This is a genomic window from Roseateles sp. FW305-36, from assembly GCF_058787015.1.
This window is the reverse complement of sequence record NZ_JBYSZK010000009.1, coordinates 174,127-259,512: the sequence shown is the minus strand read 5'-3', so window position 1 is coordinate 259,512 and position 85,386 is coordinate 174,127. Positions and strand designations below refer to the sequence as shown.

83 protein-coding genes, 1 tRNA gene and 1 riboswitch are annotated in these 85,386 nt (G+C 69.7%); of the genes, 44 read left to right on the top strand and 40 right to left on the bottom strand.

The features are described 5' to 3' along the window. The first annotated feature begins 92 nt into the window (after positions 1-92). Entirely contained in the window at positions 93-566 is a 474-nt protein-coding gene (locus AC3WOE_RS18450) for a nuclear transport factor 2 family protein (protein ID WP_492692476.1), read from the top strand. A gap of 2 nt (positions 567-568) precedes the next feature. After that, positions 569-1,174, top strand: a complete 606-nt coding sequence (locus AC3WOE_RS18445) for a pyridoxamine 5'-phosphate oxidase family protein (RefSeq protein WP_492692475.1) — start codon at positions 569-571, stop codon at positions 1,172-1,174. Positions 1,175-1,182: 8 nt separating this feature from the next. Here the strand turns inward: AC3WOE_RS18445 and AC3WOE_RS18440 are convergent, their stop codons facing one another. From AC3WOE_RS18440 to AC3WOE_RS18410, 7 genes are all read right to left on the bottom strand, one after another. Beyond that, positions 1,183-2,463, bottom strand: coding sequence for a winged helix-turn-helix domain-containing protein (locus AC3WOE_RS18440; protein WP_492692473.1), 1,281 nt, complete (start codon positions 2,461-2,463; stop codon positions 1,183-1,185). Between the two features lie 100 nt (positions 2,464-2,563). Beyond that, the gene (locus AC3WOE_RS18435) at positions 2,564-3,073 is read right to left on the bottom strand and encodes a chemotaxis protein CheW (protein WP_492692472.1); all 510 of its coding nucleotides are present in this window, start codon (positions 3,071-3,073) and stop codon (positions 2,564-2,566) included. 7 nt (positions 3,074-3,080) lie between these two features. Next, complete coding sequence (locus AC3WOE_RS18430; protein ID WP_492692471.1) at positions 3,081-4,643, bottom strand: methyl-accepting chemotaxis protein; 1,563 nt, start codon at positions 4,641-4,643, stop codon at positions 3,081-3,083. 187 nt (positions 4,644-4,830) lie between these two features. Continuing rightward, positions 4,831-5,064 (bottom strand): DUF1653 domain-containing protein, encoded by a 234-nt coding sequence (locus AC3WOE_RS18425; protein WP_492692470.1) that lies wholly within the window; start codon positions 5,062-5,064, stop codon positions 4,831-4,833. Positions 5,065-5,079: 15 nt separating this feature from the next. After that, entirely contained in the window at positions 5,080-7,929 is a 2,850-nt protein-coding gene (locus AC3WOE_RS18420; protein WP_492692469.1) for a peroxidase family protein, read from the bottom strand. A 137-nt stretch (positions 7,930-8,066) separates the two neighbouring features. Further along, positions 8,067-10,235, bottom strand: coding sequence for a TonB-dependent receptor plug domain-containing protein (locus tag AC3WOE_RS18415; RefSeq protein WP_492692468.1), 2,169 nt, complete (start codon positions 10,233-10,235; stop codon positions 8,067-8,069). A gap of 136 nt (positions 10,236-10,371) precedes the next feature. Then, positions 10,372-11,220 carry a hypothetical protein gene (locus AC3WOE_RS18410; protein WP_492692466.1) on the bottom strand — a complete coding sequence of 283 codons (849 nt, stop codon included), beginning with the start codon at positions 11,218-11,220 and terminating at the stop codon, positions 10,372-10,374. Between the two features lie 49 nt (positions 11,221-11,269). Between AC3WOE_RS18410 and AC3WOE_RS18405 the strand changes: the two genes are divergently transcribed. Continuing rightward, positions 11,270-12,307, top strand: a complete 1,038-nt coding sequence (locus AC3WOE_RS18405; RefSeq protein ID WP_492692464.1) for a S66 peptidase family protein — start codon at positions 11,270-11,272, stop codon at positions 12,305-12,307. Here AC3WOE_RS18405 and AC3WOE_RS18400 read toward each other — a convergent pair. The 3 genes from AC3WOE_RS18400 to AC3WOE_RS18390 are packed head-to-tail and all read right to left on the bottom strand — an operon-like array spanning position 12,300 to position 15,440. Next, complete coding sequence (locus tag AC3WOE_RS18400) at positions 12,300-13,061, bottom strand: substrate-binding periplasmic protein (RefSeq protein WP_492692462.1); 762 nt, start codon at positions 13,059-13,061, stop codon at positions 12,300-12,302. The two genes, AC3WOE_RS18405 and AC3WOE_RS18400, sit on opposite strands and share 8 nt — an antisense overlap. A gap of 31 nt (positions 13,062-13,092) precedes the next feature. Continuing rightward, positions 13,093-14,511: a D-alanyl-D-alanine carboxypeptidase/D-alanyl-D-alanine endopeptidase gene (gene dacB / locus AC3WOE_RS18395; protein WP_492692461.1), complete on the bottom strand. Its 1,419-nt coding sequence runs from the start codon at positions 14,509-14,511 to the stop codon at positions 13,093-13,095. Then, positions 14,511-15,440 (bottom strand): NAD(P)-binding domain-containing protein, encoded by a 930-nt coding sequence (locus AC3WOE_RS18390; protein ID WP_492692459.1) that lies wholly within the window; start codon positions 15,438-15,440, stop codon positions 14,511-14,513. Before AC3WOE_RS18390 ends, dacB begins: the two co-directional genes overlap by 1 nt. 202 nt (positions 15,441-15,642) lie before the next feature. Here AC3WOE_RS18390 and AC3WOE_RS18385 point away from each other — a divergent pair, with 202 nt between their 5' ends. Further along, positions 15,643-18,507 (top strand): TonB-dependent receptor, encoded by a 2,865-nt coding sequence (locus AC3WOE_RS18385; protein WP_492692457.1) that lies wholly within the window; start codon positions 15,643-15,645, stop codon positions 18,505-18,507. Between the two features lie 76 nt (positions 18,508-18,583). Here the strand turns inward: AC3WOE_RS18385 and AC3WOE_RS18380 are convergent, their stop codons facing one another. The 8 genes from AC3WOE_RS18380 to AC3WOE_RS18345 form a co-directional block, all read right to left on the bottom strand. Further along, the gene (locus tag AC3WOE_RS18380; protein WP_492692456.1) at positions 18,584-19,486 is read right to left on the bottom strand and encodes a S66 peptidase family protein; all 903 of its coding nucleotides are present in this window, start codon (positions 19,484-19,486) and stop codon (positions 18,584-18,586) included. Beyond that, the gene (locus AC3WOE_RS18375; RefSeq protein WP_492692454.1) at positions 19,465-20,553 is read right to left on the bottom strand and encodes a serine hydrolase; all 1,089 of its coding nucleotides are present in this window, start codon (positions 20,551-20,553) and stop codon (positions 19,465-19,467) included. Before AC3WOE_RS18375 ends, AC3WOE_RS18380 begins: the two co-directional genes overlap by 22 nt. Beyond that, positions 20,550-21,794 (bottom strand): D-amino acid dehydrogenase, encoded by a 1,245-nt coding sequence (locus tag AC3WOE_RS18370; protein ID WP_492692452.1) that lies wholly within the window; start codon positions 21,792-21,794, stop codon positions 20,550-20,552. Before AC3WOE_RS18370 ends, AC3WOE_RS18375 begins: the two co-directional genes overlap by 4 nt. Before the next feature lie 96 nt (positions 21,795-21,890). Further along, on the bottom strand, positions 21,891-22,754 hold the full coding sequence (locus AC3WOE_RS18365) for a hypothetical protein (RefSeq protein WP_492692451.1): 864 nt from the start codon (positions 22,752-22,754) through the stop codon (positions 21,891-21,893). 8 nt (positions 22,755-22,762) lie between these two features. Further along, positions 22,763-23,959 (bottom strand): amino acid aminotransferase, encoded by a 1,197-nt coding sequence (locus AC3WOE_RS18360; RefSeq protein WP_492692450.1) that lies wholly within the window; start codon positions 23,957-23,959, stop codon positions 22,763-22,765. Between the two features lie 56 nt (positions 23,960-24,015). Further along, entirely contained in the window at positions 24,016-24,348 is a 333-nt protein-coding gene (locus tag AC3WOE_RS18355) for a hypothetical protein (RefSeq protein ID WP_492692449.1), read from the bottom strand. Between the two features lie 98 nt (positions 24,349-24,446). After that, positions 24,447-25,232 (bottom strand): VWA domain-containing protein, encoded by a 786-nt coding sequence (locus AC3WOE_RS18350; RefSeq protein ID WP_492692447.1) that lies wholly within the window; start codon positions 25,230-25,232, stop codon positions 24,447-24,449. Between the two features lie 212 nt (positions 25,233-25,444). Further along, positions 25,445-26,593, bottom strand: a complete 1,149-nt coding sequence (locus AC3WOE_RS18345; protein WP_492692446.1) for a DUF2332 domain-containing protein — start codon at positions 26,591-26,593, stop codon at positions 25,445-25,447. Positions 26,594-26,649: 56 nt separating this feature from the next. Between AC3WOE_RS18345 and AC3WOE_RS18340 the strand changes: the two genes are divergently transcribed. Then, on the top strand, positions 26,650-27,303 hold the full coding sequence (locus AC3WOE_RS18340) for a Crp/Fnr family transcriptional regulator (protein ID WP_492692444.1): 654 nt from the start codon (positions 26,650-26,652) through the stop codon (positions 27,301-27,303). Between the two features lie 5 nt (positions 27,304-27,308). On the opposite strand, the gene AC3WOE_RS18335 is transcribed toward AC3WOE_RS18340, so the two are convergent. Beyond that, the gene (locus tag AC3WOE_RS18335; protein ID WP_492692443.1) at positions 27,309-27,800 is read right to left on the bottom strand and encodes a glutathione peroxidase; all 492 of its coding nucleotides are present in this window, start codon (positions 27,798-27,800) and stop codon (positions 27,309-27,311) included. A gap of 158 nt (positions 27,801-27,958) precedes the next feature. On the opposite strand from AC3WOE_RS18335, the gene AC3WOE_RS18330 reads away from it, so the two are divergent. Continuing rightward, entirely contained in the window at positions 27,959-28,921 is a 963-nt protein-coding gene (locus AC3WOE_RS18330; protein WP_492692442.1) for a hypothetical protein, read from the top strand. Positions 28,922-28,938: 17 nt separating this feature from the next. Here the strand turns inward: AC3WOE_RS18330 and lplT are convergent, their stop codons facing one another. Beyond that, positions 28,939-30,228, bottom strand: coding sequence for a lysophospholipid transporter LplT (gene lplT, locus AC3WOE_RS18325; protein ID WP_492692441.1), 1,290 nt, complete (start codon positions 30,226-30,228; stop codon positions 28,939-28,941). 117 nt (positions 30,229-30,345) lie between these two features. Between lplT and alr the strand changes: the two genes are divergently transcribed. Further along, positions 30,346-31,446 carry an alanine racemase gene (alr, locus tag AC3WOE_RS18320; RefSeq protein WP_492692440.1) on the top strand — a complete coding sequence of 367 codons (1,101 nt, stop codon included), beginning with the start codon at positions 30,346-30,348 and terminating at the stop codon, positions 31,444-31,446. Continuing rightward, positions 31,439-31,846: an alternative ribosome rescue aminoacyl-tRNA hydrolase ArfB gene (gene arfB / locus AC3WOE_RS18315; protein ID WP_492692438.1), complete on the top strand. Its 408-nt coding sequence runs from the start codon at positions 31,439-31,441 to the stop codon at positions 31,844-31,846. The genes alr and arfB overlap by 8 nt, the downstream gene beginning before the upstream one ends. Here arfB and AC3WOE_RS18310 read toward each other — a convergent pair. Together AC3WOE_RS18310 and tet are read right to left on the bottom strand one after the other, a co-directional pair. After that, positions 31,840-34,002: a prolyl oligopeptidase family serine peptidase gene (locus AC3WOE_RS18310; RefSeq protein WP_492692437.1), complete on the bottom strand. Its 2,163-nt coding sequence runs from the start codon at positions 34,000-34,002 to the stop codon at positions 31,840-31,842. The two genes, arfB and AC3WOE_RS18310, sit on opposite strands and share 7 nt — an antisense overlap. 64 nt (positions 34,003-34,066) lie before the next feature. After that, positions 34,067-35,242 carry a Tet(A)/Tet(B)/Tet(C) family tetracycline efflux MFS transporter gene (tet, locus tag AC3WOE_RS18305; RefSeq protein ID WP_492692436.1) on the bottom strand — a complete coding sequence of 392 codons (1,176 nt, stop codon included), beginning with the start codon at positions 35,240-35,242 and terminating at the stop codon, positions 34,067-34,069. Between the two features lie 60 nt (positions 35,243-35,302). Between tet and tetR the strand changes: the two genes are divergently transcribed. After that, positions 35,303-35,950, top strand: coding sequence for a tetracycline resistance transcriptional repressor TetR (tetR, locus tag AC3WOE_RS18300; RefSeq protein ID WP_492692435.1), 648 nt, complete (start codon positions 35,303-35,305; stop codon positions 35,948-35,950). Here tetR and AC3WOE_RS18295 read toward each other — a convergent pair. Both AC3WOE_RS18295 and AC3WOE_RS18290 read right to left on the bottom strand, forming a co-directional pair. Next, a complete protein-coding gene (locus AC3WOE_RS18295) occupies positions 35,916-36,818 on the bottom strand; it encodes a DMT family transporter (protein ID WP_492692433.1) in 903 nt (300 codons plus the stop codon). The two genes, tetR and AC3WOE_RS18295, sit on opposite strands and share 35 nt — an antisense overlap. Continuing rightward, the gene (locus AC3WOE_RS18290) at positions 36,818-37,447 is read right to left on the bottom strand and encodes a LysE family transporter (protein WP_492692432.1); all 630 of its coding nucleotides are present in this window, start codon (positions 37,445-37,447) and stop codon (positions 36,818-36,820) included. The genes AC3WOE_RS18295 and AC3WOE_RS18290 overlap by 1 nt, the downstream gene beginning before the upstream one ends. 59 nt (positions 37,448-37,506) lie before the next feature. Here AC3WOE_RS18290 and AC3WOE_RS18285 point away from each other — a divergent pair, with 59 nt between their 5' ends. The 11 genes from AC3WOE_RS18285 (at position 37,507) to AC3WOE_RS18235 (ending at position 45,771) form a co-directional block, all read left to right on the top strand. Next, positions 37,507-38,682 carry an MFS transporter gene (locus AC3WOE_RS18285; protein WP_492692430.1) on the top strand — a complete coding sequence of 392 codons (1,176 nt, stop codon included), beginning with the start codon at positions 37,507-37,509 and terminating at the stop codon, positions 38,680-38,682. Further along, positions 38,682-40,046: a DNA repair protein RadA gene (radA, locus tag AC3WOE_RS18280; RefSeq protein WP_492692429.1), complete on the top strand. Its 1,365-nt coding sequence runs from the start codon at positions 38,682-38,684 to the stop codon at positions 40,044-40,046. Before AC3WOE_RS18285 ends, radA begins: the two co-directional genes overlap by 1 nt. A gap of 74 nt (positions 40,047-40,120) precedes the next feature. After that, positions 40,121-40,687 carry an outer membrane beta-barrel protein gene (locus AC3WOE_RS18275; RefSeq protein WP_492692428.1) on the top strand — a complete coding sequence of 189 codons (567 nt, stop codon included), beginning with the start codon at positions 40,121-40,123 and terminating at the stop codon, positions 40,685-40,687. Next, positions 40,687-41,343, top strand: a complete 657-nt coding sequence (locus AC3WOE_RS18270; protein ID WP_492692427.1) for a response regulator transcription factor — start codon at positions 40,687-40,689, stop codon at positions 41,341-41,343. Before AC3WOE_RS18275 ends, AC3WOE_RS18270 begins: the two co-directional genes overlap by 1 nt. Beyond that, complete coding sequence (locus tag AC3WOE_RS18265) at positions 41,340-42,716, top strand: sensor histidine kinase (protein ID WP_492692426.1); 1,377 nt, start codon at positions 41,340-41,342, stop codon at positions 42,714-42,716. The genes AC3WOE_RS18270 and AC3WOE_RS18265 overlap by 4 nt, the downstream gene beginning before the upstream one ends. A gap of 28 nt (positions 42,717-42,744) precedes the next feature. Continuing rightward, complete coding sequence (locus tag AC3WOE_RS18260) at positions 42,745-43,176, top strand: hypothetical protein (protein ID WP_492692424.1); 432 nt, start codon at positions 42,745-42,747, stop codon at positions 43,174-43,176. 7 nt (positions 43,177-43,183) lie between these two features. Further along, positions 43,184-43,588 carry a VOC family protein gene (locus AC3WOE_RS18255; RefSeq protein WP_492692422.1) on the top strand — a complete coding sequence of 135 codons (405 nt, stop codon included), beginning with the start codon at positions 43,184-43,186 and terminating at the stop codon, positions 43,586-43,588. Positions 43,589-43,598: 10 nt separating this feature from the next. Further along, positions 43,599-43,946: an antibiotic biosynthesis monooxygenase family protein gene (locus AC3WOE_RS18250; RefSeq protein ID WP_492692421.1), complete on the top strand. Its 348-nt coding sequence runs from the start codon at positions 43,599-43,601 to the stop codon at positions 43,944-43,946. Between the two features lie 82 nt (positions 43,947-44,028). Beyond that, positions 44,029-44,406 (top strand): hypothetical protein, encoded by a 378-nt coding sequence (locus tag AC3WOE_RS18245; RefSeq protein WP_492692419.1) that lies wholly within the window; start codon positions 44,029-44,031, stop codon positions 44,404-44,406. A 35-nt stretch (positions 44,407-44,441) separates the two neighbouring features. Continuing rightward, positions 44,442-45,374: a branched-chain amino acid transaminase gene (locus AC3WOE_RS18240; protein ID WP_492692418.1), complete on the top strand. Its 933-nt coding sequence runs from the start codon at positions 44,442-44,444 to the stop codon at positions 45,372-45,374. A 178-nt stretch (positions 45,375-45,552) separates the two neighbouring features. Beyond that, on the top strand, positions 45,553-45,771 hold the full coding sequence (locus AC3WOE_RS18235) for a zinc-finger domain-containing protein (protein WP_492692417.1): 219 nt from the start codon (positions 45,553-45,555) through the stop codon (positions 45,769-45,771). Here the strand turns inward: AC3WOE_RS18235 and AC3WOE_RS18230 are convergent. Then, positions 45,768-47,723: a hypothetical protein gene (locus AC3WOE_RS18230; RefSeq protein ID WP_492692415.1), complete on the bottom strand. Its 1,956-nt coding sequence runs from the start codon at positions 47,721-47,723 to the stop codon at positions 45,768-45,770. The two genes, AC3WOE_RS18235 and AC3WOE_RS18230, sit on opposite strands and share 4 nt — an antisense overlap. A 67-nt stretch (positions 47,724-47,790) precedes the next feature. Here AC3WOE_RS18230 and AC3WOE_RS18225 point away from each other — a divergent pair, with 67 nt between their 5' ends. Genes AC3WOE_RS18225 through AC3WOE_RS18215 form a run of 3 tightly spaced genes read left to right on the top strand, consistent with a single transcriptional unit; the run spans position 47,791 to position 49,802 of the window. Beyond that, positions 47,791-48,234 (top strand): YybH family protein, encoded by a 444-nt coding sequence (locus AC3WOE_RS18225; RefSeq protein ID WP_492692414.1) that lies wholly within the window; start codon positions 47,791-47,793, stop codon positions 48,232-48,234. Positions 48,235-48,247: 13 nt separating this feature from the next. Next, a complete protein-coding gene (locus AC3WOE_RS18220) occupies positions 48,248-49,282 on the top strand; it encodes a YheT family hydrolase (RefSeq protein ID WP_492692412.1) in 1,035 nt (344 codons plus the stop codon). Positions 49,283-49,286: 4 nt separating this feature from the next. Further along, the gene (locus tag AC3WOE_RS18215; protein WP_492692410.1) at positions 49,287-49,802 is read left to right on the top strand and encodes a DUF2946 family protein; all 516 of its coding nucleotides are present in this window, start codon (positions 49,287-49,289) and stop codon (positions 49,800-49,802) included. Between the two features lie 53 nt (positions 49,803-49,855). Here the strand turns inward: AC3WOE_RS18215 and AC3WOE_RS18210 are convergent, their stop codons facing one another. Then, a complete protein-coding gene (locus AC3WOE_RS18210; RefSeq protein ID WP_492692409.1) occupies positions 49,856-50,395 on the bottom strand; it encodes a c-type cytochrome in 540 nt (179 codons plus the stop codon). Positions 50,396-50,537: 142 nt separating this feature from the next. On the opposite strand from AC3WOE_RS18210, the gene AC3WOE_RS18205 reads away from it, so the two are divergent. Further along, positions 50,538-50,613: transfer RNA gene (locus AC3WOE_RS18205), tRNA-Arg, on the top strand. Between the two features lie 157 nt (positions 50,614-50,770). Next, a riboswitch (yybP-ykoY riboswitch) is annotated at positions 50,771-50,946 on the top strand. A 2-nt stretch (positions 50,947-50,948) separates the two neighbouring features. Continuing rightward, positions 50,949-51,527: a TMEM165/GDT1 family protein gene (locus AC3WOE_RS18200; protein ID WP_492692408.1), complete on the top strand. Its 579-nt coding sequence runs from the start codon at positions 50,949-50,951 to the stop codon at positions 51,525-51,527. A gap of 60 nt (positions 51,528-51,587) precedes the next feature. Here AC3WOE_RS18200 and AC3WOE_RS18195 read toward each other — a convergent pair whose 3' ends face one another. The 4 genes from AC3WOE_RS18195 to AC3WOE_RS18180 all read right to left on the bottom strand — a co-directional run bounded on the left by AC3WOE_RS18195 (position 51,588) and on the right by AC3WOE_RS18180 (position 54,853). Then, positions 51,588-53,885, bottom strand: a complete 2,298-nt coding sequence (locus AC3WOE_RS18195; protein ID WP_492692406.1) for a copper-transporting P-type ATPase — start codon at positions 53,883-53,885, stop codon at positions 51,588-51,590. A 40-nt stretch (positions 53,886-53,925) separates the two neighbouring features. Then, positions 53,926-54,165, bottom strand: a complete 240-nt coding sequence (locus AC3WOE_RS18190; protein ID WP_492692405.1) for a DUF2933 domain-containing protein — start codon at positions 54,163-54,165, stop codon at positions 53,926-53,928. A 9-nt stretch (positions 54,166-54,174) separates the two neighbouring features. After that, positions 54,175-54,495, bottom strand: coding sequence for a hypothetical protein (locus AC3WOE_RS18185; protein ID WP_492692404.1), 321 nt, complete (start codon positions 54,493-54,495; stop codon positions 54,175-54,177). Positions 54,496-54,589: 94 nt separating this feature from the next. Next, complete coding sequence (locus AC3WOE_RS18180; protein ID WP_492692402.1) at positions 54,590-54,853, bottom strand: heavy-metal-associated domain-containing protein; 264 nt, start codon at positions 54,851-54,853, stop codon at positions 54,590-54,592. A 158-nt stretch (positions 54,854-55,011) separates the two neighbouring features. Here AC3WOE_RS18180 and AC3WOE_RS18175 point away from each other — a divergent pair, with 158 nt between their 5' ends. From AC3WOE_RS18175 to AC3WOE_RS18155, 5 genes are all read left to right on the top strand, one after another. After that, complete coding sequence (locus AC3WOE_RS18175; RefSeq protein ID WP_492692400.1) at positions 55,012-55,395, top strand: hypothetical protein; 384 nt, start codon at positions 55,012-55,014, stop codon at positions 55,393-55,395. 77 nt (positions 55,396-55,472) lie between these two features. Next, on the top strand, positions 55,473-56,705 hold the full coding sequence (locus AC3WOE_RS18170) for a TolC family protein (RefSeq protein ID WP_492692399.1): 1,233 nt from the start codon (positions 55,473-55,475) through the stop codon (positions 56,703-56,705). Next, positions 56,702-57,958 (top strand): efflux RND transporter periplasmic adaptor subunit, encoded by a 1,257-nt coding sequence (locus AC3WOE_RS18165; protein WP_492692397.1) that lies wholly within the window; start codon positions 56,702-56,704, stop codon positions 57,956-57,958. The genes AC3WOE_RS18170 and AC3WOE_RS18165 overlap by 4 nt, the downstream gene beginning before the upstream one ends. After that, positions 57,955-61,086, top strand: a complete 3,132-nt coding sequence (locus tag AC3WOE_RS18160) for an efflux RND transporter permease subunit (protein ID WP_492692395.1) — start codon at positions 57,955-57,957, stop codon at positions 61,084-61,086. The genes AC3WOE_RS18165 and AC3WOE_RS18160 overlap by 4 nt, the downstream gene beginning before the upstream one ends. After that, positions 61,049-61,249, top strand: coding sequence for a DUF4142 domain-containing protein (locus AC3WOE_RS18155; protein WP_492692521.1), 201 nt, complete (start codon positions 61,049-61,051; stop codon positions 61,247-61,249). Before AC3WOE_RS18160 ends, AC3WOE_RS18155 begins: the two co-directional genes overlap by 38 nt. On the opposite strand, the gene AC3WOE_RS18150 is transcribed toward AC3WOE_RS18155, so the two are convergent. Continuing rightward, positions 61,227-62,120 carry a LysR family transcriptional regulator gene (locus AC3WOE_RS18150; protein ID WP_492692393.1) on the bottom strand — a complete coding sequence of 298 codons (894 nt, stop codon included), beginning with the start codon at positions 62,118-62,120 and terminating at the stop codon, positions 61,227-61,229. The genes AC3WOE_RS18155 and AC3WOE_RS18150 overlap by 23 nt on opposite strands. A 92-nt stretch (positions 62,121-62,212) precedes the next feature. Here AC3WOE_RS18150 and AC3WOE_RS18145 point away from each other — a divergent pair, with 92 nt between their 5' ends. The 3 genes from AC3WOE_RS18145 (at position 62,213) to AC3WOE_RS18135 (ending at position 65,264) form a co-directional block, all read left to right on the top strand. Next, positions 62,213-63,238, top strand: a complete 1,026-nt coding sequence (locus AC3WOE_RS18145) for an NAD(P)H-binding protein (RefSeq protein ID WP_492692392.1) — start codon at positions 62,213-62,215, stop codon at positions 63,236-63,238. After that, complete coding sequence (locus AC3WOE_RS18140) at positions 63,235-63,978, top strand: proteasome-type protease (RefSeq protein WP_492692391.1); 744 nt, start codon at positions 63,235-63,237, stop codon at positions 63,976-63,978. The genes AC3WOE_RS18145 and AC3WOE_RS18140 overlap by 4 nt, the downstream gene beginning before the upstream one ends. Before the next feature lie 185 nt (positions 63,979-64,163). After that, positions 64,164-65,264: a PEP-CTERM sorting domain-containing protein gene (locus AC3WOE_RS18135; protein ID WP_492692390.1), complete on the top strand. Its 1,101-nt coding sequence runs from the start codon at positions 64,164-64,166 to the stop codon at positions 65,262-65,264. A gap of 3 nt (positions 65,265-65,267) precedes the next feature. On the opposite strand, the gene nadC is transcribed toward AC3WOE_RS18135, so the two are convergent. Together nadC and AC3WOE_RS18125 are read right to left on the bottom strand one after the other, a co-directional pair. Continuing rightward, on the bottom strand, positions 65,268-66,146 hold the full coding sequence (gene nadC, locus AC3WOE_RS18130) for a carboxylating nicotinate-nucleotide diphosphorylase (RefSeq protein WP_492692389.1): 879 nt from the start codon (positions 66,144-66,146) through the stop codon (positions 65,268-65,270). Between the two features lie 5 nt (positions 66,147-66,151). After that, entirely contained in the window at positions 66,152-66,850 is a 699-nt protein-coding gene (locus AC3WOE_RS18125) for a fumarylacetoacetate hydrolase family protein (RefSeq protein WP_492692387.1), read from the bottom strand. Here AC3WOE_RS18125 and AC3WOE_RS18120 point away from each other — a divergent pair. Both AC3WOE_RS18120 and AC3WOE_RS18115 read left to right on the top strand, forming a co-directional pair. Next, positions 66,849-67,760, top strand: a complete 912-nt coding sequence (locus tag AC3WOE_RS18120; RefSeq protein ID WP_492692386.1) for a septal ring lytic transglycosylase RlpA family protein — start codon at positions 66,849-66,851, stop codon at positions 67,758-67,760. The genes AC3WOE_RS18125 and AC3WOE_RS18120 overlap by 2 nt on opposite strands. A gap of 32 nt (positions 67,761-67,792) precedes the next feature. Then, positions 67,793-68,998: a S41 family peptidase gene (locus AC3WOE_RS18115; RefSeq protein WP_492692385.1), complete on the top strand. Its 1,206-nt coding sequence runs from the start codon at positions 67,793-67,795 to the stop codon at positions 68,996-68,998. A gap of 3 nt (positions 68,999-69,001) precedes the next feature. On the opposite strand, the gene AC3WOE_RS18110 is transcribed toward AC3WOE_RS18115, so the two are convergent. Beyond that, the gene (locus tag AC3WOE_RS18110; protein ID WP_492692384.1) at positions 69,002-69,742 is read right to left on the bottom strand and encodes an SDR family oxidoreductase; all 741 of its coding nucleotides are present in this window, start codon (positions 69,740-69,742) and stop codon (positions 69,002-69,004) included. A 51-nt stretch (positions 69,743-69,793) separates the two neighbouring features. Between AC3WOE_RS18110 and AC3WOE_RS18105 the strand changes: the two genes are divergently transcribed. From AC3WOE_RS18105 to AC3WOE_RS18095, 3 genes are all read left to right on the top strand, one after another. Beyond that, positions 69,794-70,987: a GGDEF domain-containing protein gene (locus AC3WOE_RS18105; RefSeq protein WP_492692383.1), complete on the top strand. Its 1,194-nt coding sequence runs from the start codon at positions 69,794-69,796 to the stop codon at positions 70,985-70,987. Beyond that, the gene (locus AC3WOE_RS18100) at positions 70,984-72,144 is read left to right on the top strand and encodes a GGDEF domain-containing protein (protein WP_492692381.1); all 1,161 of its coding nucleotides are present in this window, start codon (positions 70,984-70,986) and stop codon (positions 72,142-72,144) included. The genes AC3WOE_RS18105 and AC3WOE_RS18100 overlap by 4 nt, the downstream gene beginning before the upstream one ends. 170 nt (positions 72,145-72,314) lie before the next feature. After that, positions 72,315-72,797, top strand: a complete 483-nt coding sequence (locus AC3WOE_RS18095; protein ID WP_492692380.1) for a hypothetical protein — start codon at positions 72,315-72,317, stop codon at positions 72,795-72,797. Here the strand turns inward: AC3WOE_RS18095 and AC3WOE_RS18090 are convergent. Beyond that, entirely contained in the window at positions 72,794-73,813 is a 1,020-nt protein-coding gene (locus tag AC3WOE_RS18090) for an alpha/beta hydrolase (RefSeq protein WP_492692378.1), read from the bottom strand. The genes AC3WOE_RS18095 and AC3WOE_RS18090 overlap by 4 nt on opposite strands. A gap of 94 nt (positions 73,814-73,907) precedes the next feature. Between AC3WOE_RS18090 and AC3WOE_RS18085 the strand changes: the two genes are divergently transcribed. Further along, positions 73,908-74,507, top strand: a complete 600-nt coding sequence (locus AC3WOE_RS18085) for a DUF4337 domain-containing protein (RefSeq protein WP_492692376.1) — start codon at positions 73,908-73,910, stop codon at positions 74,505-74,507. A gap of 38 nt (positions 74,508-74,545) precedes the next feature. Here the strand turns inward: AC3WOE_RS18085 and AC3WOE_RS18080 are convergent, their stop codons facing one another. Further along, positions 74,546-75,433 (bottom strand): LysR family transcriptional regulator, encoded by an 888-nt coding sequence (locus tag AC3WOE_RS18080; RefSeq protein WP_492692374.1) that lies wholly within the window; start codon positions 75,431-75,433, stop codon positions 74,546-74,548. A gap of 122 nt (positions 75,434-75,555) precedes the next feature. Here AC3WOE_RS18080 and AC3WOE_RS18075 point away from each other — a divergent pair, with 122 nt between their 5' ends. Both AC3WOE_RS18075 and AC3WOE_RS18070 read left to right on the top strand, forming a co-directional pair. Further along, complete coding sequence (locus tag AC3WOE_RS18075; RefSeq protein WP_492692373.1) at positions 75,556-76,023, top strand: SgcJ/EcaC family oxidoreductase; 468 nt, start codon at positions 75,556-75,558, stop codon at positions 76,021-76,023. Beyond that, a complete protein-coding gene (locus tag AC3WOE_RS18070) occupies positions 76,020-76,994 on the top strand; it encodes a Bug family tripartite tricarboxylate transporter substrate binding protein (protein ID WP_492692371.1) in 975 nt (324 codons plus the stop codon). Before AC3WOE_RS18075 ends, AC3WOE_RS18070 begins: the two co-directional genes overlap by 4 nt. A 45-nt stretch (positions 76,995-77,039) precedes the next feature. On the opposite strand, the gene AC3WOE_RS18065 is transcribed toward AC3WOE_RS18070, so the two are convergent. Further along, positions 77,040-79,088, bottom strand: coding sequence for a M13 family metallopeptidase (locus tag AC3WOE_RS18065; protein ID WP_492692369.1), 2,049 nt, complete (start codon positions 79,086-79,088; stop codon positions 77,040-77,042). 89 nt (positions 79,089-79,177) lie between these two features. Then, on the bottom strand, positions 79,178-79,741 hold the full coding sequence (locus tag AC3WOE_RS18060) for a YdeI/OmpD-associated family protein (RefSeq protein ID WP_492692367.1): 564 nt from the start codon (positions 79,739-79,741) through the stop codon (positions 79,178-79,180). A 31-nt stretch (positions 79,742-79,772) separates the two neighbouring features. Here AC3WOE_RS18060 and AC3WOE_RS18055 point away from each other — a divergent pair, with 31 nt between their 5' ends. Continuing rightward, on the top strand, positions 79,773-80,705 hold the full coding sequence (locus AC3WOE_RS18055) for an NAD(P)-dependent oxidoreductase (RefSeq protein WP_492692365.1): 933 nt from the start codon (positions 79,773-79,775) through the stop codon (positions 80,703-80,705). Here the strand turns inward: AC3WOE_RS18055 and AC3WOE_RS18050 are convergent. Next, the gene (locus tag AC3WOE_RS18050) at positions 80,702-80,956 is read right to left on the bottom strand and encodes a hypothetical protein (RefSeq protein ID WP_492692363.1); all 255 of its coding nucleotides are present in this window, start codon (positions 80,954-80,956) and stop codon (positions 80,702-80,704) included. The genes AC3WOE_RS18055 and AC3WOE_RS18050 overlap by 4 nt on opposite strands. Before the next feature lie 195 nt (positions 80,957-81,151). Here AC3WOE_RS18050 and AC3WOE_RS18045 point away from each other — a divergent pair, with 195 nt between their 5' ends. Beyond that, positions 81,152-82,642 (top strand): TonB family protein, encoded by a 1,491-nt coding sequence (locus AC3WOE_RS18045; RefSeq protein ID WP_492692362.1) that lies wholly within the window; start codon positions 81,152-81,154, stop codon positions 82,640-82,642. Here AC3WOE_RS18045 and AC3WOE_RS18040 read toward each other — a convergent pair. Beyond that, the gene (locus AC3WOE_RS18040; RefSeq protein WP_492692361.1) at positions 82,590-83,843 is read right to left on the bottom strand and encodes a hypothetical protein; all 1,254 of its coding nucleotides are present in this window, start codon (positions 83,841-83,843) and stop codon (positions 82,590-82,592) included. The genes AC3WOE_RS18045 and AC3WOE_RS18040 overlap by 53 nt on opposite strands. A gap of 250 nt (positions 83,844-84,093) precedes the next feature. Here AC3WOE_RS18040 and AC3WOE_RS18035 point away from each other — a divergent pair, with 250 nt between their 5' ends. Further along, on the top strand, positions 84,094-85,194 hold the full coding sequence (locus AC3WOE_RS18035) for an SGNH/GDSL hydrolase family protein (RefSeq protein ID WP_492692360.1): 1,101 nt from the start codon (positions 84,094-84,096) through the stop codon (positions 85,192-85,194). Positions 85,195-85,386 lie beyond the last annotated feature (192 nt).

Sequence of the window (85,386 nt, the reverse complement as noted above, 5' to 3'; positions counted from 1 at the left end):
TTCCTTCCTTTGGTCGGCAGGGTCGGGTGGGGAGAAGAGACAGCCGCGGCCCTGCCCGCGGCCCGCGCCCTTGTGCATCTCCTGGAGCCGCCATGTCCCGCCCACCCTTCCCCCCGTTCTCGCTGACCACCGCCGTGCAGAAGGTGCGCATGGCCGAAGACGCCTGGAACAGCCGCGACCCGGCTCGCGTCGCCCTGGCCTACACGCCGGACAGCCGCTGGCGCAACCGCTCGCAGTTCGTCAACGGCCGGGCACAGATCGAGGCCTTCCTGACCGCCAAGTGGGCCCGCGAGCTGGACTACCGTCTCATCAAGGAGATCTGGGCCCATGGCGAAGACCGTATCGCGGTGCGCTTCGTCTACGAGTGGCACGATGCCGACGGCCAGTGGTGGCGCAGCCACGGCAACGAGAACTGGGCCTTCGATGACCAGGGCCTGATGCACACGCGGCACGCCAGCATCAACGACGTGGCCATCACGGCGCAGCAGCGGCTGTTCCACTGGTCCCGCGACGACTTGGGCCGCCGCCCGGACGACCACCCCTCCCTGACCGCGTTGGGGCTCTAGCCATGCGCCCGGCCAGCGACATCGCCTTCACACCAAGCGTCAAGGCCTTGCAGACCCGCAAGGGCTCGCGCCACGCCTACGCCCGCATGGAACAGGGCGGTGGCTGGGAGAGCCGCATCACGCCGGACCTCAAGGCCGAGATCGAGGCGCAGATCAGCGTCATGCTGGCCACGGCCAATGCCGAGGGCCAGCCCTATGTGCAGCACCGCGGCGGCCCGCCGGGATTTCTTCGCGTGCTGGACGAGCACACCCTGGCCTTCGCCGACTTCGCCGGCAACCGCCAGTACATCACCCAGGGCAACCTGGCCGAGAACCCGCGCGCCTTCCTCTTCCTGATGGACTACGCCGAGCGCCGACGCATCAAGATCTGGGGCCGCGCCCGCGTCGTCGAGGGCGATGCCGCGCTGATGGCGCGGCTGATGCCGGCCGGCTACCCGGCTCGACCCGAGCAGGTGGTGCTGTTCGACGTGCAGGCCTGGGACGTGAACTGCCCCAAGCACATCCCGCAGCGCTTCGAAGCGGCGGATGTGCTGGCGGCAATCAAGGAGAGGGACGAGCGCATTGCGGCGCTGGAGCGGCGTGTGGCGGCGCTGACGGCGGCCGGCTGATCTGCGGGTCAGCCGGGCACCGGCTCCGCCACCTTGCGCCACTTGAAATGACTCTGCAGCTGCTGAACGGCCGGGTTGGCGGCGAGCAGCTTCAGTGGCGCATTGAGCACCAGTGGCAGCAGTCCACAGCGCGCGCTGAAGGCGGCGTCGATGAGGCGCGCGGCGCGCTCCACATGGCCCAGCACGGCCAGCGCGGGCGCGAACATCACGTTGCTGGCCGCGTTGCACTGCGCGCCGGCCAGCGCCGCGTCGATGAGCGCCAGCGCCTTGGCCGTCTCGCCGCAGCGCGCCAGCACATAGGGTTGCGTGGCGCGCACGTAGGACGGCGCGTCGACGCGCGCCAGCAACTGCAGCGCCGGCGCGATCAGCTCGGGGCCGGGGTGAAGGCTGGCACGCCAAAGCAGGTGCTGGCTGATGGCGATGGCGCTGTCGGGGTGGTCCAGCTCGGCGCGCTCGGCCTCGCGCAGCGCGGCATCGGCCTGGCCGTCGTAGCCCAGCGCGCGCGCCAGCATCACGCGCGGATAGACGGCGAACGGCCGCTGCGCCACGGCGCGCCTGAGCACCTCCACGGCCTCGCCGCTGCGGCCGGTGGCCAGCAGGTGCCAGCCGAACAGCGGCAGCAGCTCGGCATCGTCGGGCTGCTCGCGGTAGGCGGCGCGGAACAGCGCCTCGGCGTCATCGAAGCGCCAGTCCATGTCGGCCAGCCAGGCACGGGCGACGCGCACGCCGGCGGCGCGGGGGTCGTGCAGTTCGGCAGCGTCCAGCTCGGCCTGGCCATCGGCCACGGTTACGCCCAACTCGGCGGCCATGCCCCAGCCCGCCGCCGCACCGATGGTGACGGCCAGCGACACGCGAGCGGGCGCGTAGTCGGGGTATTCGGCGACGATGGCGCGCAGCACGGTCAGCGCCCGGCCCATCGCGCGCGGCGTGCCCTGCTGGGCCAGCTCCCAGGCGTGCAGGTAGGCCTCGACGACGTCGGGCGGCGCCTTCACGACAGCCAGCATGCGGTTGTGAACGGCCGGCTCGGGCTGCACCAGCCGGTAGCCGAAGCCGTAGACGGCCTCGATCTTCACATCGGGCAGTGCGCGGCGCAGCTGGCTGATGCAGCGCGTGAGGCTGTCGTCGGACACCGCCGACCCGCCCCAGGCGTGTTCGACGATATCGGCCTTGCTGACGGCCTGCGGCTGCGCGCGGATCATCAGCGCCAGCACGGCGCTTTCCTTGGGCGGCAGGAACAGCAGCGAGTCCTGCCAGGTGGGCAGGCCGTCCGAAGTCAGGTCCAGGGCCATGCGCGTCTACTTCCAGAGTCTCGGTGACCCCTCAACGGCGGGGGCCTGCCCCGACTCTAGTGACCCACCCGAGCGACGCGCGGCAGGACTTTCCCGGCCGTCAAACCCCGGGAGACGGCGCGCCCGCCAGCCCGAGTGCCGGGTTGTCGAGCAGGCGTGCGATGTCCATCAGGATCAGCATGCGCTGCTGCACCGTCGCGATGCCGCTCACGAAACTGGTGTCGAAGCCCGGCGCGTGCAGCTGCGGCGCGGGGCGGACGTGTTCGGGGCCCAGCTCCAGCACGTCGGAGACGGAGTCCACGACGACGCCCACCACGCGTCGCCCCAGGTTCAGCACGATGACGCCGGTCTGCGTCGTGCAGGGCGCCGCCTGGCCGAACGCGAGCCGCAGGTCCACGATGGGCGTGATGACGCCGCGCAGGTCGATGACGCCGCGCAGCGCGGCCGGCGCGTTGGCGATGGCCGTCGGCGGCTCGTAGGAGCGGATCTCCTGCACCTGCAGGATGCTGATGCCGTACTCCTCGTCGCCGAGGCGGAAGCTCAGGTATTCGGCCGGCTCGGCCATGGCAGAAGCCGGTGCGGGCGCGAGCGCCAGAGTCAGTTCATCCATGGCAACCTCAGGTGGCGAGGGCGTGGTCGATGCGGAACACCGACACCGCTTCGGTCAGCAGCTGCGCCTGCTGGTTCAGGCTTTCGGCCGCAGCGGCGCTTTCCTCGACGAGGGCGGCGTTCTGCTGCGTGACCTGGTCCAGCTGCTGGACGGCGTCGCCGACCTGGCCGATGCCCTGCGACTGTTCGTGGCTGGCCGCGCCGATCTCGCCCATCAGGTCGGAGACGCGACGCACCTGCGCCTGGATCTCGGCCATCGTGCGGCCGGCGCTGTCGACGAGGCTGCTGCCCTGCTCGACGGTCTCGACGCTCTGGCTGATCAGCACCTTGATCTCCTTGGCCGCGTCGGCCGAGCGGCTGGCCAGCGCACGCACCTCGGAGGCGACGACCGCGAAGCCGCGGCCCTGCTCGCCGGCGCGCGCCGCTTCCACCGCGGCGTTCAGCGCCAGGATGTTGGTCTGGAAGGCGATGCCGTCGATGGTGCCGATGATGTCGGCGATCTTCTTCGAGCTGGCCGAAATTCGGCCCATCATCTCGACGACCTGGCCCACCACCTCCCCGCCTCGCGACGCGACGGCCGACGCGGTGACCGACAGCTGCGTGGCCTGGCGGGCCGTGTCGGCGTTCTGCTGCACGGTGACGGTCAGCTGCTCCATCGACGCGGCCGTCTGCTGCAGGTTGGATGCCTGCTCCTCGGTGCGCTGCGACAGGTCGGCGTTGCCGGTGGAGATCTGCGACGAGCCGGTGGCGATGGAGTCGGAACTGTTGCGCACACGGTCGATGAGGCGGGTCAGGCTGCCGTTCATGTCCTGCAGCGCCTGCATGAGCTGGCCGGTCTCGTCGCTGCTGCGCACGGTGATGCGATGCGTCAGGTCGCCGGCGGCGACGCTGCGCGCCACGGCCACGGCGGCTCGCAGCGAACCCGAGATCAGGCGGGCCACGCCCAGGGCCAGGGCCAGGCCCAACGCCACGCAGGCCACGATGACGCCGATCACCCAGCTGCGCGCATTGGCATACAGCGTGTCGCCCAGGCGGTTGGCCTCGTCGGCGCCAGTCTCGTTGACCTGGATGATCTCGTTGATGCGAGCCTCCATCGCCCGGAAGCTGTCCTTTCCGGTGCTACGCATCAACGCCATGGCTTCGTCGTTCTTGTGCTCGCGGGACAGGGCCACGATCTGCTGGTGCACGTCCAGGTAGGTGGCGAGCAGCGCGGAGAACTCGGCATACGCCTTTTTCTCCTCGGCCTCGGACAGCACCGCCTCGTAGGCCTTGCGATCCTTGTCCAGCCTGGTGATCAGGCCGGCCATCGTGTCTTCGTAGCCCTTCTTGAGTTCGGCCGTATCGGCCAATACATGCTGCTGCGAGAAGGAGCGCAGGCGGGCCAGCCCATAGCGGATGTCGCCGGCCGACTTGATGGCCGGCATCCAGTTCGTCGCCAGGTCGGTGGCGGTCTGATTCACGCGCGCCAGCTCCACGATGGCGAACACGCCGAGGCCGGCGGTCAGCAGCAGCACGGCAATGAACGACACCACGAGCTTGGTGGCGATCTTCAGGTCATAGAACCATTTCATGAATCAGGTCTCCGATGTTGGTCTGGCCTCCCGCCCAACCCCGCATTCAGGGGGGTGGAAGCAACGCCAGCATCGTAGAAACCCTGATGCCTCGGAATCCTGATGAAAAGCCGATGAACTTCGATGTCAATGCAGCGGCTCGTGACTTTGTGCCGGCGAGCCCGCCGAAGTCCCTGTCGCGTCGGCGTCAGGCGACGCGCTCGAAGCGCGGCCTCAAGGCGCCGTCCACTTCCAGCGCACCGGTGAACATGTCGAAGGGCCGCACCCACCAGCCGCTGTCGTTGTAGAGCGGCCGGTAGACCACGACGATCTCCAGCGTCTCGCTGTGGCGGGCGACGGCGAGGACTTCGTACTCGCCGCCCTTGTAGTGGCGGTAGCGGCCGGGGGCCAGATGGGGGAGCGGAGGCAGGTCTGGACTCATGCCCCCGATTTCACCTCAGGGCTGCTTGAACGCGGGATCGGCTTCGGCGCCCTGCCTCGGCTGCCAGCCCAGGCCGTAGTACTCGCCGCGGTCACGCGCCCAGGGGTCGAAGGCGTTGACGACATGGCTGAGCTCGGGCGCCAGTTCCGGCACCGTGCGCAGCAGCACGCGCTTGAAGGGCGAGACCTCGACGCGATGGCCGTTGCTTTCTTTCGCCTCGAACTGCTTGCCGGTGGGGCCGTTGTTCATCAGCCACTCGATGCCCAGCTGGCCGTAGAACTCGGGGCGGAAGCTGCTGGTGAAGAAGCGGTCGCTGAAGAGGCGGCGCGAGGCGTTCAGGATGAAGACCTGGAACTGCGTCTCCGAGATCGCATAGCCATGCGGCCGCGTGAACTCGGACAGCCAGCCCACCACGGTGTCCACGTCCTCGATGTTGTCCACGACGCTGCCGTCGGGCTTGCCCAGGCAGTCGTTGATGGGGCTGCCATCGGGGTTCTTCTGGGCGGCCGTGATGACCTTGCCGGCATCGCATTTGTGCTGGCCGTAGACGCTGCGCAGGTCGGCAATGACCTGCTGCTGACGGGCGCGCTCGGGGGAGTTGGCCGGCAGGCGGGCATCGATGAAGTCGTCATAGCTGGTCAGCTGGCGCAGGCCGTACTGGCGGCGGAACTCGTTGAAGCGCGGCACGCCGTGCTCGCGGTCGCGGATGATGTCCAGGGCCGCGACGTCGATCTTGCCGGTGCTGGACTGCAGCCGCGGGATGGCCAGGTTCTGCAGGAAGGCCGGCGTGTTGCCCAGGGTCAGCAGGCCCAGGCGCTGGCGGCCCATGGACAGGGCCCAGTCGGCCGCGCCTTCGTTGTTCAGGGCTGGCGTGGCCTTGGCGCGGAAGGTCTCGATGACGGGCACCTTGGCGGCGATCCGATTCGGATCGTTGTCCCAGTGGCGCAGCTCGATGAGATCGGGCACCAGGGCGTGCAGGCGGTAGACGCTGACGAACTCCTCCGGGAAGTTGAAGGGCGAGCCGAAGTGGTTGACGCCACCGTTCACATGGTCGGGATTGGCGAGGTTCCAGACGTCGTCCTTCTTGGCGTCGTGGCGGGCGAAGAAGCTGTCGTCCTTGTAGACCCGCGCACCCAGGCCGAAGATGCCCGGGCCTGAGGCCAGGGCCGAGTACCACTGGCCGGCCTTCTTGGCATCGGTGCTCTTGCCGTAGTTCTGCACGACGATGGCCTCGAGGGCGTTCTCGACGAGGGGATGGCCTTCGAACAGCCCGCCCCAGTTGGCGTTCATGCCGAGGTAGAGGGGCTCGTCGTAGAGCAGCTGCGTCGTCCACTCGATGGTGTGGATCTTGGCGATCTCGGCGGCAACGACGAGGCGCCCCACCTCGAACAGCACGTCGGGCGTCACGTCGCGGTAGCGGATGACGGCGGTGGGCTTGGCCGGGTCGCGCAGGCCCGAATCGGCATCGGGCGTGGCCGCGGCACGGCGGCGGAACTCGGCGACGAAGGCGTTGTGCTCGCGCGAGAACACGGTCTGGTAGAAGCCGACGCCGATGCTCCAGTTGTCCGGGAAGGCCGCGGCGCCCTGGCCCGCCCATTGCGGCAGGATGGGATCGCCGGCCGCGAAGACGGGCAGCTGGCCCAGGGCCTCGCCGGCGCCGCCACGCGCGCCGGGCAGCATCAGCAGCCGGGCCGGGTCGGCCGGATCGCGCTTGACGCGCTGGCGCGAGACCTCGTTGTAGCCATAGATCTGCGAGGCGTCCCACCACGCGGTGTTGTTGTTGGCATGGGTGCGGAAGGCGCGCGCCAGCGGCTTCGTGCCGTCGGCGGCCGTGTAGCGCGGCGGCGCACCGGCTTCGGCCACGAAGGCGCGGTCGATGCGGTCGTCGGGCCGGCAGCCCAGCTTGGCGGCGTCACCGCTGCAACCGACGGCCATCCACTGCGGCTGGTTGCGCCCCTCCTCCATGTGGGAGAACCAGTCGTGCGTCATGAACTGGATCCAGAAGGCCGCCAGCACGTTGAAGAAGGGCGCCTTCTGGTAGTCGCAGTTGGCGTCCACCGAGTTGCCCGGCAGGCCCTGGCCGTCGCGACACTTGGACGGGTCGCTCTGGGCGCGGGTGAAGAGCTTGCGGCTGATCAGTTGCGGGTCGGGCTGCAGCAGGGTCAGTCGGTCGCCATGGCGGTTGCGGGCGAGCTGGTCGTCGCTGATGTCGGGATAGGTGGCCTCGAACTGCACATTGCGCGCGAACGGCGTGCCGGCCGAGCCCATCCTGGGGTTGCGGATATCGTTGCAGATGCCGCTGAGCTGGCGCCAGCGGATCAGCTCGCCCTGGCAGAGCTGGGCACCGTCGCCGCCCACCGCCGCGTAGAAAGGCGAATCCTTGCCCAGCCGCATCGAGGGCCAGGTCTTGATGGCGGCCCCCGCCACACCGTCGCGACCCAGCGCGTAGTCGGAGAAGCTGCCGGAGTTGTCGAACAGGTTGAACTTGATCAGCTCCATGCGCTGGTACTCGAGGTCCAGCAGGGCGCCGTCGACGCCACGGCCGTTGGCGCTGAAATGACTATCGACGCCGGTCGTGCCAGGCATCAGCGTGGACTTGTCGCCGGTGGCCCAGTAGTTGGACCAGTCGACATAAGGCGTGTTGCGGAACGCCGCGGCCTTGTCGCTGCCGCGGCAGCGGGCGACCTCTTCGCCGACCTTGCCGTTGAAGCGCTCGCCGCGCTCGTCGGCCACCTTGCGGAAGCCGCCTGCCAGCATGGCTGTGCAGTTCTTGGTGTCCTCCACGCTGGCCACGGGCGAGGTGCCGGCGCAGCCGGTCAGCAGGATCAAGGGGGCCAGCAGCAGGCCGATGAGGGAGTGCTTCATGAGGTGCTCCTCTGTTGTTCTTCGCGAGATCGCGCAACATAGCGAGGCCGCCGCTGCAGCGTCAATCCTGAGAAGAACGAAAAGATTCACCTTGAGGACGGTGCCGATGCTCCCGTACGACAGCCGCCCGATGGGGCTCAGAGCTTGAACTCGGCGTTGAGCTGGGCGCTCATCGCACTGCGCGTCTCGGCAGCGCGGGTGGTGAATCCGGCGCCCTGTTCAAACTCGTCGACGCGGGTTCGGTCACGAGGCATCAGGTTGCGAAGTGCCAGCCGCCACTTGAAGCGCGCGTTCGGGGTCCAGCTCGATTCGGCACTGAGGTCGTGGCGCCGACTCTCGAAGTAGCGCTGGTTCAATGCGCTGCGCACCCAACCGGCTGGTGAGGCGTTGGCGTTCAGGCTGCAATCCCAACTCGCCCCCGCGGGCACGTAATCCAGACCCAGCTTGGCGCTCCAGGGGTTTTGGCCCGCGAAGCGGTTGTCCGGGCCGGGCACTTCGGCCAGACGGGATCGCGCCCATTGCAGACCGGTGCGCAACTTGAATCTCGGCCAGCCGGGCTCCAACTCGTCCAGGCGCAGGCTGGACTCCAGCCCAAGCCCGCGCACCTCCGCCCTTCCGCGGTTTTCAGGGCGGCTCACATAGCGGGCGGTCGAAGCCCAGGGGACAGTTTGCAGCTGCGTCTCGGTCACGAAAACGTCCCGGATCGAACGGCTGAATGCTTCCACCCTGATGCGGCTGTCGCTGCCCCACTGCTGCTCAAGGGACAGGTTGAAGCCCAGGGAGCGCTCGGGACGGAGGTCCGGATTGCCGGTTGCATCGGCCCGTTCGGCGCTGTTGGGGCCGCAGAGCTGCGCCGGCGGGCAACTGGCCAGCGCGTTGACCTGGGAGGGGCGCTGTCGAAGCTGATCGTAGAAGGGTGCATTGAAGGTACGCGCAACGCTGGCAAGGACCTGACTCTTACCGGCCTCGTCGACTTTGTAGGTGGCATGCAGGGAGGGTGCGAACAGCGAGTAGCCGCCCCGTGACTGGATGAATCCATCGTTCACCCTGACCTTCTGGTGCTCGTGGCGAAGCCCGGCATTCATCGCGAACGCCTTGGAGATCTGGCCGTCGTATTCCACAAAGCCGCTGTAACGCCGGCTGTGTTCACCCTGTGTGGTGCCGAAGGCCAGCAGGCTCAGGTCGGGCAGGTCATTCACCTCGGCACGCAGTTCGCTCTGGCCGTCCCAGGAGCTGACTTCAGCTCCGGCCTTGAGGTCATGGCCGCGCCGGAGTTCGCCATCCGCGTGCAGCCTGAGGTGCTGCAGATGCGTGGTGCGCGCGTACCGTTCGGCGTAGCGGGACAGCATCGAGCCCGTCATCACATCCTGGGCGGCTTGCGCCTGCTCGTGCATGAGCGTGGGCGCCCAACGCAATTCAAGCTTCGGCCCCAGCTCGGTCTCATGCGCCCACAGCAGCTCGCCGGAATAGGAGCCCAGCAGACTGCGCCCGCCCTCCAGCAAAGCATCGACCGGCGGCGCTGCGCCGGCAGAGCCGGCGTAGTGCGTCGCCGCGGCACTGCTGTTGCGCAGCCAGAGGGCGGAGGGACTGACCTCGAGCCTGTTGCGTTCCGGCAGCACCCAGCGCAGCGTCGACGACGCATTGAGATGCTCTTTCACGGTATCGGAGGCGCCGCCTCCGCCCCAGAGAGGCCGCAGGCTCGCCGGATCCGCGCCGGCAGCGACGGTCTCCTGCTTGGTTTCGCGCTGTTGGCGTCGACTCGCCGACACCGTGGCCCGGTAGCCAAATCCATCCGCACCGGCAGGACGGTTCAGCGTCCAGGCGCCGCGCGCACTGGAATCCAGTGCTCCCCCACCCAGATTCAGCCGAAGCTGTTGCTCAGCGCGCGGGTCGATACGGCGGGACACGATATTGATCGTGCCGGCGATGCCGAAGGCCCCGGTTTCGGCCGTGGCGGACTTGATGATCTCGATGCGCTCCACCTGCGACAGATCCAGGTCGAGGACAGCTTTGCCATTGGGGGGTGGTGCACCATCCAGCAAGATCTGGGTGTAGCCCGGCAAGCCCATCAATCCGAGACGGCCATCGGCGGCAATGGTGATCGCCGGCTCGTTGCGAAGCATCTGCTCGACGGTGCTGCTGCCGCTGGCGTCGATGTCGCGCCGATCGATGACGATGCGCCCGGCACCCGAGGTTCGGCGCGCGGCGTTCTCGTTTCTCGCGCCTTCAACGGATACGCCGGGTAGCGTGTTCGGCGCCTGCTTCTCGGCGGGTCCATCGGGCGAGCAGGTCGATGTGGCAGCCATGACTGGCGCGTGGGCTGCCAGCACGTTGCAGCAAAGTACAAGGGTCCGACGGATTCCACAGGCGTGGCGCGCAGGTTTTGGCATCGGCCGCGATCTTAGGAATCACCCAAGCCTCCCGGCTTCGTGCCTATTCACACTAGCTCGGCGGCAAGCGACAGGCCCCGTCCGCCTTGGACGCCGCCGACTCCTTGCACAAGGCCCGCCAGAGCCGCATCGTGAAGTCCTTGCTGTTCTGCGCCAGCGCCGGCGCCACGCCCACGAAGAGGTGACGCCGCTCCACCGCGGGCGAGAGCCGCTCGATCTGTTGGGCCAGCTGCGGATCGCGGCGCAACCTGTCGTCGACGAAATAGCTGTGCATCAGCAGCACCGGCGTGCGGCCGGCCGCGATCTTGAGCAGGGCACTCTCATGACTGGGCGCCGGGTCGGCCAGCCAGCCGCGCTCCCGCGCCAGCATCTCGGTGCGCGTGCTGGCCGTGACGCCGACACGCGCATCCGCCGACAGGCCTGAGAGGGCCTGCCCATCCCAAGCGATGCCACTGCCGCGGCGCGCATACAGCACGTACTCGACCGCGCCCAGGCTGTAGTCGAACTCGCCGCGCCGCCCTTCGTGGGGCGGCAGGGCCAGCAGGGCCGCGATGGGTCCGCCCTCGCCCACGCCGGCCACGATGTCGATCTGGCTGGCTTCGATCATGGCGCGCAGGCGGCGCACCGGCAGGCGCAGCATCTCGGCCTTCTCCAGGCAGCCCTGCTCGCGCAGCGCGTTGCGCATCCAATCCACCAGCAGCCCGGGTGGCCGCAGGAAATCCTCGCCCTGGCCGCGCATGAAGGGCTCGGCCGGCCCTTCGGGGAAGGCAATACGCAAGCGCCCGGGACAGGGTTCCGCCAGCACCGCGCTGGTTATGAGGGCCGCAGCAATAGTCAGCACATGACGCCGCACGACCGTCGCGACGACGGACACAATGCCGCGCGAGGTCGACGAGTCCACGCAACCGAGTATGCGGTTGCCCCCTCATTTCTGACTGTTTGCAAACGATATGAACCCGTCACGCCGTCAACTACTGCACTTCAGCGCCGCCGCGGCCGGTTTGCTGGCCGCCGCCCGGCCCAGCCAGGCCGCCGATGGAGGGCTGCGGGCGCCGCGGCTGCGCCCGGGCGACACCCTCGGCCTCGTCAGCCCGGCCAATGCCACCTTCGAGCGCGAACCGCTGAAGATGGCTGTCGAGGTGGTCCAGGCCCTGGGCTTCAAGGTCAAGCTGGGCGAATTCGTCGCCGCGCGCCGCGGGCCCTTCGCGGGCAGCGACGCCCAGCGCGCCGCCGACATCAACGCGATGTTTGCCGAGGACTCGGTGGCCGGCATCCTGGCCGTGACCGGCGGCTCGGGCTGCAACCGCATCGTCGACAAGCTGGACTACGAGCTGATGCGCCGCAAACCGAAATTCTTCGGCGGCTTCAGCGACCTGACCTGCCTGGTCAATGCCATCCACCGCCAGACCGGCCTCGTCACCTTCCACAGCCCCGTGGCCGTGTCGGAGTGGAACGACTACTCGGTGCAGAGCTTCCGATCCGTCGTCATGAACGCCGACGCCGCCATGCTGCGCAACCCGGTGGTCAAGCCCGTGGACGACCTCATCGCCCGCGAGGAACGCATCACCACCTTGCGCGCCGGCAAGGCCCAGGGCCGGCTGGTGGGCGGCAACCTGACCGTTCTGGCCTCCATGGCCGGTTCGGCCTATTTCCCCGATTGCCGCGGCGCCCTGCTCTTCCTCGAAGACATCAACGAATACATCTACCGCATCGACCGCTGCCTGTCGACGCTGCGCCTGGCCGGCGCGCTGTCGTCGCTCAGCGGCGTCGTGCTCGGCCGCTTCACCAAGTGCGAGCCGGGCGAAGGCTATGGCAGCCTGACGCTGGACGAGGTCTTCGACGACTACCTGCTGCCGCTCAACATCCCCGTCTACCGCGGCGCGGCCATCGGCCACATCAAGCGCAAGCTGACGCTGCCGGTGGGCGCAATGGCGGAGATGGACGCAGAGGCAGGAACGATCCGGCTGCTGCAACCGGCCGTCATTTGACGCAGGCCGACGCGCTCAGGCCATAGGGCTTGAGCAACTCGGCCGTGCGCCCGCTGCGGCACAGCTCCAGCAGCGCCTTGGCGAAGACGGCCGCCGTCGCGGCATCGACGCGCTCCTTGTTCAGGCCGAAGGCATAGCCGAAGGTCTTGACCTGGCCCGCCGGTCGCAGGCCGCTCATGCCGTCCTCGCGCATCAACTGCTGGGCGACCGCCTCGTTGGCCAGGGCCAGGCCGTCCTCGCCATAGCGGCCGGCGGCGAGCTTGCGCAGCACCGCGCGGTTGTCGGTCTCGATCTCGGTCCGGGCGCCCGGCACCGCGTGGATGAGGGCGGTCGCCGCGTCCTGTGCGCCCGAGGGGCCGTAGACGCCGATCACGCGGCCGGCCAGGACACGGTTGTCGCCGTCAAAGTTCAAGGTGCTCGCGCTGCGTGCAAACAGCAGATAGCGCGCATCGATGACGGGCGGCGAGACATGGAACTTGGGGCGAGTCGTCGGCGGCGTGACGACGGCGAACACGCCCTCGACCTCGCCCGCCTGGCCCATGCGCAGGGCACGCCGCCAGGGCAGCACCTCGACGCTGCAGCGCCAGTCCAGCTTCGCGCAGACGGCCTGCATCACGTCGACCAGGGGCCCGGCTGGCCGGCCTTCGATCTCGTAGCTGTAGGGCGGCAAAGGCTCGGCGACGAAGCGCAACTCCGTCGCCGAGGCCAGCGTGGCCATGCCCGCCAGGACGGCCGCCACCCATCGCTTGCCCATGCTCACCCTCATGGGCGCCGAGGATAGGCGATCAACGCTGCGCCGCCACCCAGTTCACGAGGGCATCCAGCACCGGCCGGCCCTTGCGTGCGGCCTCGGGATGGTTGAGCAGGGCGACGAAGACCCAGGGCCTGCCGCCGGCATCCGGCACGAAGCCCGCCAGGCCGACAGCGTCGCGCAGGGTGCCGGTCTTGAGCCGCGCCTGGCCACTGGCCGGGCTGTCCTTGAGCCGCCGCGACAGCGTGCCGTCCAGGCCTGCGATGGGCAGCGTGCCGAGCAGCTCGGGCGCCTGGGCACCGCGCTGGCCCGCACGCAGCACGCCGGCCAGCAGGGCCGGGCTGACGCGCTCGCTGCGCGACAGGCCCGAGCCGTTGTCCAGCACCAGGGCCGCCGCATCGACCCCATGTTCCGCCAGCCAGCCGCGCACGACGCGCTCAGCCGCCACCAGCGTCGGCTCATCGCCCTTGGCCGCCTGGGCGCCCAACTGCAGATAGATGAGGCGGATCAATGCGTTATCGCTGCGCTTCATGACGCCGCGCAGCACCTCGGCCAGAGGCCGGCCGCGGTGGGTCGCCAGCACGACGGCGTCGGCCGGTGCGGCAGCCTCCACGTCGCCCGCGCCCAGGGTTCCGCCAAGCTCGGCCCAGAGCTGGCGCACGGCATGCGTGACCAGCCATTGCCGGTCGACGATCTGCAGCGGCGCGCGCTGGTGGCAGCCGGCCGGGAAGGCCCCTTGCAGCTTCAGCGCCCAGCCGTCCCCCGCGGGCTGCACGGCGGCGGGTTTCCAGTCCTCGTCCCAGTCCTTGCACAGGCGGTCGGACAGCGTCATGGCGCTGGCGTCCACGCTGAGCCCGGGCAGGGCCGGCAGCGCGCGCGCCGTGACGCCACCGGCCGTGGCCTGCAGCTCGAAGTCCAGCAGGCTGCCGTTCAGGTGCAGGGCGTCGGGAATGACGTTGTAGTCGAACTCGGGCGCGTCATCAAAGGGCGGCAGTCCGATGTCGAAGCGCGTCGGCTTGAACAGCGTGCGGTCGACAAGGAGGCCGCCGCGGATCTCGCGCACGCCACTCTCGCGCAGCTGGCGCAGCAGCCACCACAGGGCCGGCCAGTCGAGGTCGGGGTCGGCGCCGCCGCGCAGGATCAGTGGGCCCTCGATGACGCCGTCGACGGGTGCCGAAGCGGCCAGCAACTCGGTGCGGCCGCGCTGGTTGATGCCCAGCTTGTCCAGCGCCACGGTGGCCGTCACCAGCTTCATCGTCGAAGCCGGTGCCATCGCCGCATCGGCGCGCCGGCTCAGGGCCGGTCGCGAGCCGTCCAGGGGCTGCAGCACGAAGCCCAGGCTGTCGGCGGGCAGACCGGCCTTGTCGAGGGCGGCCTGCACGGGGTCGGGAACGGGGGTCGTCGCGCAGCCGCTGAGAAGCAGCGCCGCGGCCAGCAGCAAGCAAAGGCGCATCAACAGGCTCCGAGCCGATGCGCCACGAGGCGGGCCAGGGCCACGTCTTCCAGGCCGATGCCGACGCTCTTGTAGACGACGATGTCCTGGGCGCCGCGCGGCCGCGGGCTGACGATCAGCTCGCCGAGTTCGACGACGCGCTCGGTGACGACTCCGGGCCCGGCCTGGACGAGGTCGCCGGCTTCCTGCTGGGCAGCGGTGTGCCACTCCACGGCGATGAGGGCGGCGCGCGCCAGCAAGGCATCGTCCAGTTCGCGCGCCGAGGCCGTGCTGGAGCCCACCGCGGCCACGAAGGCCCCGGGCTTCACCAGCGCGCCGTCGAACAGCGGCGTGGCCGCGCGCGTGGCCGTCACGATGACGTCGGCCTCGCTGGCGGCGGTGGCCGCATCGACGGCCCGCACCGGCAGTCCCAGGGACGACTGCAGTTCGGCGGCGAAAGCCTCGGCGCCCGAGCGAGCGCAGACCAGCACACGCTCGAAGCGGCGCACGCGCGTCAACGCCTCGGCATGGGCCCGGCCCTGGATGCCGGCACCGAACACGGCCAGCGTCCTCGCACCGGGCAGCGCCAGCAGGTCGGCCGCGACGGCCGTGGCCGCCGCCGTGCGCAACCGCGTGAACTCGTTAGCCTCCAGCGTCGCGAGAGCCGCGCCGGTCCCGGCCGAGAACAGGCTGACGAGGAAGTTGTACTTCCCGTTGCGCGCCGAATAGACCTTGGTGCCGAGCACCGCGGGCAGTTCACCGTCGGCCCCGAGGATGGCGCCCATGGCGCTGATGGCCACGGCCGCACCTTCATGGCTGGCGGTGGCGCGATGCCGGGCCAGCACCTGGGCCTGACCGCGGCCATGCTGGGCAAAGGCCGCACGCAGGGCCGCAACGGCACTGTCGGGGTCGAGCACGGCCGCGACTTCGGCCTCGGTGATCAATCGCATCGAAAAAACCTCCACCGGCACTGTAGAGGGGCTGCCGCGCACCGCGGGCGTGCTTGTCGGCGTACACGCATTCCCGCAGGTTATGTGCGCCGCACAAGCATTCATTGAAAACCGCGCAACACCTGGGGTGCCGCCCCCTGGGCGGCCCCGCGCGCGACGGCGAACATAGTCCGCAATCGAATCACATTGAGGAGCCCTTGAGATGAAGTTGAATCGTCTGGTCGCCCAGCTTGCCGTCGTCGGCCTCGCCGTCCATACAGGCGCCGTGCTGGCGCAGAACGAAGGCGCCAAGCTCGAGCGCGTCGAGATCACGGGCTCCAGCATCAAGCGCCTGTCGGACGAAGGCGCCCTGCCGCTGGAAGTCATCAGCGCCGAGGAAGTCCGCCAGAAGGGCCTGACCAGCGCCGAGGACGTGTTGCGCTCGCTGTCCGTGAACGCCGCCAACGCGAACAATGCGGTGTCCAGCAACAGCGTCTTCGGCCAGGAAGGCGACCGCCTTGCCGGTGGCGGCGCCTACGCCAATCTGCGCGGCCTGGGACCCACCGGCACGCTGGTGCTGCTGAACGGCCGGCGCCTGTCCAACCAGGGCACCTCGGGCGGCTCGGTGGACCTGAACGCCATCCCGCTGGACATGATCGACCGCATCGAGGTGCTGAAGGACGGTGCCTCGGCCGTCTACGGTACCGACGCCATCGGCGGCGTCATCAACTTCATCCTCAAGCGCGACTTCCAGGGCGTGCGCGGCAGCGCCAGCTACAGCTCGCCCTTCGACGGCGCCGGTGGCCAGCAGCGCAAGCTCAACCTGACCGCGGGCTGGGGCAATCTGGCGACGCAGAACTTCAACATCGTCGGCAGCCTCACGCACGGCAGCAACCTCATCCTGCGCGGCGTGAGCCGTCCCTGGGCCCTGGGCTACCAGCCCGACCGCGGCCTGGCGCCCGACACCACGAGCTCGCCCTGGTTCGCCAACATCATCGGCCAGGCCAACAGCGCCCTGCCGACGGCCGGCACCACCGTCGGCGCCACCGACCCGACCAAGTACACCATCCTGAACGGCCTGGCCCTGACCAACCAGTGCTCGGCCGCGCCCTTCGGCGTCAGCCAGCTGGCCAACCCGACGGTGCTGTCGGGCCTGGGCTACACCAAGGCCAACAGCACGTTCCGCTGCGGCACCGACTACGGCCGCCAGTACATGCTGTCGGCGCCCAGCACGACGACCAGCGGCGTCGTGCGCGCCAACTTCAACGTCGGCAACGACGCGACGGCCTTCGTCGAGTTCGTCGGCTCGCGCTACTACTCCCTCGGCGAGTTCACGCCCTACCAGTTCAGCACGACTTCGCTGGGCCTGGGCGCCGTCGTCAACGGCGTGACCTATGCCAATGGCGCCGACTATCCGGTCAACGGCCCCTACTACGCCAACATGAAGGCGCTGTATGGCGCCAACCAGTTCGACCCCACCAAGCCCATCGCCTACCGGCTGCGCATGTGGGACTGGGGCTATCGCACCCTGGGCAACGAGTCGATCAACGACCGCCTGACCGTCGGCATCGAAGGCTCGCTGGGTCGCTACGACTACAAGATGTCGCTGGCCCGCGGCAAGGCCTCGGGCTACCAGGAGATGGTGGATGGCTATGCCGACACCAACAAGCTCGTCGCCCTGCTGACGAGCGGCATCTACAACCCCTTCCTGATGCCCGGCCAGACCCAGACCAAGGAGGCCATGGCCGCCGTCGAGGCCACCAAGGTCCACGACCGCCTGGCCGGCGGCCGCACCCAGGTCGACCAGTTCCTCGCCAGCATCACCGGCCCGCTGATGAAGCTGCCCGCCGGCGACCTGTCCTTCGCCGTCGGCACCGACCTGCGCCGCGAGTTCTACGGCTACACCGGCACGCAGAAATACAACTGCGTCTCGTCCTTCTCGCCGGCCAATATGCTGCTGGCCAACTCGGTGATGGGCTGCCCCGGCAACGCCACCGCGCCCGACATGAGTCGCAACGTCAGCGCGGTCTATGGCGAGCTGCTGATCCCGGCGCTGAAGAGCCTGGAGTTCAACCTCGCCCTGCGCCACGACCGCTACCAGCAGGTCGGCGGCACCACCAACCCCAAGATCGGTTTCAAGTTCACGCCGATGCCGGATCTGCTGATGCGCGGCTCCTACAACACAGGCTTCCGCGCGCCGACGCCGCAGCAGCTCAACCTGGGCACCGTGCAGCTGGCGACGACGGGCACCTTCCCCGACCCCGTGAAGTGCCCCAACCCGACGGGCAACAACGACCCGTCCTGCCAGCTCAACAGCATCGCCTACCTGTCCGGCGGCAACCCCAACCTCAAGCCCGAGAAGTCGCACCAGGGCTCGCTGGGCGTGGTGTTCTCGCCGGTCAAGGACATGACGGCCTCGGTGGACTACTGGCAGATCAAGATGATCGACCGCATCCACAACCTGACGCCGACGCAGGAGCTGCAGAACTACTCCATCTTCGCCAACAACTTCATCCGCGACGCCAGCGGCAACATCGTGCTGATCCAGGCCGGCTGGATCAACGCCGGCGGCAGCATGACCAAGGGCGTGGACTTCACCGGCAACTGGACGACGCCGCTGCTGGGCAACAAGCTGACGACGACGCTGTCGGCCACCAAGATGATCAGCGCCCGGGAGCAGCTCATCGAAGGCACGCCGATGATCCAGTACGTCGGCCAGTGGACCAACACCACCCTCTACCTGCCCTGGAAGGCCGCGCTGACGAGCAGCTACAAGACGCCGACGCTGACCACGACACTGTCGGCCAACTACTCGTCGGGCTACTGGGACGAAGACCACACGACAGCCTCGGCCACGCCCGAGTTCCAGCGCCGCAAGATCTCCAAATACGTGACCTTCAACCTGGTCGGCACCTACACACCGACCAAGGACCTGTCGCTCAGCGTCGGCGTGATCAACCTGTTCGACCGCGAGCCGCCCTTCACCTGGCACAACGTCGACAACGCGGTGGGCACGGGCTGGGACCCGCGCGTGGCCGACCCGCGCGGCCGCACGCTGACGATGTCGGCCAGCTACAAGTTCTTCTGATCTCTTTCCGAGACTCCCTGCCGGCTCCTGAAGCCGGCTTTGCAGCCCCGCTTCGGCGGGGCTTTTTTGTTGAACCTCAGGCTAGGGTCAGCGTGCAGGTCGTGACGTCCATCTCGGCCATCACGCCAAGCGGCAGCGGCCGGTTGGGCTGGCCGTGGCCCGAGGGCCAGCCGGCCAGCACCGGGCAGCGCAGGCGAGGCAGATGGTCGGCCAGCACGGCGTCGGGGCTCTCGGCACCGCTGAAGCTGCCCACCAGCAGACCGGCGATGCGATCCAGCACGCCGGAGAGGCGCAGCTGGCTCAACATGCGGTCGACGCGGTAGGGTTCCTCGCTGATGTCCTCGATGAAGAGCAGGGCACCGTCGACGTCGGGCAGATGGGGCGTGCCGAGCAGCGCACAGAACATGGCGAGATTGCCGCCGATGAGTCGGCCTCGTGCGCGGCCTCCATGGCTGAGCGGGTGCGGCGTGGCTTGGCCGACGAGATCACCTCGCTTCCAGCCGCCGGCCAGGCGCGCGAACAGCGCGTCGGTATCCGCCTCGGAACCCGGCAGCCCCCAGTCGCTGGCCGGCATGGGCGCATGCAGGGACGGGATGCCGGCCTGGGTGCGCAGCGCATGCAGCACGGTCAGGTCGCTGTAGCCGATCAGCAGCTTGCGCGTGTGCGCCAGCAGGCCGAGGTCGATGCCATCCATCAGCCGGATGCAGCCTGCCCCCCCGCGCAGCGCCAGCACGGCGTCGAAGCACGGATCGCCGAAGGCCGTGTGAACATCGGCCAGCCGCACCGCATCGGGCGCGGCGAGGAAGTCCAGCGGTGGCGACCCGAAGCAGCTCGGCAGCAGATGCGGCTCGTAGCCACGCTCGCCCAGCCAGCCTGCGACGGGATCGAGCCGCCCGGGCTTGGGCGGACCGGCCGGCGCGATGACGGCGATGCTCGCGCCCGCGCGCAGCGGCGGGATCAGGAATTCGCCTTCAGCCATGCGTGCACCGCCGCGCCCAGGGCCGGCACCTTCCAGGTCGTCGAGGCTTCGGGATGCGGCGCGTAGCGCATGCCGAGGCTGGTGGTCAGCGCGATCAGATAGTGCAGCTCACCGTCATGCACGATGCCGGCGTCGCTGGTGTAGTTCTGGGTATTGCCGGTCTTGTGGGCGAAGCGCGCGGGGATGCCTTGCACCCAGCCCGGCAGGGCGCGCAGCGACTCGCTGCTGAGGTTGTGATGCAGCTTCTGAGCGTCCAGCGCGCGGCGGATGACGTCGCGGCTGGCGGGGCTGACCAGTTGGGGCACGGCCGGCGCGTCGGCATCCAGGCGCCACATCAGCCGCAGCGCATCCCAGGCCGTCATCTGGATCTGGCCGACGCCCGAGCCGGCGCCGTTGCCCCAGCCGCCGTCGGCCTGGGTGTTGGCGATCATCAGCCCAGGCAGGCCCGCCGCCCTGAAGACGTCGTGGATCTCGTTGTGCACCTCGCGGCCTGATTCCCGACGAATGGCGCCGCGCTCGTGCAGGTGGGCGACCAGGGCCGAGGTCGCCTCGTTGCTGCTGACGGTGATCATGTCGAACAGCCAGTCGGCGGTGGGTCGGGTCTTGCCCGCGAAGCTCAATGGCAGAGCCCAGTCGCTGCGGCCGGCGTCGACGAGGCGGCCGATGCCGACGGCCACCATCATTTTCAGCAGCGAGGCCGGATAGGGCGCCACGAAACGCGGGCCGCTGCCGAACCAGGCGGGAAATTCGATGCGGCTCCAGTCCGCACCGGGCAGCCAGGCGTAGGAGTCGCCCGTGGCATCGCGCACGTCGGCCTTGAAGGCGATGTTGTTGACCGCACCGAAGTCGGCGTTGAATTGCGCCACCAGGCCTTGGCGGTGCTCACGCGAGAACAGCACATCGGCACAGACCGGCGCTCCACCACTTCGCTGGAAGACGACCACGGCGAGGTCGATGCTGGGGAATGCATCCACCGGCTCGCCGCCGCGCAGGCTGTCGGCCGTCTGCTCGAAATGCTGGGCGCGCACGGCCGCCAGCAGGGCCTGGGCGAGGTCGTCGTTGTTCACAGACTCAGGCCTTCCAGCGGCAGCGGACTGCCGCGACCCGAGACCAGCTCGGCCACGATATTGGCCGTCGCGAAGGAGAACGTAAAACCCAGGGCGCCATGGCCGACATTGAGCCACAGCCCGGGCACGCCGCTGGCGCCGAGGATGGGCGCGCCACTGGGCGTGGCCGGGCGCAGGCCGGCCCAGGGCGTGGCGCGGTCGTAGTCGGCGGCATGCGGGAAAGTGGCGCGCACCGAACGCTGCAGGGAAGCCAGGCGGCCGCCATCCAGGCTGAGGTCATCCCCGACGAGATCAACCATGGCCGCCACGCGCAGCTCCTGGCCGATGCGGGCGTAGAGGATCTTCTTCTCGAAGTCGGTCACGCTGACCTCGGGCGGGCGGTGACCGGGCTGGATGGGGGCGGTCAGGCTGTAGCCCTTGAGCGGGTAGATCGGCAGCTCGACGCCCACCGTGGCCGCCAGCGCCCGGCTGTGCAGGCCGGCCGCCAGCACGACGGCATCCGCGCCGATGCCGCCCATGCGGGTCTGCACGCCCAGCACGGCGCCCTGGGCGTCGCGCTGCAGGCCGTCGACGGGTGCACCGACGCGGCCGCGGAAGCGCTCGTGCTGGCCCAGCCTTTCGTACAAGGCCGCGCAGAAGGCGTGGCAGTCGGCCACCGCTTCGCCGGGCGTGAAGATGCCGCCGGCCAGCGTGGCTTCGGTGTCGGCGAGGGCCGGCTCCAGCGCCACGCAGTCGTCATGCGACAGGGCCTGCTCGGCGCCGCTGCCCTTCACGCGAGCCGCCACGCGGGCGAACTCCGCCGGCTTGCGGTAGACCACCAGCTTGCCCGGCGTGCGCAGCGCGATGTTGTCGCCGAGCTGCGCCTCGGCCTGCAGGCGGGCGAAGGAGGCCTGGCTGTAGGCACCCAGGGCCAGCAGCCTCTCGGTGGTGCGCCGATTCACCGGCCCGCGGCAGTTGCGCAGGAAGGCGATCAACCACGACCACTGCGCCCAGCTCGCCTCGGGCTTGAAGCGCAGCGGGCCGTCGGGGTCGAGCAACCAGCGCAGCGCCTTCAGCGGCACGCCGGCGTCGGCCAGCGGCGACACATAGCGATAGCTGAGCTGCCCGCCGTTGGCGCGGCTGGCGCCCTGGGCCACCTCGCCGTCGCGTTCGATCAGGGTCACGCCGTGCCCCCGTTCCAGCAGCGCCCAGGCGGTGGTCAGGCCCACCACGCCGCCGCCGATCACCACGCAATGCTTCATCCTGCCCTTGGAGCCTTGTCTTGGCCGGCAGCGTAAAGACGGCCGGCCTCAGGGACCAATGAAAGCGACGGCTGCGGCCATCACCGGGCGTTATGGTCAAAGCCCCGGCGTGGGCTTGGCGCGGCGCTGGAAATGCGCATCGAAGGCCTCGCGGTAGGCGCGCTGGGTGTCGGGCGGCAACGTCATCTGCAGGGTCTCGCGCAGCATGGCGGCACCGGCCGGCGTGCCCACGGTCCTGTCGATGAGGCGGATGGCGGCATGGCCCCAGGGCGTGCGCGGGCAAGCGACGCCGCTGGGCACGGGTTCGTTGAGGCCACGCAGCGGCAGCGCCACCAGAGGCAGCTCGGCACCGCGCTGGCTGCCCAGGGCGACAAGGACGTTGGGGTATTCGAAGGTGTAGTCGGCACGATCCTGCGCCAGCATGGGCAGCAGATTGCTGCCGAAGTCGGCGCCCATCACATGGTCCAGCAGCTTGCCGCTGGCGAGCTGGGCATCCAGGGCCGCGCCATAGCTGCGACCCTGAGCGACCACGCCGCGCAGCGATGCGTCGGCCAGCAGGGCCGGCAGGATGACGGCGCCCTGGGCGTCCAGCGGCAGCGCGTCGCGACGCTCGCGGCGCACGACGAGCTGGGGCGGCGGCATCAGCCACAGCGTGCTGAAGTAGGCCAGGCGCTCGCGCTCGGGCAGGCGCACCGCGCTGGCGATGCAGGCCTTCTCGCCCTGGCGGATCAGCGCCCAGCTGCGCTCGGCGTTGGCCGTGGCGCGCTTGAGCTCGACGCGGCCCAGATGGTCCTGCAGCCAGTTCGCGATCATGTCGGAGGGGCGCACGAGGTTGTCACCCTCGCGCTTCGCGAGGGTGTCGCTGTTCAGCCAGACGATGCTGTCCACGACCGGCTCGGCCGCGACGGCAGAACCGGCGATCAGCAGCAGGCCGCCCAGGGTGGCGGCGCTCCGACGCATGGCGCGACTCAGCCCGCCAGCACGGCGGCCATGGCTTGCGCCGTGGCCTCGACGTTGCGCGTGTTCAGGCCGGCCACGCACATGCGGCCGGAGCGCAGGATGTAGACGCCGAACTCGGTCTTGAGCCGTTCCGCCTGGTCGGCGGTCAGACCGGTATAGCTGAACATGCCGCGCTGGGTCAGGAAGTAGCTGAAGTCGCGACCCGGCAGCTTGGCAACGAGGACGTCGTGCAGCTGGCGGCGCATGGCCTGGATGCGCTCGCGCATCTCCTTGACCTCGGCCTCCCACATGGCGCGCAGCTTGGGATCGGTCAGCACCTTGGCGACGATCTGGCCGCCATGCATGGGCGGGTTGGAGTAGTTGCGGCGGATCATGAACTTCATCTGGCCGAGCACGCGCGCCGCCTGGTCGGCGTCGGGGCAGACCACGCTCAGCCCTCCGCAGCGCTCGCCGTACAGGCTCATGCTCTTGGAGAAGCTGTTGGCGATCAGGAAGGAGAGGCCCTCGTCGGCCAGCAGGCGCGGCGCGAAGGCGTCTTCACTGATGCCGTCGCCATAGCCCTGGTAGGCCAGGTCCAGGAAGGGCAGCAGCTGGCGCTCGCGGATGACGGGCACCAGGGCGCGCCACTGGTCCTGCGTCAGGTCGACGCCGGTGGGGTTGTGGCAGCAGGCGTGCATCAGCACGACGCTGCGGGTCGGCAGCTGCTTGAAGAACGCCAGCAGATCGTCGAAGCGCACGCCCCCGGTGGCGGGGTCGTAGTAGGGATAGGTCTCGCAGCTGTGGCCCGAGCCCTCGAAGACGGCGCGGTGGTTGTCCCAGGTCGGGTCGGACAGGTAGATCTTGCTGTCGGGGAAATAGCGCTTGAGCAGGTCGGCGCCGACCTTGAGGCCGCCGCTGGAACCCACGCCCTGGATGGTGGCGATGCGGCCGGCAGCGATGGCCGGATGCTCAGCGCCGAACAGCAGGGCCTGCACGGCGCTGCGGAAGTTGGCGGCGCCTTCCATGGGCAGATAGGGCCGGGCACCGGCAGCCTCGACGACGGCCAGCTCGGCGGCGCGCACCGACGGCAGCATGGGGATGCGGCCGTCGTTGTCGAAATAGATGCCGATGGACAGGTTGATCTTGCCGGCGCGGGGATCCTTCTGGAAAGCCTCGTTGAGGCTCAGGATGGGATCGCCGGCATAGGCGTCGACGTGCTCGAACATGGGGCTGGCTCCGTTGGGGAGCCGCGATTATCCAGGGCGGCGCCGACCGCCTCCCCTCAGCGCGCCTTGCGCAGCTCCATCAGATGCTGGGAGTCGTTGATCCAGACGGCGCGCGCGGCTCCGGTGGAGCTCTTGGGCAGGTCCTTGTCGGCGGCAGGCGCCCTGGACGGCAGCTTGGCGGCGTCCTCCCAGATCCAGGCATTGCAGACCTGCCTGTCCTTGCAGGCCGCCACGCCGGCGGCCTTCAGGCCGGCCTGGTCGGTATTGGCGCTGCACAGCACCAGGGCGACCTGCTCGCTGCGGTCCTTGGTGCTGCAGTCGGCATGGGCGCCGGCGCTGATCAGGCCCAGCAGGCCGACGGCCAGCGTGCGCGAGACGGTGATTGGCATGGGGAACTTTCGGGTGCGGGAAAGGCGCGAGGCGCCAACGAAAAAGACCGGCCAGCGGCCGGTCTCGATCATCCGTTCAAACGTCGGAAGCGACGCGCTCAGGCCTTGCGGCTGCGGCGGCTGGCGCCCACCAGGCCCAGGGCCACGACCACCAGGGCGATGGAAGCGGGTTCCGGCACGGTGTTCACGATGATGGCCTGCACCTTGGCGTTGATGGCGACGGGGAAGTCGCTGAAGGTGTTGACGCGCAGGATCCAGGGCGCGTTGGTCATCGGGTTGTTCGGGTTGGTCACCTCGACGCCGCAGCCGGCGCAGGGGCCGGTCACGGGCGAGAACACCAGGTTCTTCAGGAAGTTGATGTCCAGGCTGGCACCCAGGGCTTCGGCGGTCATGGCGTCGATGCCGGCGGCCTTCGAGGCTTGTGCGGAAGCCAGGGCGGCGGCTTGCGAATCAGGCAGGCCGTCGGTGGCGATGTTGATGATGGAGTTCAGGCCAGCGCTGTAGTTGGACGAACCGATCATGGCGCGGGTGATGGCGTCGATGCCGGCGGACGTGTTGGTGCTGCTGCCGGGATAGGCCATGCCGTTGACGGCCGCGACGATGCCGGCCAGGCTGCCGCCGGTGACGATCGTCGGGGCCACGACTTGCGTGGTGCCGGAGGAGAAGGTGTAGATGGTGACTTCGATGCTGCCGTCGGTGGGCAGGCCGGCCAGCGCGGCGGCATAGCCTTGGCGCATGATCTGGAAGTTGCTCGAACCGATGCTGCCGGAGGCGTCGATCAGGAAGCCGAGCTGGGTGGTCGGGGCCGCCGAGGCGGAGAAGGTGGCGGTGGCCAGGGCCAGGGACGCCAGGGCGCCACGCATGAAGCGGGAAATGAGGGACATAGGCTGCTCGTGAGAGAGTTGAAGAGAGTTTTGGCGTGTTGCCGGCTTTGCTGGGATCCCCCCTGACGTTCTTGGAGCCGCCCATGACGATTCCGCAAATCCGACCGTCCGCAAAAGCAGGCATCGTGCCAAGACAAAAAACTCATTCAGGTCAAAGACTTGCAGTCCATTCCCGATCGCGTCTTTACAAACTGCAAAATATCCCGACATCCCTAACTTGTTAGTCCACCGCAAGCCTGGGGCTGCAAATCGGCTTGCAGCCAGGCCACCCAGCGGCCATGGGGATGCGACCAACCCAGCACCCGCTCCGCGGGGGCGCCGCGTGAGGCCTGGCGCAGCGTCCACAGCGTGGCCGACGCCGCCACCTCGCCGGGCGGCAGGGCCGGCAGTGCCGGCACCGGACCGGCGCTCCGGCTCAGGGCGGGCAGCTCGCCGCAGATCCAGGCCAGCCCCCGGCTGAGCGCGAGGCGATCGACCGTCGCCCGCAGGCGGGCCAGATCGGCGTCCGACAGGTAGTACAGCACCCAGCTCGTCAGCAGCACCGGCTGCACGCCGGCGGGCAGGCCGGCCAGCCAGGGTTCGATGGCGGCGATGCAGTCGTCCGCCCGCTTCACGCTGACCGGCAAGGCCGCGATCTGGGCCGCGGCACGCGCCAGGCGCTCACGGCGTGCCGCGTCGTGGGGCCACAGGCAGGCCTGCAACCAGCGCAGGTGGGCGGGATCGCGCGGATCGACCGGCGCAGGGTCCAGCCCATGGCGCAGCGACAGCCGCCAGCCGGCTTGCTCCGGAGGCGGCGCGGCACCCAGCCAGCGCGACTCGATCTCGGCACGCCGGCCATCACGGGCCGGGCCGCGATCGTGCAGGCCGCCCCGGTCGTCGCGATAGCGCAGCGCGTACTGATCGACGCCGAGATTCAGGCCGGCGCTGCAGCCGAAGTCCAGCAGCGCCAGATGACGGGCCCCGGTCGCGCGGGCGACGTCGCCCAGGGCGGGCCAGATGGCGGCGCCGCGGGCGATCTCGTTGGTCTGCGTGGCGCCCTCGCGCAGATGACGCAGCAGCGTGGGCCACTCGCGCTCGAGACAGGCTGACAGTGCCGCAGCCAGGCCGGCATCCGGCTCGCGGCTGCCGCCGGCGCTGCGGTAATAGGCGGCCAGTTCCGGCGCGGCGCCGGCCAGCACCCGCTCGTGCAGGGCGGCGAGCAGCAGATTGACCTTGCGCTGCTCTGGCGGCGCCTGCGCCAGCAAGGCCAGCGCGCGTTCGTCGGCCGCGGCCACGTCGCACAAAGCCGCATAAAGGGGTTCCTGGCTGCTTTCTTCGCGGCCGAAGCGGCTCAGCAGGGTTGCAAGGGCTTGTCGGTCCATGCAGCCAGCATAGGCAGGGCCTGCGCCGGCTTGTGTCGGCCAGCCGACAATGTGGCATGCCCCACGACTCTGCGCTGCAACGCGTCTTCGAGGCCCATTTCCCGGGCGTCGACCTGCCCGCCGACATCGCCGCGTGCATCGCGCGCCGGCGGCTGGGCGACGGGCGCTGCCTGTTCGTGCAGGGCCAGAAGACGGCGGCCTTCTACGCGGTGGCGGCCGGCGAGATCGAGACCCGCTTCACGGCGGCCGACGGCAGGGTCTCCGTCATCGAGAACGTCGGCCCGCCACGCCTCTTTGGCCTGGCCGCCTTTGCCGCCGGCCAGCCGTCGGAGTACGAGGCCATCGCCCGCGGCGCCAGCGAGGTGCTGGTCTTCGGCCGCGAGAGCTACGCGCGGCTGATGGACGAGGTGCCCGGCTTCGCCCGTGCCCTGCTGGCCGAGTTCGCGCGCCGCTACGACGGCACGCTGCGCCTGCTGCAGGCGGCCCGCCACCAGGGCGCGGCCGAGCGCTTCGCCCAGGCCCTGGCCCAGATGGCGCGCGAACGCGGCCGGCCGGCGGGCGCGGGATGGACCGAAGTGACGGCGACGCAGGCCGAACTGGCACGCCTGGCCCATCTGTCGCGCCAGACGGCCAATGAATTGCTGGGTGCCGCCGAAGCGGCCGGGCAGGTCAGGCGCGGTCGCGGCTGCTGGTTGTGGCGGCCTCGCTGAGGCCGTCAGGAAGCGGCCAGCGCCGCCTCGATGTCGCCGCGCAGCTTTTCCGGCGGGTCATTGGGTGCAAAGCGCTTGATGACCTGGCCGTCGCGGCCGATCAGGAACTTGGTGAAGTTCCACTTGATGGCCTCGGTGCCCAGGAAGCCGGGCTTTTCGCTCTTCAGGAACTTCCACAGCGGATGGGCTTCGCTGCCGTTGACCCGGGTCTTGGCCATCATCGGGAAGCTGACGCCGTAGTTCAGCTCGCAAAAAGACGCGATCTGGTCGTTGCTGCCCGGGTCCTGGCCGCCGAATTCATTGCTCGGGAAGCCGATGATGACCAGACCCTTGGGACCGTAGTCCTCCCAGAGCTGTTCCAGGCCCTTGAATTGAGGCGTGAAGCCGCATTCGCTGGCGGTGTTGACGATGAGCAGCACCTTGCCGCGCTGCGAGGCCAGGTCGGCCGGCTCGCCGCGGATGGAAACGGCCTGGAAGTCGAACACGCTCTCGCTCATGGGCTTCCTCCCTAGAAAGGCCGCCCATGCTAACCCCGGGCTGGCCCGAGGGTTTGTAGCATGGCGCCGCCCGCGCGGCAGGCCTTCCAATCGCGCGAACTTCGAGGCCCTCCCTCAGGGACAGGCTCCGGTCAGCAACTACGGACACCCGCGCATTCATGGATCACCTGGCTTGCTTTACCCCGGCCGACCTGGTCGGCCGCACCCCGCCCGACCTCGGCAGCTTCCGCTGGAAGCTGCTGGCGCAAGGGGACTCGTGGTTCTCGAATGCGCGTGCCAAGCTCAACGCCCACGCCAATCTGCTGCAGGAACTGGTCTTCAAGGCCAATACGGTGGCCGTCAATTGCGCCGGCACGGGCAATGCGCTGTCGCATATGGTGGACCTCGAGTCCAGCCCGGAGTTCGTGCGCCTGCTCACGGGTGCAGACGCGCCGACCTGGGACGGCATCCTGCTGTCCGTCGGTGGCAACGACCTGATCGCCGCCGCCCGCACACCGGCCCAGAACTGGAACGGCGAACCCATCCCGCTGGACCTGCGCCTGCTGCGCCGCCAGACCGAATGGGGCCCACCGTCGGCCGGCGTCGCACGCTATTTCTCCGAGCCCGGCTGGGCGACCTACTCCGAATACCTGCGCGCCAACGTCAAGCACCTGCTGAGCCTGCGCGACCAGGGCCCCTCGACCGGCAAGCCCGTCTTCATGCACTGCTACGCGGTGCCCATGCCGCGCCCGGCCGGCGCCGAAGGGGGTGACGACCTGGGCGCCAGCGGCCCCTGGCTCTACCCGGCCCTGAAGGCCTACGGCGTGCCCGCCGCCGACTGGGCGGCCGTCAGCCGGCTGATGGTCTTCCATCTGGCCCAGCTGCTGAAAGGCATGGCCGCCGACAAGGAGGCCTTCCCCGGCCTCTTCATCTTCGACTCCACGGCCGTGCCGCTGGCCCTGGCCGCGCCCGGCTCGACCGGCATCAGCGGCGACTGGCACAACGAGATCCATCTCAACCACAGCGGCTGCTTCAAGATTGCCCGCGCCTGGAGCGAGGCCATCGAGATGGTGCTGGAAGGCAAGCACCTGATCCCCGCCCCCACCGGCCGCAAGGGCCGGGGCAGCAGCTCCAGCACCTGAAGCCGGGCAGGGCCGGGCTACCGGTCCTGCGGCAGGTGGTCGGTGCGCGCCAGGTCGAGCAGGTGCTCGACCTCTTCCTTGTAGTCCACGACGTTGCGCTGATGCCAGCGCCTGATCCACCACATCGTGCCCGCGACGGCCACGCCGAAGATGGTGATGGCACCGAAGGCCGACAGGCCGAAGCGTGTCATCGCCGTGTAGAAGGCGCCCAGGCCCAGGATGCAGGCCTGCTCGTTGAAGTTCTGCACCGCAATGCTGCGCCCGGCGCCCATCAGGTTGTGGCCGCGGTGCTGCAGCAGCGCATTCATCGGCACCACCATATAGCCGCCAATGCCACCCAGCAGGATCAGGAAGGGGGCGGCCACCCACACGTTGTGGATGAGGTTCATGAAGATGACCAGCAGGCCCATCGCGATGCCCAGCGGGATGACCGAGGTGGCACGGTCGAGTCGGCAGTAGGCCGAGGCGATGACGGCGCCCACGGCCGTGCCGATGGCAACGACCCCCACCAGCGAAGACGCCTGAGTCGTGCCATAGCCCAGGGCCGCGGCGGCCCAGGCCAGCACGATGTAGCGCAGATTGCCGCTGACGCCCCAGAACAGGGTCGTCGTCGCCAGCGAGATCTGGCCCAGCTTGTCCTGCCAGAGCTTGCTGTTGCAGGCGGAGAAATCACGCACCAGGCCCAGGAAGCTGTGCGCGAAGGGCTGCAGCGGCGCCGAGGTGCGCGGGATGCGCAGATTGAACAGCGCCGCCAGCACGTACAGGCCGACCAGGCTGGCAATCGCCGCCTCGGGCGCCGTGTCGATGCCCGTGTCGACCATGGGCATGTCGATCGTCAGCAGCAGGTGGGAGACACGGTCGCCGATCAGCTGGCCGCCGAGCAGCACGCCCAGGATGATGGACGTGATGGTCAGCCCCTCGATCCAGCCATTGGCCTTGACGAGCTGGGACGGCGGAAGCAGTTCGGTCAGGATGCCGTATTTGGCCGGCGAGTAGGCGGCAGCGCCCAGGCCGACGACGGCATAGGCCGCCAGCGGGTGGGTGCCGAACAGCATCATCAGGCAGCCCACCACCTTGATGCTGTTGGAGAAGAACATGACCTTGCCCTTGGGCACCGCGTCGGCGAAGGCGCCGACGAAGGGCGCGAGCACGACGTAGAAGAGGGCGAACATCGGCACCAGGGCGGCACGCTGCCACTCGGCGGCGCCGGAGGAACGCAGCAACTCGACGGCGGCGACGAACAGGGCGTTATCAGCCAGCGAGCTGAAGAACTGCGCCGACATGATGGTGTAGAAACCGCGTTTCATCGGGCGAGGCGCAATCCTGAACTGTCTCTGAGTGGTCTGCCGATCGGGTGCGGCGCGGGTTTATAGCACGCCCCTAGTTTGGCCCGACCGCCGCGCGGGCGCGCGCAAAATGCTTGCATGCCCCGTCCCATCGAAGCCCTGATCCATACCGAAGCGCTGGCCCACAACCTGGGCCGCGCCCGTGCGCAGGCCCCCAATGCCCGAGTCTGGGCCGTCGTCAAGGCCAATGCCTATGGTCATGGCATCGAGCGCGCCTTCGAGGGCCTGCGCGCCGCCGACGGCTTCGCGCTGCTGGACCTGGCCGAGGCCGAGCGCCTGCGCGCCCTGGACTGGCGCGGCCCCATCCTGCTGTTGGAAGGCGTGTTCGAGCCGCGCGACCTGGAGCTGTGCTCGCGCCTGAAGCTCTGGCATGCCGTGCATTGCGAGCAGCAGATCGACTGGTTGGCGATGCACAAGACGCATGAGCCGCACCGCGTCTTCCTGAAGTTGAACTCGGGCATGAACCGCCTCGGTTTCACGCCGGCCGCCTTCCGCGCCGCCTACGCCCGCCTGGAAGCCCTGCCCCAGGTCGACGAGATCGGGCTGATGACCCACTTCTCCGACGCCGACAGCTTGCGGCAAGGCATAGACGGCATCGCCCATCAGCTCACCGCCTTCGAGGCCGTCACCGAGGGCCTGGCCGGTGAACGCACGATCGCCAACAGCGCCGCCACGCTGCGCCACCCCGGTCGCACGGCCCAGGACTGGGTGCGCGCCGGCATCATGAGCTACGGCGGCGTGCCCGACTTCCCCGAGCATGACGCCGCCTACTGGGACCTGAAGCCGGCCATGACGCTGCGCTCCAGGATCATCGGCGTGCAGCAGATGCAGCCCGGCGACACCATCGGCTATGGCAGCGCCTTCACGGCCGAGCGGCTCACCCGCGCCGGCATCGTCGCCTGCGGCTATGCCGATGGCTACCCGCGCCATGCGCCGACGGGCACACCCGTCCTGGTCGACGGCAAGCGCACGCGCACGCTGGGCCGGGTGTCGATGGACATGCTGGCCGTCGACCTCAGCGATCTGCCGGCCAGCGGCTTTGGCAGCGAAGTGACGCTGTGGGGCGAAGGCCCGCACGGATCGCGCCTGCCCATCGACGAGGTGGCCCAGGCGGCCGGCACCATAGGCTATGAGCTGATGTGCGCCATCACGCCCCGGGTCCCCATCCGCAATGCCTGACCTGAACTGGACGCCGCGCCCGGATGAGCTCGTCTTCGACGCCATCCGCGCCAGCGGCCCCGGCGGCCAGAACGTCAACAAGGTCTCCAACGCCGTCCACCTGCGCTTCGACATCCGCGCCTCCAGCCTGCCCGACGCCGTGAAGGCGCGGCTGCTGAACTGGGCCGACCAGCGCATCACGTCGGAGGGCGTTGTCGTCATCAAGGCCCAGGATTCGCGCAGCCTGGAGCGCAACCGCGCCGACGCCGTCGCCCGCCTCATCGAGCTGGTGCAGGCCGCTGCCCACGTGCCCAAGGCGCGGCGGGCGACCAAGCCAACCTATGGCTCGCAGCAGCGCCGGCTGGAGGGCAAGTCCAAGCGCAGCGACGTCAAGGCCGGGCGGCGCAGCAAAGACTACTGACTGGCGTACTTCATACCCAGCTGATCGAACAGAAAGCTGTAGATATCCGCCATCTGATTCATGCTGATGGACAGCGAGCTGCCGATGCCATGGCCGGCGTGGGCGTTGATGCTCAGCAGCACCGGCCGGCCCGAGCCCGTCGCGGCCTGCAGCCGGGCAATCATCTTGCGCGAGTGCATGGGATTCACGCGACCATCGGTTTCGCCGGTGCCCATGAAGATGGCCGGGTAATTCGCGCCGTCCTGCACGTGGTGGTAGGGCGAGTAGGCGTACAGCGCCTGCAGCTGCTCCGGGTTCTTGACGCTGCCGAACTCGGTGACGTTGAAGGCGCCGTTCGGGTCCAGCTCCACACGCAGCATGTCGTAGATGCCGACCATCGACACGACAGCACGGAACAGCTCCGGATGCTGGGTGAAGACCGCGCCCATCAGCAGGCCGCCGTTGCTGCCGCCAATCGCCGCCATGCGGGCGTTGCTGGTGTAGCCCTTGTCGACCAGGTACGCCGCCGAGGCGGCGAAGTCGTCGAAGACGTTCTGCTTCTTCGTCAGCGCGCCCTGGGCATGCCAGTCCTCGCCGAACTCGCCGCCACCGCGCAGGTTGGCGATGACGAAGACGCCGCCGGCGTCCAGCCACATGCGCGTGGCGGCGCCCAGGAACTTGGGCACCTGGCTGACGTTGTAGCCGCCGTAGCCGTTGAGCAGCAGCGGCGCGTTGCCGTCGAGCTTGAGGCCCTTCTTGCGCACGATGTTGAGGGGAATGCGCGTGCCGTCCCTGGAGGTGGCGAACTCGCGCACGACCTCCACGTCGGCGAAGGACACCGGGCTGGTCTGGCGCAGCGGGGTCGGCGTGATCTTGCCGTCCGCATCGACGCGCATGAACTGCGGCGGCTCCAGATAGCTCTTCACGGCGACGAGCAGGCTGCCGTCGTCCATCACCTCCACCTCGTCCACGGCCGCCACCTCGGGCAGAGGCAGCTGGCCGCGGGGCTTGCCGTCCAGGCCGTAGATGGCCACGCGCGACGGGCCGCCGGCGATCTGGCGCAGATAGATGGCGTTGCCGGTGATGGTGATGTTGCCGGCGCCGAACTCGCCGCTGGGCTCGATGGCCGCGTCGGACTCGGGCACGATGACCTGGGGACGCGACAGCGTCGGGTCGTCCAGGCCGAGCTTGAGCAGCTTGCCGCGCGGCGCACCCTGGCGGGAAACGAGGTAGAGGGCGTCCGGGCCCAAGGCGGCGGCAACGATCTTGTCCTCGAAGCGCGTGATCTGGCGCGTGCTGCCGTCCTTGGCGATCAGATAGTGGGCGAACTCACCGCCGTCGCCATTGGCCACCGTCGCCACCACGCCGGCCGTGCCGGGCCGCGCGTCCAGCGCGATCTCGGCGACGCGCGGGAAGTCCTTGCCCAGCACATAGACGTCCCTGGCCGGGTCGTCACCGACGCGGTGGTAATAGATCTGCTGATAGAAGTGCCGGCGCTCCGCGGGCGCCTTGGCGCCGGGGTAGCGCGTGTACCAGAAGCCCGTGCCATCCTCGCGCCAAGCCAGGCTGCCGCCGCCGGTCGGGTACTGCACATTGGGAATGACCTTGTCGACCTGCTTGCCGGTGGTCACGTCGATGAGATGCAGGGAGCCGTCCTCGCTGCCGTTCTCCGACATCGACACCGCTACCAGCTTGCCCGTCGGCGCGGGCACATACCAGTCGATGGCCGTCGTGCCCTTGGAGTTCAGCGTGTTGGGGTCCAGCACGATGCGCGCCTTGGTGGGGTCGGCGTCCTGGCCCATCACCGCCAGCATGGGCTGCTGCTTGGGCGGCTGGTTGTAGAGGGCGAACAGCTGGCCCGGCGTGGCGTGCAGGTTGTAGAAGGCGCTAGAGCTGGCCGCGGCCTGCTTCATCAGCCAGTCGAACATCGGCTGGCGCGCCGGCAGCTTGTCGAGATAGCCGCGGGTGCGCCTGTCCTGGGCGGCGCTCCATTGCCTGACCTTGGGGTCGCCGGTCTTCTCCAGCCAGCGGTAGGGGTCCGCGACCTTGAGCTCGCCATAGCTGTCAGCGACGGGCTTCGCCGCGGTCGGCGGTGCGCCCTTGTCGGCGGCTTGGGCCAGCAGGGTGGCGCTGGCGAGTGCGAAGGCGCCGCAAAGGCGCATCCAGGCAATGGGCATGTGTTCTCCCTTTTGAGGCGGGCGCAGGGTACGCCCTTCCCGGCAAGCAGAACGTGGCGCTTTGTTAAGCCTCGCGGGCGCGCCGGCTGAACAGCAGCGGCAGGGCCAGCAGATAGAGCACGGCCGCGATGATCCAGACGCTGCCCGGCCAGGACAGCTGCGTCGCCGCGAAGCCCGCGGTGACGACCAGCGGCCCACCGATGCCGATCAGGCTGGTGAGGCTGGCCAACAGGCCCTGCAGTTCGCCCTGGTGCTGCTCGTCGACCTGGCGCGCCAGCATGGCCTGCAGCGCGGGCAGGGCCAGCCCGCCGATGGCGAACAGCGGCAGCAGCGCAAACGGCATCCAGCCCGCCACGGCCACGCCCATGCCGACGAAGCCCAGGCCATCCGCCGTCATGCCGGCCAGCAAGGCGCGCTTCTCGCCCAGCCTGGCCACCATCGGACCGGTGACGAAGGCCTGCGAGACGGCATGCAGGCCGCCGTAGCAGGCCAGCGACAGACCGGCCACCCAGGCCGTCCAGCCGTAGCGGTCCTGGCCATAGAGGATCCACAACGACGCCGGCACCTGCGACACCAGGGCGACGACGGCGAACACGCCCACCAGCGGCAGCAGCGGCGGCGCGCCCTTGAGGCGATGCAGCGCCGAGAAGGCGTTGAACTTGGAGGCGTCCAGCCTGGCTGTGCGGTGCTGGTTGGACTCGGGCAGGGCGAACCAGGCCATGGCCAGGTTCAAGGCATTCATGACCGCCGCCGCGACGAAGGGCGCACGCAGCGACCACTCACCCAGGGCTCCGCCGATCAGCGGCCCGACGACAAAGCCCAGGCCCATGGCCGCCCCCATCTGGCCGTAGCGCTTGGCGCGATCTTCCTCGGGCGTCACGTCGGTGATGTAGGCCGTGCCGACGGCCATGCTGGCGCCGGTGATGCCGGACAGCACGCGGCCGACATAGAGCCAGGCGAGGTTGGGCGCCAGCGCCATCAGCACATAGTCGGCCGCGGCACCGGCCAGCGAAGCCAGCAACACGGGCCGGCGGCCGAAGCGGTCGCTGAGCGCGCCCAGCACCGGCGAAAACAGGAACTGCATGGCCGCGTAGACCGCCAGCAGGGCGCCGTAGTGGTGGGTGGTGGCGTCGGCGCCGGCCAGCTCGCGCAGCAGGCCGGGCAGGATGGGGAACACCAGGCTCATGCCCACGGCGTCCAGCAACAGCGTCATCAGGATGACGGTCAGGGCTCGATTCATGAATACGTCTCTATCGTTGATAGAGAAGATTCTGCCTGAAGTTCTCTATCATTGCTAGAGATGACTTCCGACCGCCCTGCCCGACTGAACCGCGACGATGTGCTGCGCGCGGCCCTGGAGTTGCTGAACGAGGTCGGCATCGACGCCTTGAGCACGCGCAAGCTGGCCGAGCGCCTGGGCGTGCAGTCGCCGACGCTGTACTGGCATTTCAAGAGCAAGGCGGCCCTGCTGGACGCGATGTCGGCGGCGGTCATGCAGGAGAGCCGCGCCATCGCCACGCCAGCGCCCGACGAGTCCTGGCAGGACTGGCTGATGGAAGACGGCCGCAGCTTTCGCCGTGCCCTGCTGGCGTATCGCGACGGCGCCCGCCTGCACGCCGGTACCCGCCCCGGCGAGGCGCAGCGCGGCTCCATCGAGGCGCGCCTGACCCTGCTCTGCGCAGCCGGCTTCGAGCCCGGCGCGGCCACGGTGCTGATGATGTCGGTGGGCCGCTTCGTCGTCGGCTGGGTGCTGGAGGAGCAGTCCGCCCAGGCGCCCGACGCACCGCCGTCGTCGACGCTGCAAGGGCCGGATGCGTCGCAATATCCCTTGCTGGCTGCCGGCTGGGCGCAGACGGTGGGTGGCGATGCCGACACGCTGTTCGAGCATGCCCTGCGCCTGCTGATCAATGGCGCTAGGCCGGGCGCCGCGTCGCCACGAACAGGCTGACGAGGCAGAGCGCCATGCCGCCGACGGCCAGCGGCGTGGCCTGCCAGCCCTCCAGCGCGGCCGACACGATCAGCGCGATGACCGGCACCAGCACGCCCACCAGGGCCGCCTGCGCCGGGCCGCGGCGCTCGGCCAGCTTGTAGTACAGCGTGAAGGCGACGACCGAGCCGAAGGCGGCGAGGTAGACCAGGCTGCCCACATAGGTCCAGGCCGGGTCGAAAGGCAGACCCTGGCCCAGGCCCACGGACATCGCCAGCAGGAAGACGGCGCCATAGCCCATGCTCCAGGCCAGCACCGGGATCAGCGGCAAGCCACGGCGCGTCAGCACCAGCGTGAAGAAGCCGCCGATGACGGCAACCACGACGGCGAAAAAACTCAGGCCCAGGCCAAGGGCTGCGTTGGGCCGCGCACCGGTGGCCGCGATCTCGGGCCAGAAGATCAGCGCCACGCCCAGCACGGCACCGCTGCTGGCCACCAGGAAGCGCCGGCTCACCGGTTGGCGCCACAGCAGCCAGCCGACCCCGGCGTTCATGAACACCATCAGGCAGAACAGCACCGCCACCAGGCCGCTGGGCACCAGGCGCTCGGCCTCGTAGACGGCCCAGTAGTTGCCGGCGTACTGGATGACGCCCGTGCCCAGCATGTAGAGATGCGAATAGCCGGGCAGTTTCATCGACACGCCCCGCCAGCGCGCCAGGCCGGCCAGCATCAGCGCGGCGATCAGGAAGCGCCAGCCCACCGAGGTCAGCGCTGGCACCGACGAGGCCAGCTGGTAGAGGATGACGTGCCAGGTGCTGGCCCAGATCAGCACCGGGGCCAGGAAGAGGAACCAGGTGGGCAGGCGGCTTGCGGCTTTAGCCTCGGTCATCAGGCCGCGCGCTTGAAGGTCGCGAGCAGGGCGCCGGCCGCCACGAACAGCGAGCCGAAGACGCGGTTCAACGTCTTGATGTGGCTCTCGCTCTTCAGTGCCGCCAGCACGCGCGCGGCCAGGGCCGTATAGCCGGCCATGACGACGAGGTCGGTGAAGGCCAGCGTGCAGCCGATGACCAGGTATTGGGGCGCCAGCGGGGCATGCAGGTCCAGGAACTGCGGCACCACGGCGAGCAGGAAGACCGTGCCCTTGGGGTTGACGGCATTGACGCCCCAGCCGCGCAGCACCAGCTGGCGGCGCGGGACCTGGACGGCGCCTTCATCGGCAGCCACCAGCGGCTTGGCCGGTGCCCGCCACTGCTGCACGCCGAGGAAGATGAGATAGACCACGCCCGCCCATTTGACGAGGGCAAAGCCGAGCGACGAGGCCGCGATCAGCGCGCCCAGGCCGGCGCCGACCAGGATGACCTGGGTCACGATGCCGAGGATGAGGCCGAAGGTCATGAAATAGCCGCGCTTGAAGCCGTGCGACAGGCCGGCGCTCATGGCGGCCACGGCGCCGGCGCCGGGCGACAGGCTGATGGCCCAGGACGCCGCAAAAAAGGCCAACCACACCGAGAAATCCATGACGACTCCAACTCCAGGACAGCGAGCGGCTCAGTGTCCCACGCAGCTACATTGCCCCGATGCTGAAGGCCCTTTTCTCATTGCCCCGAAGCGTCTGGCTGCTGGGCCTGATCAGCCTCGTCAACGACAGCGCCAGCGAGCTGGTCTACCCCCTGGTGCCGCTCTATCTGAGCAGCGTGCTGATGGCCGGCCCCCGGGTGCTCGGCCTCATCGAAGGCATCGCCGAGGCCCTGGCCAGCCTGCTCAAGCTCTGGGCCGGCGTCATGGTGGACGGCAGCGGGCGCAGCAAGCCCTGGGTCGTGGCCGGTTATGGCCTCGCCGGCCTGGCAAGGCCGCTGATCGCCTTCGTGACCGGCTGGCCCTCGCTGTTGGCCCTGCGCCTGGCTGACCGCATCGCCAAGGCCGTGCGCGCCGCACCGCGCGACGCGCTGCTGGCCGCCAACATCGGCGCCGGCCAGCGCGGCCTGGCCTTCGGCCTGCATCGCGCCATGGACAACGCCGGCGCCGTCATCGGCCCGCTGCTGGCCTGGGGCCTGCTGAGCGCCGGCGTGCCGCTCGGCAAGGTCTTCCTGTGGGCCCTCATCCCGGGCGCGCTGTGCATGGCGCTGACCCTGGCTGTGCAGGAAGCACCGCCAACCGCCGCCACGCCGCCACGCTTCAGCTGGACCCTGGCCGGCCTGCCCCAGCCGCTGCGCCGCTACCTCGTCGTCGTGGCGCTGTTCACGCTGGGCAATTCCAGCAATATGTTCCTGCTGCTGCGCGCCAAGGAACTGGGCGTGGCAGCGGCCCAGGTGCCGCTGCTGTGGGCGGCGGTGTCGGGCGTGGCGGCGCTGTTCGCCGTGCCGCTGGGCGGCCTGTCGGACCGCGTCGGCCGCGTGCGCCTCCTGGTGGCCGGCTACGTCGCCTATGCGGCCTTTTATATCGGCATGGCGGTCTGGGCCGAGCCAGGTTGGCGCCTGTATCTGCTGTTCGGTCTCTACGGCATCTTCATGGCCGCCACCGAAGGCGTGGAGCGCGCCTTGCTCGCCGACATCACGCCGCCCGAACAACGCGGCACGGGCTTCGGCTGGCTCAACCTGACCATGGGCGCCATGCTGCTGCCGGCGTCGCTGCTGTTCGGCTGGCTGTGGGAGAGCAGCTCGGCGACGCTGGCCTTCGGCTTCTCGGCGGGCTGCGCGCTGGCGGCGGCCCTGCTGCTGACAGCCTGGGTGCGCCCGGCCGTGACAATGCGTTGATGGCCACGAGCAAAAGCATCTACACCTGTACCGAGTGCGGCGGCACCAGCCCGCGATGGCTGGGCAAATGCCCGCACTGCAATGCCTGGAACACGCTGACGGAGACGGCCGCCGAGCCGGCGGGCGGTGGCAAGAACCGCTACCAGTCCCTGACCAGGAGCCAGCCGGTGGCGACCCTGTCCGAGATCGAGGCCAGCGACTTCGAGCGCACGCCCACCGGCCAGGAAGAACTGGACCGGGTGCTGGGCGGCGGCATCGTCGCCGGTGGCGTCGTGCTGATCGGCGGCGACCCCGGCATCGGCAAGTCGACGCTGCTGCTGCAGGCTGTCGAGTCGCTGTCGCAAACGGTCAAGGTCCTGTACGTGACGGGCGAGGAGAGCGGCGCCCAGGTCGCCATGCGTTCGCGGCGCCTGGGCCTGGCCGGCGACAAGGTGCGCGTGCTGGCCGAGATCGGCCTGGAGAAGATCCTCGCCACCATCGAGGCCGAGGAACCCGACTTCTGCGTCATCGACTCCATCCAGACCCTGTATTCGGAGCAGCTGTCGTCGGCGCCCGGCTCGGTCGCCCAGGTGCGCGAATGCGCGGCCCAGCTGACGCGCACGGCCAAGGCGCGCGGCTGCGCCATCGTGCTGGTGGGCCATGTGACCAAGGAAGGCGCCCTGGCCGGCCCGCGCGTGCTGGAACACATCGTCGACACGGTGCTGTATTTCGAGGGTGACACCCACAGCAGCTTCCGTCTGGTGCGCGCCATCAAGAACCGCTTCGGCGCCGTCAACGAGATCGGCGTGTTCGCCATGACGGAGAAGGGGCTGAAGGGCGTGGCCAACCCCAGCGCCATCTTTCTGTCCACCCACGCCGAACCGGTGCCGGGCAGCTGCGTGCTGGTCACGCTGGAAGGCACGCGGCCCCTGCTCGTCGAGCTGCAGGCCCTGGTGGACAGTGGTGGCGTCAGCCCGCGGCGGCTGTCGGTCGGCCTGGACCGCGACCGCCTGGCCATGCTGCTGGCCGTGCTGCACCGGCACGCCGGCGTGGCCACGGGCGACCAGGACGTCTTCGTCAACGCGGTGGGCGGCGTGCGCATCAGCGAACCGGCCGCCGACCTGGCCGTGCTGCTGGCCATCCAGAGTTCCTTGCGCGGCCGCGCCCTGCCCAAGGGCTTCATCGCCTTCGGCGAGATCGGCCTGGCCGGCGAGGTGCGCCCGGCACCGCGTGGCCAGGAGCGGCTGAAGGAAGCCGCCAAACTGGGCTTCAGCGTCGCCGTGGTCCCGAAGGCCAACGCCCCCAAGAAGGCCATCGAGGGGCTGACCATCCATGCCGTCGAGCGTGTCGAGCAGGCCATCGAAGTCCTGCGCGGCCTGAACTGAGGAAATTTGGGGAAGCCAAAGCTTCGCCTTCCAAGAATGACCCGGTCATCACTTCGACCGCAACCGGGGTATTCATGCGCTTCCTTCCTCTCGCCTGCCTGCTCTTGATCTCCGCCACCGCCGCCCGGGCCGAGGGCCTCTACGTCGAAGGCGGCAGCCTCGCGCGCCGCTACGACATGACGATTCCCGGCAGCACCGGCGACTCGGCCAAGGGTCATTCGCTGTCCGGCGCGCTGCGCCTGGGCTATGAACTGGGCGACCGCTGGGCCGTCGAGGCCGGCTATGTCAATCATGGCTCGCCGGGCTACAGCTACCGGCTCGGCACACAGGATGGCCGGCTGACCAGCCACGGCCACTCCTGGCTGCTGGCCGGCCGCGCCACGCTGGCGCTGAACGAGCGCTTCGCCCTGGTCGGCCGCCTGGGCCTGGCGCGCAACCAGAGCAACTTCACCGGCACCGGCGAGGCCGCGTCCCGCGCCACCAGCGGCTCGACAACCGCCCTCTACGGCGGCATCGGCCTGGAGACGACACTCGCGCCCGGCTGGCACCTCGGCCTGGCCTGGGAGCATCTGGGCATGAGCCGCGAGAAAGGCGGCTCGGTCCTCAACGGCATCTCCACCACCTTGCGCTATTCCTTCTGATGCATCTGCTGCTGATCGAAGACGACCTGGACCTCGGCCGCGCCCTGCTCGCGGCGCTGCAGCTGCATGGCTTCAGCGTCGAGTGGTGGCGGCGCGCGGCGGATGCGCCGACGCGTCTCGATCAGCTGCAGGCCGACGCGGTGCTGCTGGACCTGGGCTTGCCCGACGGCAGCGGCTTCGAGCTGCTGGCGCGCTGGCGCCGCCAGGGGGCCGGCATGCCCATCCTCGTCATCACGGCCCAGGGCGCGCTGCAGGACCGGCTGGCCGGCCTGGACGCCGGCGCTGACGACTACCTCGTCAAGCCCTTCGCCACCGAGGAGCTGGTGTCGAGGCTGCGCGCCGTGCTGCGCCGCTGCGCTGCCCAGGCCAGCGAGGTCTGGACCCTGGGCGAGCTGCGCATCCACCCCGGCGCCCGCACGGCCGAGCTGGCGGGCGAGGCGCTGGAGCTGTCCAGGCGCGAATTCCAGCTGCTGCTGGAGCTGGCGCGCGCCGCCGGCAAGGTCGTGCCCAAAAGCCAGATCGCGCAAAAACTCGAACCCCTGGGCGAGCCGCTGAACGCGGCGGCCATCGAGATGCATGTGTTCAACCTGCGCAAGAAGCTCGGCCCCGAGCGCATCCGCACGACGCGTGGCGTGGGCTACGCCCTCGTTGCATGATCGCCTGGCTGCGTGAACCCAGCCTGATGCGCCGCAGCGCCGCCGCGCTGGGCATCGCCTTCCTGCTGGTGCTGCTGGTGCTGCTGCTGCACGACTACCTCGAGACCCGCCAGTCCTATGTGCAGGACCTGGCCATCCACAACCGCGCCGAGCTGTGGGCACCCGAACTGGCCCCGCTGACCGACGCCGCCGAAGCCGGGCGGTTGATGACCTCGCTGGCGCGCATCAACGAGCGCTGGCGGGCCCGCACCGGCCAGCCGCCCGGCCCCGTCCTCCATCAGCTGCGCGATGCCTCGGGCGCCGTGCGCGCCGCCTACCCGCCCGAGCGCGTCGAGGCCTTCGCCGCCGGCCCCGCGCCGGTCACGCAGCAGCCGGTGGGTGGCGTGACGCATTGGGTCGTCACCCAACCCGCCGGCCCCTGGACCCTGGTCATCGCCGAACCTGCCGAGCCGCTGGCGCCGCTGCTGTGGCGGCTGGCGGACGACATCCTCGACAAGCTGTTGCTGGCCCTGCCCCTGGTGCTGCTGCCGCTGGGCATCGCGCTGTGGACCGGCCTGGCCCCGCTGCGCCGCCTCACCCGGGCGCTGGCCGCGCGCGAACCGCAAGACCTGGCGCCGCTGGGCGTACAGCCGCCCCACCGCGAACTGCGCCCGCTGGCCGAGGCCTTCGAGCGCCTGCTGGCTCAGTTGCGCCGGCGCGTCGAACGCGAGCGGCGCTTTGTGCAGGAGGCCGCCCACGAGCTGCGCACGCCGCTGGCCGCGGTGACCACCCAGGCCCATGTGCTGGCCCGCGCCGAAGCGCCTGAGGCCCGCCAGCGCGCCGAGGCGGCCATGGTGCAGATGCTGCAGCGCGCCTCCCACCTCAGCCAGCAGCTGCTCGACCTGGCCGTGCTGGACGATGCCAGCGGCGGCCCGGTGCAGGCCCAGGCCGTCGACCTGGTGCCGCTGCTGGAACAGGCCCTGGCCGCGGCCGGCGAAACGGCCGTGGCCCGCGGGCTGGAACTGTCGCTGGACGCCCCCGAGGCCCTGCACACCACGCTGGCGCTGCCGGCCTGGCAGTCGGTGCTGCACAACCTGCTGGACAACGCGCTGCGCTATGTGCCGGCCGGCGGGCGCATCGAAGTGGCGCTGCGACAGGGCGCCGACGGCCTGGAGCTGCAGGTCGCCGACGACGGCCCCGGCCTGCCGCCCGAATGGCGCGAGCGCGCCTTCGACCGTTTCTGGCGCGCACCGGGCCAGGCCGTCAGCGGCAGCGGCCTGGGCCTGGCCATCGTGCGCCAGGCTGCGCTGCGGCTCGGCGGGCGGCTGCGTGTCGAAGACGGCTTGGGGGGGCGCGGGATTGCCTTTGTTCTGTGCCTTCCAAAGTCTGCTTAGGATTGGGGCTACGCACAGGAGGAGCCCCATGTCCGATCCCGCCAACCTCAGGCAGCACGTTCGCACCGACTTTCTCGCCGCCCAGCACGACGCCGACTCCCTGCCCGGTTGGGTCTTCAAGCCGGTGCAGTTCAGCCGCGGGCCGGCCGGCCTGGTGTTGAACATGAGCGACGGCGGCCTGCAGGTGATGACCAGCGCCACCGAACCGCTGACCGATGACAAATACGAGGTCGTGCTGCTGCTGGGCCGCTCCGACGTGGATGACGACGACGAGCAGGTGTCCTGGTTCAACGGCGTCGTCGAGCGCAAATGGTCGCGCCCCGTGCCCCGCATGGGCATCCTGCACGGCATGTCCTTCACGGCGCGCAACTCGACGGCCGAGCAGTTCCTGAACGGCCACAAGGACGCCCTCGAATCCGGCCAGTGGGTGCGCTGCGTGCTCTTGAAGACCAGCAAGTAGGGCCGCCATGGACCACACCGGTCGCCTGCTCGACCACGTGCATCTGCGCGTGAGCGACTTGGCGGCCAGCCGGCGCTTCTATCGCGCGGCGCTTGAGGCCATCGGCCGGCTCGAGGCCTTCGGCGAGGCGCCTGGCTGCTTCTACGCCGACGAGTTCTATGTCGATGAGGCCCAGGGCCGGGTCTCGCATCTGCACCTGGCCTTCCAGGCCCGCAGCGAGGACGAGGTGAGGCGCTTTCACGCCATGACCCTGGCCGCCGGCGGCCGCGACCATGGCACCCCGGGGCCGCGCCACTACCACCCCGGCTACTACGCGGCCTTCGTGCTGGACCCGGACGGCAACAACATCGAGGCGGTCTATCACGGGCCGACCCAGCGCTCGGCGGACAGCGTCGAGATCACACGGCTCTAGGATGTGCGCCATGAGCGCACTGCCCCAGCCCCCCTACTACGCCGTCATCTTCACCAGCCAGCGCACGCCCGTGGACGGCGGCTACGGCGACATGGCCGACCGCATGGTGGCCCTGGCCTCCGAGCAGCCGGGTTATCTCGGCGTGGAAAGCGCCCGCGGCGAGGATGGCCTGGGCATCACGGTGTCCTACTGGCGCAGCCCCGAGGACATCGCCGCCTGGCGCCGTAACGCCGAACACAAGATCGCGCGCGACACCGGCCGCAGCGACTGGTATGCGCACTACACCCTGCGCGTGGCCAAGGTCGAACGGGCCTATGCCTGGGCGCGTGAGGACGGCAGCCAGGATCCGCAGGCATGAGCCGCGACGCGCTGGGCCGCCCCGAGCTAGCGGCCGTTCCCTCGGGGGACCGCCCGACGTACTCGTCGGGCGAGGGGTCGACATGACGCCGTGGATCGGTGTCGGCCTGGCGCTGGCCGGCCTCGTCCTTGGCGGCGTGCTGCTGGGCTGGCAGGGCGTCATCTTCGCGACGACCGGCATCGTCTTCTGGCTGCTGCTGCAGATCTCCCGGCTGATGCGGGTCATGAAGACGGCCGGCGCCGCGCCGCTGGGCTCGGTGGCGAACGCCGTCATGCTGGCAGCCAAGCTGCACGCCGGCATGAAGCTGGTGGACCTGATCACGCTGGCCGGCAGCCTGGGTGTGAAGCAGGCGCCCGAGACCTTTGTCTGGCGCGACGCCGGGGGCGACGCCGTCGAAGTCAAGCTCGCGAAAGGCAAGCTCCTTGAATGGCGGCTGATCCGGGCGGACGGCTCTTCGTAAAATCGCCGTTTTTCACCCAGCCCCTGGAGTACCCGATGGTTCCCGCCCCCCTGCATGACCGCGACGGCAAGATCTGGATGGACGGCGAGCTCGTCGACTGGCGCGACGCCAAGATCCACGTGCTGACCCACACCCTGCACTACGGCTGCGGCGCCTTCGAAGGCGTGCGCGCCTACGACACGGTCAACGGCACGGCCATCTTCCGCCTGCAGGAGCACACCCAGCGCCTCTTCAACAGCGCCAAGATCCTGCGCATGAAGATCCCCTTCTCGCAGGAGCAGGTCAACCAGGCCCAGCGCGAAGTGGTCAAGGCCAACGGCCTGAAGAGCGCCTATCTGCGCCCGCTGATCTGGATCGGCTCCGAGAAGCTGGGCGTCAGCCCCAAGGGCAACCAGGTGCACCTGATGGTGGCCGCCTGGAGCTGGGGCGCCTACCTGGGCGAGGACGGCATGAAGCGCGGCATCCGCGTCAAGACCAGCTCCTACACCCGCCACCACGTCAACATCACGATGACCCAGGCCAAGACGGTGTCCAACTACACCAACTCCATCCTGGCCAACATGGAAGCGACCGACGAGGGGTATGACGAGGCCCTGCTGCTGGACGCCTCGGGCTTCGTGTCGGAAGGCGCGGGCGAGAACCTCTTCGTCATCAAGGGCGGTGTCGTCTACACGCCCGACCTGTCGGCCGGCGCGCTGAACGGCATCACCCGCAACACCATCTTCTCGATCTGCCAGGACCTGGGCCTGAAGCTCGTGGAGAAGCGCATCACCCGCGACGAGGTCTACATCTGCGACGAGGCCTTCTTCACCGGCACGGCCGCCGAAGTGACGCCCATCCGCGAACTGGACCGTGTCGAGATCGGCTCGGGCTCGCGCGGCCCCATCACCGAGAAGATCCAGTCGGCCTTCTTTGACATCGTCAACGGCCGCAACCCCAAGTACGCCGAGTGGCTGACTTCAGTTTGAGCCCCTCGCCCAGCCTCGCCACGCTGAACGCGGGCGCGTCTGGTCGGTCCCCCGGGGGGACGGCGATGCTTGCCGGATCGACCGGCAAGCACATCGCCAGCGCGGGCCGGCTAGGGAGCGGCCCGGCGCTCGGCCCGCAAATTTCGCGCGCAGCGGAACGACAACTGATGAGAACACCATGAGCACCACCACCCAAACGCCCGCCGCCACCGTCGAAGTCACGGCCAAGGACTGCAACGACAACGGCACCGTCTTCTGCCCCAACCCCAAGATGGCGCTGTGGAGCAACCATCCCAAGGTCTTCATCGACCTGACCCACGGCGGCCAGGGCCAGTGCCCGTATTGCGGCACGGCCTACAAGCTGAAGGCCGGCGAAGTCCTGTCCGGCGGGCACTAACGCGCCAGAGCGGCGGCCTTGCGGCTGCCGCGGCGCTGGCTGTCCAGATCGGCCTCCAGCGCCCTTTCAGCCGCCGACAGCGGCTTCACCACCCCACTCGCCAGCGCGCCCTGGTCGAGGTTCTGACCCCAGGTCAGGCCGGCGCGCATCTGGATGGGCGCGGCCAGGCCGTTGGTGAAGCCGGCCGGCAGCCACGGCATGGTCTGGGCCAGCACCAGGGCCGCGCGCGGCTTGATGGCCGCATCGCCGATGCGGCCGCGCTGGCCCCAGCTGACGGTCTGGTCGGCACTCGAACCCGTCAGGAACTGCGGCGTCACGGCGACGTCGCGCAGCACGCCATGGCGCAGCTGCATCAGCGCCTCCTCGGCCAGCATGGCCGTGTCCTCGCGCGGCACGCTCTGGCCGGTCGGCCAGGAATAGCTGTAGTCGTCGGTGACGCGGTCGCTGCTGAAGAAGCGCACGATGTCGGCCGGCTGGTATGCGCGCTGCACCGCCGTCGACGCCGTGCCGAAGAACTGCACCCGGCCCAGGTCGACCATCTCCTGCGAATAGAAGGGCAGCTGCGCGCGCAACTGCTCGGACGCCGTGTTGGTCGGCACGGCCTCGTAGACGCGCAGGCTGGAGTTCAGCAGCAGATGGACGCGCGGCGGCAGGAAGTCGTTGGCATGGGTCAGCTCGTGATACAGCAGCCGGCCCAGGTTGGGGATCAGGGCGGCGCTGTCGCGTGAGGCGCGCTCCAGCACGCCAGGCCGCCCGCCGGCCGACTTGTTGCCCTGCACATAGCGCCACAGCATGGTGTAGGCCAGGTCGTTGCCGTAGTCGCTGCGCGGGTCCGGCGCCTCGCTGACCGTATCGCGCTCGGCGGCCGTCTGCCAGAGGTAATCGGCGTCCAGATAGATGGCGCCGGTGGCGCTCCAGTAGAAGGCCGGCCTCACCCGGCCGCCGATGACGATGGCCGTGGTGGCATTGAGCAAGCGGCGGAAGTCGCCATTGACGTCCTGCTCGCGCAAAAAGGCCTCGAAGCGCTGGCCCATCCAGTCGTTGGACACCAGCACCCGGGCCATCACCTGCTCCACGGTGGGCAGCTCGCCGCGCGTTTCGGTGCCCAGGATGGGCAGGCGGCCGAGGGTGCACAGATTGTTGTTGCTGAGGGCCGGCGTGTAGATGCAGTCGCGCAGGTCCGCCGCACGCGCGCCGCCGGCCAGATAGGGATAGACGCGCGAAGACAGGTTGCCGCTGCCGAACAGCGGCGAAGCCGCCGCCGTGGGCGAGGCTTGGACCAGCAGGCTGAAGTCCTGGCTCAGGCTGCGGCCGTCGGCCAGCGTGACCTCGGCACGCAGGCGCAGCAGACTGTCCTCGGTCACCGTGGGCGCCGTGAAGATGACGCGCCATTGGTTGCTGTCGCCGAGGTTGACCTCGGGGCCGTCGACGCGGCTCCAGTGCACATGGGCCAGCGGATAGTCGGCCGCGGCCAGGCCATCGACCCAGGCGCGCAGCGAGGTCTGGCCGCCGGCCCAGACCGAGGGCTCGCCGCGGATCAGCAGGGTGGACGCCTCCGGGGCGCTGGCATTGATCTCGGCCTGGCCGCTGTAGCTCGCGCCCTTGGCGTCGGTGAAGTCCACGCTGAAGGCATAGCGGCCCGCCGCGGCCGGCGCGACGCTGAGCGACTGCGAACGCGCCGAGCTCAGGGCCAGGGTGCTGCCGTCGGTCTGGCGCCATTGCAGCGTGTCCAGCCGCGACCCCGGGCAGGCGAGCACGGCCAGCTCCTGGTTGCGCCCCGCGGCGGCGGCCGTCGGCAGGGCCAGGCGGGCGACCGAGCCACTCAGGCATTGCGTGCCCAGGGGCGGCACGGTGACGGGGCCGGGCGCCGGCGTGGCGCCGCCGCCGCCCCCGCCGCAGGCCGTCATCAACAGGCAAAGCAACAGGGGCGCAGCGTTTTTCAGCAGGGACATCGGTGGGGGGTGAGCAGCGTGATGACGGACGCAATGTAGCGGTCGGCCGACTTCCTACAATCGCGCCATGCCCCGCTCCACCGCCCAGACCGCCGCACTGCTGGCCTCGCCCGACGACACCGAGGCCCAGTTCTACGAGGCCCTGCAGCATGCCGACCTCGACCACCTGATGGCCCTGTGGGCCGATGACGAGGAAGTCGCCTGTGTCCACCCGGGCGGCCCGCGCATCGTCGGCCTGCCGGCCATCCGCGCCGCCTTCGAAGCCGTCTTCCAGCGCGGCGCCGTCGGCGTCCACCCGGAGCGCGTGCGCCGCCTGCACAGCGGCGACTGCGCCATCCACCATGTGCTGGAGCGCGTGCAGCTGCACGGCGAGGCCCAGCAATCCTGGGTCATCGCGACCAATGTCTATCTGAAGACGGCCCTCGGCTGGCGCCTGGTGCTGCACCACGCCAGCCCCGGCAGCGCCGGCGACGTCCAGGAGCTCGTCGCCGACGCTGGCACGCTTCATTAGGACCCAAGGCGTCATGCAGTACCGCGCCCCCCGCTGGCTGCCCGGCGGCCATGCCCAGACCATCTGGCCGGCCCTTTTCAGCCGCCAGCACGACGGCCCCCTGCCCGCCTGGACGCGTGAGCGCTGGGAAACGCCTGACGGCGACTTCATCGACGTCGACTTCCTGGCCGATGCGCCGGCCGATGCGCCTTTGTTCGTCTTGTTCCACGGCCTGGAGGGCGACCGCACCAGCCATTCCAGCGTCGCCTTCGCCAGCGTGGCGCGAGCGCGTGGCTGGCAGATGGCCCTGCCTCACTTCCGCGGCTGCTCCGGCGAGCTGAACCGCGGCCCGCGCGCCTACCACTCGGGCGACTACGAGGAGGTGGGCTGGATCCTGCAGCGACTGCGCGAACGCCATGGCAGCAAGCTGCTCGTCGCCGGCGTGTCGCTCGGCGGCAATGCGCTGATGCGCTGGGCCGAGGAGGCGGGCACGCAGGCTGCCCAGGTCGCCCATGCCGTCTGCTCCATCTGCTCGCCCATCGACCTCGCCGCCGCCGGCGCCGCCATCGACCGCGGCTTCAACAGGCAGGTCTACGCGCGCCGCTTCCTGCGCACCATGATTCCCAAGGCCCTGCGCAAGCTGCAGCAGCACCCGGGCCTGTTCGACGGCGAGCGGCTCAAGCGCGCGTCGACCATCTACGAATTCGACAACCTCTTCACCGCGCCGCTGCACGGCTTCAGGAACACCGAGGATTACTGGACCCGCGCGGCGGCCAAGCCGCATCTGCATCGCATCCGCATCCCGGCCCTGGTGCTGAACGCGCGCAACGACCCCTTCGTGCCCGGGGACAGCCTGCCCCATGCCGCCGAGGTCGGCCCGCACGTGACGCTCTGGCAGCCCGGCCATGGCGGCCATGTCGGCTTCCCGGCCGGTCGCCTGCCGGGCCATCTGCTGACCATGCCGGAGCAGGTCTGCGACTGGTTATATGGCGCCCCCGGCCGTGGGTACACGGCCGCCCCCCGCGGGGGCCAAGCCGGCCTAGGGAGCGGCCCGGCGGCCGGCTTGTGACGCCATGGATGACATCGTCCGCGCCGCACTCAAGAAGTGGCCCAACGTCCCGCACTGCTACGGCTGGCTGGCCCTGGACGCACGCGGCGACTGGTATATGCGCGACGAGCGCATCCAGCACGCCGGGCCCTTCCCCCAAGTCAAGGGCAGCCGCATCACCCACGACAAGCTGCGCGCCTTCATCGAGCGCAACTACGCGGCCGACGAGGCTGGCTGCTGGTTCTTCCAGAACGGGCCGCAGCGCGTCTATGTGGAGTTGGAGTCGACGCCCTGGATCTGGCGCCTGCAACCCGACGGTCGCGTGCTGGGCCATACGGGCGCCGAAGCGGTCGTGCAATCAAGCTGGCTGGACGAGGATGGGCGGCTCTACCTGCTCACCGACCTCGGCATGGGCCTGGTGCACACGGCCGACATGAGCCTGGCGGCCGATGCGGTCGAGGCCGGGCTCTGGATGCCCGAGGCATTGCGCGCCGAAGAGCTGCCGCAGCGCTTCGGCTTCGTGCGCCAGCCTCACTCCTGAGGCAGAAACGGCAAGGGCTGCCTAAGCAGCCCCTGGATTCGTCGGCGTAACGCTTACTGCGCGGCCGACGCGGCCGCAGCGGCCATCTTGGGCTCGTCGAACTTGGCGCCGCCGTTGTTGGCCATGTAGACCACGGCGCGCGAGATTTCGAAATCGCTGAAATCGCCGCCACCCTGCGGGCCCATATTGCCCTTGCCCTTCAGCGCCGAGTGCACCAGCGCGTCGAAACCGCTCTTGATGCGCGGGCCCCAGGCGGCGGCATCGCCGAACTTGGGAGCGCCGGCGGCGCCAGTGGCGTGGCAGGCCGAGCACTGGGCCTGGAAGACCTGTTCGCCGGTCTTCATCGTGGCGGCGTCGTTGGCGTCCTTGACCTCCACATGGCCGACCGGCGCGATGCGCGCGGCGACGGCCTGGTTCTCGAGGGCGCCCGTACCGGCGGCCGGCTTGGTCGCGGTGCTGACGTAGTTGGCCAGCATGATGATGACCACGATGGGCACCACGAAGGCGAACAGCACGGCCCAGGCGAGCTGCTTGGGGGTCTTGATCGGGCCGGTGTGGGCTTCGTCGTGGTCGTGATCGTGGCTGGCGCTCATGGATTCCTCTTGTCGATCCTTGTCGGTCTGCTCTTCTTGTTCATGCCGGCTCGGCGCGCGACACGAAAAACCTCCGAATTATAGGCAGCCTCTCCACCCCTCCCGGGGCAGCAGATACCCCGCTGCTAGAATCCATGGCTTCGCGCCCGTAGCTCAATGGATAGAGTACTGCCCTCCGAAGGCAGGGGTTGTTGGTTCGATCCCAACCGGGCGCGCCAATTGGATCCCGCCGCTGTCATGTCGGCGGTGCTGCCGACCAGCCCCCCGGTTGGCCCGACGCGAACCTCGCGCGCAAGAACCTTCAGATAGCCCCTGGCAAGCTTGCTCTGCGGATTGGCCGCTTCGGCAGCAAATCAGGGGTGGTCGGTTAAACTTGCCGTCGTCACTGGGGAGTAGCCGCTCTTCGCCCGAAGAGGCTTACGTCAACACACTTGGCCCGCAGGCCATGGCGTAAGCGGTTTCTTGGCTTGGCAAGACCTTTGACCATGTCGCCTCCGCTGTGGCCGGGGACGCGACGTGGTCATTCGTCTTTGAACCGGCCAGGGAATATTTCATGGAAGCTCTCTTCGTCTCAACGGGCGTTGTCGCCCTCGCCGAGATCGGCGACAAGACGCAACTCCTCGCCTTCATCCTCGCAGCACGGTTCAAGAAACCCTGGCCGATCATTGCCGGCATCCTGTGCGCGACCATCGTCAACCACGGCCTCGCTGGCGCCTTGGGTGCCTGGATCACGTCCGCCGTGAGCCCCGGCGTACTTCGCTGGGTGCTGGGCGCATCGTTCATCGGCATGGCCATTTGGACGCTGATTCCCGACAAGATCGAGGAGGAGGAAACTCAGGTCGCGAAGCGCTTCGGCGTCTTCGGCGCGACGCTGCTGACCTTCTTCCTCGCCGAGATGGGGGACAAGACGCAGATCGCCACGGTAGCCATGGCTGCCCACTACGCCAATCCATTGTGGGTCGTCATCGGGACCACGCTGGGAATGCTCTTGGCGGATGTGCCTGCGGTGTTCGTCGGTGACAAGCTGGCCAACAAGATTCCGATGCGGCTGGTTCACGCCATCGCTGCCGCGATCTTCGCCGTGCTGGGTGTGGCGACGCTGCTGGGCGCCGGCGCCGGCTTCGGCATCTGACCCAGGTCCAAGCCGAGAGCCCATATCGCCATCGCGAGACGACGGCGCCCCAGCGCCGCGTCACTCCACCTTGACGGTGCGCAAGCGCAGCGCGTTGCCGATGACGCTGACCGACGACAGCGCCATCGCCGCAGCGGCCACCACGGGTGACAGCAGCACGCCGGAGAACGGGTACAGCAGGCCCGCCGCGAGCGGCACCCCGGCGACGTTGTAGGCGAAGCTGAGGAAAAGGTTCTGGCGGATGTTGCGCATCGTTGCGCGCGACAAGGTTCGAGCCCGCACGATCCCCATCAGGTCGCCCTTGAGCAGCGTGATGCCCGCACTCTCCATGGCCACATCCGTGCCAGTTCCCATCGCGATGCCGACCGTGGCCTGCGCCAGGGCCGGCGCGTCGTTGACGCCGTCGCCGGCCATGGCCACGACGCCCCCTTCGGACTGCAGGCGCTTCACGACGGCAGCCTTGTCCTCGGGGAAGACCTCCGCCACGACCTCGTCGATGCCCAGCTCACGTCCTACCGCTTCGGCCGTGGTCTTGCCGTCGCCGGTCAACATCACGACGCGCACGCCAGCCGCCTGCAGGGCCTGCAGAGCCTGCCGGGTCGTCGGCTTGATGGGGTCGGCGATGGCCACGAACCCGGCCAGCGCACCGCCGATGGCGACGAAGATGACCGTGGCAGCCTTCTCGCGCTGCTGCTCGGCAAGGGCTGCAAGGCTGCCGGTGGCGATGCCCTGCTCGGCCAGGAACTTGGCGCTGCCCGACGCGACGACCAGTCCATCGACGGTCCCGACCACCCCCTTGCCGACGGGGGAATCGAAGTCGGCGACCTGGGACAGGGCCAGCTTGCGCTCCTGGGCATCCATGACGATGGCCATGGCCAGGGGGTGCTCGCTGGCCCTCTCGAGGCTGGCAAGCTTCTGCAGGACGTCCTCCGCCGAGAAGCCTCCCATCGCCTCGATGTGGACCACCTTCGGGCGCCCTTGGGTCAGGGTGCCGGTCTTGTCGACCACCAGCGTGTCGACCTTCTCCATCTTTTCCAGGGCTTCGGCATCGCGGATGAGCACGCCATGCTGGGCGCCCTTGCCGACGCCCACCATGATGGACATCGGCGTTGCCAGGCCCAGGGCACAGGGGCAGGCGATGATGAGGACGGACACCGCGGCGACGAGCGCGTAGCTGAAGGCCGGCGCGGGCCCCCAGGCGAGCCAGGCGACGAAGGTCAGCGCCGCCACGAGGATGACCGTCGGCACGAACCAGCCAGCGACCTGGTCGGCCATGCGCTGGATCGGCGCGCGGCTGCGCTGGGCCGCCGCCACCATGTGAACGATCTGCGAGAGCAGGGTGTCCGCGCCCACCTTCTCGGCCCGCATGACGAAGCCACCGGTCTGATTCAGCGTGCCCGCGGTGACCTTGGAACCGACAGCCTTTGCAACGGGCATGGGCTCGCCCGTCACCATGGCCTCGTCGACATTGCCCTTGCCTTCGGTGAGTTCGCCATCGACGGGCACCTTCTCGCCGGGCCGCACGCGCAGCAGGTCGCCGACCTGGATGGCGTCCACCTGCACGGTCTCGTCGGCGCCATCGGCCTTGACCTTCACGGCCGTCTTGGGTGCCAGGCCAAGCAAGGCCTTGATGGCGCCGGAGGTCTTCTCGCGTGCCCGCAGCTCCAGCACCTGACCCAGCAGCACCAGCACCGTGATGACCGCGGCCGCCTCGAAGTACACCGCGACAGCACCATCTTGACCGCGAAGGCTCTGCGGGAACAACGCCGGCATCAACGTCGCCACGATGCTGTAGAGCCACGCGGCTCCGGTGCCGAGCGCAATCAACGAGAACATGTTCAGGCTGCGGTTCTTCACCGACGCAACGGCGCGCGTGAAGAACGGCCAGCCGGCCCACAGCACGACCGGCGTGCCCAGCAGCAGCTGGATCCAGTTCGAGGTGTGCTGCGCGACGATGTGGTGGATGTTGAACAGGTGACCCCCCATCTCGAGGGCGAACACCGGCGCCGCCAGCGCCGCCCCGATCCAGAAGCGCCGCCTCATGTCCCTCAGCTCGGGGCTTTCGCCCTGTTCGACCGACGCGACCACGGGCTCCAGCGCCATGCCGCAGATGGGGCAGTGGCCCGGGCCCATCTGCCGCACCTGGGGGTGCATCGGGCAGGTGTATTCGAGCTGGCCCGGGCCGCCCTTCGGAGCAGGCGTGGCCGCGGCAGACGCCTGCGCCTGATGGCCGTGGCCGTGGTGCGCATGCGCGGCGTGACCGCAGGGCTCGCCCTTCATCACCGTGCCGTCGGGCATCACAGGGTCGCCGGCCTCGGGGCCCTGTCCGGCAGCGCCATGGGGGCGGTCAACGGCCATGGGCGAACCGTCCGACGGGAGGTGTGAAGGTGGTGTCATCTCACCCGCGCCCCGGTCCATCCTCCGGCCGGGCGCCGCCTTTCGGGCGCTCGTGACCGTGCCCATGGCCGTGGAACAGATGCATGAGAGGGCAGGCCAGCAGGAAGAGATAGGGTAGTGCCTGGCTCACATGGGCCAGGTGTTCGGTCAGGAGGTAATACACGCCGACGCCACCGGCGGTGAGCATGAAGATGCCCAGCGGAGAGCGCCAACGCGAGGGCGGGGTGATGTGCTCGTCCATGGTCTGCCCTTACTTGCTGGCCGCGGATGCGGCAGCCATGGCACCCATCATCCCGCCGTCCTTGCCGTGCTTCTGTTCATGCATGCCGCCCGGCTTGTGCATGTCGTCGTGCATCGCCTTCATGCCTGCGCCACCCATGCCCATTGCCTTCGGGCCGGATGCCGCAGACGCAGGCGGCGGGGTTGGTGCGTCGGATTTCTTTGCCGCAGGGAGAGGCGCGGAGGCGCCGTCGGGGTGATGGGCCGCGTGATCCTTGTCCGACTGGGCCACGGCCAAGGAAGCGCAAGCCGCCAGAGCGGCGACGGTCATCAGGGTGAAAACAGTGCGCATGCAGACCTCCTGTGGGGGTTGGCTAGAGCGTTGCACCGGCGGGCCGGACCAGGCTTGATGCGAATCAACTGAGACGCCACGGCACGGCGGGCCATCAGCCGCAGCACCCGCAGCAGGCCGGCCGCTGCTCGGCCAGCTGCCGTGAAGCCGCGGGGACTGCCACCGGCACCGGGGTGTAGCCGGCCTCGGTGATGGCTTCGGCCAGCTCGGCGGCGCCGGCGCGGGCCGGTTCTATGCGGACCAGCCGCTGCGCCAGATCCACGTCCACGCGGGCTTCGGCGTCAACCGCGCGGACTGCCTTCGTGATGCTGCCGGCGCAGTGGCCGCAGCTCATGTCGTCGACTCGGAAGACTTGCATCGTGTGCTCCTTTTGCAATCGTGCCGAACGACTGTGGACCTTCCCCCCGTGGGAAGGTCAAGCCCTCTTCGAGGCCGCTTGATGCAAGTCAAGCTCCGGCAAGTCCGCCGTCGGACGAGCTCGATCCCGCCAGCGCCACCGATACACTCGACCCGCCCATGCTGCGCCGTCGCATCCCTCGCCTGACCACCGCGTTCTTCGTGGTGCTCTCGCTGCTGTTCTCGCAGCTGGCATTGGCGAGCTACGTCTGCCCGCAACAGGCGGACCCGGCCGCGATGGCGGCCATGATGGAAGCTGGCGTGCCCTGCGAGGGCATGGACCCGCAGCAGCCGGCGCTGTGCCACCAGCATGCGGCTGACCCGGGCAAGACCTTCGAGGCGGCCAAGCTGCCGGCGGCATCTCTCCCTGCGGTCATCCAGGTGCTGGAGCTGCCTCTGGTGCTGGACGCCAAGGCCGTCCAGGCCTCGTTGCCTGCCGCATCACCCGAGGTCTTTCCGCCTCCGGAACCGCTGTTCCTTTCCACGCTCAGGCTCCGCGTCTGACCCCTGCCGTCGACTGACCGGCGCTGGTGCGGCCTGCCCGCTCGCCAGCAGCGTTCCCGCTCGTCCTCGGAGTTCCCATGTCCACGATGTTCCCGCGTGCGGCCACACTGGCTGCCGCCCTCCTGCCGCTGGTGGTCGCGGCACAGGCCCTGTCCTTCGACCAGGCGCTGAGCCTGGCCGCTCAACGATCCGAAGCCGCCCGCGCGGGCCGCGCCGCCGCCGCCAGTGCCAACGAGTCCGCTCGGGCCGCCGGCCAGCTTCCCGACCCGATGCTGCGGGCCGGCATCGACAACCTGCCGGTGACCGGCGCCGACCGCTTCAGCACGACCCGCGAGTCGATGACGATGAAGCGCATCGGCGTCAGCCAGGAGTGGCTCTCGGCCGACAAGCGCGCCGCCCGCGAGCGCGCTGCCCGGGCGATGGCCGAACGTGACGCCATCCAGGCCGGCGCCGCGGAGTCGGAGGCCCGGCTGCAGGTGGCGCTGGCCTATGTGGATGCCTGGTATGCCGCCGAAGCGCTGCAGATCACCACCCGGACCGAACACCATCTGAAGGAGGAAGTGGCCGCTGCCAAGGCGCGCCTGGCTGCCGCGACCGGCAGCAGCGCCGAAGTCCTGCAGCTCAGCGCCGCAAGCGGCGTCGCCGAGGACGACAGCGACGAGGTCCGCCAGCAGCAGTCGACGGCGCTGGCCGGCGTGAGGCGCTGGGTGGGCTTCCTGCCCGACGGCCTGACCACGCCACCGGTCTTCCGCGTGCCCGTGGAGCAGGACTACCTGGCGAAGAACCCGGCGATCCTGGCGCTGCAGCGAGAGGTCGAGGCCGCGCGTCTGAACGCCGCCGTCGCGGCGAAGGAGCGCACGCCGAACTGGACCTGGGAGGTGGCCTACGGCCAGCGCACCGGCTACTCGGACCTGGTCTCCGTGGGCGTCAGCATCCCGCTGCAGATTGCGCCGGGGCAACGTCAGGACCGCGAGACCGCGGCCAAGCTGGCGCTCGTGGACAAGGCGGAAGCCGAACTCGCTGAGGCGAGCCGTGCCGCCAGTGGCGAGTACCAGGCCCTCAGCAGCGACGCCACGCGGCTTCAGCAACGCATCGACCGCTACGCCACCTCCGTCATGGAGCCCGCCCGGCAGCGCACGGCGGCGGCACTGGCGGCCTACCGCTCCAACCAATTGCCGCTGCCGGCGCTGTTCGAGGCGCGCCATGCCGAGGTGGAGGCCCAACGCAAGCTGCTCGCGCTCCAGCGGGACCTGGCCCGGGCCCAGGCCCAACTGAGCTTCAGGCCGCTCGCCCAGGGAGGCGCCCAATGAACCGCACCGCACTCATCGCTTCGCTGGCTGCCGCCGGCCTCCTGCTCGCGGCTGGCGGCTTCTGGCTGGGCCGCTCAGCCGGCCCTGGCGAAGTCGGCGCTGCGGCGTCGGCTGCCGCCGCCTCTGCCAGCGAGCGCCGGCCGCTCTACTGGCACGACCCCATGACGCCCGGGCCGCGATTCGACAAGCCCGGCAAGTCGCCCTTCATGGACATGCAACTCGTGCCGGTCTATGCCGACGAGGCCGTCGACGGCGGCGTCAAGATCAGCCCCGCCGTGCAGCAGAACCTGGGCATCCGCACCGCAACGGTCAAGCGCGCGGACGCGAGCACCTCCTTCGATGCCGTCGGTGCGGTGCAGTTCGACGAGCGGCTTGGCGCGGCGGTGCAGTCCCGCGTGGCCGGCTACGTCGAACGCCTGGCCGTGCGCGCGCCCATGGAACAGGTGCGCAAGGGCCAGGCCCTGGCCATCATCTTCGCGCCGGAATGGCTGGCCCCGCAGAACGAGTGGCTGGCGCTCAAGCGAGCGGGCGTGTCGGCCGACATCGTGGCCGCAGCGCGTGACCGCATGCGCGCCATGAGCATCCCCGACGGCCTCATCCGCCAGAGCGAGGAGAGCGGGACCGCCCAGGCACGCTTCACGCTGACGGCGCCGGTCAGTGGCGTCGTCGCGGAACTCGGCGTCCGCGACGGCGCGCAGGTGTCGCCCGGCATGACGCTGTTCCGCATCGCCGGGCTGGAGAAGGTGTGGGCCATCGTGGAGGTGCCCGAGGCCCAGGCCGTTCGGCTGGCACATGGCCAGAAGGTCAAGGCCTCGCTGCAGGCCGATGCCTCGCAGACCTTCGCGGGCGAGTTGAAGGAAATCCTGCCCCAGGTCAGCGCCAACACGCGCACCTTGCAGGCCCGCTTCGAGGTGGACAACCGCGGCGGTCGGCTGATGCCCGGCATGCTGCTGCGCCTGCAGGTCACGGGTGCGGTGAGCGCCCGCCTGGTCGTGCCCGCAGAAGCCGTCATCCGCACGGGCACGCGCGCCGTGGCATTGGTGCGCAAGGGCGCTGGCATGTTCGAGCCGCGTGAGCTGACGTTGGGTACGGACCTGGGCGACCAGCTCGAGGTCGTGCAAGGCCTGGCCGAGGGCGAGGAGGTGGTGGTGAGCGGCCAGTTCCTCATCGACTCCGAGGCACGGCTGAAGTCGGTACTGAGTGCCATGGCCGCGACGCGGCCGGCCTCCGCGGCCATGGGAGGCGCCCAATGATCGCGGCCCTCATCCGCTGGTCCATCACCAACCGCTTCCTGGTGCTGATGGCCACTGCGTTCCTGGTGGCCGCTGGGCTGTGGTCCGCCTCCCGCACGCCAGTCGACGCGCTGCCCGACCTCAGCGACGTGCAGGTCATCGTGCGGACGACCTACCCGGGCAAGCCACCGCAGGTCGTCGAGGACCTGGTCACCTACCCGCTCACGACGACCCTGCTCAGCGTGCCCGGCGCCAAGACCGTGCGCGGCTACTCGTTCTTCGGCGACTCCTTCGTCTACATCCTGTTCGACGACAAGACCGACCCGTACTGGGCCAGGTCGCGGGTGGTCGAGTCCCTGAACCAGGTGCAGGGCCGCCTGCCCGCGGGCGCCATGGCGGCGCTGGGGCCCGACGCCACGGGCGTGGGCTGGGTCTACGAATACGCCCTGGTCGACCGGACCGGCAGCACCGACATCGGCCAGCTCCGCGCGCTGAACGACTGGTTCCTCAAGTTCGAACTCAAGACCGTGCCGGACGTGGCCGAGGTCGCCAGCATCGGCGGCATGGTGCGCCAGTACCAGGTCGTGCTGGACCCCGACCGCATGCGCGCGCTGGGCATCACGCTGGCCCAGGTGACCCAGGCGCTGCAGCAGGCCAACCAGTCGTCCGGCGGCTCGGTCGTCGAGATGGCGGAGACGGAATACATGGTGCGCTCGCGCGGCTTCCTGAAGACGCTGGACGACTTCCGCGCCATCCCGCTGGCTTTGAGCGGCGCGACGCCCGTGATGCTGCGGGACGTGGCCACGATACAGATGGGCCCCGAGATGCGCCGTGGCATCGCCGAGCTCGATGGCGAGGGCGAGGTCACGGGTGGTGTGGTCGTCATGCGCTCCGGCAAGAACGCCCGCACCGCCATCGCGGCCGTCAAGGCCAGGCTGGAAGCACTGCGGCCCAGCCTTCCCAACGGTGTCGAGGTCGTCGAGACCTATGACCGCTCCAGGCTCATCGACCGCGCCATCGACAACCTGCGCATCAAGCTGGTGGAAGAGTTCATCGTCGTCGCGGTGGTCTGCGCGGTCTTCCTGTTCCACCTGCGATCCGCCCTGGTGGCCGTGGTGACGCTGCCGATCGGCGTGCTGGCGGCCTTCATCGTGATGCACTGGCAGGGCGTCAGCGCCAACATCCTGTCGCTGGGCGGCGTGGCCATCGCGCTCGGGGCGATGGTCGATGCGTCGGTCGTGCTGGTCGAGGCCGCCCACAAGCACCTGGAGCACTTCGAGGCGGTGCAGGGGCGCCAGCCGGCGCCTGCCGAGCGCTGGGCGCTGATCGCGGGTGCGGCTGTCGAGGTCGGTCCGGCGCTGTTCTTCTCGCTGCTGGTCATCACGCTGTCCTTCCTGCCGGTCTTCACGCTGGAGGCCCAGGAGGGCCGCCTGTTCGCGCCGCTGGCCTTCACCAAGACCTATGCCATGGCCGCGGCCGCCGGACTCTCGGTCACGCTGGTACCCGTGCTGATGGGCTACCTGATCCGCGGGCGCATCCCCAGGGAGACCGCCAACCCCATCAACCGCCTCCTCATCGCCGTCTACCGGCCGGCGCTGGAGACCGTGCTGCGCTTCCCCAAGTTGACCCTGATGGCCGCCGCACTGGTGCTGGCCATCACGGCGATTCCGATGGCTCGCGTCGGCGGCGAGTTCATGCCGCCGCTGGACGAAGGCGACCTGCTGTACATGCCGTCGGCGCTGCCCGGAATTCCCGTGTCCAAGGCGGCCGAACTGCTGCAGCAGACGGACCGGCTCATCAAGACGCTGCCCGAGGTCGAGCGGGTGTTCGGCAAGGCCGGCCGGGCGGACACGGCCACGGACCCGGCACCGCTCGAGATGTCCGAGACCACCATCCAGTTCAAGCCTCGCGAGCAGTGGCGGCCCGGCATGACGCCGGAGAAGCTCATCGAGGAGCTGGACCGTGTCGTCAAGGTGCCTGGCCTCTCGAACGTGTGGGTGCCACCGATCCGCAACCGCATCGACATGCTGGCCACCGGCATCAAGAGCCCCGTGGGCATCAAGGTCGCCGGTGTCGACCTGGCCACCATCGACCGGCTGACGACGCAGATCGAAGCCGCCGTGCGAGGCGTCCCGGGCGTGTCGTCCGCGCTGGCCGAACGCCTCACGGGCGGGCGCTACATCGACGTGGACGTGGACCGCAGCGCGGCGGGCCGCTTCGGCCTGTCGGTGGCCGACGTCCAGGCGGTCGTCGCCACTGCCATCGGCGGCGACAACGTCGGCGAGGTCATCCAGGGGCGCGAGCGCTTCCCGGTGAACGTCCGCTACCCTCGCGAGGTGCGCGACTCGCTGGAGCGCCTGCGCCAGCTGCCCTTCGTGACCGGGAAGGGGGCCACCGTGCTGCTGCAGGACGTGGCCCGCATCGCCATCGCGGACGGGCCGCCCATGGTGCGCAGCGAGAACGCGCGCCTCTCGGGCTGGGTCTACGTGGACGTGCGTGGCCGTGACCTGCGCTCGGTCGTGCACGAGATGCAGGCGGTCGTCGCCAGACAGGTGGCGATGCCGGCTGGCTATGCGCTGTCCTGGTCCGGGCAGTTCGAATACCTGGAGCGGGCCACCGAGCGGCTGAAGCTGGTGGTCCCGATCACCTTGGCCGTCATCTTCGTCCTGCTCTACCTGCTGTTCCGTTCCGCGGGCGATGCCGCCCTGGTCATGGCGGCGGTACCCTTCTCGCTGGTGGGCGGCTTCTGGTTCGTGTGGGCGCTCGGCCATGCCATCTCGGTCGCCACGGCCGTCGGCTTCATCGCCCTGGCCGGCGTCGCTGCCGAGTTCGGCGTGGTGATGCTGGTCTACCTGCAGAACGCCTGGAAGCAGCGCCTTGCCAGTGGCGAGCCGGACAATGACGAGACGCTGCTGGCGGCCATCCGCGAGGGCGCGGTCATGCGCGTGCGACCGAAGGCGATGACCGTGGCCGTCGTGATGGCCGGCCTGCTGCCCATCCTGCTCGGCCACGGCACGGGCTCGGAGGTCATGACGCGCATCGCGGCGCCGATGGTCGGCGGCATGGTGACGGCGCCATTGCTCAGCATGCTGGTCATCCCGACGGCCTGGTATCTCATGCATCGGCGGCGCCATCGTCAACGCCGGTGACAACGACAAGTCTGACGAACGCTATGCCAAGCACTTCGGCGTCAAGGCCCACCAGGACAGGATCAAGCGGTTCGAGACGGCGTCCCGCGAAGCCAAGGATCCCGAGGTGAAGGCCCGGGCCGAAAAGACCCTGCCCGGCCTCAGGCGCCGATGTACTGCGTGAGCCCGTCGACCAGCGCATCGAAGACGAGCCGGCAGGCCGTGTTCTGGCGCAGGTCCTCGTGCATGGCCACCCAGGTCTCCAGCGGCCAGTTGAACTGGTCGGGCACCACGCGCTCCAGCAACGGTTCGCGGCGCGCCAGCGGCAGCTGGCAGACGCCGATGCCGGCGCCGGCGCGGATCAGCGCCAACTGGGCCAGGTCGGAATCGCTGCGCAGCGCGAAGCTCTGCCGGCTGATGCCGCCCAGCCGTCCAGCCCCGGCACGGATGAATGGCGTCACCGTGTCGAAGCCGATCAGCGTGTGGCCCGCCATGTCGGCCAGCGAGGCCGGGCGCCCATGGCGATCGAGATAGTCGGGCCGGGCATGCAGACCGATGCCGATGCTGCCGACACGGCGCGCGATCAGCTGGCCCTGCTCGGGCGGCGTCATGCGCACGGCGATGTCCGCCTCGCGACGCAGCAGGTCCTGCACGCGGTTGCTCAGCGCCAGTTCCAGCACCAGCCCGGGTTGGCGCTCACGCAGCGCCGCGAAGATGGGCGTCAGCACCTCGATGCCGACGACCTCGCTGGCCGTCACGCGCACCGTGCCGCCCGCTTCTGCGCCCCCGCGCGACGAGGCGGCCCGCTGCAAGGCAGCGGCAGCGGTCTCCATCTGTTCGGCATGACCCCGCAGGGCCAGCGCCGCTTCGGTCGGCAGCAGGCCGGTCGGCGAGCGGGTGAAGAGCACCTGCCCCAACGCGGCTTCCAGCGTCGCGATGTGGCGGCCGACTGTCGGCTGCGTCAGCCCCAGCACCCGCGCGGCCCCTGACAGCGAGCCCTCGCGCAGCACGCCGAGCAGGGTATGAAGCAGTTCCCAGGGCAAGGTTGAAGTCATACATAAATGTATAGCCGCACCCCCGTCTTCAACAATTCTCAAAGAGGCTCGTCGTTTCCAGAATGCCCTCCATCAACTTCAGGAGCGCAGACATGAACGGCAACGACAGCAAGACAGTCCTGGTCCTCGGCGCCAGCGGCGGCATCGGCGGCGAAGTGGCGCGCCAATTGCGCGACGCAGGCTGGACGGTGAAGGCCCTGCGGCGCGACCTCGCATCGCCCCACGAGATGCGCGACGGCATCCACTGGCTGCGCGGCGATGCGCTGAACGGCTCGGAGGTCGCCGGCGCGGCCAAGGGCTGCAGCGTCATCATCCATGCCGTCAACCCGCCCGGTTACCGCGACTGGGATCGCCTGGTGCTGCCCATGCTGGACAACAGCATCGCCGCCGCCACCGCCCAGCGGGCCACGCTGGTGCTGCCCGGCACGGTCTACAACTTCGGCCCGGACGCCTTCCCGCTGCTGCGCGAAGACTCGCCCCAGCGCCCCGTCACGCGCAAGGGTGGCATCCGCGTGGAGATGGAGGCGCGGCTGCGTGCGGCCAGCGAGCGAGGGATGCGCGCCCTCATCGTGCGGGCCGGCGACTTCTTCGGCCCGCAGGCCGGCAACAACTGGTTCTCCCAGGGCCTGATCAAGCCCGGCAAGGCGATCACGAGCATCAGCAACCCGGCGGCGCCCGGGGTCGGCCACCAATGGGCCTATCTGCCCGACGTGGCGCTCACCATGGTCGAACTGCTGGCACGGCGAGACAGCCTGCCTGCCTTCGCCAGCTTCCACATGGCCGGCCACTGGGATGCCAGCGGCCGCGACATGGCCGAGGCCATCCAGCGCGTCGCCGCCCGCCATGGCCGCAAGCCGCGCATCACCGGCCTGCCCTGGTGGCTGCTGGACCTGGCAGCGCCCTTCGTCGTCACCTTCAGGGAGATGCGCGAGATGCGCTATCTCTGGCAGCAGCCGGTGCGCATGGACAACACCCGCCTGCTGCAGGTGCTGAGCCGCGAGCCGCATACGCCCCTCGACGAGGCCGTCGAGACCGCGCTGCGCGGCCTGGGCTGCCTGCCCGGGCAGCCCAGCCGTAACATGACCGCCAGCTCATTCGCCGGAACGACCTCACCATGACCTATTGCGTCGCCATGCGCCTGCGTGCGGGCCTGCTGTTCGCCTCCGACACCCGCACCAATGCCGGCGTCGACCACATCGCCAGCTTCCGCAAGATGTACCAGTTCCAGATCCCGCACCAGCGCGAGATCGTGGTGCTGACCGCGGGCAACCTGGCGACGACCCAGTCCGTCATCTCCGTCCTGAACCAGCGCCTGCACGGCGACGGCGAGCACCTGCTCAACGTGCCGACGCTGTACGACGCCGCCGCGCTGCTGGGCCGCACGCTGAAGGAGATCATCAACCGCGACAGCGCCGACCAGCACAACGGCGTGGACTTCGGCGCCAACATGCTGATCGGTGGCCAGATCAAGGGCGAGGGCCCGCGCCTCTTCCATGTCTACCCGCAGGGCAATTTCATCGAAGCCACCGAGGACACGCCCTATTTCCAGATCGGCGAAAGCAAATACGGCAAGCCCATCATCGACCGCGTCATCCGCTACGACAGCACGCCGCTGGACGAGGCCGCCAAGTGCACCCTGGTCAGCTTCGACTCGACCATCCAGTCCAATCTGTCGGTCGGCCTGCCCATCGACATGCTGATGCTGCGCGCCAACCAGTTCGAGATGGCGATGAAGCCGCCGCACCGCATCGAGCGCGACGACCCCTATTTCCAGAAGCTGCGCGCCGGCTGGAGCGCCGGCCTGCGCAAGGTCTTCGACGACCTGCCCAACGAGCCCTGGTTCGACGTCGACGCCTGAAACCCGCGCCATCGCCGCATGCGAAGGTTGACAACGGTGTCCCACCCATTCAAGGCTGTCGAGCCCTTTGACACCGCTACAGGAGTCAAAAAGTCAACGGCGCCGAAATCAACAACTTAGGGGGTCTGGCCCGATAAATGCTCATTTCTCATTGCGAAGACATCACTTCGCGTGAGAGGTAGAACATGAAGAAGACGTCCTGGGGCACCCGTCCGCAGTGGCTTCTGGCCCTGCTCCTCCCGGCCGGCCTGGCCAGCGCAGCACCGCTGCCGGTCTACACACCCTCCTATCCGTCGCCCAACTCGGCGTGCGCGACCTACGGCAACTTCGTGTCCTGTTCCACCAAGGTGCTGGACAACCTGGCTTCCCGGGGCTACGCCGGCTTCACGGCGCCGTACGGATTCCCGTCCAGCCAGGGTGCCTTGCTCGACACCATCGTCGTCACGTCGAACAACGGCAACATCCTGAACAACGGTGACCAGCTGAACCCCTCGGAGAACGGCTTCTCGACCAACAACGGCGGCAACAAGAAGTACTTCTTCACCGGCGACGGCAATGACCCGTCGAACAACGGCGGCCTGGCGGGCGATACGCCGTTCAGCTGGGACACCAGCATCAGCGCCCTGAACCAGAAGCTGACCTTCGGTGGGGCCTACCACCAGATGGCCATCGCCTTCGACTTCAACAACCCGCAGAACGCCACCTCGAGCATCCCCATCTGGGCGCTGGTCACGGTGCGCGACACCGACGGCAACCTCGGCAACAAGTACTTCGAGACACAGGCTCTGGATCCGAACGACATCTTCAAGGATCCGGGCGCCTTCTCGTCGACCAAGACCTTCGACGGCAGCGCCATCACAACGCCCGGCGCCAGCGATTTCGCACTGACGGTCGGGGCCATCTGCGTCGTCGACGACAAGGTGTCGTATCCGTCGCCCGACGGCTCCAGCTGCCCGAACGGCGGACAGCTCGTCAACACCAACCAGGCGTCCAACACGACCGAGTTCATCAACTACCTGCCGACGCTCGACCTGCAGTCGCTGCAGAGCCAGGGCTATGACACGTTGTCGGTGCAGGTCTGGATGGGCTGCTTCAACACCGGCGTCAAGGGCGCCGGCCCCGCGCTGGCGGGCGGCGGCTCCGTCGGCCCCTGCGACACCGGCGGCTTCGGCGACATCTTCCTGGTGGCCGGCGCGGCCGTGCCGGGTCGCCTGCCCGAGCCTGGCACCCTGGGCCTCACCGGCCTGGCCCTGCTCGGCCTGCTGCGCCGCCGCAGCCGCCCGTAACCTCTAGACCGGCCCGAGCACCCGCATCGAATAGTCGACAGCCCTGACATCCTTGGTCAGGCGGCCGACCGAGATGCGGTCGACGCCGGTCGCGGCGATCCAGCGCAGCTGATCCAGGGCCACGCCGCCCGACACTTCGAGCAGGGCGCGGCCGGCCGTCTTTGCCACGTTCACCGCCACGGCCTCGCGCATCTGCGCTTCGCTGAAGTTGTCCAGCAGCACGCTGACGGCGCCGGCGTCCAGCGCCTCGTGCAGCTGGGCGATGGTCTCGACCTCGATCTGGATCTCCACGCCGGCCTTCAGCGCCTGCGCGGCCTGCAGCGCCGCGCCCACGCCGCCGGCCGCGGCGATGTGGTTCTCCTTGATGAGGATGCCGGCGTAAAGCGCCAGCCGCTGGTTCTGCCCGCCGCCCACGCGCACCGCGTACTTCTGCGCCAGGCGCAGGCCCGGCACGGTCTTGCGCGTGTCGAGGATGGCGCAGCCTTTCGGATTGGTGCTCGCGCCCGCCACCGCGTCGACATGGGTGCGCGTGGTCGTCGCCGTGCCCGACAGCAGCTGCAGGAAGTTCAGCGCCGGCCGCTCGGCCGACAGCAGGGCACGGCCGTCGGCCTCGATGCGGCAGACGACGCTGTCCGCCGTCATCAGCGCACCCTCGTCGTACAGCCATTCGATGCGGGCCGTCGCGTCCAGCGCCGCGAACACGCCGTCGAACCAGTCGCGCCCGCACAGCACCGCCGCCTCGCGCACGCGCACCTGGGCCGCCACGCGCCGGCCCGCCGGCACCAGCAGGGCCGTCCAGTCGCACTTGCCGATGTCCTCGGCCAGGGCCTCGTGGATATTGCGCGATCGCGCCTGTGCCAGCGTCTCTTCGGCAGAAAACATGCCCGTCACTCCGCCGGGCCGACGGTCAGCCGGATCTCGCCCAGGCCTTCGATGCGGCCCACCAGCACGTCGCCCGGCACCACGGCACCCACGCCGGCCGGCGTGCCCGTGTAGATCAGGTCGCCGGGGTGCAGGTGGTAGAGGTGGGACAGGTTGGAGACGATCTCGGCCTGGTTCCAGATCATGTCGGCCAAGTCGCCATGCTGCTTCTCCACGCCATTGACGGCCAGCGTGATGGCGCCCTTTTCCAGCGTGCCGAGTTCGCTCTTGCGCACGATCTCGCTGAGGATGGCCGATTGGTCGAAGCCCTTGGCGGTGTCCCAGGGCTTGCCGGCCGCCTTGGCCGCAGCCTGTAGATCACGGCGCGTCATGTCCAGGCCCGCCGCATAGCCCCAGATGGCCGCAACGGCCGCTTCGGGCGAGACCTTGAACACGGGCGCGCCGATGGCCAGCACCAGCTCCATCTCGTAGTGGTAGTTGCTGGTCTCGGTGGGATAGGGCACCGTCGAACCCGAGGCGGTCAGCGCGCTGGCGGGCTTGGTGAAATAGAAGGGCGGCTCGCGCGTCGGGTCGGCGCCCATCTCGCGGGCATGATCGGCATAGTTGCGGCCGACGCAGAAGATGCGGCTGACCGCGTAACGGGCGTCCGTGCCACGCACGGCAGCGCTGGGAATCTCGGCCGGAGGAAAGACGAAATTGCTCATGGCATGGCTTCGACATTGGAGGAACAGCGCGCAGCATACTGGGCTGGCCCTGGCGCTGCTGGCGTTGGCGCTGATGACCGGCTGCGCCAGCAAGCCCACGGTACCCAGCGTCGGCATCGACCGCGACGGCCCCCTGCCCAATCCGCCGGCCGACCTGGCCAGGCTGCCCGACGCGCTGCCGCGCATCGAGGCCGTGCGCAACGGCGGCCCCAACAAGCCCTATGAGGTGGCGGGCGAGCGCTACAAGCCCATCACCGACGACGCCCCCTTCACCGAGCGCGGCCTGGCCTCCTGGTATGGCCGCAAATTCCACGGCCGGCCCACGGCCAGCGGCGAGGTCTACAACATGTATGCGATGACGGCCGCCCATCCCACCCTGCCGATCCCCAGCTATGCCCGCGTGCGCAACCCGGCCAACGGCCGCGAGGTCATCGTGCGCGTCAACGACCGCGGTCCCTTCCACAAGGGCCGCGTCATCGACCTGAGTTACACCGCCGCCCTCAAGCTCGACCTGCTGCACGGCGTCGCCGCCGTCGAGGTGAGGCGCATCACCTATGCCGAGATCCGCGCCGGCAACTGGTCCCGCCCCGCCGACGAGCCCCCGCCCGTCTTCGTGCCGGACACGCCGCCCGGCGCGCCGCAGCGCGAGACCACCGGCGTCCCACTGGCCACCGGGCCCGGCTACTGGCTGCAGTTCGGGGCCTTCGCGCGGCTCGACGGCGCCGAAAGCCTGCGCCAGCGCATCGCCGAGGCCGACATGAGCCTGATGCCACTGCTCACCATCGTTCGCGAGGCCGGCCTGCACCGGCTGCGCGCCGGCCCCTTCCCGAGCGCCGACGAGGCGCGCGCGACGGCCGCGCGATTGCGCGACGACGCCAGCCTGGAGTCGACGCTGGTCGAAAAGCGCTGAACCCCATTTCTCCCTTTCCCTCCCCTTCCGACATGGCCCGTCTTCCCGACCTCCGCTTCAGCCTCCTCACCCTGCTGCTCGCCGCCACGCCCGCCGTCCACGCGCAGTCGACCGGCAAGCTTTCACCCCTGCCCCTTGACGCGATGCAGACCCTGGCCGCGGCCTATGGGCTGATCCGCAGCGACTACGTCACCCCCGTGGACGAGAAGCGCCTGATCGCCGCCTGCACCAAAGGCATGTTCAGCGAGCTGGACAGCGCCTCGGCCTTCCTCGAAGCCCAGGCACTGGCCGACCTGAGGGGGCCGCGCCCGGCGGACTCGGCCAGCATCGGTGTCGACCTGACGCACCGGGCCGGCCTGCCGGCGATCGTCTCCACGCACGAGGGCTCGCCGGCCGAGCGGGCGGGCCTGAAGCCGCGCGACTACCTGCTCGAGATCGACGGCGAGTCGCTGGAGGAGACCGAACTCGACCAGGCCGTCGCGCGGCTGAGGGGCAAGCCCGGCAGCGAGCTGACGTTGACGATCCGCCGACCCGGCGAGTCCACGCCGCGCACGCTGAAGCTGGTGCGCGAGCCGGTGCGGCCCAAGCCCGTCACCGGCCAGCGCTGGGCGGGCAACCTCGGCTACCTGCGCGTGCGCGGCCTGCGCGAGAACACCGCCGCCGAGCTGCGCGCCGCCTTCCGCGAACTGCAGCAGGGCGGGCGCCTTACCGGCCTGGTGCTGGACCTGCGCCGCTCGCCCGGCGGCCTGCTGGAAACCAGCATCGAAGTGGCCGCGATGTTCCTGCCCGAACAGGCCGTCGTCACCCGCACCGAGGGCCGCCTGCCCGAGGCCAACCACACCTACACCGCCGACCGCGAGGAAGCCCGGCGCAAATCGCGGGCTTCTCAGGAAGCCTGGCCGGAGGAGCTGACGCGCCTGCCCCTGGTCGTGCTCGTGGATGGCGGCACGGCCTCGGGCGCCGAGATCATCGCCGCGGCGCTGCGCGACAACGGCCGCGCCAGGCTGCTGGGCAGCAAGACCTTCGGCCGCGGCAGCATCCAGACCGTTCGCCAGATGTCGCCCAACACCGCCATCAAGCTGACCACGGCCTTCTATCGCACGCCGGGCGGCCAACTGCTGCAGAACCGCGGCCTGCAGCCCGACGAAGCCCTGCCCGAACTCGAGCAGCCGGAGCTGGCCGGCAGCGATCGCGACCCCGCCCTGCCCAAGGTGCGTGCGCTGCTGGCGCGGGGCTGAACCTCAGCGCCCGCCCGCCACGTCCAGCAGCGTGCCCACCGTGTAGCTGGACGCGTCGCCGAGCAGCCAGACGATGGCCTCGGCGATCTCGTCGGGCCGGCCCAGGCGCTGGATGGGAATGGTCGTCGCGGCGGCGCCGGCATCCATGCCGCTGGCGGCGTGGATGTCCGTCTCGATGATGCCCGGCCGCACGCCGTTGACGCGGATGCCCTCGCCGATGAGCTCCCGCCCCAGGCCCTTGGTCAGCGTGTCGACGGCACCCTTGGTGGCGGCGTAGTCCACATAGATGCCGGCCGAGCCGAACTCGGCCGCGCGTGAGCTGAGGTTGACGATGGACCCGCCCGCGCCGCCGTGCCGGGTGCTCATGCGCCGTGCAGCCTGCTGGCAGCACAGCAGCGTGCCCATCACGTTGACGTCGAAGAGACGGCGCCAGCGCTCGGGCGTCATCGCCTCCAGCCGCGCCGCCGGTGCAACGATGCCGGCGTTGTTGACGAGACCCGCCAACCGCCCGCCCGCCGCGTCGAGGCGCTCGAACATCGACGCCACCTGGGCCGGGTCGGCCACATCGGCCTGCAGGGTCAGGGCGCGGCAGCCGAGTCCGTGCAATCCGGCCGCCAGCGCCTCGGCCGCGGCGCTATCCTGGGCATAGTTGATGGCCACGTCCCAGCCGGCGCGGGCGCAGCACAGCGCCGTCGCGGCGCCTATGCCTCGCGATCCCCCGGTGATCAATACCCAAGCCGACATGGCCACGATTGTGGCGGGTCGGTGAAGATGCGTGGCCCCACACCAATCTGCATGGATTTCCTCGACGTCCCGACGGTCCTCAAGGTCAGCGCCCTCTTCAATCTGATGGCGGCACTGGCGTGGCTGACGCTGGCCCAGGCCTTCCAGATCGCCCCGCGGGCCAGCCGGCTGATGGCCGCGGCCCATCTGGTGCGCATCGCCTCGCAAGGCTGCGGCAATTGCCTGGCCGGCTGGCCCGCGCTTGCGCAACAGGCCATCCCCGAGTTCGGCCTGCTGGCCTGCATGGTGCTGCTGCTGATGGCCCTGAGGCGCATGCTGCGCAGCCGCCAGCGCCCGCGCGACCTCAACGCCATCACCGGCCTGGGCATCCTCGGCATCACGCTGGGCATGGCCGCCGGCTCCGGCCTGGCGCCGCAGCTCGCCAGCACGCTCAGCGCGACCCTGCTCGGCGCTCTGGCGGTGCGCGAAGTCATCCGCGGCATCGGCCACCAGCTGTCGCGCGTCGTCACGGCCTGCACGGCCCTGCCCTTCGTGGCCCTGGTCGCCGTCGGCGTGGCCCATGCCGCCGAGCTGCTGTTCGTGCCGGGCTGGGACGACCACTTCGTCAACGGCGAGCTGCCGACGCCGGCTCGCGCGGCGCTGTGGTTCGTCATCACGGCCTGCATCACCCTGAGCCTCATCGCGCTGATGATCTGGCGCCTCATCACGCGCATCCAGCACCTCACCTACCGCGACCCGCTGACCGGTGCGCTGAACCGCCGCGCCTTCGAGCAGGCCCTCAACGAAGCCCAGGCCCAGCTGCAGCGCGGCCACGGCTTCGCGCTGGCCATGATCGACATCGACCATTTCAAGCGCATCAACGACCAGCATGGCCACCAGGCCGGCGACGCGGCCCTGCAGCACTGCGTGCGCGTCTGGCAGGCCGGGCTGCGCGAGGTGGACCGCCTCGGCCGCCTGGGCGGCGAGGAGTTCTGCGCCCTGCTGCCACTCGCCGGGCCGGACGACCTCGCCAGTGCCGCCACCGTGGCCGAGAGGTTGCGCAGCAGCCTGGCGACCCAGCCGCTGCGCTGGAAGGACGTCGAATTGCCGCTGTCGGCCAGCTTCGGCGTGGCCCTGCCGGTGGCCGGCGATGCGCGCGGCGAGATCGGCCTGGCCCGCGCCGACGCCGAGCTCTACCGCGCCAAGGCCGAAGGCCGCAACCGCGTCTGCGTGGCGGCGCTGCTGGGCGAAATGGCCGCCACATGATCACCACCACCCAGACCCAGACCCTGCTGGCCGCCATCATCCTGATCGCGGGCGTGGCGGCCTTCGTCTGGATCGCGCTGGCCCTGGTCGCGCGCATCGCGCCGCGGGCTTCGCTGGCCATGGCCGCGGCCAACGCGGCGGCTTCGGCCTCGCTGACCCTGCACGTGCTGCGCGGCGTGCTGCCCGACGCCTTGAGCTACTGGCCTGCCGACGTGCTCGCCGTCACCTCCTTCGCGCTGCTGGGCGCGGCCGTGCCCGGCATCACGACCCGCGACCTGGCCTGGAAACCCGGCGCCCTCGTGGTGGCCGCCGCGGCCCTGCTGCTACTGGCCCAACCCTATGAGGGCGACCTGCACTGGCAGGCGCGCATCGTCAACGGCGCGGGCGCCGGCCTGACGCTGATTGCAGGCATCGCGGCCTGGCGCAACCTCAGCCGCGCGGCCGGCGGCCGACGCACGCCGGCGACGCTGTCCCTGCCCCTCTTCCTCATCGCGGCGCTGATGGCGGCGCGCTGCCTGGAAACCTTCATCAACCCGGGCCGCACGCCGGGGCTGCGCGCCCCCACCGACTTCAACCTCGGCTTCCTGTGGGCCACGCTGGCGCTGGCCCTGCTGCAGAACGCGACCCTGGCCTTCCTCGTGCTGATGCGCCTCATCAACCGCATCGAGCGCCTGCTGGAACGCGACCCGCTGACCGACACCCTGAACCGCCGTGCCTTCGACCAGGCCCTGGACCAGGCCCACGCCTGGCTCAGGCGCGGCCGGGGCTATGCATTGGTGATGATCGACATGGACCGCTTCAAGCAGCTCAACGACACCCTGGGCCACGCCGCCGGCGATGCGGCCCTGCGCCAGATGGTGCAGGAGCTGCAGCCCTGCGTGCGCGAGGTGGACCGCTTCGGCCGCCTTGGCGGCGAAGAGTTCTGCGTGCTGCTGCCCGACACCGACATTGCCGGCGCCGCCCTGGTGGCCGAGCGCATGCGCATGCTGGTGGACGAAGCCCCGCTGCGCTGGCTGGAACAGGACTGGCATCTGAGCGCCAGCTTCGGCATCGCGGAGGCCGAGCGCGGCGAAGCCAGCGGCGACGTCGTGCTGGCGCGGGCCGACGCGGCCCTCTACCGTGCCAAGCACCAGGGCCGCAACGTGGTGCAGGCATGAGATGAAACTGCCCCTCGTCCAGACCTGCGCCGCTGAACGCGGGCATTCCTGGCCGGTCCCGCGCGGGGACGATGCTGAAGGCGGCATTGAGCCGCCTTCAGCATCAAGCGGGCCGGCTTGGGAACGGCCCGGCGCTCGGCCCGAATACCGCGGCACCGTCGAAAGCTGACATGAGGGCCGCCGACACCACGCAGATCCTGCTGGACTTCCTTGCCAGCATCGGCATCACCGTGCGCGATGGCGAGGTGCCGGCCGACAGCTTTCTGCCAGGCATCCGCCTCGTCGCCGGGGCCCTGGTGGTGGACCGCGCGGCGCTGCGCTGGCCGGGCGACCTGCTGCACGAGGCCGGCCATATCGCGACGACACCGGCGGCACTGCGCGCAACGCTGGACGACCAGCTCGCCGACGATCCCGCCATCCCTCATCGCGGCGAGGCCGAGGCCACCGCCTGGGCCTGGGCCGCACTGACCCAGCTCGGCCTGCCTGCGGAGCTGCTTTTCCACCCGGGCGGCTACCACGGCCACTCGGCCGGCCTGGCGCTGACCTATGCGATGGGCGTCTATCCCGGTGCGACCGGCCTGGCGCAGGCCGGCATGACCCGGCTGGGTGGCGAGGCCGGTTATCCGCGCATGCAGCGGTGGCTGCGCGACTAGGGCTGGGCGCGGCGGAAGTAGGCGTCCACGCCCTCCAGCATCTCGGCCGTCAACCGGCTCCAGTAGTGGAAGGTGTGGGCACCGGGGTCCTCGCGGTAGTCGGTCTTCTGCCCCTGGGCACTCAGCGTGGCGAGCAGCGCGCGGTTGCCGGGCAGCAGGTCGTCTTCGGTGCCGCAGCGCATCACCAGCTCGACGGGCATCTTGCCGGCGCGCCTGACCTCGGCGATCAGCTCCTGCGGATACCAGCCCGCAATCGCATAGGCATAGCCCCAGCGCTGCGGCGCGGCCAGCGGCAGCCTGACCGCGCCATAGCCACCGAGCGACATGCCGGCCACGGCAGACTGCGCCCGCGACGGCGACAGGCCGTAGCGATCCTTCAGCCAGGCCGGCAGCTCGTCGACGATGAAGCGCCCGGCGGCACCGTCGTAGCGCTGGCCGTTGTTGCTGGGCATGACGATGACGAAGGGCCTGACGCGGCCGCTGGCGATGAGGTGGTCGGCATAGCGCTCGACATGCCCGGTGCGAAACCACTGGTCGGCGTCCATGCCGCCGCCATGCAGCAGAGTCAGCACCGGCAGGTCCTGGCCGCGCCGGAAGCCCGGCGGCAGATAGACATTGACCTTGTCGCCGCGCCCGAAGGCGGCCGACGCCACCTCGTGAGTCTCGACCTGGCCGCGGCCCGCATCCGGGGGCGTCCACGCGCCCTTGCCGACAAAGATGAAGGAATGCTGGCCGCCCTGGCCATCGGCGTCGTGGTCGGGCGTGGCCGGGTCGTGCACCCAGCGGCCATCGACGACGAATTTGTAGAGCCACTGGCCCGGTGCCAGGTCCAGCTGCAGTCGCCAGACGCCCTCGGCATCGCGTGTCATCGGTCGCTTGTGCTGATCCCAGTCGGTCATCTCGCCGGCCAGGAAGACCTCGCGGGCTTGCGGCGCCACGAGCGCGAAGCCGACCGGCTCCGCTCGCACGGCGGCGCAGACGGCAAACAGCAGGAGCAGCAGCGACTTGGCTTTCATTCGGCTTGCAGAAGAACTCAAGGCCGCGAGATTGCCACAGACAGGGGCCGCGCTGAGCGCATAGTGCGGCCGCTGACCACATCGCCATCACATCATGGATCTCGATCCCAAGGACGTCATCGACCGCGCGGCCGAAGCCAAGACCCGCAGCACCGCCCGGCTGAATGCCGCCGTCGCCATCACCGTGGCCGTGCTGGCCACCTTCATGGGCATCTGCAAGGTCAAGGACGACAACATCGTGCAGGCCATGCAGCAGGCCCAGGCCGACAAGCTGGACTACTGGGCCTACTTCCAGTCCCGCACCATCCGCGCCGACGTGGCCGAGGCCTCGGCGACCCAGCTGGAGCTCGCCAAGGCCGCTGCACCCGCCGCGCAGGCTGCGGCCTACGACCAGGCCATCGCCAACGCCCGCGCCAAGGCGGCCGACCAGCTCAAGAAGCGCGACGAGCTGAAGGCCCAGGCCGAAGCCGCGCAGCAGAACTACGACGCGCTGAACTACCGCGACGACCAGTTCGACCTGTCCGACGCGCTGCTGGCCGTGGCCATCGCCATGCTGGCCGTCACCGCGCTGACGGGGCTGTGGCCGCTCTTCTTCGTGTCGCTGGTGCCGACCTTCTTCGGCATGCTGATGGGCGCCGCCGGGCTGGCCGCCCTGCCCATCCATCCGGACGCGCTGATCAAGCTGCTGTCCTAGCGCGGCTGCCTGCAGGCGCCCCGATCCCCGCAGCGCGGTCACACCACCGTGCGGGCGAACTCGACGAAAGCCCTGACCTTGGCGGGTTGGCGCCGGTGGTTCGACACGACGGCATAGACGGGTTGCCGAGGGCTTTCCCATTCGGGCAGCACGCGGCGCAACACGCCGGACTGCAGAGCTGGGCGCACGGCCAGTTCGTAGGGCCGCGCGAGGCCGCAGCCATTGATCGCGGCATCGATTGCGCCCGCGCCATCGCGGACGGCCAGCCGGATGGTGGGCGAGACGACGCGCCGTTGCGCGCCCCGCTGAATCTCCCATCGCGTGGCGGCCTCTTCATCGGGCATGGTGTAGACGATGGCGTCGTGAGTGCCCAATGCCTCGGGATCCGGCGGCGAGCCCCGCCGCGCCAGGTAGGCAGGCGACGCGCAGATGACGAATTGAGCCCAACCGAGGCGGGTTGCCATGAGGCTGGAGTCCGGCAAGTCGCCGATGCAAAGCACGACGTCCAGGCCGTGATCGAACAGCGAGGACGCGGCATTGGAAGAAATCATGTCCAGCTTCAAGTCGGGGTGCTGCGCGAGAAACCCGTCCAGACGCGGCAGCAGCGCGAAGCGCATGGCGGGATGCACGCCAAAGCGCAAGGTGCCATGCGCGCGCACCAGGCCGCGCCGGGCCGACAGCTCGCTGGCCTCGAGCTGCTGGAGCATGTCGTGGCAGCAGGCGTGGTAGGCCTCACCATCCGCGGTCAGCGACAGCTTGCGCGTGGACCGCGCGAACAGCGTGAAGCCGATCTCGGCTTCGAGCGATGTGAGGGCCTTGCTCAGCGCTGAAGGGCTGACATCGATCTCGCGGGCCGCAGCAGCGAAGCTGCCGGCCTCGACGGTGCGCACGAAGTAGGTGATGGCCCTCAACTTGTCGATGCCCATAAGGCTCCCCAAAGGATCGGCTGCCGGATTGCAGACAGTCTGGCATCAATGTCGTGCCGCCGCGGCCCTGTGCGCACCCCAAGTTTTGCATCACGATGCGCTGAACGCACCGAGCCCTTGCCATGCAAACACCGTCTTGCCCACTTGACCCCGCCAGCGCGCAAGGCCTGCGGGACCTGGCAATTCGCTGGCAGGAGGCCTGGAACCGTCACGACATGGACGCCATCGCCGCATCGATCGCAGCGGACGTGGACTTCGTGACCGTGGCCGGCCTGTGGCTTCGCGGCCGTGCCGAATTCCTTGGGCACCATCGGCAGCTGCATCGCACGCAAATGCGCGAAAGCAAGTGGACGACCTTGGGCAGCTCGGCGCGCCTGGCCTGCGCGGGGCTCGCGCTGCAGCATGTCGAATGGTGCATGGAAGGCGACCGCGATCCCGACGGCAAGGCACGCTCACCGCGGCGCGGTGTCTTCACGTGGGTGGTCTCGCTGGAGGGCGGGCCGACGATTCTGGCGGCGCACAACACGAATCTCGCCCCCCATGTGACACATCGGCTGACGCCGACACCTGACCTTCAAGGCTCCCCATGAATCTGAAACTGCATCCGGCGCTGCTGCTGGCCCTGTGCCAATGCGTCAGCCTCGACGCCCACGCCCAAGGCTTCCCCGACAAGCCCGTGCATCTCATCGTGGGCGCCGGCGCGGGCAGCTTCCCCGATCAGGTCGCGCGCCGCTTGGCCGAGGGCCTGTCGGCGCAATGGGGGCAGCCGGTCGTCATCGACAACCGTCCGGGCGCCGGTGGCATCGCTGCGATGAGCGGGTTCGCCAAGGCACCGGCCGACGGCTACACGCTGGCGCTTGCCACGATGTCGCAGCTGGTCTTCAACCCCCATCTGTTCCACGACCTGCCCTACGACGTCGTGCGGGACGTTCAACCCGTGGGCACGGTCATGAGCGGCGCGATGATGATCGTCGCGCATCCCGGCTTCGCGGCACGGTCGCTGGGCGAGCTGGTCTCGATCGCGCAACGCAAGCCTGGCGATGTCGACTTCGCGGTTCCCGCCAACGCGAGCCCGCCGCACGTCGTGCTGGGCATGCTCATGGCGGTCACGCACACCTCCTTCTCGGTCGTTCCCTACAAGACAGGCGCCGACGCCGTGGTGCAGGTGGCATCTGGCCAGGTGCCCTTGTTCATCGACGCGGTGCCCGTCCTGGCCGGGCTGGTGCAGAGCGGCAGGCTGCGTGCGTTGGCCGTCACGGGAAGAACGCGCGTGGCGCAGTTCCCCGACGTTCGCACAGTGGCCGAGCAAGGCTATCCAGGCTTCAATGGCGAGGCCTGGATGGGTTTGGTGGCCCGGCCCGGGACGCCCGAAGCGGTGCTCAAGCGCCTGAACGAAGGGCTGGCCAACGCCGTGAACTCGGATGCGTTGCGCCAGTTCCTGGAGACAGCCGGCGCCCGCGCACAGGCCACCACGCCCGAGGAGTTTGCGACCCTCATTCGCAATGACTCCCGGCATTGGGGCCCCGTGATCCGCGATATGCACCTGGTGCTGGACCACTGAGGCGCCCCGAGGGCGACGCGGGCCGACACCGTCAGCCCGCCAGCATCACCACACCTTGCAGTGCTCCCCCGCCTTCTTCACCAGCTTGGCGCCCGGCTTGCACGCGAAGGCCTTCTCGAACTCCGGCATGTTGACGACGACGCCGTTGATGCGCCACTTGGCCGGCGAGTGCGGGTCGATCTTGGCCTGCACGCGCAGGGCCTCGGGGCGGGCGTCGGCGCAGTCCCATTGCGCGAAGCCGACGAAGAAGCGCTGCTCCGGCGTCAGGCCGTCGCGGTTCTCCAGCGTCTTGCCGGTCATGTGCGCCTTCCAGGCTTCCCAGGCCAGGATCAGGCCGCCGAGGTCGGCCAGGTCTTCGCCCAGCGTCAGCTTGGAGTTGATCTTGATGTCGTCGACGACGGTGTAGGTGGCGTACTGGTCGGACACGCAGGCGGCGCGCTTCTCGAACTCCTGGCCGTCCTTCTTGGTCCACCAGTTCTTCAGATTGCCCTGGGCGTCGAACTGGCGGCCTTCGTCGTCGAAGCCATGGGTCAGCTCGTGGCCGATGGTGCCACCGGTGTTGCCGTAGTTGGGTGCCTCGTCCAGCGCGGCGTCGTACAGCGGCGCCTGCAGGACCGCGGCGGGGAAGTTGATGTCGTTCATCTGCGCGTCGTAGTACGCGTTCACCGTCTGCGGCGTCATGCCCCACTCGCCGCGGTCCAGCGGCTGGCCGATCTTGGCCAGGCGGCGCCTGGCCTCGAAGGCGTTGCCGCGCATCACATTGCCGAGGAAGTCGCCCGGCTGCACGGCGAAGCCCGCGTAGTCGCGCCAGCGCTCGGGGTAGCCCACCTTGTTGACGATGGCCTTCAACTTGGCGTGGGCGCGGGCCTTGGTCTCGGCGCTCATCCAGCTCAAGCTGTCGATGGAGCGGCCCATCGCGACCTCGATCTCGTCGGTCATCTGCACGGTGGCGGCCTTCAGGTCGGGCGTGAAGTTGCGCGCCACGAACTCCTGGCCCAGGGCCTCGCCAAGCTGCACGTCGACCAGCTGCACGCAGCGCTTCCAGCGCGGCTTGAGCTGGGGCGTGCCGTGCAGGGTCTGGCCGTAGAAGTCGAAGTTGGCCTGCACGAAGGCGTTGTCCAGGGCGGGGCTGAGGCTGCTGGCCAGCTGCCAGCGCAGATAGGTCTTCACGTCGGCCAGGCTCATGGTCTTGAGCCGCGCGCCCAGGGCCTTGAAGAAGGCCGGCTCGGTGACGTTGTAGCGCTCATGCCAGGGCGCCGTGCCGAGAGCCGCCTGGTAGGCGGCCCAGTCGAAGCCGGGCATCAGTGCCTTCAGGCCGCGCGCGTCGACGACGTGGAAGGTCTTGTAGGGATCGCGCTGGTCGACCTTGGACAGGGACGCCTTGGCCAGCACCGTCTCGGTGGCCAGCACGCTGAGGGCGCCCGCCTTGGCGGCCTCGGGCGCATCGCCCAGCAGCTCGAACAGGCGGGCCACATGGGCCTGGTAGGCCGTGCGGATCTTGGCCGTCTTGTCGTCGCGCTTCAGGTAGTAGTCGCGGTCGGGCAGGCCCAGGCCGCCGGCCGAGGCGAAGGCGATCTGGCGCGTCGCATCGGCGAAGTCCTGGCCGGCGCTGAAGCCGAAGAAGAGGCGACTGTTGCCGGCAGCCTGCTGCATTTCGGCCAGCAGCACCGGCAGGTCCTTCTTGTCCTTCAGCGCGCCAATGCGGTCCAGCAGCGGCTGCAGACCCTTCAGGCCGGCGTTCTGCACGGCACCCTCGTCCATGCAGGCGGCGAAGTAGTCGCCCAGCTTGGCCTGGGTGGCGCTGCGCTCGGCGCCCGGCTGGCCCAGCTTGTTCAGCACGCCCCAGAGATAGCGCTGGTTCTCGTTGGCCATCTTGGCGTAGACCGACCAGCGTGACTGGTCGGCCGGGATGGGGTTGCCCTGGGTCCAGGAGCCGCAGGCGAACTTGTAGAGGTCCTCGCAGGGGTCGGCCGTGCGGTCCATGGCCGTCACGTCCAGGCTGGGCGTGTAGGGCAGGGCGTCGAGCGGGGTTTCACCGGCGGCGTGGGCGGCCAGGGTCGCCGAGAGCAGCGCGGGCAGCAGCAGTCGTTTCATGGTGGAGCGGGAAATTTGAAGTGGCGTGATTGTGGGCGCGGCCGCGCGGCCAGCCATTCGGCATGCCCCCGGACGGGATCTGGGGCGCCTTATTCCAGGCGCCGGCCCTCGAGGGCCGCTTTGATGAGCAGTTCCAGCCGGCGGTCGCGGGTCGCCTCCTGCTTGGCGCTCAAGACGCGGCGCAGCATCTGACGCCGCCAGCCCGGCGGCTGGGCCTCGAACCAGGCCCAGGCCTTGCGGTGGCGCCGGAAGCGCTTCTCCAGCTCGGGCGGCAGCACTACCTCGCCCTCGTGCTCGTAGGAGTAGATGATGCTGCGCCGCTCGGTCCGCTTGTCGAAGGCCGCCAGGCCCGCCGGCCGCATGCGGCCCTCGGCCGTCAGCACCGCCACGCGATCGATGTTGACGCGGCTCCAGATCGAGGTCGGCCGGCGCGGCGTGAAGCGGATCTGGTAGCGCAGTTCGTCCACGCGCTTGCGCACGCCGTCGATCCAACCGACGCACAGGGCCTCGTCGACCGACTGCGGCCAGGTCATGCTGGGAATGCCGGTATCGACCTTGTGGAAGCCGACCACCAGCTCGCCGGCTTGATCCGCATGCTCGGCCAGCCAGGCACGGAATTCCTCGGGCGAGGCGAAGTAGACGGGTTCGGCCATGATGGGCGCATTCTGACCCCGGCCCCCCGCCATGCTGACCCTGCTCCTCCTCGTTCCCATCGCCGCCGAACACAAGGCCCTGCTGCTCGAGCGCTTCACCGTCGTCGAGGCCCCGGACCCGGCCTCGCGCGCCGCCGCCATCGCGGCCCGCGGTGCCGACTTCGAGCTGGTGCTGACCAACGGCAGCGTCGGCTTCACGGCGGCCGAGATCGCCGCCTGTCCGAAGCTGAAGCTGCTGGCCGCCCTGGGCGCCGGCTACGAGAACCTGGACGTGGCGGCCGCCAAGGCAGCGGGCGTGCTCACCAGCAATGGCGCCGGCACCAACGACGACTGCGTGGCCGACCACACCCTGGCCCTGCTGCTGGCCAGCGTGCGCGCCCTGCCCCAGCAAGGTGTCGCCCTGCGCGCCGGCGTCTGGCGCGACGACCTGCCGCTGTTTCCCAACTTCAGGGGCCGGCGCCTGGGCATCGTCGGCCTGGGCGGCATCGGCCTGAAGATCGCTGCACGCGCCGCCGCCTTCGGCATGGTCATCGGCTATCACAACCGCCGTCCGCGCGAGGGCGCCGGCGACGCGACCTGGTTCGACAGCGTGACGGCCCTCGCGGCCTGGGCCGACGACCTCGTCGTGGCCACACCCGGCGGCGCGGCCACCCGGCACATCGTCAACGCCGAGGTGCTGGCGGCCCTGGGCGCGGGCGGCCATGTCGTCAACATCGCCCGTGGCAGCTGCGTGGATACCGCCGCCCTGGCCGCGGCGCTGCAGGCCGGCCGGATCGCCGGCGCGGCCCTGGACGTCTACGAGAGCGAACCCAGGCCGCCCGAGGCCCTGCTGGCTTTCGACAACGTCATCCTGACGCCCCATGTGGCGGGCTGGTCCCCGCAGTCCATCCGGGCCACGGTGGAGAACTTCATCGCCAATGTGCAGGCCTGGCAGCGCGGCGAGGCGCTGCGAACGCCCATTTAACGACGCGACTCCACCACCACGGTTTCATCCCGCGCCGCGTACTGGCGGCGGCTGCCCTCTTCCAGCGCCACCTCGGCGGCCAGGCGCCCCATCTGGGTGCTGGCCAGGGCCTGCAGCGCCTGCAGCTCCGGTTCGTCGGGCATGCGCGTGTCCTGCGCCAGCACGGGCTCCACCCGAGCCGGCCGTCGGCGCGCGAACAGCGAGCTGAGGGTCAGCAGGTGATACGGCGTCTTGGGCAACAGGGGTTTCATGGGACCTCCCGGGGCGGCGTTTTTGCAGTGAATCGCAGGCTTGTCTGGAACAGACGTCTTTGCGACCCGGGTTGCGACAGGCCGGCCCCCTTATTTCGGGGTGCCCCCCGGATCGGCCGGTACGGCTGATGACAATGGACGCATGCGCTGCCAGGCCCTCCCCGAGCTGAACCGCCCCCGCCTGATGGGGCCGGCTTGAGCCGCTGGTCCAGCCATCCCTCCCGCGTGCCGACGCTGGTGCCCTGGCCGCGGCGACGCGCGCCGTCCCGCCCCTGGCTGGCCTGGGGCGTCTCGCTGGTCTTCCACGCCCTGCTGTTGAGCCTGACCTTCGGCGGCGCAAGCCTGGGCCTGCCGGGCCTGAGCCTGCCCTGGCAGGCCCGACGTGCCGAGGTGCCGGACCTGCACGTCGTGCTCGTCACCCCGGCACCCGCGCCGGCCGCGCAAGCGCAGCCGCTGCCGGCGCCAGCCACGCCCCCCACCGAAGCTCAGACCCCGGTCGAGGCCGCGGCAGCGCCGGCCACCTCGACCACCATCGAGGCGCCACCGCCGGCACCGACACCACTCGCCATGATTGCCGTCGAGCGCCCGCGCGACCCGACCTGGACGGTGCCGCCCGCCCTGCCGGCCTCGGCGCCCGTGGTGGCCGCCCTTGCCGCCGAGTCCAGCGCGCTGACCGCGCTGACCCGTGACGACAGCGCCCGCCCCGTCCAGGACCGCGAAGCCCGCGAGCGCGCCGCCGAGCTGGCGCAGCTGGCGCGCGCCGGCGGCGAAACCCAGCAGCAGGCCCAGCAGCAGACCGAAAAACTCGCCGCGGCCCAGGCCGAGGCGGAGCGGCTCGAAGCCGCCAAGCAGGAGGCAGCGCGCAAGGAAGCGGCACGGCAAGAGGCGGCCAGGCTGGAGACGGAGCGCCAGGCGGTCGCGAAGCAGGAAGCCGCACGCGCCGAAGCCGCCAGGCTGGAAACGGAACGCCGCGCCGCGGCCCAGCAGGAACTCGCGCGGCAAGAGGCGGCACGCGTCGAGGCCGCTCGAGCGGAAGCGGCCCGTCAGGAGGCCGCACGCCAGGACGCGGCTCGCCAGGAAGCCGCCCGCGCCGAGGCCAGCCGCCAGGCCGCCGAAAACGCCCGGCAGGAAGCGGCGCGCCAGGAGGCCGGCCGCCAGGAAGCGGCACGCCAGGAAACCGCTCGCGCCGCGGCGGCCAAGCTGGCCGAGGCCAAGGCCGCCGAGGAACAGCGCGAGGCCCGGCTGCGCGCCATCGGCCAGCAGCTCAACGACGAGGCCGCGAAACGTGACGCCGCCCGCCAGGCCCAGGACACGCGCCCCTCGTCCTGGAGCAGCCTGCGCCGCGGCCGCCTGTGGGGCCGCGCCGACGCCAATGCCGAGATGGTGCTCTATGCCGAGGCCTGGGCCCGCAAGATCCAGTTCAACCAGACCTTCGACCTGGTCCGCGAGGCCTTGAAGCAGCCCTATACCGACCCGCTGGTCACGGTCGCCATCCGCGCCGATGGCACGGTGGAGTCCGTCAGCTTCTACCGCTCCAGCGGCGTGCCGGCCCTGGACGAGGCCATCCGCAAGGTCATCGAGAGCCAGGCCAACTACCCGGCGTTCCCGCCGGCCCTGGCCCGCGAATACGACGTCATCGAGATCCGCCGCACCTGGCATTTCGATTCGGCGATCCGGCTGTACTGAGGGCGCCGCGCCAGGACTCGGGCTGCGGGGCCCAGCCCGCGGGCGAGGACGCCTCCACCAAGCCCGCCGCAAAGACACCCAGGTCCACCCCCAGCAGCTCGCGCGCGGCGGCAGCGCCGGCGTCCGTCGCATGGGCGGCCGCACGCACGAAGCCGGCAAAGCCGTCCCAGTCCCGCGCCATCTGCTCCACCAGGATGCGCGCCAGCTCATAGGACAGCAGCGTGTCGTCGTCGGCGCGAAGAAAGGACTCGCCCGACCACAGCAGCTGCACCTTGGCCGCGCTCCAGTGCTCGCGCAGCAGGGCATGCAGCTCCAGGGCCGTATGTAGCGACGGCCGAGGGCCGGCAACGCGGCGCTCGCTGTTGACGGCAATGCCCTCGTCCAGCCAGCGCGGCAGTCTCAGGTGGGCCAGTGCGCTGTGCGTCAACTCGTGGGCAATGACCGGCTCGATGAGGCCCAGTTGGGCGCTCACGACGACGAAGTGCGGGCAGCCCGCGTCGATGAACATGCCGCCCGAGACGGCGAACTCGCCGTCCGGGTAGTAGAGCGAGACATAGCGGTAGTAGTCGTCCTCGCTGTCCAGCACCAGCACGAGGCTGCGCTGGCCCGCAGGAAAGCTCGCCAGGGAGCCAAGCAGGCGCCCGACGCGCAACTTGGCCGTACGCACGTAGTCGGCGGTGGCCCGCTCTTCGCGCTCCGTCAGCGGCGACAGCACGAAGGCCTCGTCCGTTGCCAGCAGGCCCATATGAGGTCCCAGCGCCTCGCCCAGATGCAGCAACCAGGCCCGACGCCCGTCCTCGAGCGCGGCGACGTATTGCTCATCGCTCGCCGACTTCGCCTCGTCGCCCCGTGCCCACAGCTCCAGGGCCCGCCAGTCCAGCACCGGCAGCTCATGACCCCACTGCAGATGGTCCATGAAGGAGAAGGGGACACCACCCGACGGGTGCACCAGCTCCTGCGGCGCGGGGACCCGTCCATGATGCTGCTCGCGCCCGCCCGCATCGGCGACGACCTGGTCCACGACACGGCGCCACGGCGTGGACAGGAAGGCGATGAAGGCGCCCCCCATCGGGAACAGCCAGATCGCCGCCAGCAACATGCCCACCGGCAGGCGCACCCGCCGCCCCGTCGCGACGACGCGGCGCGACACCAGCACATTGACGACCAGCAAGGCCGCCACAAAGGCGATGAATTCGGTCATGAGAAGGTCGGGGCCGCGGCAGTCGCGGTGAACGGCGAGTGCGCGATCTTCGCCGCCGCCTCGACATCGCGATGCGGTCGTATTACCCGTGTTCCCCTGTCCCTCATGCTGCAGCGCACACAAAGGGAATGTCCCCAATTCACCCCGCAGACGCGGTGCTAGCGTGAGGTGTTGTTCGTGGTTCCGGCCTTGCCGACGCGCGGCCGGACGCTCTGTTCGTTCCCCGCAAACACAAGGCTAGGAGACACAGATGAGGACTTCCCTTCGCGCAGCCCTGGGCCGCGCCGCCTGCCGACTGGGCGTGCCACTGCTGGCGGCCCTATGCGCCACACCGGCCTCTGCCAGCACGCTGACCCAGAACGTGTCCTGGACCATCGACCGCGCCGGCACGACGGCCAAATACCGCATCGTGGCCTATGGCGATTCCATCTATGCCGGCTACAACGGCTCGGTGCTGAACGCCGCCAAGTACTCGGCGCCCACCGTCGACGCCGAATACCTCGCGGCCAAGTGGAATGCCAGCATCGAGAGCGTGCGCCGCGCCAAGTCGGGCGCCGTCGCCTCCGATGTCTACAGCAACAAGATCGTCGCCGAGAAGTCCTATATGCAGGCGGCGTCCACCCGCGTCGTCACCTTCGAGATGTGCGGCAACGACGGCCTGCAGGCGCGTTCCGCCTTCAAGAGCCAGACCGGGACCTGCAACTACGCCGGCATGGACGCCGCCGTGAACAACTGCAAGACCTATGTGGCCGCGGCCATGGACTTCATCAACGCCAACGCCTACGCGGGCGTCAAGCTCAAGCAGATCTCCAATCTGCACTACCCCGGCTACAACGCCGACAACACCCAGAGCAGCTGCAAGGACGCCACGACGGGCGCCGCTGTCAACATGCGCGACCGCTTCCTGCCCAAGCTGGCGACGATGAACTACTGGATGTGCGAGTACGCCCGCCAGAAGGGCTTCAACTGCGCGGACAACTTCGCGCAGTACATGGGCGCCGACTACGACAGCAACGGCGACGGCGTCATCGACTCCGAAGCCCTGCGCTGGGTGCCCGGCGAGAGCGAGGCCAGCTATGTGAACCGCATCACGGTGACGCTCAAGCCCACGCTGCGCGACGCCAACACCAAGTTCGTCTCGGCCAGCAGCAGCTACGACTACATCCAGTCCGACGACACCCACCCGACCTACAGCGGCGGCACCGTGTCGGCCGGCATCTTCGGCGGCACCACCGGCTCGGGCGCGGCGCGCTACACCACCATCAGCAACGGCAAGAATCCGATCTGGAACCAGTACGGGCATGAGCGCATGGGCTGGGCGATCTCGACGTCCAACCCCGCCGCACCATGAGCTGAAGGCAGACCCTCATGACGCGACCGCGCGAGCGCAAGCCGAACACCTGGGGGCCCTCGCCCTGGGTGCTGGGCATCGCCCTCGCCGCCGTGGCGGGCGGGCTGGCCTGGTGGTGGGCGGCGGGCCCCCCCCCCCCCGCCCCCGCCGCGCCCCCCCCGTGTCGCAGTGGGCCACCCAGCCGCTGCCCCA

What these genes read in the sequence shown, in the direction of transcription:
- AC3WOE_RS18450 (WP_492692476.1), top strand. Translation starts at nt 93, where the DNA reads ATGTCCCGCCCACCCTTCCCCCCGTTCTCGCTGACCACCGCCGTGCAG.
- AC3WOE_RS18445 (WP_492692475.1), top strand. Translation starts at nt 569, where the DNA reads ATGCGCCCGGCCAGCGACATCGCCTTCACACCAAGCGTCAAGGCCTTG.
- AC3WOE_RS18440 (WP_492692473.1), bottom strand. Translation starts at nt 2,463, where the DNA reads ATGGCCCTGGACCTGACTTCGGACGGCCTGCCCACCTGGCAGGACTCG.
- AC3WOE_RS18435 (WP_492692472.1), bottom strand. Translation starts at nt 3,073, where the DNA reads ATGGATGAACTGACTCTGGCGCTCGCGCCCGCACCGGCTTCTGCCATG.
- AC3WOE_RS18430 (WP_492692471.1), bottom strand. Translation starts at nt 4,643, where the DNA reads ATGAAATGGTTCTATGACCTGAAGATCGCCACCAAGCTCGTGGTGTCG.
- AC3WOE_RS18425 (WP_492692470.1), bottom strand. Translation starts at nt 5,064, where the DNA reads ATGAGTCCAGACCTGCCTCCGCTCCCCCATCTGGCCCCCGGCCGCTAC.
- AC3WOE_RS18420 (WP_492692469.1), bottom strand. Translation starts at nt 7,929, where the DNA reads ATGAAGCACTCCCTCATCGGCCTGCTGCTGGCCCCCTTGATCCTGCTG.
- AC3WOE_RS18415 (WP_492692468.1), bottom strand. Translation starts at nt 10,235, where the DNA reads ATGGCTGCCACATCGACCTGCTCGCCCGATGGACCCGCCGAGAAGCAG.
- AC3WOE_RS18405 (WP_492692464.1), top strand. Translation starts at nt 11,270, where the DNA reads ATGAACCCGTCACGCCGTCAACTACTGCACTTCAGCGCCGCCGCGGCC.
- AC3WOE_RS18400 (WP_492692462.1), bottom strand. Translation starts at nt 13,061, where the DNA reads ATGGGCAAGCGATGGGTGGCGGCCGTCCTGGCGGGCATGGCCACGCTG.
- dacB (WP_492692461.1), bottom strand. Translation starts at nt 14,511, where the DNA reads ATGCGCCTTTGCTTGCTGCTGGCCGCGGCGCTGCTTCTCAGCGGCTGC.
- AC3WOE_RS18390 (WP_492692459.1), bottom strand. Translation starts at nt 15,440, where the DNA reads ATGCGATTGATCACCGAGGCCGAAGTCGCGGCCGTGCTCGACCCCGAC.
- AC3WOE_RS18385 (WP_492692457.1), top strand. Translation starts at nt 15,643, where the DNA reads ATGAAGTTGAATCGTCTGGTCGCCCAGCTTGCCGTCGTCGGCCTCGCC.
- AC3WOE_RS18380 (WP_492692456.1), bottom strand. Translation starts at nt 19,486, where the DNA reads ATGGCTGAAGGCGAATTCCTGATCCCGCCGCTGCGCGCGGGCGCGAGC.
- AC3WOE_RS18370 (WP_492692452.1), bottom strand. Translation starts at nt 21,794, where the DNA reads ATGAAGCATTGCGTGGTGATCGGCGGCGGCGTGGTGGGCCTGACCACC.
- AC3WOE_RS18365 (WP_492692451.1), bottom strand. Translation starts at nt 22,754, where the DNA reads ATGCGTCGGAGCGCCGCCACCCTGGGCGGCCTGCTGCTGATCGCCGGT.
- AC3WOE_RS18360 (WP_492692450.1), bottom strand. Translation starts at nt 23,959, where the DNA reads ATGTTCGAGCACGTCGACGCCTATGCCGGCGATCCCATCCTGAGCCTC.
- AC3WOE_RS18355 (WP_492692449.1), bottom strand. Translation starts at nt 24,348, where the DNA reads ATGCCAATCACCGTCTCGCGCACGCTGGCCGTCGGCCTGCTGGGCCTG.
- AC3WOE_RS18350 (WP_492692447.1), bottom strand. Translation starts at nt 25,232, where the DNA reads ATGTCCCTCATTTCCCGCTTCATGCGTGGCGCCCTGGCGTCCCTGGCC.
- AC3WOE_RS18345 (WP_492692446.1), bottom strand. Translation starts at nt 26,593, where the DNA reads ATGGACCGACAAGCCCTTGCAACCCTGCTGAGCCGCTTCGGCCGCGAA.
- AC3WOE_RS18340 (WP_492692444.1), top strand. Translation starts at nt 26,650, where the DNA reads ATGCCCCACGACTCTGCGCTGCAACGCGTCTTCGAGGCCCATTTCCCG.
- AC3WOE_RS18335 (WP_492692443.1), bottom strand. Translation starts at nt 27,800, where the DNA reads ATGAGCGAGAGCGTGTTCGACTTCCAGGCCGTTTCCATCCGCGGCGAG.
- AC3WOE_RS18330 (WP_492692442.1), top strand. Translation starts at nt 27,959, where the DNA reads ATGGATCACCTGGCTTGCTTTACCCCGGCCGACCTGGTCGGCCGCACC.
- lplT (WP_492692441.1), bottom strand. Translation starts at nt 30,228, where the DNA reads ATGAAACGCGGTTTCTACACCATCATGTCGGCGCAGTTCTTCAGCTCG.
- alr (WP_492692440.1), top strand. Translation starts at nt 30,346, where the DNA reads ATGCCCCGTCCCATCGAAGCCCTGATCCATACCGAAGCGCTGGCCCAC.
- arfB (WP_492692438.1), top strand. Translation starts at nt 31,439, where the DNA reads ATGCCTGACCTGAACTGGACGCCGCGCCCGGATGAGCTCGTCTTCGAC.
- AC3WOE_RS18310 (WP_492692437.1), bottom strand. Translation starts at nt 34,002, where the DNA reads ATGCCCATTGCCTGGATGCGCCTTTGCGGCGCCTTCGCACTCGCCAGC.
- tet (WP_492692436.1), bottom strand. Translation starts at nt 35,242, where the DNA reads ATGAATCGAGCCCTGACCGTCATCCTGATGACGCTGTTGCTGGACGCC.
- tetR (WP_492692435.1), top strand. Translation starts at nt 35,303, where the DNA reads ATGACTTCCGACCGCCCTGCCCGACTGAACCGCGACGATGTGCTGCGC.
- AC3WOE_RS18295 (WP_492692433.1), bottom strand. Translation starts at nt 36,818, where the DNA reads ATGACCGAGGCTAAAGCCGCAAGCCGCCTGCCCACCTGGTTCCTCTTC.
- AC3WOE_RS18290 (WP_492692432.1), bottom strand. Translation starts at nt 37,447, where the DNA reads ATGGATTTCTCGGTGTGGTTGGCCTTTTTTGCGGCGTCCTGGGCCATC.
- AC3WOE_RS18285 (WP_492692430.1), top strand. Translation starts at nt 37,507, where the DNA reads ATGCTGAAGGCCCTTTTCTCATTGCCCCGAAGCGTCTGGCTGCTGGGC.
- radA (WP_492692429.1), top strand. Translation starts at nt 38,682, where the DNA reads ATGGCCACGAGCAAAAGCATCTACACCTGTACCGAGTGCGGCGGCACC.
- AC3WOE_RS18275 (WP_492692428.1), top strand. Translation starts at nt 40,121, where the DNA reads ATGCGCTTCCTTCCTCTCGCCTGCCTGCTCTTGATCTCCGCCACCGCC.
- AC3WOE_RS18270 (WP_492692427.1), top strand. Translation starts at nt 40,687, where the DNA reads ATGCATCTGCTGCTGATCGAAGACGACCTGGACCTCGGCCGCGCCCTG.
- AC3WOE_RS18265 (WP_492692426.1), top strand. Translation starts at nt 41,340, where the DNA reads ATGATCGCCTGGCTGCGTGAACCCAGCCTGATGCGCCGCAGCGCCGCC.
- AC3WOE_RS18260 (WP_492692424.1), top strand. Translation starts at nt 42,745, where the DNA reads ATGTCCGATCCCGCCAACCTCAGGCAGCACGTTCGCACCGACTTTCTC.
- AC3WOE_RS18255 (WP_492692422.1), top strand. Translation starts at nt 43,184, where the DNA reads ATGGACCACACCGGTCGCCTGCTCGACCACGTGCATCTGCGCGTGAGC.
- AC3WOE_RS18250 (WP_492692421.1), top strand. Translation starts at nt 43,599, where the DNA reads ATGAGCGCACTGCCCCAGCCCCCCTACTACGCCGTCATCTTCACCAGC.
- AC3WOE_RS18245 (WP_492692419.1), top strand. Translation starts at nt 44,029, where the DNA reads ATGACGCCGTGGATCGGTGTCGGCCTGGCGCTGGCCGGCCTCGTCCTT.
- AC3WOE_RS18240 (WP_492692418.1), top strand. Translation starts at nt 44,442, where the DNA reads ATGGTTCCCGCCCCCCTGCATGACCGCGACGGCAAGATCTGGATGGAC.
- AC3WOE_RS18235 (WP_492692417.1), top strand. Translation starts at nt 45,553, where the DNA reads ATGAGCACCACCACCCAAACGCCCGCCGCCACCGTCGAAGTCACGGCC.
- AC3WOE_RS18230 (WP_492692415.1), bottom strand. Translation starts at nt 47,723, where the DNA reads ATGTCCCTGCTGAAAAACGCTGCGCCCCTGTTGCTTTGCCTGTTGATG.
- AC3WOE_RS18225 (WP_492692414.1), top strand. Translation starts at nt 47,791, where the DNA reads ATGCCCCGCTCCACCGCCCAGACCGCCGCACTGCTGGCCTCGCCCGAC.
- AC3WOE_RS18220 (WP_492692412.1), top strand. Translation starts at nt 48,248, where the DNA reads ATGCAGTACCGCGCCCCCCGCTGGCTGCCCGGCGGCCATGCCCAGACC.
- AC3WOE_RS18215 (WP_492692410.1), top strand. Translation starts at nt 49,287, where the DNA reads ATGGATGACATCGTCCGCGCCGCACTCAAGAAGTGGCCCAACGTCCCG.
- AC3WOE_RS18210 (WP_492692409.1), bottom strand. Translation starts at nt 50,395, where the DNA reads ATGAGCGCCAGCCACGATCACGACCACGACGAAGCCCACACCGGCCCG.
- AC3WOE_RS18200 (WP_492692408.1), top strand. Translation starts at nt 50,949, where the DNA reads ATGGAAGCTCTCTTCGTCTCAACGGGCGTTGTCGCCCTCGCCGAGATC.
- AC3WOE_RS18195 (WP_492692406.1), bottom strand. Translation starts at nt 53,885, where the DNA reads ATGGCCGTTGACCGCCCCCATGGCGCTGCCGGACAGGGCCCCGAGGCC.
- AC3WOE_RS18190 (WP_492692405.1), bottom strand. Translation starts at nt 54,165, where the DNA reads ATGGACGAGCACATCACCCCGCCCTCGCGTTGGCGCTCTCCGCTGGGC.
- AC3WOE_RS18185 (WP_492692404.1), bottom strand. Translation starts at nt 54,495, where the DNA reads ATGCGCACTGTTTTCACCCTGATGACCGTCGCCGCTCTGGCGGCTTGC.
- AC3WOE_RS18180 (WP_492692402.1), bottom strand. Translation starts at nt 54,853, where the DNA reads ATGCAAGTCTTCCGAGTCGACGACATGAGCTGCGGCCACTGCGCCGGC.
- AC3WOE_RS18175 (WP_492692400.1), top strand. Translation starts at nt 55,012, where the DNA reads ATGCTGCGCCGTCGCATCCCTCGCCTGACCACCGCGTTCTTCGTGGTG.
- AC3WOE_RS18170 (WP_492692399.1), top strand. Translation starts at nt 55,473, where the DNA reads ATGTCCACGATGTTCCCGCGTGCGGCCACACTGGCTGCCGCCCTCCTG.
- AC3WOE_RS18165 (WP_492692397.1), top strand. Translation starts at nt 56,702, where the DNA reads ATGAACCGCACCGCACTCATCGCTTCGCTGGCTGCCGCCGGCCTCCTG.
- AC3WOE_RS18160 (WP_492692395.1), top strand. Translation starts at nt 57,955, where the DNA reads ATGATCGCGGCCCTCATCCGCTGGTCCATCACCAACCGCTTCCTGGTG.
- AC3WOE_RS18150 (WP_492692393.1), bottom strand. Translation starts at nt 62,120, where the DNA reads ATGACTTCAACCTTGCCCTGGGAACTGCTTCATACCCTGCTCGGCGTG.
- AC3WOE_RS18145 (WP_492692392.1), top strand. Translation starts at nt 62,213, where the DNA reads ATGAACGGCAACGACAGCAAGACAGTCCTGGTCCTCGGCGCCAGCGGC.
- AC3WOE_RS18140 (WP_492692391.1), top strand. Translation starts at nt 63,235, where the DNA reads ATGACCTATTGCGTCGCCATGCGCCTGCGTGCGGGCCTGCTGTTCGCC.
- AC3WOE_RS18135 (WP_492692390.1), top strand. Translation starts at nt 64,164, where the DNA reads ATGAAGAAGACGTCCTGGGGCACCCGTCCGCAGTGGCTTCTGGCCCTG.
- nadC (WP_492692389.1), bottom strand. Translation starts at nt 66,146, where the DNA reads ATGTTTTCTGCCGAAGAGACGCTGGCACAGGCGCGATCGCGCAATATC.
- AC3WOE_RS18120 (WP_492692386.1), top strand. Translation starts at nt 66,849, where the DNA reads ATGGCATGGCTTCGACATTGGAGGAACAGCGCGCAGCATACTGGGCTG.
- AC3WOE_RS18125 (WP_492692387.1), bottom strand. Translation starts at nt 66,850, where the DNA reads ATGAGCAATTTCGTCTTTCCTCCGGCCGAGATTCCCAGCGCTGCCGTG.
- AC3WOE_RS18115 (WP_492692385.1), top strand. Translation starts at nt 67,793, where the DNA reads ATGGCCCGTCTTCCCGACCTCCGCTTCAGCCTCCTCACCCTGCTGCTC.
- AC3WOE_RS18110 (WP_492692384.1), bottom strand. Translation starts at nt 69,742, where the DNA reads ATGTCGGCTTGGGTATTGATCACCGGGGGATCGCGAGGCATAGGCGCC.
- AC3WOE_RS18105 (WP_492692383.1), top strand. Translation starts at nt 69,794, where the DNA reads ATGGATTTCCTCGACGTCCCGACGGTCCTCAAGGTCAGCGCCCTCTTC.
- AC3WOE_RS18100 (WP_492692381.1), top strand. Translation starts at nt 70,984, where the DNA reads ATGATCACCACCACCCAGACCCAGACCCTGCTGGCCGCCATCATCCTG.
- AC3WOE_RS18095 (WP_492692380.1), top strand. Translation starts at nt 72,315, where the DNA reads ATGAGGGCCGCCGACACCACGCAGATCCTGCTGGACTTCCTTGCCAGC.
- AC3WOE_RS18090 (WP_492692378.1), bottom strand. Translation starts at nt 73,813, where the DNA reads ATGAAAGCCAAGTCGCTGCTGCTCCTGCTGTTTGCCGTCTGCGCCGCC.
- AC3WOE_RS18085 (WP_492692376.1), top strand. Translation starts at nt 73,908, where the DNA reads ATGGATCTCGATCCCAAGGACGTCATCGACCGCGCGGCCGAAGCCAAG.
- AC3WOE_RS18080 (WP_492692374.1), bottom strand. Translation starts at nt 75,433, where the DNA reads ATGGGCATCGACAAGTTGAGGGCCATCACCTACTTCGTGCGCACCGTC.
- AC3WOE_RS18075 (WP_492692373.1), top strand. Translation starts at nt 75,556, where the DNA reads ATGCAAACACCGTCTTGCCCACTTGACCCCGCCAGCGCGCAAGGCCTG.
- AC3WOE_RS18070 (WP_492692371.1), top strand. Translation starts at nt 76,020, where the DNA reads ATGAATCTGAAACTGCATCCGGCGCTGCTGCTGGCCCTGTGCCAATGC.
- AC3WOE_RS18065 (WP_492692369.1), bottom strand. Translation starts at nt 79,088, where the DNA reads ATGAAACGACTGCTGCTGCCCGCGCTGCTCTCGGCGACCCTGGCCGCC.
- AC3WOE_RS18060 (WP_492692367.1), bottom strand. Translation starts at nt 79,741, where the DNA reads ATGGCCGAACCCGTCTACTTCGCCTCGCCCGAGGAATTCCGTGCCTGG.
- AC3WOE_RS18055 (WP_492692365.1), top strand. Translation starts at nt 79,773, where the DNA reads ATGCTGACCCTGCTCCTCCTCGTTCCCATCGCCGCCGAACACAAGGCC.
- AC3WOE_RS18050 (WP_492692363.1), bottom strand. Translation starts at nt 80,956, where the DNA reads ATGAAACCCCTGTTGCCCAAGACGCCGTATCACCTGCTGACCCTCAGC.
- AC3WOE_RS18040 (WP_492692361.1), bottom strand. Translation starts at nt 83,843, where the DNA reads ATGACCGAATTCATCGCCTTTGTGGCGGCCTTGCTGGTCGTCAATGTG.
- AC3WOE_RS18035 (WP_492692360.1), top strand. Translation starts at nt 84,094, where the DNA reads ATGAGGACTTCCCTTCGCGCAGCCCTGGGCCGCGCCGCCTGCCGACTG.